Below are 115343 nucleotides of genomic sequence, written 5' to 3'. Positions count from 1 at the left end.
TTGGTCACCTTTCCCATTGAACAGGCCAATACCAACATTTCCGGCTTAAAGGAAATCAGAAGCTTTTCCCGTTTCGGATTGTCGTTAGTCACCATCGTGTTTGATGATGAAACCGATATCTATTGGGCACGGCAACAGGTGGCGGAACGTTTGCAAAAAGTACAAACCGAAATACCCAAAGGCATAGGCACACCCGAACTCGGACCCGTGTCTACGGGGCTTGGGGAAATTTACCAATATGTGGTTCGCCCCAAAAAAGGCTACGAAAAAAAATACTCGGAAACCGACTTACGAACCATACAGGACTGGATTGTCAGAAGACAGTTGCTGGGTGTTAAAGGCGTAGCCGAAGTCAGCAGTTTTGGCGGGAAGCTAAAGCAATACGAAATTGCCGTGAACCCTAACAAATTACAATCGTATGGCCTTACGATTGCCGATGTCTTTACTGCCGTTGAAAAAAACAATCAAAACACCGGAGGGTCCTATATTGAAAAAGGAGCCACTTCCCTATTCATCCGAAGTGAAGGGCTCATTGGAAAACCGGAGGATATCGAAAACATTGCCATCAAAACCGGTGCTTCCGGAACGCCCTTATTTATCCGTGATGTGGCCGAAGTGAGGATAGGCTATGCCACCCGCTATGGCGCCATGTGCTATAACGATGAAGGTGAAGTGGCGGGAGCGGTCGTGATGATGCTCAAAGGGGCCAACAGCAGCGATGTGATTCAAAATGTCAAAGAACGCGTGGTGCAAATTCAAAAAACCTTGCCCGAAGGCGTGGTGATTGAACCGTTCCTAGACCGAACCAAAATGGTGAATAACGCCATTGGTACCGTAGAAAAGAATTTACTGGAAGGGGCGCTGATTGTAATCTTCGTTTTGGTATTGTTTTTAGGGAATTTCAGAGCCGGGCTGTTAGTCGCTTCCGTCATTCCGTTGGCCATGTTGTTTGCCATTATATTGATGAATACTTTCGGAGTGAGCGGCAATTTGATGAGTTTAGGAGCACTGGATTTCGGATTGATTGTTGACGGTGCCGTCATTATTGTGGAAGCGGTAATGCACCAATTGGCACACAGTAAACAGTTCAGCAAAGTAGAAGCCCTGAGCCAATCCAAAATGGACAAAACGGTGGAAAGTTCCGCCAGTAAGATGATGAACAGTGCCGTATTCGGTCAAATCATCATCTTGATTGTGTACCTTCCCATATTCACGCTCGAAGGCATTGAAGGCAAAATGTTCAAACCGATGGCACAAACGGTTGCTTTTGCTTTATTGGGGGCCTTTCTTTTGTCTTTGACCTACATCCCGATGATGAGTGCTTTGTTTTTGAGTAAAAAAATAAAACACGAACCCAATCTTTCCGACCGACTGATGATTGGGTTGGAAATAAGATACCAACACGCGTTAAACAAAATCTTAGGCTACCCGAAAGCCGTACTGACCACGGTACTCAGTTTGTTTGTCATCGCCGTAATCACGTTGAGCTTTCTGGGAGGCGAATTCATCCCGGCGCTTGAAGAAGGCGATTTTGCCGTAGATACCCGGGTGCTCACCGGCAGCAATTTGACCACCACCATCGAAAGCACTCAAAAAGCGGCCCACATCTTAAAAACCCAATTTCCCGAGGTAGAAAAAGTGGTGACTAAAATAGGCAGTGGTGAAGTCCCTACCGACCCTATGCCGATGGAAGCCAGTGACATGATGGTCATCATGAAGGACAAAAGCGAATGGAAATCGGCCAAGACCTTTAATGAAATGGCGGAAAAAATGAGCAAAGCCTTAGAAGATGTACCGGGCATCACCGCCGGATTTCAATATCCGGTCCAAATGCGTTTCAATGAATTAATGACCGGAGCCCGACAAGATGTAGTATGTAAAATCTTTGGGGAAAACCTCGACACTTTGGCTGTCTACGCCCAAAAACTGGGGAAAATCGTGACTACCGTGGAAGGTACCCAAAACTTATTCATTGAACCCGTTACCGGTATGCCGCAAGTCGTTATTGACTACAACCGCAACACCATTGCCCAATACCATTTGAGTATTGACGATATCAATAAAGTGGTCAATACCGCTTTTGCTGGACAAACCACCGGCTTGGTGTTTGAAGGAGAAAAGCGATTTGATTTGGTGGTCAGACTCCATACTAATCAACGCAAAGACCTGGAAGACATTCAAAATTTATTAATTCCGACCCCGCAGGGAACCCAAATTCCGTTGTCCCAGCTGGCCAATGTCAGCATCAAAAACGGCCCCAACCAAATCCAACGGGAAGATGCCAAGCGTCGCATCGTAGTAGGTTTCAATGTCAGAGGCCGTGATGTGCAAAGCATAGTGAATGAATTGCAACAAAAGGTGGATAAACAAATCAAACTGCCTACGGGTTACTATACCACGTATGGCGGTGCGTTTGAGAATTTAAACAAGGCCAAGCAACGCTTACTGATTGCGGTACCTGTTTCCTTACTGCTCATCTTCCTCTTGCTGTTTTTTGCCTTCAACTCGGTGAAACAGGGCTTGCTGATTTATTCTGCGATTCCGCTTTCCGCTATAGGCGGTATTTTCTTCCTGGCCTTGCGAGGCATGCCGTTCAGTATCAGTGCCGGCATTGGTTTTATCGCACTCTTTGGTGTGGCCGTATTGAACGGCATCGTATTAATTTCAGAGTTTAATCAATTAAAAAAAGAAGGCATGACCGATTTACATCGTATTGTTTTAATGGGAACCAAAGTCCGTTTGCGTCCCGTATTGATGACGGCTTTTGTAGCCTCATTAGGATTTTTACCGATGGCGTTAAGCCATGGCGCCGGTGCCGAAGTACAGCGTCCGTTAGCCACCGTAGTAATCGGCGGTTTATTGATTGCCACCTTCCTGACGCTTTTTGTACTGCCTATTTTATATGTCACTTTTGAAAAGGGAATAAAACTGAAATCGCTGCCCAAAACAATGACGGTGGTGGTATTGCTTATTTCGGTATCGGCAACAAAAGCACAAGCACAAAATGCCATTCGTTTGGAGGCCGCCATTGAAACGGCGCTGAAAAACAATGCGTCCATCAAGAATGAACGCTTGAAAGCCGACTACCAAAAGCAGCTGATTAAAACCGCTGCCAATCTGCCGGCAACGACCATTAGCGGCGATTACGGACAGATTAACAGCAACTACAACGACAACCGCATTGGTGTGGCCCAATCGTTCAATTTTCCTACCGTGTACAGCAGACAAAAGCGACTGTATACCGAAGAATGGAAAACAGCCACGTTGAATGTGACGTTGAAAGAAGCGGAATTGAAAAAAGAGGTGACCCAACTGTTTTACACCTTGGTGTACCTGACCGAAAAAGAACGCTTACTCCAAAGAAGTGACAGCCTGTTTGCCGCATTTGCACAAAAGGCCACACTCCGTTTTAAAAAAGGGGAAAGCAACATACTGGAAAAAACCACAGCCGAAACCCAGCAGGGTACTATACAAGCGCAGTTGAGCCAATTGCAGCAGGAAAAAGCGGTGTGGCAAAGTCGGTTTCAATTGCTTTTAAATACAGAAACCACCGCGATACCGGTAGCTGACGCATTGAAACTGTCCTTCAACGCCACCATCGACAGCACCGGGGTGGCTCAACATCCTACTGTACAGCTTTTGGAGCAACAAAAAAAGGTCAGTGCCGCGGCGACCAAAGCAGAACGCGCCAAACTTTTGCCGAGTATCACTTTGGGGTACAACAGCACCACCATTACCGGAACCGGGGCTGACAATGTGCTGTATGACAAATCCACCCGTTTTCAATCGGCACAGTTGGGGTTGGGCATTCCTCTCTTTGGCGGCGCCCAAAAAGCGAGAATCAAAGCGTCCAAACTAGCGGAAACCATTGCTGAAAACGAATTTCAAAATGGGAAATTACAAGTGCAACAACAGTTGGGGAATGCGCGATCGCAGTACCAAAAAAGTGTGACCCAATTAGAGTATTACGAGAAAACCGGGCTGCCCAATGCCAAAATCATCAGCAATACAGCCAACAAACAATTCTATAACGGAGAAATCAATTACCTGGATTGGGTAATGCTGATGCATCAAAGTATTGCCATACAAAACGATTACATCAATACCGTGAATCAGTATAACGACGCGGTGATTCAACTCCACTACCTCACTTCAAAAAATTAACAGCATGAAAAATACCATCATAACGCTCCTCAGCTTATTGGCTTTGGGTTGCCAATCGAAAAAAGAAGAAGCGGCTGCCGAACCCCAATCCATCAATGAATCTATAGTGACGCTTACGGAAGCGCAATTGAAAAACGCGGCCTTAGCGACAGCCTCCCCGGAAAGAAAATCCATTTCATCCGTTTTAAAGGTAAACGGACAAATTGATGTGCCACCCCAAAACTTGGTGTCCATCAGCATGCCATTGGGAGGCTATTTAAAATCGACCAAACTGTTACCGGGTATGCACATCAATAAAGGCGAAGTCATCGCCACGATGGAAGACCAACAATATGTGCAACTGCAACAGGATTATTTGACGACAAAATCAAGATTGTATTATGCCGAAAAGGAATACGACCGTCAAAAAGAGTTAAATCAAAATCAGGCCAGCAGTGACAAAGTATACCAATTGGCGGATGCAGATTACAAAACACTTCGCATCACCCTGAGTGCGTTGGGTGAAAAACTGAAACTGATTAACATCAATCCTGCCACTTTATCTGAAAAGAATATCTCCAAAAGCGTGAACGTCTACGCCCCTATTACCGGATTTGTATCCAAAGTGAATGTAAATATCGGGAAATATGTAAACCCGGCGGATGTATTATTTGAACTCATCAACCCCACTGACATTCACCTCAACTTAAAGGTTTTTGAAAAAGACATTACCCAATTGGCCATCGGTCAGAAGTTAGTGGCCTACACCAACAACCAACCGGAGAACAAGCACCTATGCGAAATCATCTTAATCAGCAAAGACTTATCGGTGGATGAGCATTCGGCCGAGGTACATTGTCATTTTGAAAACTATGACAAAACCCTGTTACCGGGCATGTATATGAATGCCGAAATAGAGGTCAAAAGTAATAATGTGCTGACTTTACCCGAAGAAGCCATCGTCAATTACGAAGGAAAAGATTATGTATTTATCGTGGTAGGAAAAGCCCAATATAAAATTACCGAAGTCACGCTCGGCAACAAAGAAAAGGGATTTGTTGAAATCTTGAACGGAGACCAACTAGCTTCTGACACGGTGATCACCAAAGGGGCCTATACTCTGCTGATGAAACTCAAAAACAAATCAGACGAGTAATAGGCTCAAACAAACTATTCAAAAGCCCTCTTTAGAGGGCTTTTTGTTTTTAGAACAAGGAATTGTCTCTTCAAAGACGCCCTACTCTTGTCCTCATATGTCCTATAATTGTCATTTTAACGGCTAAGTGACCAACCTATCTTTGCCAAACAAAAAGGAACATTCACTTAAAACAATACATTATGATACCGCTGATTATTGGAATTACTACTGCCCTGCTGCAAATACTGGTTTTTGAGTTTTTAAAACAATTTGACAAAAACAGTATTTATGCGCTCACCCTCTCGGGGATTGGCTTTTTATATGTCGGTTTCACCTGGACAGCAACCTCCACCGCCATCATTACCGCCATGCAAGCCATTGCTTTTCTACTGATTGCCTACTACGGACTGATTAAAAATCAATATGAACTAACTACCCGGGTGTAAGTAATGCAATGCCTTCACATGGGTCTAAAAAGCCGCTCCGTTCCGGGGCGGCTTTTTGCGTAGATATCCGTATTAATCACTCTAAAAGAAGTTGTCCTTTTATGACGCTTTGTTGTCAATAGGGAGCCTAACGGCCATCATAAATTTGTAGTGTTAAAAAAACAGGAATAGTATTCCCTCGCTACAAATTATGAATCAAAACAAAAGAACAATGAAAAACAAAAGAAAACAATGGGCTGCCGCCCTGATTTTAATGGTATCCGCATTGGTGTATACCGGCTGTCAACCCCTGCGGGAATTTGAAAAGGTACCGGTTTACAACAGTACCGTCAAACACGATGTACAACCAGTCACCTATGATCCGTCTAAAAAAACGGTGGTTATTGTAGCCCATAATGAGGGCACCGAGATTTTTGACCTGATGGCCCCATACTATCTTTTCAATGTTACCCAACAAGCCAACGTATATGTAGTAGCCTAAAATAATAGCCCGATAGTGTTGTTGGCTGGGGCCTATATTTACCCCAATATGACTTTCGCCGAATTGGATTCCCTGAAAATTAAACCCGATGTGATTGTCATTCCGGCAATGGTAGGTGTGTTTAAGGATCCGAAATCGTCCGTTATCCGATGGATTAAAGAAAAAACTACCCCTGAGACCAAAGTTCTTTCGATTTGTGCGGGTTCCCTGGTCGCTGCAGCTAGCGGCTTATATGACGGAAAGCCTCTTACCACCCATGCCTCTATGTTTGAAGAGAGCAAAGAAGCTTTCCCGAAACCGCTATGGGTTCAAAACCTTTCGGTGACCAAAAGTGATAATCTGTACAGTACCGCTGGAGTTTCCAATGCGGTGGAGGGAAGTTTAACCATCATCCGGGAGTTGTTCGGACAAAGAACACAGGAACGGGTAATGAGTGACATCCACTATCCATATGCAGATATTAAAACAGAGCATCAAAGTGTGGCGATTACCACCGGCCACAAGTTTACCATTGCCCACAAGATTTTCTTAAAGAAAAACAGAAAAGCAGGCATCTTACTTCAGGATGGCGTAAATGAACTCTCGTTGGCAGCGGTATTGGACACCTATCACCGAACCTTCCCTTCGGCATTGGAAACCTTTATGAACCACGGTACGTCCATCACTTCAAAATACGGATTGACCATTGTTCCTACCGGATCGCTGAGCTCTTTTGAACCGGATGAAGTGCATATCTTACTCCCCGATAATCTTTCAAAATCAGATGAGGATTCGTTTAAGAAAGCTTCTGTTGTAAAGTATACCCATGCTGACAATCGGTATATCATCAATCAATGTTTGGAAAGGGTGAAATCCCAATATGGGCCAAAGTTTGAAAACATTACCAAACTACTGTTAGATTATAATCTGAAAGAAGTTTGCCCCTATACCCAAAAATAACTTTACGTTTCAATCATCACCCGAGACCCGACTAATCAGTCTGTAACGGAATCAATCAAAAATCACAATCAATTATCAATAATCATTAAAAATGGAATCATGAAAAAAACAGTAAAAATGAACCCGGAAACCATGAAAGCTCAAAATGAAAAATGCAACAATTCAACTTGTACCTGCATTGATTGCAACTATGCTTCCAATTGCTCCTGCGCTACTTGTGACTAATCAGTGCAACCCACAAAAACAAAACCGCTATTATAGCGGTTTTGTTCGTATACAAACACCCTGTTTCAAAGTAAGCCACTGTCCTTTTCTGACACTTCATTGTCTTTCAAATGCATCATTCGCCCGGTACATTTGCAATGAAAACCAAAAGCATGAAACAATAATTCAAAACAATACAACATGAAATCAAAAACAACTTCCTCAGATTCCCTTTTAGACATGGGAAACAAACAACCCAAAAACAGTTTTAAAAAAATGTGTCATATCAATCTTGTACAGATTGTTATCGCCGTAATCTTAATCAGCAATGCTGTTTTTGCCGCCAATCGGACAAACACCCAAGGTCATTCGAAGGGACAATTCCCATCCGCGCGATTTGCAACGACATCCGGTACTAATCCCTTGAAGAAACCTGCCGCAACAATAGATTCGGATAACCCTGTGAGTATAGCTGCTTATAAAAAAACCATGGAAGAAATCATTGCGGAGGACCATAAAATAATCGAGAGTAATCTTGAAAGCGTTACCCCTACGGGCGCGGAAAGCATGAATACAGCAAACAATCAAATCATAGAGTCCAGCAACCGTAAAGAAGCATTTCCTTTCCATTCAGATTCTCTTAAGGGTGCGACACCTGAATTTCAATAAAACTTTATTTATCTTTGAAACTGTTAAGTCATACCCAATGGAAAATATTCCGATACGACATCTTAAAACGCAAAAAGAACCTCAACCGGACGGCAACTATACCATTAAAGACATCACCCCTTTATTGGCAAATGAACCGATGGTTCAGGAGCTGCACAGGCACGATTTTTACTTTTTATTAGTAATAAAAAAAGGAGCCGGACAGCACACCATTGACTTTACCGATTATGAAATAAATGACCATACCGTTTTTATGATGCGGCCCGGACAGGTTCACCAACTTGATTTAAAAGCCGGAAGTTCAGGTTACCTGCTTCAGTTTAAAACTGACTTTTTATATTCGCATAACAGCGCGGCTCAAAACCATTTGACCAAGTTGATTCAGTTTTCTTTCTACCAACTGGAACCGGAAGGATTCGATAAGATAAACACCTTACTTGCCGAAGCGCTGAAAGAATACCGTATTCAGGCCAAAGGCTATCAGGAAATATTGAAGGCCAATCTGAGCATACTCCTTATCGAACTGCTTCGCCAGCGTCAGGATAAAGTACTACCTGCAGCAAAGAGTACTCCGTATGCACAGGAAAAACTGGAACAGTTTTTAGCCTTGGTGGAAGCCAACATCACCACCCACAAACAAGTCTCACAGTATACCGAGTTATTGCACCTCTCTTCCTATCAACTCAGTGCTGTGACCAAAGCTTTGCTGAACCAAACGCCTTCGGAAATCATCAACGATTACATTGTTTTGGAAGCCAAACGCCAATTGTTGGCTACTTCTAATCAAGTAAGCCAAATTGCCTATAATTTAGGCTATGAAGATCCCTCCTACTTTATCCGTTTTTTTAAAAAACACACTGCAGTTTCACCCGAAGCATTTAGGCAAAACTCCAGATAAGTCCCGGTAATTCTCATTTTTATCCTATTCCTGTGATTTATACCATAAGTAGTTTTGTTTCGCAAAATTATTTTAAAAGAAAACCTTATGAAAATAAAAACGAATCCAATCTTTACATTATTAGTCTTGCTTCTCGCAATAGTCACTAATGGACAATCCCAGAAAAAAGAAGTATTGACATTAGGAACTTTCCATTTTGCATTTCACAATAAGGATGTGAAAAAAATTGACAAAAAAGACCAAATAGATGTCCTTGATGAGAAATACCAAGATGAAATTAATAAAATCGTAGAGAGAATTTCAAAATTCAAACCCACCATTATTGCCATTGAAGTTGACCCGTCTTTGCAAACAAAAGTGGATTCACTTTACAATTGCTATGTAGATGGCACTTATCAACTTAACAGAGAAGAATACCAGCAAATTGGTTTCAGGTTAGCCAAAAAATTGCATTTAAAAAAAGTATACTGTGTTAATGATTGGGGTAGAAATTACGATAATATAGACTCGATTCTGCACCATGACCCTATTGCAGTACAGAAATTTACCAATTTCTTTACTCATAATCCCGACTCAACATTAATACATTATTCTACGGATATTTTTAAAACAAAAGGCATAATCGCCCAACTGAAAGAATTAAATAACCCTGTTACTATAGAAAAAGATTTGGGCAATTATTTGGTAGGTGCTTTTAAATATCAGACCCCGGAGAATACTGATTTTGGTGTAGATTTTACCACCGGTTGGTGGTTCAACCGAAACCTTAAAATCTTCAGGAATATTCAAAAGATTGAGAGTAATAACTCGGATAAAATTCTGGTAATTTATGGTGCCGGTCATATGAATTTGCTGAACCTATTCTTTAATGCTTCTCCAGAATACAAATTGGAAAATATAAACCGTTACTTAAAATAAAAAGAAAGGTTGTTCCTTTAAGTAAAACTCAAAAATAGTCCTATTCATCTCCAAATTTGTCCTAACATAGTGGTTTCCTGTAGAGGTAATTTTGCCCTGTAAATTATTTCAAAAAGAAAACAATATGAAAACAAAAATGAAATTAATGGCATCCTTAAAAATCTGGTTGGCTATTTATCCGTCAATTACCCTTTTTTTATTCCTGTTCGGTAAAGCATTAAATGCACTGGCATTATACCAACGAACCTTTATTCTAACTATAGCCTTAGTACCTTGGATTGTATTTGTTGGAGTTCCCATTGTAGACTTTATCATGCGTCAGTTTAAAGAAAACGACCGTAACTAAATAACCGCAATGAACAACACACTGAAAACGATACTGGTTGGTATTGGAGCAACAGCAGCCGTTGATGTCTTTACTTATATACTGAGTCTTTTTACTCACAAAGGTCATGGCATCTTGTACATCGGTAGATGGGAAGCCTATATTTTCAAGGGACAATTCGTTCATAACACCATCAGGGAAACACCAAGTATGGCAAACGAATTGCTGATAGGATGGATTACACATTATACTATTGGGGTAGTATTCGCTTTTTCATTGGTCTTCTTATTCGGAAAAAAATGGCTCAACAGCCCCAGCTTTCTTCCGGCTATGATACTGGGAAATGTCACCCTTTTTATTCCGATTTGCATCGTACAACCCGTACTTGGGTTTGGCATAGCCTTTTCTAAGATACCACAAGCTCCCTTCCTACTAATCAAAATAATACTTATCCATACCGTTTACAGTATTGGGATATACTGGATGGCAATGGCGCTAAAGCATCTCGAAAAAAGTAAGCAAAAAAACAGCATCGCTAAATACTAAACAAAATCTTATGCAGGAATCCCAGAAATTACCAAGACGCAGGTTCATAAAGCAAGCCGGGCTCGGAATAATAGCGGTAGTTTCCCCCTTTCCATTTAATCAATTTGATATGAATACAAAAAGCAAAAAATTTGACACTATTATTATTGGCGGAAGCTATTCAGGACTGGCCGCCGGAATGGCACTAGGCAGGGCCTTGAAAACGGTGCTGATTATTGACAGCGGAAAACCGGCCAACGCACAAACGCCGCATTCCCATAACTTTCTGACACAGGACGGCAACACGCCCAAAGGCATCGCAACCATCGGGAAACAACAAGTGGAACAATATGAAAATGTTAATTTCTATAATGGATTGGCCACAAACGGTACTAAAATTGAAAATGGTTTTGAGATTACCACTGAAGCCGGAGAAAAGTTTCAAGCTACAAAACTGATTTTTGCCACCGGCATAAAAGATATTATGCCAAAAATAGAAGGCTTCGCCGAGTCTTGGGGCATTTCAGCAATCCATTGTCCTTATTGCCATGGCTATGAAGTCCGCAATACCAAGACAGGAATTCTGGGCAATGGCGAATATGCCTATGAACTTTCCAAAATGATTTCGAATTGGACAAAAGATCTTACCATCTATACTAACGGAAAATCAACCCTCAACGTTGAACAAACAAAAAAACTAAGTTCCCATAACATAGCCATTGTTGAAAAGGAAATTAAAAAGTTAGACCATATTGAAGGATACATCCGAAATATAGAATTTATTGATGGCACTAAATCACCCCTGACGGCCTTGTATTCCCCAAGACCATTCATACAACATTGTCCTATCCCGGAATCTTTGGGTTGCGAACTAACTGAGGAAGGTTACATCAAGGTAAACGGTTTTCAGGAAACCTCTGTAGAAGGTATTTATGCTTGTGGCGATAATACAACCAAAATGAGAACAGTGGCCAATGCAGTTGCCGCAGGGACTACAGCCGGTATGTCAGCTAGTAAGAAATTGATTTTGGAACAATTTTAATTTCATAAAAGTCAGTCCTCAAGACAGCCTAGAAAATCAAAAAGAATCTCAAGAGTATACCGCTACAGCCCATACCTGCATATGTATAAAAAGTAAAAGCCGAAGGAACTTCGGCTTTTACTTTTTCTCCCAATTTGTAAAAAACAGTTTCTACAGGCAGAGAACTTTAAACATGTCCTATTCAACTCAATTTTTGTCCTAACACGGTCGTTGAAACCCTAAATATCTTTGCCAAAGAAAAATAAACACATTCATTTTTAAAACGTAAAATCATGAAAATCATTATTGTAGGCGCCACAGGCACCATGGGTTCACACTTAGTAAAAGCCTTAGAAAGCGAGCACGAAATCATCAAGGTAGCTTCGCAAGGCGGTGACATCGATGCGGATATCACTTCAACGGAATCCATCGAAAAAATGTTTCAACAGGTGGGACCCTTTGATGCCTTAATTTCAACAGCAGGACCAACTTTTGTAGGTCCATGGGCCAAATTGAATGACACTACCTTCAGACAAGGCGTTGAAGGTAAAATGATGGGGCAAATCAACCTAGTGTTGATTGGTCAAAAATACATCAACCCAAAAGGATCTTTTACTTTAATCACAGGGGCACTTACGCATGAGCCTCAGGTAAACTTTGCCAACGCCTCAGCGGCTAACGGTGCCGTAGAAGGTTTTGTTCGTGCGGCTGCAATCGAATTGGAAAACGGCATCCGTATCAACGCGGTGAGTCCGACGGTTATTGAAAATTCTCCCCAGTACTTCCCTTACTTCCCTGGCGAAATCCCAACCACCATGAGACAATTGGAATATATGTTCCGTAAAAGCGTCTTCGGAAGAGTAACCGGACATGTTATCAAACCTTAATCGCTAAAGCGATACCTACCACGGGTCATTATGGCAATGGTAATGGCCTGTGGTTTTACATCAGTTCCAATCTAAATCAAAATCAAATCAAAATCATGAAATCGAAGATTATTTCATCTGTTCGCCAAAATGGCTCGGGTCACGATTACCAAAAAAACAATTTTACTCTTATGAGTAAAAAAATTTCACTATCTATTTTCATTACGTTACTACTGGTCACTACCGTAGTTTCGTCTTCAACCGCCCAAAACAAAATCAGTTGGCTACGGTATGACGATGACTTTACGTCACTAAAAAAGGATACTCTCAAAAAAGGATTTGACAAAGCTAAGTATATCTCCCTTGGAAAAAACAACTACATCTCTTTCGGAGGGGAATTACGGGAACAATACCAAAAGTATGAGAACCTTAATTTTGGTGATGTTCCTCCAACATTTTCCGCTATTCATGTCAATCAGCTCTGGCATCGCCTTATGGTGCATGCGGATATTGAGTTGGGAGATCATTTCCGCGTTTTCATGCAACTCAGCAATACGGCCCGTTTTTTTAACGACAACCCGATGACTCCTGAAATTGACGAAAACCAGTTAAGCTTGCATCAGGCCTTTGCAGAGTTAAAACTCAAAAACTGGAACTTCCGTTTAGGGCATCAGGAGTTATTTTACGGCAATCATCGTTTAATTACTTTCAGGGAAGGACCTAATACCCGCCTGGCATTTGATGGTTTAGTGATTAAACGAAAATTTAATAACGGTTCATTAGACTTTTTTGCGGTTTCCAAAGTCATCTCCAAACGATATGTATTTGATGATGAAAGCATGCACGACGGACTATTAGGGATTTACGGAACCCAATTCTATGCCAATCGTAAATTGGGGTTGGATTACTACTTTCTCAACTTCCAATCGAGAGACCGGATGTATAATTATCAGGCCGGCTATGAAAACAGACAGACATGTGGGATTCGACTATTTTCGAATCTGAAAACGGTAAACTTTGAATTTGAAGGAGGCTATCAAACCGGGAAATTCAATGACTTAACTATTGATGCCTATAATGTCATGGCGGATGTAAATGCAACGGTAATGTCTGCTAAAAAAGGAATAATAGGATTCGCAGCTAATATTGCTTCAGGAGATAAAGACAGTACCGATAAAAAACTGAACACGTATAATTTGTTGTATGCCAAACCTGCTTATGGATTAGCCGCACCTATCGGAGCGACCAATATGTTGAGCTTGTCTCCTTATCTTAAAATCAATCCGGTTCAAAAACTAAATGTACTCGCACAAGTCTTTTTCCTGTCAAGAAACAGCAACCAGGACGGTACCTATTCTCCAGGCATGGTTCAAAACCGACCAAGACCCAATGCTTTATTCGCCACCGATAAGAAAACATTAGGCCAACTCTATTTACTGGAAACCAGTTACCAACAAAACAAACACTGCGCCTTAGCTTTTGATGCTTCTTATTTTAAAGCGGGAAGTTATCCAAAAGCTACCGGTAATGGCAATGATATCCTTTATTTATCACTCAAATCAACATTCAAATTTTAAGTAACTTTGTTTGAGCCCTGAGTAATATATTCTGAATTTGTAACGAAACGTCTTTTTGGGCGACTTTTCATAAAGATGAAAACAAACATAAATTTCCTTATTCTTGGCTTTGCTTTATTGATAAATCAAATCAATGTAGCTCAAAGTTGCGGTACCAGACAACTCGATCCTGAAATTGCGCAATTTCTAAAGATAATTGATTATCAGGATTTGACTTTGGAACAGCTTCGTAAACTGCCGATTGAACAAATTAAGTTTGCAGGACCACCGGCCGCACCATATCCTAAAGCAGATGTCCAACGAATTAAAATAACAAATGACAGTATTCCGATTTTAGTTTTTAATCCCACCCATGGTAAAAACCTTCCCATTATTATCCATTATCATGGAGGCGGTTTTATTTCTCCGCTTTTACCTTGTCTCGAACAACCTTTGTGGCTAGAAGCTATAAATTATGAAGCCATAGTTTTTGCTATTGATTATAGAGTGGCTCCCGAATACCAATTTCCGGCGGCAGTTAATGATAGCTACACTGCCTTCAAATGGATTTCTCAACATGGAGAAGAATTTGGAGGAGACACCAAGCGTATTGTTTTAGAAGGGAACAGTGCTGGTGCCAACTTAGTTGCAGTAATTTCACAAAAAGCAAAAAAGGACGGGATTAGTAATACAATAAAATTGCAGGTCATGAATGGGCTTCCGGCTGATTTAACCCCACAGCATATGGAAACCTCAGTTTCTTATCAAGAGAATGCTGTTGGCTTTTTTCAGACTAAAGCCGCTTGCTATTTTTCGGTAGAAACTTACGCCCCGGGACAAACTGACAATCCTGAAGTATCTCCCATGCTCACGGATGATTTAAAAGGACTTCCCCCAGCAGTAATTATAAATGCTGAATTTGACCCCCTACGTGAAGACGGAGTTTTGTATGCGGATAAATTGAGAAAATCCGGTGTTATGGTTTGGGAAAAATGCTTCGCGGGTCAAATTCATTGTTTAATCGGATTATTACCAAAAGCTAAAGAGTTACAAGAATATGAAGCTTTAGTCAAAATGGCTATGAAAGAAGCTTTCAAAAAATAGAACGAAGTTATACATAAAAATATGAAAGAATTAGAAATACAAACGGATAGGTTAAGCATAAGACATCTTAAAGTGACGGATTTGAATGATTTTCATCTTTACCGCTGCAATCCTGAAGTCACAAAATACCAAGGTTTTGACGTAATGACTATGAGTCAGGCTGAAGATTTTATTCTAGACAACGGAACAAAGCATTTCGGAAAAGCAGGTGAATGGGTTCAATATGCTATTGAAAATAAGGATACTGAAAGATTGATAGGCGATTGTGCTATAAAATTAGATGCTTATGACTCTCGAATTGCAGAAATAGGAATTACAATATCTCACCTGGAACAAAGAAAAGGTTTTGCCAAGGAAACGTTGCTGGGTATTTTGAGTTTTTTATTTGATGATAAAAACCTGCATCGCGTTGTGGAAATTGTAGACACAGAAAATAACGCATCAATCAAATTACTGGAAAGTGTCGGATTTAAAAAAGAAGGACATTTTATTGAAAATATTTTTTTCAAAGGAAAATGGGGCAGTGAATATCAATATGCAATGTTGCAAAGCGAATGGAAAGCCGGTAAAAAAAGTAGCTAGTTTTATTGCTCCGTATTGCTGAGTAGGTAAGAAATCAAAAAAGATAAACTAATAATCGCTTTTCAAAATCCAATCAAAAAGTACATTTTATTTTTTTAAACAGATGGTATCGAATCTTGTTTGTCTCTTAAAAATTTACTTTTCGATTGGAAAAGTCAGACTGTATTATGAGCTTTTATTTTATAAAACAATAGACCGTAAAACAGATTTAATTTTTCGCTCTTCATAATTGGTTATTTACTTACTGGGTGACTTGCTCTTTTTAAGCGATCATTGATAGCTCTTCCCCATTGCTCTAAGGGAAATTGTTCGGTAACTATTACATCGAGATTCTGAGCATCCAATCGGTGCAATGCCGCATACAAATTGGCTGCAGCCTCTTTCAAATCCGCTTTTACAGAAAGTACTTCTTGGTGTGCAACATTTTTGTAATTGTTGTTTGGACTAAAGAGTAACAACCCAATTTTTTTCCCTTTGTAAAGGTGGAGGGCTTCGGCTATATTGGTTGACACTATGGTTAGCGTATCGGGCGCATAATGGCGGTTCATCATCCCGGGTGCTATCGTTTTATTCTCTTCAAAATTTTGAAACTTAATGGGTCCTATTTCATGTTCCAGCTCTTCAACAGTGATGGATCCCAGTCTGTAGAGTGTGGGTACTTCATTTTCAAAGCCAATAATGGTGGACTCTAAACCGTTTTGGCAGATACCACCATCCAAAATCATAGGAATGGTATGCTCAAAATAAGCTGCTACATGATCGGGTGAAGTCGGACTGATGGAGCCAAACGGATTAGCACTGGGAGCAGCAATTGGAAAGGGCAATAAATTAAGTAACTGTAATGTTTTTCCATGATTGGGCATACGAATAGCTACCGTTTCCTTTCCTCCGGTAACAAAATCAGGAACTTTATTCTTTTTTCTTAAGATTAAAGTTAAAGGACCCGGCCAAAATCTATCTATTAATTTTTGAGCTATTTCCGGAACTTTCTCAGCCAAATCGTCTAATTGGTTTTTTGAACCTATATGCACAATGAGTGGATTGGTAAATGGACGATTTTTTAATTCAAAAACTTTTTTAACCGCTTTCTCACTGTAAATATTAGCGGCAAGTCCATAAACAGTTTCTGTTGGGATGGCAACAACTTCGTCCTTATATAGTAAGTGTGCCGCTTGATAGATGTCGTTCGATATCATTTTTTTTAGGGATTACATAGGTTACAATAAGTGGGGTCTTCTTTTGTTTTGTCATGTGGGTAAAAATGTTCTTCGGTAAAATCACATTTTTTACATTGGTACTCATAACTCAATGTTGAGGCAGTGGGGGTATTACACCAACTGCAGGGCAAACCCGGATTAGCTTTGCTGATGGTAAAGCCCGGAGTCTCACACTGTGGACATGGAGATTGTACGGCTTTCAAAAGTTTAACAGCCGCTTTTTCAATAACGTTCATCCGGGTTGGATTAAAATTGGCCCTCATATCTGTTTCGACATATACAGAACCGAATTCCTCTTTCAACTCATAAAAGTGTTTTTTTAACTGATTGAGATTGGTTATTCCTTTGATTACTTTGCGATAATCATTTTCAGCAGGTTTTAAAATAAGTCCGTGCGAAGGAAATTGAACCCGCTGGGCGAAGTCAATCAATTCAGCCGCATTCGTGACAGCAGCCGCATTAAAGTTGGTTTCCATGCTCAACTCTCTGATGACAATTTCAATATTGTTTTTGGCATCCATCAACATCATAAGTTCATCGTCGGCAGTTGCAAAATATACGGCAGGATGAGTGCCAAACGACCCCTCACTAGCGATAACCAAATCACAGTGATTCTTTTCTAAAGCAAGGAGGCATTTTTTTCGAAGCGTCGTCAGGGCATCATCCTTTCTTGAAACTTCGCCGGAAAACGTTCCGAGAGTATCCGTATCCAATTCATCAGAGACAAAACAACGAACACCTATTCCCTTTTCAAACAAAGGGGCAATTACTTTTTCTTTATGATGTTTAGTTGCAATAAGTAATTTCCTATTCACAAACATCGTTTGAATATGTTATATTTATGCTGCTTGTAACGATGACATTTACCCCTTTCTGTTTGGCTGCTGCAATGAATTCCTGAAGTTCCTCTTTGGTTTTCAAAAGCGCTTCGATGCGTTTTTTGGAATGTGCTCTGTCCCTATCGTATCGAATGTGATTGCTGAAATCATCAAGCTTATGATAATTAATCTTATTGCGAATAAGACTTACTAAGATACTGTTGGCGTCATCGGGAGTGAAAGTACTATCAATGAGTTGGAACTCTTTTTTTTCTGTAGTGCTCATATTTTTATGTTCATTTTTTTTAATTGTGCCAATAGCAATAGAATGGCTAAACCTAAGAAGGCGGTGGCAATTATTTTTTTGGAAGTTAACACGTCAAACACTAAACATCCCATTGAGAATACCAATAGCAAAATCAGTATAAAAGTGTCTTTTTTAAAAGCTTTGTTTTTTCCCATATTCTAATTGTCTTATGTAGAAACACTTTTTAAGGAATCAAATGGTTATATAACTCTCGATATGAAAATGTTTGTTTTCCATTTTTATGAAGGCTCTGGCTTCATCTAAGTTCTTTTGCAGTAATTTAATTTTACGCTCCCTCATTTTGATATCCTCTTCATTGGCACTGTTCTTCACTTTTTCTTCATGAAATTTTATCTTTACCTGATACAATTGGGTTAAGAGTTCTAACGTTTCTGTGGGACTGAATGCACCATCGATTAATTGTAGTTTCATAATATTTTAGTTTTATTGTCCTTGCCCTAGTGAAAATGCCATTTGACCATCAAACAGATAAAGGTTTTCTGTTTTTATAGTATCAATTCCATTGTGTATGCATTGTTGCAATAAAATAATAATCTCCTCTTTTGAAATTACCTGACCATTCTCTGACTTGAATCGGCATCTCCAATGATCTGTACAAAAAGTTTGTGAAAACCCTTCCGGCCAAACTTTAATTCCGCGATTAGTAATCATACTGAGTTTCAAATTCGGGGTGCCTATAGCTGTCATTTTCAAAGCCAGTTCGTTAGCATCTGTTCCATTCCAATGCACAAAAACATCATGGCCAATCAACTCTTTCTTAGATTGAGGCTTCTTTTTGTAATTTGGTAAAATCAGAGCTTTGCCATTTTCGTAGTTCACTGCCGTTAACGTTTTTGGTTTTTGTCCTAAGTTGGCAATGACTGCTTCAGCAAACTCTTTAGTCCCCACCTTTCTTGTACTGGTTGCTTCATTGTAAATATCGTAAGTGTGTATTCCGTCTTCTAACGTTTTTAACCATGCGTTGTGAACTTTTGTGGCAACAGAATTTTGTCCCAAATGATTGAGCATCATGACGGCGCCTTGCAGCAATCCTGATGGATTAGCAACATTCTGACCCGCTCTGCGGGGTGCAGAACCATGTATAGCTTCAAACATAGCACATTCTTCTCCAATATTTGCTGAGCCGGCAAGACCTACTGAACCGGCTATTTGGGCTGCTATGTCTGAAAGAACATCTCCATATAAATTCAACGTAACAATTACATCAAAAGCTTCCGGAGTATCACTCATTTTGGCAGCCCCTATATCGACAATCCAATGTTCATTTTCGATCTCAGGATATTCAGCGGCAATTTCGTCAAATACCTTATGAAAAAGCCCGTCAGTTTGCTTCATAATATTGTCTTTAGTAAAGCAAGTCACTTTTTTTCTGCCGTACTGTTTGGCAAATTCAAAAGCATAACGGATAATTTTTTCACATCCGGGTCTGCTGATTATCTTGAGGCATTGCACCACTTCGTCAGTTTGTTGGTGCTCAATTCCGGCGTATAAATCTTCCTCATTTTCCCTGATGATCACAAGATCCATTTTAGGATGTTTTGTATCAACAAAAGGATACAAACTCATACAAGGCCGAACATTAGAATACAATCCTAAAATTTTTCGTGTCGTTACATTCAAACTTTTATAACCACCACCCTGTGGTGTTGTAATAGGTGCTTTTAAAAAAACTTTGTTTTTGATGATGGTGTCCCAACTTTCTTTGGCTATTCCTGAAGTATTTCCTGAAAGGTATACTTTCTCTCCTACTTCAATTTCATCGTACTCTAACTGTGCGCCGGCAGCTTTGATAATTGCTAACGTAGCCTCCATAATTTCAGGGCCGATTCCGTCTCCTTTTGCGATTGTGATTCGTTGCATAATAGTATAATTTGATTAATTCCTGACAAAGGTAAAATTGGATTTTCATATATTTTTATTTATATTTGTTATGATTTACATAAAAATAATTTATGAATTACACGTTGCATCAACTACAGGTATTTTTAAAAATTACGGAGACCAAAAGCATCACCAAAGCAGCAGAGCAACTTCACCTAACCCAGCCTGCTGTATCCATACAACTCAAAAACCTACAGGACCAATTCGAAATTCCTCTGACAGAGGTCATGGGACGGCAATTGTATATAACCGAGTTTGGAAAGGAAATTGCCTTGGCGGCAGAAAACATAGTCAACGAAGTCAATAACATCAACTATAAAACACTAGCCTTTAAAGGAATATTGGCCGGAAAATTAAAAATTTCCGTAGTGTCAACAGGAAAATATGTGATGCCATATTTCTTATCCGATTTTACGAATAACAATAAGGGAATTGAATTGGAGATGGATGTTACCAATAAATTAAAAGTAATTAAGGCACTTAAAAATAATGAAGTTGACTTTGCCCTGGTATCTACTTTACCCACTGGTTTAGATGTTGAATCAGAGGTTTTGTTGAGCAATAAGTTGTTTTTGGTTGCCAATCAAAATCATCCTATAGTGGACCCAAAAAAAACAAAGGAATTCCTGGCCGATAGTTCACTTATTTATCGGGAAGATGGGTCTGCCACCCGAATTGCAATGGAAAATTATTTGAACAAACAAGGGATTAAGGCCAAAATGAAATTACAGCTAACTTCTAATGAAGCTGTAAAACAGGCTGTTATTGCCGGGTTGGGACTTTCGGTTATGCCGCTCATAGGTTTAAAAAATGAACTTGAAAACAAAACCATCAAAATCATTCCTGCCAAAGGACTTCCTTTGGTCACCAATTGGACATTAATTTGGCTGAAAGGAAAAAAAATGAGTCCGGCTGCCTATGCCTATTTGGATTTTATCAAAAAGGAAAAAGAACGAATAAAAAACGGAAATTTTTCCTGGATTGATTCGCATTAAGTTATATCTCAAAAATCTTCCCCTCTATTTTTGCTTCAACCACAAATCGCGGTAAACTTTATTTTTATCATAATCTGCTGCCTGCTTTTCTATATTGAAATACCGGTTGCCTCTGGGATCATTACCTACTCCGGCCAAATAAGCCCAATTCCCCCAATTGCTGCAAACGTCATAATCGATGAGCTGTTGCTCAAAGTAGGCCGCACCATAACGCCAATCGAGTTTCAAATCGTTACACAAATAACTGGCTACATTTTGACGACCGCGATTGCTCATAAATCCGGTTAGCTTGAGTTCTATCATGTTGGCATCTACAAAATCAATTCCGGTTTTACCATCAACCCAGTGTTCAAAAACTTGTCTGTCAAATTGAGTCATAGGCAACTCTTTATTTTGTATGCCCGATTTGAGGAATAATTTGTTTTGGTACTTCTTCATCATAAACCGGAAATAATCGCGCCATAACAATTCAAACACCAACCAATAGGTGGATTCATTGGCTCCGAATTGGGATTCAAACTTTTTAAGTTCCTGATAAATATATCTTGGTGCAATACAACCCAAGGCCAACCAAGCCGAGAACTTGGAAGAATAATCAGCTCCTACCATTCTGTTTCGGGTTTCTTTATAATGGGCGATGTATTGGGTTTCAAAAAAATAATGATTTACTCTTTTGAGCGCTTCCGATTCGCCTCCTTTGAACTGCAGCACTGCTCGACTATCTACTTTCATTTCTTGTAATCCCAATTCCGTCAGTTTCGGCAATATCAATTTTGGAATTTCAGGTGAATGGATGCTTGTCGGTTGGTCAAAGGCCTTTCTTATTACTGCATCTTTTTCGGTTTTCTTTCTGAAATTGGTAAACACATCGGGGATGTCCTTGATGGAAAAAGGCAAATCTTCAGCGTGGTATAAGGTACTGGTGCTGCATGTCAACAGTTCGCATTGGTGTTTCCACAGTGCTGTTTGGACTAACGATTCCGTTTGTTTTTCTTCATAAGCCACTTCGCGTTTGGCATATACGCGATGTGCTTTGTACTGTTGAACGATTTTAGGGATTTCTATTTCGGGCTTGCCTTTTACAACTAACAATCCTGAGCCTAATGCTCTTAACCGATTGTCTAAATCAGCTAAAGATTCTAATAAAAATCGGGCTCTGAAACTTCCGGTTTTTTGAAAGCCGAAGGCCGTAGTTTCAAAATGGAAATCATCAAAACAATACACGGGTATAAGGGTATCATTTTGAGCAATGGCTTTTACTAACGTTTCATTATCGGTCAACCGCAAATCGGTTTTAAACCAAACGACAGCTGTTTTCATAACTGATTGATATTTTTTAAATAGTAATCGGCTTGTTCCAATAAGGCAGACTTATCATTCGGATTCATTTTTTGCCACACCTTGTACATCATTCCGATTCTCGGATTCTTGGATAGCTTCTCTTCATGCTTATCATAAAAATTCCAATACAGACTATTGAACGGACATGCCTTCTCACCCACTTTTTGAGCCTTATTGTAGAAACAACTGCCACAATAGTGGCTCATTTTATCAATATAAGACGCCGAACTCACATAGGGTTTTGACCCCACAATACCGCCATCGGCAAACTGACTCATCCCTCGGGTGTTCGTAATTTCAACCCAATCCAAGGCATCAATATAAATCCCGAGGTACCAGGCATCCACCTCATCCGGATGAATTCCGGCCAAAAGCGCAAAATTGCCCGTAACCATCAACCGTTGAATGTGGTGGGCATAAGCATAGTTCAACGATTGGGTAATGGCTTCTTTGAGACAATTCATTTTGGTTCTTCCGGTCCAGAACCAATCGGGCAATTTTGCCTGATGGTTGAAAAAATTCAACGTAGCATAATCCGGCATTTTCAGCCAATAAATGCCGCGCATGTATTCGCGCCAGCCTATGATTTGCCGAACAAAACCTTCCAATTGATTGTAGGTAATGATTTCGGATTTGACCTGCCATTCGGCAATAGCTCTCTCAATCACTTCTGAGGGCGAAATCATTTTGGTATTCAAAGAGAAAGACAATCTCGAATGGTATAATGACCATTCGTTTGGAGCCATGGCATCTTGATAGGAACCAAATAACGGCAAACATTCCGTTACAAAGAACTCCAGCAATTCGAGGGATTGGTTTCGGTTTATGGGCCAAATAAAATGCGCGGCATCAAGGGTTCCTATGGTTTTGATATCTGTTTGGGAAATCATTTCGACGATATCCGAAACGTTAGTATTGAAAGCCAAAGGTGTGGTTGGCTTGTGATTTTTGGGCAACTTCTTTCGGTTGTCGTTGTCATAATTCCATTGCCCGGTAATCGGGTTGTTGCCTTCCATCAGGACTTGGTATTTCTTTCGCATGGCGCGGTAAAAACTTTCCATCAAATACGTCTTTTTGCCTTCAAAAAAATGACCTAATTCCTCTCGGGTGCTGAAAAAATGCTCTGTATCATAAACTTTGACGGGGATGGCAAGCCTTGAAGCAAAATTTTTCAGCTTCAAATCCACCCGATATTCATCCGGAAGTTGGTATTCCAATTGACTGTACTCATCGCTTTTTAAGATGGAGGACAGATTCGCTTCAAAAGATTGTAAATTCTTTTTATCATCCAATTTCAAATAAATCACCCGATGCCTTTGGGCTTCCAACTTTTCGGCAAACGCCCGCATGGCGGCAAAAAAACCAACAATCTTTTGTATATGATGCACCGCATAATCGGTTTCGGTCCGGATTTCCATCATGACATATGTCACGTCATCATTCACGGATTGAAACCAAGAATGTCGGTGATTTAGTTGGTCTCCGAGAAGTAACCGTAGTGTTTTTGCTGCCATATTATTTATGCATTCTGCATTGGTCACTGCAATATTTTACTTCGTCCCATACCTTTTCCCATTTCTTCCTCCAGGAAAAAGGGCGGTGGCATACCACACAAATTTTACTGGGCAGGTTTTGTTTTTTTACTTTTCGCATGGGATGTTTTGTTTGGTTTGGCTGCGTTTACATGTTTTTTCAAAATTCTTTTGCCTTCTTGCTTCACGTCATCCTTTTTTCTGAAACTCCAAATGATGTCGCTCGCTTGCTTTCGGGTGGCTTCGATATCAACAATCGGAAACGGATAATCCTTCCCTATTTCGCATTGATACAATTGTTGGTCTATCCAACTTAATTTCCAAGGTTCGTGCAGCAAATGAGGCGGTACGTTCGTCAACTCCGGTACCCATTTTTTAATAAAAATACCTTCGGGATCATGTTCTTCCGAGTTTTTAACGGGATTGTAAATTCGCACTGTATTGATTCCGGTCACACCCGATTGCATTTGCAATTGCGGATAGTGGATACCGGGTTCGTAGTCTAAAAACTGTCGCGCTAAAAAATGTAACTCCCGCCAATCCTGCCAAAGGTTAAACACAAAAAATGAGACCACCATGGCGCGCATTCTGAAGTTGATATAACCGGTTTCAACCAAGCAACGCATGCAGGCATCTACGATGGGCACTCCGGTTTTTCCTTCTTGCCAGACTTGGATATAGAGTTCATTTTTGGGTTTTACCAATACATCAAACGCTTTATTTATATTTTCAAACTCCATGCGACATTCGGTTTCAAATTTTTGAATAAAATGGCAATGCCAATGCAATCTGGAAATAAAGTTGGAAAGCGCTCTTTTTTTAGCAGATTGGTTATAATGCTGCATGGTGTATTGATACACCATGCGCATGCTAATGTTGCCGTAGGTCAAATACGGTGACAAGCGGCTGCAGCCTTTTCGGCTCCAATGAGGTTTGGAAATGTGCCGACTGTAATTCACATAGCGCTCTTTGATAAAACTATCCAAATACCGCCAAGCCCAATATTCGCCACCTTGCTGGAAATTTTTATTTCCAGTAGTGATGGCAACAGGTAACTTTTCTCCTTTTAAAGTCTCATAAAAAGTCGGTTCTAAATTTAAAAAAACACCTTTTTTTAAGTTGGCTGTTTTGGGAAAACTTGTCATGGTTTGGTTCCACTTTTCGTCCCATTTATCGCGATTTTTCAGTTTGCGAATGACACCATTGGTTTGGTATTCCTGCCAAATAATTCCTTTTTTATTAAAAAAGTTTTGAATTGCGATATCGCGCTCAAAAGTCAATCGGTTGCCCGTTTCCTGATGTGAAAAAACGGTGTTTATATCGTAAATATCGGATAAGACTTCAAAAACAAAACCGGCTTCTTGATGAAAAATATGGAGCACAGCCGAGGCCTCATGCAGACTCTTTTGCATATCTTGTAATGATTCGTAGACAAACCGCCAGTGGCGAATATCGGCATCATCATAATTCATTACCGAAGGCTCAAAACAATACAGTAATACTATGGGCCTCTTTTGTTGTTGCGCCATAAACAAGGGTTCGTGATCAGTGAGTCGCAAATCCCTTTTAAACCATACAATATTGATTTGTTTTTTTTCCAATGAGAAAGATTGAAGTTATCTTCTTTTTGAGATTTTATTGTTGGAAATAGCCCGTTGTAAATTGCATTTAAAACGGTCAATTCCTTCGACACGTTTGGCGGAATGTTTTGTCTTGCAATTTTCAACACGCTCGCGCCACCGCTTATAGCTGCTGAATTTTAATTCTCTTTTCATCAACGCTTTTACTTCCGCTTCAGACAAATTGAATTGGAATTTAATGGCGTCAAAAGGCGTGCGATCTTCCCAAGCCATTTCAATAATCCGGTCAATGGCTGTCGCTGAAAAAATTTTTTGGGCAGGCATGTTTTGTTTAATTATAACAAATAATTGTTAAACAAAATTACTGTTTCTTTTTAGAAAAAATACAATAAGACGATAAAAAATTATTTTTTTACGAGTGTTATGAGGAGTAGTTTTGTAGTGCAGCAGACCAACAAAAGGAAACTAAATTTAGTCCTCCTGTGTATTGACCATGATTCTAAACAAAGCTGCATTGGACTCGAAAAAGCGATTTTCCAGTTGTAATTTTGATAGTTGGGCCGCCACCAAATTGTTCTCACGGGAATTGACCAAAAAAACAGAGCTTTCACCAAAGGAAAACAGTCGTTCCTCAGAAGTCAGCATCGCATTGTAATCATTAACCAAGCTTTCAATTAACTGACGTTGCTTTTCCAGAGAAGCAATTTCTGTTTGTTGGGCTTTGATTTTGTTAGTCAATTGGACACGTTCCAAATCCAAATCAAATTTTGTTTCTTGTAATTTGTATTTTGCCAATTGCAGGCTTCCGCGTTCTTTGCGTAAAAAAATCGGGAAGTAAAAATTCATGCCTACTTTATAATCTTGAAATCGGTAATGGTCTATATAACTCGGTTTCGATATGTAGGAGTAGCCCAAGTCAATTTTAGGTAAAAGCATATTGGCTTTCAATTTTCGTTCTACTTCCAACATTTCGATTTTGTTTGTTAAGGCCAAAATTTTCGGATGGTTTTCGAGTGTTGGATTCTCAAGCATCAAATCGTTAGTGCGCAAGGTTTCTTTTATGGTCGCAGCCAAATTTTCCTCCGGTATCATATCGTCTTGTAGTTCTAACGGTACGTTGTTTTCCAACCAAAGGAAGTTGGCCAATTCCAATTGGGACTTTGCCAGTTTTAAACGGGATTCTTCCAGACTCCATTGTCTGTTGCGTACAATAATCCCGGCTTCAATACTGTCAATAGCCGGTTTATCTCCTTGTTCGATTAACCGGGTTACTCCCCTGTAGCGTATTTCCGCATTGGCCAAATAGTCTTGGTATAATTTGACTTCGTTGAAATTTCGCTTCCAATTAAAATAGGCCAACGAGGCATCATACAAAACTGAAACTGCCGCCAAGTTGCGTTCGACTTTGCTTAAGTTGATTTGAATTTTAGCCTTGCGCAAGTCAGCCATACGCTGATTGATTGACAAACCCTGTCCCAGCGGAACCGATATTCCCAGAGATGTTAAGCCTTGATTAGGTAATTTATTCTCAGGATTAAGGTAAATACCATCGGTGTTATCAAATCCCGCCTTAATCTCTACCCCGTACCAAGTAGGAATTTTAAAACTGCTGTTTAGTATGGAATAATATTCGTTGTCTTTAAATTTTTTTTGTTTAAAATCAACTTCCATTTTAGGGTCAAATCCTCCGCGTGCCATCATCAGATTGGCCTGTGCCTGGTTGAGTTTTAAATTGGCGCTTTTCACCACCGGATGGTATTTTTTTACATAGCCCAAAAACTCATTGTAAGTCAACTCTTTGTTGGTATTTTGACTCCAAGTGGTTACTCCCAAAAACAGAAAACTAAGCAGTATTGATTTCATTATTTTTTCTCTTTTTGAAGATTATTTTTGGGTTGGTAATAATTCGGCGGAAAGCCATTGAGCGTTCGCCAAATTTCAAACCAAACCGGTACATTGTCCAATAAGGCTAAGGTTTGTGCACCCGAACCGATGCTGATTTGTTTTGGCCATGGTGCATCCTTTTCATCCGGAGCAATCAAAACTCTGAATTTTCCGTTATCACTGATAAAGTTTTCTACAGCCACTATTTTACCGCCATACGTTCCATACGACATGTTGGGCCAACCCGAAAAAACAATAGTAGGCCAACCGTCAAACCAAACTCTAACCTTTTCTCCTTTGTGTAACAACGGTAAATCATTAGGAGATACAAAAGTTTCCACAGCAATATCATATTGGGCCGGCATAATGCTAACAATTTGAGTTCCTTCTTTCAGGGTTTCACCAATACCGGATTGTAACGCACGATTGACATAGCCGCTTTGTGGCGCTTTGATGTAATACATACCGTTTCTGATTTGGTAATTGGTGTATTGATTTTTGAGTTTGTTGACTTGCGCTTCGGTGTCATATTGGCTACTCAATGCCGTGTATTGATCGCTTCGTGCCTTTTGCTCTTTTTCATTGTATTCGGCCATGACGCGGTTTACTTCGACTTTGGCATTAATAAATTCGTTTTCACTCGCCAACAATTTGTTTTCCTGAGTAATGATTTTGGCTTCCGCTTCCTGAAGTTTTAAACGCTTTTCCTCTACATCGGTCATGGGTTTTAAACCTTCTTTATGCAGCGCCAGGGAACGATTGAATTGGGTAGTTGCTATTTTTATTTGGGTTCTTACGGCAACCAAATCCATACTGTCACTCTTCACTTTCAGGCGGGATTGTTTGATTTTATTTTGGGCTTGCTGCAGTTTCAGTTGGCGCTCATTTTGAATGGCTGCAATTTGAGCTTCGAGCGAAGTTACTTTTCCGCCATAAGATTTTCCGGCAAGCTCTTTGGCCTTCAATTGGCTTTCGGTGTTTTGCACCAAGTTGGGGTCGAGATAATCTTCTTTGGTTTCCGAAATAAAAAGAATGGTATCGCCTTTTTGCACAAAATCACCTTCTTTAACATACCATTTTTCAATTCGCCCGGCTATGGCCGAATGAATGGTTTGGGGTCTTTGGTCGGGTTTTAAAGTGGTCACTGCTCCGGTTCCTGAAACATTTTGTGTCCAAGGTAAAAACAGTATCAGCAATCCCAGAAGTGAAACCCCTAAGATAATTCTATTTAAAATTTTATAGTGCGGTCGATTGCTCAGTGTTTGAAATGTACTGTATTTTGCTATGCTGTCGCCAATTCGATTGTTATTTGAAATGTTAAGCATATCGATTATTTTTTGATGTCGTTAATGATTTTTCCTTCCCGCATCGTAATGATTCGAGAACATTTTGCTTTCCAATAGTCATTTTTGGAGGAAACAACCAGTGTCCAAGGGTTCGCCTTGGAAGTGATGAAATCGATGACTTCCTGAGCTGCATCAGCATCCATTTTGTCTAAAGCATCTTCGTAAAATAAAATTTTAGGTCGGTTAATGATGCTGCGGGCCAAGAGAATTTTTTGGGCATTGGAGGAAGAAAGTTGTTTGCCCTCGGGAGAAATTTTGGTATCCAATCCTTTTGGCAACGATTTGACAAAGTCTCCAAGCTTAACACTTTCTATGGCCCATTTCACATCTTCCTGAGAGATCAATGGGTTATTGAAAGTTATGTTTTCCCATAAGCTTCCTTCAAATGGGGTTTCGCCAATAATTATGGTGCTGATTTGCGAACGGTATTGCTCCAAATCTATTTTCCTATAGGTATCATCATTGATGTAAAGCGAACCGGAAGTAGGTTGCAACAAGCCACACAAAATACGAATGAGAGTCGTTTTTCCCGAAGCATTCAATCCTTCCAAATAGATTTTCTCCGACTGCTCTATGGTCAGGTTAATTTTTTCCAAAACATAATCGCTGGCATCCGGAAACTTATAACTTAAGTTTTCTGCAGCCAATTGGATGTTGGTATAACAAAAATCGGAAGGATTTGGGTTGGTCTGCTCTATTTCCAAATCGGTTATCTGTCCTATCTTTTCAACAGCAGTCAACACATCGTAAAGAGTTTCCAATCCGATTACAATTTTTTCAACGGAATTGATGACCAATAAAATGATGATTTCAGCGGCGACGAATTGCCCTATGTTCATCTTTTGGTTCAACACCAAATACCCGCCAATCAGTAGCAAACCAGAGGTGATAATGATTTTAAAAAGGATTAATTGTGTAAACTGCCTCTTGATGACTCCAAAGTGCTTTTCCCGATTAGACAGATACTCTGAAACCAAACGGTCATTCTTAGTTAAAGCAAAATCGAAGTTCGAAGCCTTTTTAAAACTGAAATTGTTTCGGGCCATTTCCTGCAACCAACTGACCACTTTATATTTATATTTGGACTCCTTGAGACTGCTAGACAAGCCGGAGTGGTAGGAAAAACGGAAGATCGCATAGAGTAAAATCACCAGGAAAATACCAAAAAAAATAAAAAACGGATGGTACAATGACAACAACGTAATCCCGAAGACAATCTGCAATAAAGCGGCCGAAAAATCAGTCAGTAATTTTGAGGCGCCTTTTTGAATGGTGAGGGTGTCAAAAAAACGATTGGCCAGCTCCGGCGGATACTGATTGTGCAGCACCTCCGTTTTGATTTTGGGCAAACGAAAACCAAATTCAAACGAGGCACGGATGAATATTTTTTGTTGTAAATTCTCTGTAATGCGCAATTGCATCAGGGATAAGACCCCAACCAAAGCGACACCTGCAATTACAATAAATACCAAAACAATCCAGGAAACGGTTACCCTCCCCGACTGAATCAGATTGATGATGGCTTGAATACCCAGTGGAAGGGACAAACTTACCAAACCGGCAAACAAGGCATAAAAAAATATTTGTGAAATATCTTTTCGATCCAATTTCAGTAGGTTTATCAATCTTTGAGAAGCAGTCAGAGCCATAATTATTTACTTAATGTTTTTTGAACCAAATCAATATAAAATTGGGTTGGAGAATGATTTTCATCACAGTTGGTAATGGTTTTCAAATGATCCTTTAAAAAATGCTGATGCAAAGCCCCTTCCACTATAGAGGAAGCCAAACTTTTGGCGTAAGCGTAGTTCGGATTCACTTCCTGAATGATATCGATGATTCTGTTAATAACTCTTTTGTAAACCAAAAAGAAACCTTCTTTATTCTCTTCGTCCACTTCCTTAGTCAAAAGAGTTTTGGTAAACTGCACTATAATGATTCTGTTCAAGACCGCTTCATTAATGTGGATTGTAGTAGAGTCGTCTTCCACTTTTTCGGTTACTATCGTAATAGCCCTTTTGAGTCTTTCCATAGGATCCGTTATGTTGGAAGTTGAAAAAGCGAGGCGGTACTCCATCCATCCCCAATACCAGGATGATAAATACACCAGGAGTTTGTGCTTGCTCTCAAAATAACGATATAGTGAGCTTTCATTGGAACCAATTTTCTCTCCTAATTTTTTAAATGTAAAATCCTCAAAACCAATTTCATCTATCAAAAAGATACTTTCCTGAATGATTTTCTTTCCGAGTGCTGAAGTTTCCGGATCTTTTACGTAAATTTTTTCGTTGACCTGAATTTTCAGGTGAGTAAGCACCGTATTCATGTGATTGTTTTTTTTGCAAATTTAATAGTATTACTGTCATTTTTGAAACTTTAACTTTTATTTGTGAAATGCGCGAACTTAGTATTGCATTACTGATGACCATGCAACATCAAGAATAATGTTTAGAAGAAGATGGCTGTTTCAGTGATTTTCACGTTATGTAAAGGAGTGGAAATTGCATCAAAAGCAAATACAAAAAACATACAGAGTCACTAGATTTTGAGGTTTACCATCACTAAATAATATAGCATTTACAGTTAGGGTGTAGCTATTATCTCCGACATCCTTTAAGATTAATTCTCCTCAATCCTTTATTTCTTTACCGCTATTAGTAGAATTTAACGGTGGATCAGATGAAATCCGTACTCTGAAATGACCAGTTTGTGGGTCTCGCAATAAATCAGGTTTTTGTTAATGGCGTTCAATGTCTCTTCCGATGACGGAAAAACCGTTTCAAAGAGTCCCGGATGGGTTTCAAAAAAAGCGGCTGGATCTTCAATCTTTTCTCCTTTGTAAAAATATTCAATGACTAAAGGAGCATGTATGCTTTGAGAATACTCAAAAACAGTGGAAAAAGGCATAAGTAGGTGTTGTTTTGTTTTGGGACTGCAAAAATAGAAAAAGCTTTTTTCAAACTGTGTTAAATACCAGTCGCGCCTGTGTTAAAAAAAACGGTCATACGTCGAAAAAAGGCTCTCCAGATGTAGAAAAGCGGAGTCTGCTTTAATTGTGATATAAAAGCGTTTCACTTCTCTGCCAAATCAGTCGGACAACAAAACCTTTTTTAGTAGTAAAAAAATGGTTTGGTAATGGTGCTAATGGGCAAAATAAATTTAAATTTGTAATAAACTATAGACAAATGGGATGAACAGAATACTATTCTTATTCATCCTATAAAAATAACCATTAGACTTTATTTATAAACCATTTAACAATACTTGATGTCGATTTAACGAATTATACAGACCTCGGTAGGCAATTCCGTTATTTTTGAAATCACATAATCTCAGTTAAAGCATGAAACCTTTAAAAATACTTTTGATTGAGGATGACACTATTGAAGTAATGAAATTCAACAGAGTCATTAAAACGCTTGAAATGAACCATCACATTGTGGAGGCCAATAACGGTGAAGAAGCTTTAGACATTTTAATGGCTAAAAATGAAACTCCGGATATTATTGTTTTAGATCTGAACATGCCCAAAATCAATGGTTTGGAATTTTTAAGCATTTTAAAAAAAGACCCGGTACTCAAGTATATTCCGGCTATTATTTTAACCACGTCCAATAACTATAAAGATGTATTGGAATGTTATAAAATAGGAATTGCCGGTTATATTTTAAAACCGCTGAAGTATGAAGATTATGTCAGTCGCATCCAAAAGTTATTAGACTATTGGGCTTGCAACGAGCTAATCTCAGAATAAATGATGTATGTATGGTATAGTAAATAAAGCTATTGAAGATTTAATAATAACAAATTACGGCAGAGAAAAATGGACTGCAATCCATAAAAGAAGCGGAATTGAACCTGATTTTTTTATCAGTAATGAAGCGTATGATGATGCAATAACCTTTAAATTAGCGAGTGCGGTATCCGAAGAAATAAATATTCCGCTGAGTGAAGTGCTGCATGCTTTCGGAGAATGGTGGGTTCTGAAAACCACTAAAGAAAAATATGGAGGATTGATGGAGTCCGGAGGTACTAATTTAAAAGAGTTTTTAATAAATTTACCCTTGTTTCACAATAGAGTGATTTTGATTTATCCCAAATTGACTCCCCCTGAGTTTAAAGTGGAAGAACTCAGTGACAACTGTTTGCTGCTGCATTACATTTCCAAAAGAGAGGGACTGCAAGATTTTGTCCGCGGTTTAATACAGGGATTAGGCAAATTATTTAACACGGAAACCACAATAGAATTAATACAATCCAGAGAAAAAGGAGATGCTTTTGAAATTTTCAAAATCAGTTGGTAAATTATGAGTGACAAGCCCTTTATTTTAAAAGGAGAAACGTTCAACAACATTTTTCCGTTTTACATCTTAATTGACGAAAAGCTTTATATCAAAAGCTTTGGGAAGAGCATGTCTAAAATTCTCCCGGAACTGAAAGAAAACAGGCCTTTTGCAGATTACTTTACCATCAAAAGACCATTTTTAGAAAACAGTACAGCCGAAAATTTCATCAAAAACATTAATCAACTGGTGGTAATTAATACCAAAAGTGCGAGTCGGTTTAAACTTCGGGGGCAATTTGAACCCTATGACAACGGGTTTCTTTTTGTGGGGTCACCTTGGTTTGTTTCTATGGAAGAAGTGGTAGATAACAAATTAACACTCCATGATTTTGCCTATCACGATCCTTTATTGGATTTGTTGCATGTATTGAAAAATCAGGAAGTCAACAATCGGGAATTAAAAGAACTGTTAATCACTATTGACGAACAGAGAAAACAACTTAAAAAAGATAAAGAAGAGCTAAACAAACTTTCTCTGGTGGCCAGTGCCAATAAAAACGGCGTGGTATTACTCAATCAAAAAGGAGAAATATCCTGGTGTAATGAAGCCTATCTTACTATCGTAAAAGCTCCTTTGGAAGAATTGATTGGTAAAAACATACTGGACTTCGGTCCCTGCAAAACCAAAGACAAAGCCGAAAGAAAAAGAGTGTTTGAAGGGTTTCAGAAAGGAATCATTTTTGAAGGTGAGAATACCAGCATCGCAAAAGACGGACAACTCTTTTGGTACAAAACCTCCAAACAGCCCATTAAAGATGAACACGGAAATGTGGTGTATTACTTTGCCATATTTGAAGATATCACCCTTGAAAAACAAAATGAAGAACAGGTTTTACTCCTATCATCCATAGCGGAGAAAAACAGTAATGCCGTTATCATTACCAATGAAAAAGGAGAAACCGAATGGGTAAACTCCAGTTTCATCGACATGACCGGCTACTCCTTTGAAGAAATATTAGGCAAAAAACCGGGATACATTTTACAAGGCCCCGAAACCGATCCGGTAACTATCAACTATTTGAGAGCCCAAATCAAAAACGGATTGCCTTTCAGCTGTGAAATTATCAATTACACCAAATCAAAAGAAAAATATTGGGTCCGTATTCAGGGTCAGGCACTCCACAATAAGTACGGTGAAGTCATCAAATTTTTTGCTACAGAGGAAGACATTACTTTTGAAAAAGAGTTCAACCAACAGTTAATTGAATCGGAAAACCGTCTCAACTCCCTGATTGCCAATTTACAGTCAGGAATCTTATTAGAAGATGAAAACCGAAAAATTGTACTGGTAAATAAAAAGTTCTGTGAACTGTTTGGAATAGATGTAGAACCGGAAGTCATGAAAGGCTTTGACTGCGAAATGATGGCCGAAGGCACAAAAGATTTCTTTAAATACCCCGATGCTTTTTTAACACGAGTGGACGAAATCATTAAAGGGAGAGAAATGGTTATCGCCGAAGAAGTCGAAATTGCCGACGGACGTATCTTTGAACGCACCTTCATCCCTATCAAAAGCGGCCAAAAATACGATGGCCACTTATGGAATTACGAGGATGTTACCATCAAAAAGAAATACAAGGAAAGCTTAGTAGCCGAAAGAGAAAAATACAGTAACATCATAGCCAACATGAACATGGGACTGATTGAAGTGGATAAAAACGATGTCATTCAATTGGCCAACCAATCATTTACTGAAATGAGCGGGTACACAATGGCAGAACTCATTGGTCAAAATGCAACTGATTTGTTTTTAAAAAACAAAGGAAACACTATCATACAAGATAAAGTCAGAGAACGTGAAAAAGGAATTTCTGACTCCTATGAAATCAACATCAACAACAAAGCCGGAGAGGAAAAATACTGGCTAATCAGTGGCGCTCCCAATTATAATGTAAACGGTGAAATCATAGGAACCATCGGAATACATTTGGATATTACAGAGCAAAAAAGATTGGAACTTCAAAAAGAGCAGCTACTCAAGCGACTTGAAAAACAAAACGAATACCTCAATGAGTATGCCCAGGTAGTGTCACACGATTTGAAATCACCGTTGCGCAGCATTCACACCTTAATTGCCTGGATAAAAGAAGACAACGAAAAAGAATTCAATCCGCAAACCAAGCAATACCTGAAACTCATCGAAGACAAAGTGGAAAAAATGGATTATCTGATTCAGGGAATTTTAACGTATTCTAAGGTAGAGTCTCATAAAACCGTATCTGAAACCATCAATCTGAATGAGGTCGTACAAAACATCATTGAAATCATCCACATTCCTGAAAATATTACCGTCTCTATTACCAATGAGTTGCCGCAAATGATCACTGACCGGTTCCGCATGCAACAGCTATTCCAAAATTTAATCAGTAATGCCGTCAACTATTGTGATAAAAAAGAGGGGTTAGTGGAAATCGCATCGACAGAAGAAGACAACCATTTCATTTTTTCTATAAAAGATAACGGCCCCGGTATTGAAGCTAAATACCAAAACAAAATATTTGAGCTTTTCCAATCCTTTTCCAAAGCGGAACAATCAACAGGAATAGGATTATCCATCGTAAAACGAATTGTCGACAATTACAAAGGCAAAATTTGGATGGAAAGCAAATTGGGAACAGGAACTACTTTTTATATCAAATTACCAAAAAAACATGGAACAACCTAACCTTGACTATATACTTAAGCTTTCGGGCAATGATGAAACCATCAAACGGAAATTAATCGACACCCTCAAATACGAGTTGCCGCTTGAAATTGATGCATATTACCTAAGTATTCATTTAAACAAATGGAAACAAGCCGCATCCTGCGTCCATAAGCTGAAACATAAAATAGGTATCTTAGGTTTGGAAGAGAGCTACTATATCGCTGAAGATTATGAAAAGGAATTAATAAAAAGCGGAAAAAAATTACAAGCCGAGTTTGAAAATAGATTAACTTTAATGCAGAATTTTGTAAATCGCCTATAAAACCAATAACTATGAATTGTATAATTATTGATGATGAAATGATGGCAAGGGCCATTATCGCCCAATTAGTTACGTCACAAACCAAAATTAAGGTAGTGGAAGAATTTCCAAATGCCATACAAGCTATTAAATACTTAAACGAAAATCAAGTAGATGTCATTTTTCTCGACATCCATATGCCCGATTTCACAGGATTTGACTTTATTAAAACCTTAAAAAGTCCCCCGAAAATTATTTTGGTAACATCAGATAAGAACTTTGCTTTTGAAGCGTTTGAGTTTGATTGTATTGTGGATTATTTAGTAAAACCCATTACTGAAGACCGTTTCAATAAAGCGATTGAAAAGCTGAATGCCCGTCACACAAGCCCAAAATTGAATCCTAAAAGCAGAGAAAAGAACGGGATTTCTGAAGAAGCCAATGAATTTTATGTCAATATCGGACATCGCTTGATTAAAATTGACATCCCTACTGTAACTTTAGTCAAAGCTAAAGGAGATTATATTGTCATCAAAACGGAAACCAATACCTATACCGTGCATACTACCCTTAAAAAAATTGAGGATAAATTACCCACCGATTTATTTCTGAAAGTACACCGCTCTTATATCATCAATACCAAAAAAATTATTGATATAGAAGACAACAGTGTACTCATCGGTAAAGATGTGATTCCGGTAAGCCGAGGAAACCGCCCTGAACTAATAAACCGACTCAATTTATTATAGCGTATAATCCATAAAAAAATAAGCAACTACCCTGTCAATATCTGACGGGGTATTTTTTTGAATTTAACCATCATACTATAACCCTAATTATCTCACAATAAAGCCAAAAGAACAGCAGAACATCGATAAAAATACCATTCGTCTACAGTTTAATCATTTTGAACCATAGACAAAATGCGCTCATCGAATTTTTATTCTGTACCAAAATCCCAAAACTATATTTGTATCAGATTTAAACCCCAAGTCAAGTCAAATCAAGTATTAACTACTAATTTTTTGAATTATGAAAACTATTACTCAAAATCTACTAAGCTGTGTTAGAAATCATGCGATGAAACTTACTGCATTGGTAACCCTATTTGGTTTTCAAGTGCAAGCATCAACCCAACACAGTAGCTCAAAATTTACTACCGAAACCAATCGTGTTTGGATTAATGTGACCGATACTCAAGGCGCTTTTTCTCAAACACTTATGGGATACCGAACCGGTGCCACTGATGGATATGATCATGCCCTTGACGGTGCTTTCATGAATGATGGAGCCATAGCTCTAGCTTCATTGATTGGTAATGTTCGTTATGCCATTCAGTTCAAAGGATTACCTTTCTCTACTTCCGATATAGTACCGTTGAGCTTTAAAGCCAGTTACAATGGAACCTATACGTTTGCAATAGACCATATGGATGGCTTTTTCACAAATACAACTTTTGCGGTTTACCTGCATGATTTGACAACCAATACGTATACTAACTTGAAAGCCGGAGGTTATACCTTTACTTCCGATAGTGGAATGTATAATAATCGTTTTGAATTGACTTATGCTACGGCTTCAAGCAATTTAGGAACCAATTCAAATGTATTCAGAGCTGCAGATTTAAATGTATCTCAAAACAGCAACAACATTGTAATTAATGCAGGAACAACCATTTTAAAAGACATTACGTTGTATACTCTAAACGGACAACAGTTGTATCAAAACAACCAAATTGATGCCAATGTGACTACCATCATTAATCCTGTTACAAATACGCAACCCATAATCATAAAAGTTACCACTCAGGAAGGCGTTACCGTCTCCAAAAAGTGGCTCTGTCTCTAAGGAGAAAGTACAGTCTAATTTCGGGGGAAATTAGAATTGTTTTTCATAAGTACCCATGTTTTATTTGACACTAAAATCGTCCCGAGATATCGGGACGGTTTTTTAAAAGAAACCCCAACATTACCCAAAATACCCCTCCCAACCCTGAAAATTATTAGCATGATTAAAAATTTACCCTCTAACCGTACGAATAAAGAATACCAATTAGAATATTACAATCCTATCGGATTATTGTTTAAAGAACATATTTTTTTACACGAAAACAACAAACTTTTAGAATTTGATATACAGGAAATTAAACGCATCTTTTTCAAAAAGGAACGCAATCTGAAACAGAACTATCTGTTGCTAACCTTGGCATTTCCGCTATTAATGGGATCTTTCTTTTTGAATTCCAATTTTGAGCTTTTACGTTACTCCGGATATGGGCTTTCTGTAGCTCTCCTGATTTTTGCTGTTATCAAGAAAACCTATCAATATAAAATTGCATTATTTACCAAACACTCGCATTATTTTTCAATTCCTGTAAACGAAGAATACAAAGATGACGCCTGTGAATTAATATCCCTAACCAAAGCCAAAATCAAAAAAAACAAACTCTACTTAAAAGCAAGTTAACCATTAAACACAATTATAATGATTTTCAAGTCCAGCTTCGGTATGATCAAAGACAACTATTTGATGTTGTACAAGTGGCAGGGTGATGTGATTGTTTTAGACACCATCACCGAGATAAAAATCTGTGAACGAAAAGCCAGCCAAGGACATTTTATCAATTACTTTAAAAAGAGAATGTATGATTTTACTATTATTATTGACAATCACCAGGAAGTTAAATTCTCATTTAGCAAAAAGAGTTTAACCAAAGCTATGGATTTCAAGAAACGAATTCTGCATACCCAATTCAGCTTACACAATTCTGTTTCCCAAAATACAACCCCTGCAAACAACGGACTGGATTATCGTTTTTAAAAAATCTCAACTTTTATTTGGTCGGTAACGAATAGCCATCCGTCTGCCTTTAAACAACATTCATCGAATACCAATATAAATGGCATTTTTAAAAATTTAACTTTAGAAGTGAAATAAAAACGATGATTCGAACAGATAACAATTTTGAACCGATAGGTACCGGAAAAATGGCCGTATACGATTCCTCCAGAGGATTCTCCAGATTTATCAAAAATAAATTTGAAGATCAGTTTGAGGTAACGGTCATCAATAATAAACAGGAATTAAAAAAACACCAAATCAGCGATAGCACCACTTTGTTTTTCATTGTAAATGATGCAGTGGATATACTGCTCTTTTCTAATTTATTTTACAACAGAAAGCAGTTGTTTTTAGGAATTGCAACTAAAAATTTAGAAGAACGATTAGTCCGATATCAAAATATTATCCCTATTGATTTAGAATTACCCAAAAAAGAACTACTGGAATACATTCAACATCATCTCAGATAAGAAAACTCAGGTATACCGCTAATAGAACCAAAGCTTCGGCGTATTTTTAAGGGTTATATAATACGGTTTTAGGAATGCCTGTTCCGCTTCAATATAAGTTAATTTAGTATAAGTTTTTGAAGCTTGCCGTCCCGCTCTGTCGGGACGGTTTTTTTATTTATCCACACCTAACAAACTGTATTTCAAAGAGAAAAATACATTTTATCTAAAATAAAACGTCATCTGTCGATACTAATTTCAAACTCGTCTAAATTTTAAATATCAATTTTATATCTGTTCTATATTTGTATTGAAGTTACAGCATATTACACTGTAAATCAAAGAAATAAAATTTCTGCCTTTACCCCCTAAAACAAAGTCTCAGGTAAATCGAGCTACGGGGTGCCGTCTGTACCACAAGGAACGTATCCCGTAGTGAGGTTTCAAAAGGAAAAGGCAAAAAATATATTGAAGCATCATCAATTAGACTTCAAAAGAGCTGTCAAAATTCAAACAATTCAATTCAGGATGGTTTGTGTTTTAAAACCGGGATTCACCTCCCGGTTTTTTTTACCTCTCAATAGTTATTAAACTCTAATCAGCAAAAGTGCAATATAACGAATAAATTACCGTTCGTCTACAGTTTTAGTCATCTACCCTATAGCATGTTTCCGTATAACGTATTTTTTAAAACACAGTGAATCAAGACTATACATTTGTAACAGATTAGCGCCCCAAGCCCAACCAAATCAACCTACTAAACTAAGGTCCCTTTTTGCCCAAAAAGAGAAATAACATACGATAAAGCAATAAGCACTTCATGGAAGCGCTTATTGCTTGGTTGTTACAACTTGTTAAGATTCAATTTATTTTGGTTATTGATTATAGTTTTTGAAAACCGGGCACTACAACCCGGTTTTTAATTTTATAATAATCAGAATTAATCATATAATCCTTTAAAAAACCAACTTATTACATAGCAATATTCATGTTATAATTGGAATTATATAAAAAATTAACTTATTTTAGCTCCCCCATAATCTGAAATACTAATGATCGTAAAGAAAACATATCCCAAAATAATACTGCTCATATTTTCCTCAAGTGTTATTTTTATTATGCTCTATTTTTCCTTGTACTACTATACTCAAAAAGTAGAAAACCAGGTATATAATGACTCTACACAACAATACCAGAGTCAGGTTACCCAACTCATTTCCATGAATGCCAAACCCATTTCAGTATACATTAACAATGATACCAACTGGGATGAATTTGTAACTTTTATTCAAAACAAAAATATTACCTGGTATAATGAAATTATAGCCAAAGAGCTTCCAATATACAAAGCGGATTATATGGTGGTTTATGATGCTCAAAAACAATTTATAACCCATACCATTACTCCGAAAATTAAAACCGTTGATTTCATACCCCAACAGGCCATGGCCAATCTGAACCGCCAGGGATTAAGCAGGTTTTATTTGAAAATACCCGAAGGTATAGTAGAAGTTTTTGGTGCTGCCGTACACCCTTCTTTTGATTTAATGAAAAACAAAACACCGGTAAAAGGGTATTTTTTTGTGGTAAAACTGCTTGATAAAAGCTACATCAGTCAATTGGAAAAGCTGACACATTCTACAATTCGGTATCAAACCGAGTATAAATATCCTACTGAAGACAAACACATCATTCAGACAAAAATTCCGTTGACCAATTACCAAAACGAGAATATTGGCACTCTGGTTTTTGAGCGAGGCTTTGAAGTGTATTTTGAAAACACAACTACGATACTTTATCTGATTATTTTTTCATTCTTCATCAACCTGCTTCTCAATCTCATTCTGACACGTCGCTGGGTGTACTATCCGCTTTACTTAGTGCGCAATGCACTGGAAACAGGAAACAAAAAAGCAATTCGTGAACTCAAAAGAACCACGGGTGAGTTTCGCTATATAGGCAGTCTGTTTGAAGAAAATAATCGCCACAAAAAGGAATTAATTGATGCCAAAATTAAAGCCGAAGAAGGCGACCGTCTTAAATCTTCATTTTTAGCCAACTTGTCTCATGAAATAAGAACCCCAATGAACGCAATAAACGGGTTTACCGACTTGCTGATGACTACTGATTTGGGAGAAAAGGAACGCATGGAATACCTCAAGGTCATTGACAGAAGCGGAAAAAATCTGGTTTCCATCATTGATGATTTGATTGAAATGTCTAAAATTGATTCCAATCAGGTTGCCCCGAATTACTCAAGTATTAATCTGGAAACCTGCATCCATGAATTATACGAAACCATTAAAATTACGATTCCCAAAAGTAAAAATGTTGTATTGCACGTACAGGAAGCCATTCATCCGGCACAACTCAACATCATTACTGATGAAGTGAAACTAAAACAGATATTGGTAAATTTGATTACCAACGGAATTAAGTATACTGAAACCGGTATGGTCACCTTCGGATATGAACTGAATGAAGCCGATAAACTTATCAAATTCAGCATCAAAGATACCGGACTGGGTATCAGTGAAGAAAATCAGAAATTCATCTTCGACCGATTCAAACGGGTCGACACTGATTTGGCCATCCGCGAAGGCGGACTGGGATTGGGACTGGCTATTTCCAAAGCCTACGTTGAAATTTTGAACGGTTCCATTACATTGACTTCCACCCCCGGAAAAGGCTCGGAGTTTAGCTTCTGTATTCCGCTGGAATACGATACAGTGCAACAACAACTGGCTGAACCTTTAACAATCAAAAAAGAAACAAAAAACAATACTGTCGCAACCGTGCTCATAGCTGAAGACGATAACATCAACTTCCTGCTGTTGCAAAAAATCATGAAAATTAAAGACTTCACAGTTATTCGAGCCGTAAACGGACAAGAAGCCGTGACCCTTTGTATGGAAAACCCTCAAATCAACATCGTTTTGATGGATATTAAAATGCCGGTCATGAACGGATTCCAAGCGCTGGAGCTAATTCATTCCTTCCGACCCGACTTACCGGTTATTGCCCAAACCGCTTATGCTTCAAGCGAAGATCAAGAACGCATTTTTGGAGCCGGTTTTACCAATTATATAACTAAACCCCTCAACAAAGAAAAATTGTTTACCCTTATTGAAGAACTAATTCATTCTTAAGGAGCTTCATTAATTTACAAAAGGGAGAGTTGTGACGGTCTTTATAGGAAAAGTGAACTGTGTTTATCAACGGCTTTCCGAAAAATACGCCTGATGTTTACGTCATGTTCACCTCATTGAGAACAAAGTTATTGGCTTTTTTCTCAACTTTGCAATGTATATAATTACATCCTCACATGAAAACAATCCGTATTTTAATCGTTATTCTCCTATTCCAACTTTCAGGTAACGCACAGCAATTTGAATGGTTGGCCACCCCTGCTATCACTTTCGGGTTTAATACGGAAGGAATTGGTTATCCTACGACTTCCGACAGTCAGGGAAATGTTTTTGTTTGTGGATTCAAAGATACGCCTCTACCCTATACCGATATATTCGGAAACCTATGGCTATTAAAATACAACTCGGCCGGGCAACTACTCTTCAGCAAAACCATAACCGGATCTGTCAATGCTTATAAAATGACGGTTGATGCTGCCGGGAATCTCTATATCGCTGCTGCATATGTCAACGAAATTACGGTAGACGCGCTGCACATTACCACCAACTTTCAAGGGGTAAAACCCATCTTATTAAAGTTCAATAACAATGGTGACCTGCTTTGGCACAAAAGCATCACAGGAGACTTTGTAGACCACTTCAAATCCTTGACGACCGACAGTACACTGAATGTATACATTGGTTATGATAATTTTCTGGATTCACATATTGAAAGGCTCGATTCAGAAGGCAATTCTTTAATGACTATCACTCAAACCAGTGTTAAATCAATAGCTTCTGTCAGTGTAGATACAGAAGGAAATATTTATGCCACGGGCTCTTGCGCCGAAATGAATGTGGATTTTAATGGTACGGGGTTAATCAATACACTTCCATACAATACCTACCTCGTTAAATACAATCCGTATGGTCAGCTGCAATGGATGCATTTCATAGAAGATGTTACCTGTCCCGAGCCACAAGTGGTTGCACACACTCCAGACGAAGTCTACTTCAGTTCCTATCTGACCGGTAATTATAATTTTGGACCTATCACTACTGAAGGCCCATCCAACGGGGCGAATTCCGATTTCTTCTTGACCCGATTAAACTCGGCCGGAGTATTTCAGTGGGTCAAAGAAGTTCCGGGCAGTGGCGAGTTAATGCTAGGCAATCGCAATTTCCTCACCTTAGACAGCCATGGAAATCCCTATTTAACGGCTCGGTTCAGAGGAACTATTCAGTGGAATCCAAGTTTGACTACGCAGTCTGTCAATTTCAACAACGATATACTGGTACTAAAGTTCAATCCTCAGGGTGATATTGTATGGGGAAAAACCGCCGGTGGTACATCGGAAGACCGTACCGATGGCATTACAGTCCTACCCGATGACAGTGTGATTATTACCGGTATGGTCAACGGAAATGTAACTTTCGATGCACTGACTCACAGTTCATCCGGGAGCAATTTCTATCCTTATGTAGCCAAAATCAGTTCTTCATCATTAGCAATCCCGACTGTGACACCTCATCCTGTCACACTCTATCCTAATCCCGCCACAACAGCGCTGACCCTCAGTACTCCTAACTATAGAGGCACAGCTGCTATATACTCCGTTTTAGGTCAGTGCTTAAAAGTACTGAATATCACAACAGACGAAACTACAATGAATACCGATGACTTTGCTCCGGGAACCTATTTTATCCGAACAGCCAACCAACAAGTGGCTAAATTCATAAAGTTGTAATGATTTTCTTGTGGTAAAAAAATGCTGTAACAAAGAAAAACATCGATTTTTGCCGCTTTTTCAAACGAACCAAACACAATTAACATATTTTTAAAATCACTTTCCGAAGAATAAAATACATTGGTCAAAAATTTTGATCATGATAAAGAAACGCTTCATTACTGTTTTATTCTTTTTAGTTTTAATAAATACTTCTAAAACCTTTGCCTGGGGAAGTAAAGGACACGCTTACGTAGCCGAAGTCGCTTGGCATTACCTGGATAATGAAACAAAACGAAATGTATTGTACTATCTGGATGAAATGTCTATAGAGCAAGCGGCCAACTGGATGGATGCCATTAAAAGCGATCATGCCAATGACTACATGAAACCCTATCATTATATTGACATCGAAAAAGGCAGCAAAGAAATGCCTGCCGGAGATAATATCATTACCGTTCTGAACAAAACCCTGAAAGAACTGGACAACAAAGACAAGCTGGACCGCGAAGGAATACGAAGACGAATACTATTCCTGTTCCACCTCATCGGCGACCTGCATCAGCCGCTGCACATAGGATATCCCGGTGATAAAGGGGGCAATGATATCAAGCTGAATTTTGTCGGAACCGATTCAAATCTTCATTCCGTTTGGGATTCCGGGATTATTGAACACACCAACATGCAATTGGCAGAAATCTTAAAGTCAGACACCTACACGCCTGAACAAAGAGAAGCCATTAAAAAAATTGACCTGATAGCTTGGGCCGCTCAAACACGCGCTTATCTTAAAAATGCCTACACCATTAACGATACTAAAATCAATGAATTTTATGTAAACGATAACGCTAAAATCATCAAATCCCAATTGCTCAATGCCGGTATTCGGTTAGCCGCGGTGCTGCAGCATTATTTTGAAAAGGTAGAAGATCTAAGCCCGACACAAACCGCCTTAAAAAGAGTTGCCATTACTATCGAAGTAAACAAAGCCGCCAGTTATGAAGGGCAACTGGTAACGGTTTGTTCCAAAGTATACAGCACCAAATACCTGGACTCTTCCAAAAGCAAACCTACTTTTCTCAATGTAGGAGCCGATTACCCAAATGCGCCGCTAACTATTTTCATTGAGGAAAGCAATCGGGCTAATTTCAGCAACAAACCGGAGGAATACTATCGGGACAAAAACATTTGCGTCACCGGAACCATCAGAATGTATAAGGGTAAACCCGAAATTATTGTCAGTAAAGAATCTGAAATAGGAATTCAGTAACCCAGCTGAAATGCTCATAATACCAAAAAGCAAATCCCCTCTACGGATTTGCTTTTTTTTATGAATCAACTTCAGGCAAGTGATCAGATTTAAAATCTATTGTCCTGTTAAAAATAATTGATTTGAAATATACTGCTAAAACAGAAGCGTCAATGAAACTTCCGTTTTATATATTTGTGTAACAATCTTTTCTATTATGCCAAAATCAATTCGGTTATACTTATTTCTTTTTTTCATTGGCCTGGGTCTTTCAGCCATACAGCCCAAGGAATATTTTACTTGGTTTTTAGAAGTGGTACCGGCTCTGATAGGCATTATAGTGCTGGCCTTTACTTATAAACGCTTTACGTTCAGTTCGTTTACCTATGCTTTTATTTTATTGCATTGTTGGATACTGTTCATCGGCGGACATTATACCTATGCCGAAGTTCCTCTGTTTGACTGGATCAAAGAAACATTCCATCAATCCCGCAACAACTACGATAAAGTAGGCCACTTCATGCAAGGGTTTGTACCGGCTATGATAATACGAGAACTGTTTATCCGAAAAAATGTAATTGCAAATCATAGCTATTTTAATTTTATTATTGTAACAGTGTGTCTCGCCATTAGCGCCGCATACGAATGGATTGAATGGTGGGTTTCGTTGGCTACCGGCAGCGGTGGCGATGCTTTTTTGGGAACTCAGGGGTACCTTTGGGACACGCAATCAGATATGCTGTTCGCAACTATTGGCGCGGTCATGATGCTGTTGTTTTTCAGTAAAAGCCAAGATAAAGCAATGCGCCACGCAAAGAAATAACGCCTTTATCGTCTAAGGAATAAACCCGGGTTAAAATGAATAAAATAGTCCTGTATTGTGTAATGCTGATAGCCGGAACGCAAATTATGCGAACCCAAAACACGCATGCTGTCAGCCTGCAGTTCTCCCCTCTTTTTGAAAACCAACGATTGGAATTAGGCAAAAAATATGATTACGGGAATCCAAAAAGTACCATTTCAATCACCGAATTCAAATGTTATGTTTCCCATTTCGAATTTTATAAAGAAGGACACCTCTCCTACACCGCGGAAAACAGCTATTTCCTGCTCGATGCATCTGCTCCTACTTCTTTAACCCGTACCCTCAACATCCCGAATACGGTTGCCTATGATGAAGTCCGTTTCTATATGGGAGTCGATGACAAAACCAATGAAAACGGTATCGGTGAGGGCGATTTAGACCCAAGTCTGGGCATGTATTGGACCTGGCAAACGGGTTACATCAACCTCAAAATCGAAGGAACTTCTTCCGAAAGCAGCCGCGCGGATAAAGCATTCCAATTTCATCTTGGCGGATTCATAGCACCTTATGCTTCTTTTCAACTCATTACCCTCAAGCCTGTTTCGAGCGATACTATTGTTGTCGCTTTAGCCATCGACCGCTTCCTGCAGGCAGTCTCCCTGAAAGAAACAAATACAGTCATGTCTCCCGGTGAAAAATCGGTAAGTTTGTCAAAAACAGCAGCACAACTATTTCGTTTGTAATGAAAAAACAACTCTTTGCCTTATCCTTATTGGTAATCGTCTCTGCATTCCTGAACAAAGACGAAAGCGAAGTGTATTTCTATATTCCTCAAAACTGGCCGAAACCGGTTTACGATGTAGTTAAAAATCCGGTAACCAAAGACAAAGTGGCCCTGGGCCGAGCATTGTTTTACGACCCCATACTTTCCAAAAACAATACCATCTCCTGCGCCAGTTGCCACTCTCAATACACGGCTTTTGCCCACATCGATCATAAACTGAGCCATGGCATTGAAGACAGAATCGGCACCCGTAATGCTCCGGGCCTCTTTAATTTGGCCTGGAACAAAACTTTTATGTGGGACGGTAGCGTGCATCATTTAGATGCCCAAGCCATAGCTCCTTTGAGTAACCCGTTGGAAATGGATGAAAAACTGGAACACGTAGTAGCCAAACTGCAATCGTCCAAACGCTATACCGCACTCTTTCAAAATGCGTATGGAGACTCCTTAATTACCGGAGAGCGTACTTTAAAAGCCATCTCACAATTTATGCTGACGCTGATTTCGGCCAATGCCAAATATGACAAAGTAATGCGCAAAGAACCGGGCATCGCATTCATTGAAAGTGAGAATAACGGGTATGCCCTTTTCAAACGAAATTGTGCCAATTGTCATAAAGAACCACTATTCACCACAGGAGAATATGAAAATAATGGCCTGCAACCCGATAGCATACTGCGCGACAGCGGTCGGATGAAAATTACCCACGACCGCCGGGATTCGTTGCGGTTCAAAGTGCCCAGCCTGCGCAATGTCGAAGTAACCTCTCCCTACATGCATGACGGCCGCTATCCCAATCTGCAAATGGTGCTTTTTCATTATACGCAAAATGTGTATCATTCCCAAACCTTATCCAAACCCTTGGAAAAGAAAATAGTACTCTCTGAAAAAGAAAAAGGCGATATCATCAGTTTCCTGAAAACATTAACAGATGAAACATTCTTAAGAAACCCAAAATACGGTTATCCCAAAGCCACTTTCAGTACAAAATAGTCTCATACTCCTTATTTAGTATAAAATCCGTTTGCCACCGGTAGGGTTTTGCAACGTTCCCATAGGGTTATGTAATATCCCGAAAGGGTATCAATGCATTGCAAAAGGGTTAGTAAACATCCCCGCAGGGTTTTATAGTATCCCAATGGGGTGATGTAGTTTCACCATGGGGTTTTACAATTTCCCGTTGGGGTTATCCGGTTTCCCCTTGGGGTTTTCCGGCATCACAATGGGGTTTTAGAACTTCCCCGTGGGGTGATTGAGTTTCCCCAAATCATTCAGAGCATCACTGATGATGAACAAAAGTCTTCAAAAAAGCAGCCTTTAAGCCAACTAATACTAGGTAAACATGCTTAAATATTATCAAAAAAAAAACTCCGAGAATCTTCTCGGAGTTTTTTTATCTGTATGACTATCTTTTATTTGATAAATTCTACTTTTTGTACTTCTTCTGCATTAATGCTGTCAAAGAATCCTTGTTCGTTCATCCAATCATCACTGAATACTTTACTCATATAACGCGAACCGTGATCAGGGAAAATAGCAATTACATTACTTTCGTCGGTAAATTCACCTTCGTCAGCATATTGCTTAATGGCCTGCATTACCGCTCCCGAAGTATACCCCACAAACAATCCTTCTTTCTTGGCAATTTCACGAGTAGTATGAGCACTTTGCTCATCATTTACTTTCATGAAATGATCAATTAAATCAAAATCAGTTGCAGTAGGAATAAGGTTCTTCCCAAGACCTTCAATACGATAAGGATAGATTTCATTAGCATCTAATTCCTTAGTCTCATGATATTTTTTCAATACCGAACCGAAAGCATCAACTCCTAAGATTCGGATGTTTGGATTTTTTTCTTTTAAATACTTAGCCGCTCCCGAAATGGTTCCTCCTGTTCCGCTGCAAGCAATCAAGTGCGTGATTTTTCCGTTGGTCTGTTCCCATATTTCAGGTCCCGTTGACTTGTAATGCGCATCAATATTCAATTGATTGAAATACTGATTGATGTAGATTGAACCTTTGGTTTCTTCATGTAAACGCTTAGCCACATTGTAGTAAGAACGCTCATCATCAGCGGAAACATGCGCCGGACAAACATATACTTTAGCGCCCAGGCTACGCAACATGTCTATTTTATCTTTGGAAGATTTAGAGCTTACCGCCAATATACAGTTGTATCCTTTGATGATACTTACCATAGCCAAACTGAAACCCGTGTTCCCGGAAGTCGTTTCGATAATGGTGTCACCCGGAGATAAAATCCCTTGCCTTTCAGCTTCTTCAATGATGTATAATGCGATTCTGTCTTTGGTGGAGTGCCCCGGATTGAAAGCTTCAACCTTAGCGTAAAAATTTCCCGGTAATGATTCGGTGATTTTATTAAGCTTAATCAACGGAGTATTCCCTATTAAGCTTAATACATTATCGTGAGCTTTTATATCTTCTTTCATAAAATAAATTAGTCAAGGCGTATTTATCGACTCAAATTTAGAGTCTTCTAAACTTTGCAAATTTAATAAAATATTTTAAACTATCTTTTTATTCCTTCTAAATCTAATAAAAAACTGTATTCTTTGGCGATTTCCTTAATGGCTTCAAATCTTCCCGATGCTCCCCCATGCCCTGCTTTCATGTTGGTATCCAAGTACAACGGATTGGCATCGGTTTTAACTACTCTCAATTTAGCAACCCACTTTGCTGGTTCCCAATATTGTACCTGAGAATCATGGAGCCCGGTAGAGACATACATCGCCGGATAATCCTGAGGCAACACATTATCATAAGGCGAATAGGAAAGCATGTAATTATAATATTTCTTGGTATTGGGATTTCCCCATTCATCATATTCGCCTGTTGTTAACGGAATAGTATCATCTAACATGGTCGTCACAACATCCACAAAAGGGACTTGTGCAACGATTCCATGGTACAAATGCGGTGCCATATTCACTATAGCTCCCATCAACAACCCTCCTGCCGAACCGCCTTCAGCATACAAATGTCGGGCGGAGGTATATTTGGCGTCAATCAGAAATTGAGAACAGTCAATGAAATCCGTAAATGTGTTTTTTTTCTTTAAAAGCTTCCCGTCTTCGTACCATTGACGCCCTAAATCCTCTCCGCCGCGAACATGGGCAATAGCATAAATAAAGCCTCTATCTAACAAACTCAAACGGACTGTGGAAAAATAACAGTCCATCGTAACACCGTAGGAACCGTATGCATACAACAACAAGGGATTCTGTCCGTCTTTTTGAATGCCCTTTCGGTATACCATCGAAATGGGTACTTGCGTACCATCCTGAGCAGTGGCCCATATACGCTCTTCTATATAATTGTTTTTATCGAATTTACCTCCTAAGACTTCCTGCTCCTTCAATACCGTTTTCTCTTGAGTGCGCATATTAAAATCAATGACAGAGGATGGAGTTGCCAGCGATTGAAAACTATACCGAAGAATTTCAGTATCAAAATCGAGATTGGTAGTAGTATAAGCCGTGTAAGTTTCGCTGTTAAAAGGCAAATAGTACTCTCCTGTTCCGCTCCAAGGCATAATTCGAATAGTATTCAAACCATTAAAGCGTTCCGAAACAACCAAATAGTCCTTGAAAATATCAATATCTTCTAATAAAACTTCTTCTCGATGCGGAATAACTTCTTGCCAGTTTTCCTTAGCAGTCAATGCTTCCGGTGTTTTCATCAACTTGAAGTTGGTTGCTTTATCTTTGTTAGTCACTATGTAAAAATGCTCTCCAAAGTGCGACACCGAATATTCCAGCCCCCTCGTACGTTTCTGAAACACCTGAAACCTGGCATCCGGTGTAGCGGATAACACAATTCGGTATTCTGTAGTCATCGTGCTGTTAGAATTAATAATGAGGTATTTTTTTGATTTTGATTTATATATCGACACATCGAAGGTATCGTCTTTTTCAAAATAAACCAAAGCATCTTCACTAACCGGAGTTCCAACTTTGTGCTTGTATATTTTATCAGCTCGTAGGGTGACTTCGTCTTTACGTGAATAAAATAAAGTCTTATTATCAGAGGCCCAAGTAGCGCCGCCTGTAGTATTTTCTATTTTTACGGGAAGAATTTCTCCCGTTATCAGGTTTTTAATCTGAATGGTATATTGTCTTCTTGAGACCGTATCAATTCCAAAGCTGGCCCAAATATTATCTTCACTGATACTTAAACCGGCCAGATTGAAGTAGGAATGTCCTTTTGCCATTTCGTTACAATCAAACAAAATTTCTTCCGGAGCTTCCAAACTTCCCTTTTTTCGGGCATGAATTGGGTAATCTTTCCCTTTTTCAAAACGAGTGATGTAATAATAGCCATTGTAAAAATATGGTACGGATTCATCATCTTCTTTGATACGGGCTTTCATTTCTTCAAACAATTCATTCTGAAAGGTTTTGGTATGAGCCGTAGCTTTGTTGTAATAATCGTTTTCCTTATTAAGGTAATCAATCACTTCCGGATTCTCACGATCATTCAACCAAAAGTAATTATCAGTTCGGATATGACCATGCTTATCCAAAGTATGTGGAATAATTTTGGCTATTGGAGGCTGTATAGTGGTTTCGGGCATGTAAAGTGTTTTATTGACTTTACAAAAATAACTATTATGCAAGCATAAGTTTTGAATGTTCCAGGAAGTTATGCACTTAGAAATTAACAAATCTTTGCTATTTTTGCGGTATATAAAAACTGAAAAACTATGTTTGGAGACCTAATGGGCATGATGGGAAAACTCAAAGAAACCCAGCAAAAAATAGAAGAAACTAAAAAAAGATTAGACACCGTTTTAATTGACGAGCAAAGCACCGACGGCTTATTGAAAGTAACACTGACCGCTAATCGTAAAATCAAAAGCATCGAAATGGACGAAAGTCTTTTGCATGACAAGGAGCAATTAGAAGACTATTTGATTTTGACGCTGAATAAAGCTATTGAAAAAGCCTCTAATGTAAACGAAGCCGAACTGGGAGCGGTGGCCAAAGAAGGTATGCCGAATATTCCTGGCATGGACAAGTTTATGTAAACAGTTCTCACATTAAAAGATGACACTTAAGGAAGCTTTCAGGCTTCCTTTTATATTTTAACCATCTTCCAAGATTACTCAAAAAGAAACATTTGTAACATTGGAGGCAATCTATCTGCTATGCAAAGCCTCTTATGATATTTCAGTATTTGCCATAGCTCACAGTCAGGCATGCTTCAGCATGCATCTTCTGAAAAGACTTCAGTATTACCGCAAAACAACACTCGCATAAGTAAAGGGTATAACAAAGAACACATCGGCATCGCATCCTTTTTAAAATCATGAAAATCAAAAAAATAAGCAAAAAAAAGCCAAAAGAAAATTTGAATTTTTGAGAAAAAATTTTAACTTTAACAAGTTTATGGCTATTTTTATGTCAAAAAGCAGAGAACATAGAAGGGTAAAACATTTGAGCCGCATTGACTTCAAATCAGAAAGCAGTGGTTTCAAATTAGTCGTCATGATTCTGTGCGCCTTGGCGTTTTTTTCTCTGGTGCTTTTTTTTCTTTATGCACTGTACACCGATTATATTTCTTCCAATTGGCACTACTAAGCCGATGATGAAACGCAATTCTAAATTTAAAGCATTTAGAACACCATCTTATGCAGGGTTTCCATCACATACTCGTGCATTACCTGACGGTAATCAAGATGAGTAACAATGCGTAATTTACCCTGTCCCATAGAACTGATTAAAATGCCTTTGGCTTTTAATTTTTCGATGACTGTTTTTTCGTCCAGGGCTTTACGTACTTCAAAAATAAGGATATTCGTTTCGACAGGCTCGACCTTTGCAACCCAAGACAATTGTACCAATAATTGTCCTAATTCTTTTGCACGACGATGATCATCTGCCAAACGGTGAATGTTATTTTGCAAAGCATAAATACCCGCTGCAGCTAGATATCCAGCCTGACGCAGGTTGCCACCAAAAATTTTTCGGATACGCAGAGCCTTTTTCATAGTCACCGCATCTGAAATCAAAACCGAACCAACAGGAGCTCCCAGTCCTTTGGAAAAGCAAACCGAGATGGTATCAAACAATTCTCCATATTGCTTAGGTTGCTCCTTTTTAACCACCATCGCATTCCACAAACGGGCGCCATCCAAGTGATATTTTAGGTTATTATCAGTACAAACTTGCTTTATTTTTTTCAGTTCTTCTATATCATAACAAGCCCCACCCCCTTTGTTGGTGGTATTTTCTATACTGACCATTTTTGACAAAGGCATATGATAAAACTCCGGGTCATTAATTCCAGCTCTGACTTGTTCAGCGGTAATCATACCGCGGTCGCCATCCAATAAATTAAAATTCACACCACTGTTAAACGAAGCACCTCCTGATTCATACAAATGAATGTGTGACCATTTATCACAGATAATTTGATCCCCCGGATTGGTATTTAATTTAATCGCCGTTTGATTAGCCATAGTACCCGACGGAAAAAATAAGGCCGCTTCTTTACCAAACAAATCGGCTACCATTTTTTCAAACGCATTAACCGTAGGGTCTTGTCTGAACACGTCATCTCCAACTTTGGCATTAAACATAGCCTGTAACATTTCCTTTGACGGTTTGGTTACAGTATCGCTGATTAAATTAATTTCCATAAAAATATTTTCTTTGTATTAACAATTCACGAATTGTACCTACTTTTGCGCTTACAAAACTACATTATTTATGACAAATACCGAACAAATAAAAGGTATTGTAGAACGCCTTGGTGCGTTGAGGAGGTATCTTTGACATTGATGCCAAACTCATAGAAATTACCAACGAAGAGGAAAAAACTTTTGCCCCTGATTTTTGGAACAACGCCAAAGAAGCTGAAGCCATTGTCAAGAACCTGCGTTCCAAGAAAAAATGGGTAGAAGATTTTGTCAAAGCTGAAAATCTTTGCGAAGAACTTCAAATTACATACGAGTTCTTTAAAGACGGTGATGCTACTGAAGAAGAGCTGGATAAACAATACGAAATCACCAATTCACATATCGAAAATCTCGAGTTTAGGAACATGCTTTCTGACGAAGGAGACAGTATGAGTGCTGTATTACAAATCACGGCCGGTGCCGGTGGTACGGAGAGTTGTGACTGGGCTTCTATGCTCATGAGGATGTATTTGATGTGGGGAGAGAAAGAAGGATATAAAATCAAAGAACTTAACTTTCAGGAAGGTGATGTAGCAGGAATCAAAACTGTAACCTTGGAATTTGAAGGCGAGTACTCCTTCGGCTATTTAAAAGGAGAAAATGGAGTACATCGTTTGGTGCGCATCTCCCCTTTTGACAGTAATGCCAAGCGTCATACTTCATTTGCTTCTGTATATGTGTATCCATTGGTAGATGACAGTATTGAAATTGACATCAACCCAGCCGATATTGAAATTACGACTTCACGTTCGAGTGGTGCCGGTGGACAGAATGTAAACAAAGTAGAAACCAAAGTACAGTTAGTACACAAACCCACCGGAATTCAGATACAGTGTTCGGAAACCCGTTCACAACAAGACAACCGCCAAAGAGCCATGCAAATGTTACGATCACAGTTGTACGAAATTGAGCTGAAAAAACAACAGGCACAACGTGCAGACATCGAAGCCGGAAAAATGAAAATCGAATGGGGTTCACAAATACGAAACTATGTGATGCAACCCTATAAACTGGTAAAAGACGTCCGTACCGGCTACGAAACCAGCGATGTAGACAGCGTGATGAACGGAAATATTGACGCCTTTTTAAAAGCGTATCTGATGATGATGGGACAAAAGGAGGAATAGTTTTTAACTGCTATTTTTAGGAAATTAAAATTCCTTTTACTTTATTTGGGACCTTAAACCAAATCACTAAGCTATGAAATCATTCTCCCTTGAAGAAATTAATGCCGTATTGTGTGGCGAAATTGTGGGCAGTACTTCTCATAAAATCACAGCTCCCGAACAACTTGAAGCTGCCACTGAGACAGAAATTTCTTTTATTGGAAGCAAAAAATATGAAAAATACTGGCAAAATTCCAAAGCTTGTGCCGCTGTTGTAAATCAGGATATTGCAATCGAACCCGGAGACAACCGCGCTTTCATTAAGGTGAAAAATGCTGATTTGGCGATGTCACAGGTATTGGAACTCTTTGCTCCTGCTCCTCCGGTTTTTAAAAACGATATTCATCCCACCGCTGTTATTGACGAGACTGCCTCTATTGGAAACGGTGTTCGCATTGGTGCACACACCTATATTGGTCCTAATGTTTCTATCGGTGAAAATGTGACTATTTATCCCAACGTTACCATTCTTGATGAATCGTCCGTTGGAAAAAACACTGTAATTTGGTCAGGAACTGTTATCCGGGAACGATGTCATATCGGAGCTTATTGCATATTGCATCCCAATTGTACTATCGGCGCTGACGGATTTGGTTTCCGTCCTTGTCCTGAAAAAGGATTGGTAAAAATTCCACAAATCGGGAATGTCATCATCGGTAACGGAGTGGAAATTGGGGCCAACTCTTGTGTAGACCGTGGAAAATTCAGTTCAACAGTTTTGGGAGATGGTTGTAAAATAGACAATCTGGTACAAATCGGACACAATTCCAAACTGGGCCGATTCTGCATCATGGCCGGAAATTCCGGTTTGGCCGGTTCGGTAACCTTAGGCAATGGAGTTATCATTGGTGGGAGTGCTTCGATAAAAGATCACACCACCATTGGAGACGGTGCCGTCATTGGTGCAGGCTCAGGAGTAGCTTGCGATATAGAAGCGGGCAAAACCGTATTGGGTTACCCTGCAATTGATGCTCGTGATGCTCTGAAACAATGGGCCATTTTAAAAAGATTAGTGAAAGAGAGCACTAAATAAACAACTATTCATTACGAATCGTTAAGCATAAACGACTTTAATTAAAAATAATTGGTAATCACTTTTTGATATCCATAATTAAAACCTATATTTGCACTGAGGATTCTGAAAAGAAGTTACACCTCACCACAATAGTCGATCGCTCCAGGTCGACTTTTGTATTTTTATAGCAAATCAAAAGCCCAAATCGTTATACGATTTGGGCTTTTGTTATACTCATAATAAGAAAATACTACAACACTTCTTTCAGAAAAGCCAGCATGGCTTTCCATGAACGCTTATCAGCTAATTCATTGTAAGCGGCACCTTTTGAATTGTCATTTCCGGCATTTTTATCAGTGAAAGCATGTACAGCATTCGCATAATAAATCATTTGCCAATCCGCTTCTGCTTTTTGCATTTCTACCTGAAAATAATCTATTTCCTGTTTGGATTCATAAGGATCATAAGCCCCGTGTAACACCAATACCTTCGGTTTGATAATCTCAATATCGCGGTCAATATCTCTTCCCAAACCACCGTGAAACGAAACAACTCCTTTCACTTTCATATTCGTTCGGGCCGCTTCAATGGCACCAGTTCCTCCAAAACAATACCCAATTACAACAATATCATCAGGATTGGCACCTTGTTTTACCAACTGTTCTAAAGCCAGCTTAATTCGAATTTGATAAGCCTTAATATTCTTTTTAAAGGTACCTGATAATTCCCCGGCCTCAGCATAATTTGTAGGGCGATTATTTTTACCATAAATATCGGCAATGAATGTAATGTAACCCAGAGTAGCCAACCGTTCAGCCGTGTCTTTGGCATGGTCATCAATACCCATCCAGGCAGGCAAAATAAGTATCCCGGGTTTATTAGCCATGGCTTTGGCTGGTTTTACACTGATACCGCTCAACAGCTGGTCGCCGTCTTTGTAGTCAACCGCAGCAGATTTTGTTTGTGCCGAGAGCGTTACGGAGGCCTGTAGTAGTAAGACCAATAACATTAATTTAGTTTTCATATGTTTATCTGTTTTGTGGTCTAAATTTATAAAATAGTACGCAAAACAATTGTTAATTGTACATAAAAAATAAAAGCGGCTCAAAAGCCGCTTTATATTGAATATTATATGAAAAATTAAATTCCAATCTCTACCTGAAAACGGAAGTACCAATTATTTTTAGAAGTACCATCAAAGTAATCCAACGTATCAAAGGTCAATTCACTTTGCAACTTAAAAGTGTGCTCCCAAAGGTATTTCGTTACGCCCAAGCTGTATTCTTTAGTATTGGGCGTTAAGGCTTTAATATCCTCCCCTGCTTTTTGAGTGGAAAACCTTCCGGTCAATTCATAATTTGATTTGAAAATATAGCTCAGTTGGTAATCAAATCCGCTTCCGACATAAACATAATTGGTTTGCGCCACATTCAGTGGATTTACAGTATTGGCATTATCCTTCGTCGTTCTCGACATATAGGCCATCATAGCTGCCCATCCATTATATTTGAACATCGCATCAAGCAAAACTGATTTCATGGTTCTTCGTTCATACAAATCACTTCCCAATTCTCCTTGGGTTCTACGGGCATGGTTATTTTGCTGAAAGGCTCCTGAAAGCAGCAATTTTGGTTTCTTTTCCCGTTGTACATCGCCTTCAAAATAAATACCGTCTTTAGTAAAAGCACCAAAAGGCATTACTTCTACTTTACCGGTTAAAGCAATTCCGTCATCAGCTTTCCCGGTTTGGTTTCTGCCTTCACCTCCGGTTAATGCTGTTTTAATGTTGTACGAAAAAGTATCCGGTGTCTCGTGGAGGTTGTAAATCTGAAACCCAAAATCTCTGTCGATAGAAAACTTGGCATTGTTAATGGTTCGGTCGGTTAACTGCAAAGCCCCTGAAGAGTTGACCGTTTGACGGGCTCCCGGTAACTTGGTTTGACCAAAACTTAAGCTCCAGTGTTTATTGGGACGGTAAAACATCACAGCGTCACGAATGACATTCAGATTTTGCCCGTCTTTGATTTCACCTACATCACCGGGCGCGAAGGACAATTGGATGGCAAATAAAATCTTAGGATTGATAACATATCCGTCAAAACGCAAACGCAAGCGACGCACCTGGCCATCATAAGCTCCCGGCTGACCTTCATTGTCTATATAGGTGGCCCTGTTTTGCATACGAAAACGAATATTCAATTGGAACAAACTATCCGGTGTGGTTAACCCAACTCCTTTTTTGAAATTGTAATACGGTAAAGCGGCTAATTTAAGATCGTTGTTCGTTTTGGTTTGTACAATGTCTATTTGAGAGTACATCGTAACTGTTAGTAGTAATAACAGTAAAGTGAACTTTTTTTTCATGTTGTGTTGTTGTTTTTGAGTAGTTGTTGTAGTTAATGTTTTTTTAATGATTAGGAAATGATTTTTTAACAAATAAGATTAGCTTATAAAAAAAGCCAACCCTTACAGTCGGCTTTTATATTGATTCTTTTATTTTAAAGAAACAGTTTCAAAATATAGTATACTAACGCTGCTAACACCGCTGAGACCGGAATGGTTAACAACCAAGCCCAAAGCAACTTAACCGTTACTCCCCAACGTACAGCGGAGACTCTTTTAGTCACTCCAACCCCAATGATAGATCCTGTGATGGTATGTGTAGTAGAAACCGGAATTTTAAAATGCTCCGTAGTGAACAACGTCAAAGCACCGGCAGATTCTGCTACAACACCTTCAAATGCTGTAACTTTGGTGATTTTAGACCCCATAGTTTTTACAATCTTCCAACCGCCGCTCAAAGTTCCTAATGCAATAACCGTATAACAAGTCAAGGGAATCCAGCCCGGCATATTGGCTTTAATACCTTTATCATCATCAGGCAAAATCACATTAAGATCTAACCAACCGTCGGACATATTGATATTGGGGTGTGTTTTTATATATACGGCTACAGCAGCGGCAATAATCCCCATTACCTTTTGTGAATCGTTCCCTCCGTGTCCCAAACTGAAGGCCGCAGATGAAAGTAACTGCATTCTTTTCAATACTCGTTCCGCTTTTGCTGTAGAAAAGCTGCTGAAAATCAAATTAAAAATAGCCAAGGCAAAGAAAATCACGGCCACTAAAAACCATTTGATATTAGCCGGTTCGGTCATAAAGCTCCAAAAATGGCTTTCAAAACGAGGTTTCTTGATATCGGCATAAGGCGTCATTACAGTAGAGAAAAACCAAACTGCCAAAACCATTAAGATTACCGTTAAAATTTTCGGATATACATTCTTCTTGGAAGAATACATCAACCATAATGAAATGAAATACGAAATAATCATTCCCAATAAAGGGGCGAATACAATAAAGAGAATAACAATAAACACTCCTGAAGGCAGTAATTCACCTTCCTTTGCAGCTTTGAACCAATTTACAATTTTAAAACCGGCATGCTCAGGATCAGTAACCCCGTTGAAACCGTGTGCTATAGCAGCTCCGGCAAAACCTCCAATAAGTGTATGTGAAGATGAAGATGGAATTCCTTTCCACCAGGTAAATAAGTTCCAAATAATCGCAGCTATGATACCGGCTAAAATAACGGTAAGGTCAATACTGCTGGTATTCGCTGTTTTAGCTACCGTATCGGCCACACCAAAACCAAATACCCAATAAGCCATGAAGTTGAAAAATGCTGCCCAAAGTACGGCTTGAAACGGTGTCAACACCTTAGTAGCCACAATGGTCGCGATTGAGTTAGCGGCATCGTGAAAACCATTGATATAGTCAAATATCAAGGCCAGCACTATAATTACAATTAGTAATGTCATGAGTTTCCTAATTGATTAGTTTATGAGTGTTTAACCGAGATTTGTTCCATAACATTGGAAACACTTTTACATTTATCAGAAGCCATTTCTAACGCAGAAAGCACTTCTTTGTACTTGATGATATTTTTGGCATCCGTTTCATTTTCAAAGATATCCGCAACCGCTTTATCAAATACAGAATCCGCTTTACTCTCTAATTTATTGATTTTTTTACAGGTATCTTTAATCGCTTTCGGATTTTTTAAGTCTTTCAATTCTTTAATCCCAACACCAATTAGTTGACAAGCTTCTAAATTGATTTCCGTTAATTTACGAATTGATTTACTGATTTTTTCAATTTGGTATAAACGCATTCTACTGGCTGCACCATGCATATTATCAGCCACATTATCAATCGCTTTGATTAACGAGTGAATATCTTCGCGATCAAACGGTGTGATAAAGTTTCTGCTTAACTCTAAATGGGTTTTGTGTGTGATTTCTTCAATAGTTGCTTCAAGCTCTTCAACTTTTCTGTAATACTCTTCTCTTTCTGATTTAGGAGCATTAACGGCCTCGTGTAATGTTTCAGCCAATAAAATTAAATTTGCAGAAGCTTGTTCGAATAAAGGAAAGAATTTTTTATCCTTTGGAACCAAAAATTGGAAAATACTGTTTAAAGACATTTTGTTTGATTTTTTATGCCGCAAAGGTATTCTTCTTATGTTAACTCAATATTAACATTTTTAACTAATAAAATACCTGAATTTACAATTCCTTAACATTGATTCTCCGAAAAACCATGTAGGTATCTTTGAAAACGTTTTCGTATTTTAGCACGCTGACAGTACAACACCAAACAAAGTACAAATTTACTACTATGGACATCAACTTCAATAAGAACGAAGATTACAACAAACTTTTATTATCCGATTTAAAACAACATTTTACCAAAGTAAAACTGGGTGGCGGCACCAAACGAATTGAAAAACTACATGCTGAAGGTAAAATGACAGCCCGCGAACGCATCGATTATTTATTAGACCCTAAAGCCAAAAGTATTGAAATTGCTGCTTTTGCAGGTGATGGCATGTATACTGAACACGGAGGTTGTCCCTCAGGAGGAGTCGTTGTCAAAATGGGATATATTAAAGGGAAACAGTGTATCGTTGTTGCCAATGACGCTACAGTGAAAGCGGGAGCTTGGTTTCCTATCACAGGAAAAAAGAACCTTCGCGCACAGGAAATTGCGATAGAAAATCGACTGCCAATCATTTATTTGGTTGATTCCGCCGGAGTGTATTTGCCTATGCAGGATGAAATTTTTCCGGACAAAGAACATTTTGGACGCATTTTCCGTAACAATGCTATAATGAGCAGTATGGGGATTACCCAGATTGCTGCTGTCATGGGAAGTTGTGTGGCGGGTGGTGCGTACCTGCCTATTATGAGTGATGAGGCAATGATTGTAGACAAAACCGGAAGCATTTTCTTGGCAGGAAGTTATTTGGTCAAAGCAGCTATAGGAGAAAACATTGATAATGAAACCTTGGGTGGAGCCACCACACATTGTGAAATTTCAGGTGTTACTGATTACAAAGCCAAAGATGACAAAGATGCTTTAGATCGAATCAAAAGTATTGTCGGTAAAATAGGCGATTATGAAAAGGCAGGTTTCAACAGAGACACACCTCAAAAACCGGCAGCAAAAGAAGAAGATATTTATGGCATAATACCCAAATCTAGAAGCGATCAATATGACATGATGGAAATCATCAAACGACTGGTTGACAACTCGGAAATGGACATGTACAAACCTGATTACGGAAAATCCATCATCACCTGCTACGCTCGAATTGACGGTTGGGCAGTCGGAATTGTAGCCAATCAACGTACCGTTTCCAAAACCAAAAAGGGTGAGATTCAATTTGGGGGAGTTATCTATTCGGATTCGGCTGATAAAGCCACCCGCTTCATTGCCAACTGCAACCAAAAGAAAATTCCGCTGGTATTTCTACAAGACGTTACCGGTTTTATGGTAGGTTCGAAAAGTGAACACGGTGGCATTATCAAAGACGGTGCTAAAATGGTAAATGCTGTTTCCAATTCAGTGGTCCCAAAATTTACAGTAATTATAGGAAACTCTTATGGAGCAGGAAATTACGCCATGTGTGGCAAAGCTTACGACCCCAGATTAATTTTTGCCTGGCCGAGTGCCGAATTAGCTGTTATGGGTGGTACGCAAGCGGCTAAGGTGTTGGCTCAAATTGAAGCTTCTTCCCTAAAAGCCAAAGGAGAAACTGTAGACGAAAAAATAGAACAAGAATTATTCGACAAAATCAAGGCCCGTTATGACGCTCAAGTGTCGCCTTATTATGCTGCTGCTCGTATTTGGACAGATGCCATCATCGATCCTTTGGATACCCGTACCTGGATTTCCATGGGAATTGAAGCGGCTAATCATGCACCCATTGAGAAAAAATTTAACTTAGGAGTGATTCAGGTTTAATTCTTAAAATGCCATCAACTCTTTTTCATCAGTTTCAAACCAACATCTCAGGTATTTCTTTACCGGAAAAATTCACTTTTCCGTTTTATTACGAACCACACCCATTGAGCTTCATTGCTACTCAGGAATTACAAGAATACCTTCAAAATCAGACCGATTTTGAGCATAATTTTGGTTTGAATGAACGACAAGACGGATTCGTTATTGGCAAAATGTTTGGGGTGCTTGTCGTGCAGAACAAAAAAGGAGAGCTGGGACATCTTTGGGCCTTTTCCGGAAAATTGGCAGAACAAAATCACTGGCCTCATTTTGTCCCGACAGTTTTTGACATGCTGGAACACAATAGTTTTTTTAAAAAAGAAGAAATCATTCTCAATGAGTATAATAAGGAAATTGAAACTTTAGAAAATTCTAACGAATATTTAGCCTTAATTGAAACTTTAGAAAAAACAAAAAAACAATTTGAAAAAGAAATTACTGAACAAAAAATAAAAATAAAATCAGGCAAAAAAGAGAGAGCAGAAAAAAGAAAACAACTTCCAAAAGAAGCATATGAATTACTGAACAAGGAAAGCCAGGAAGAAGGGATTTTACTTAAAAAAATGACCCAATATTGGAACCATAGACTTCAGTCCATAGGAACCAACTTAGAAAAATTCACATCCAGAATTAACCAACTAAAAGAAGAAAGACGACTAAAATCTGCTGCTTTACAACAAAGATTATTTGAAGAATACGCATTCCTGAATCAATACAAAGAGCTGAAAAACCTGGGAGCTATTTTTAACGGCAATCCTCCTGCCGGTGCCGGTGAGTGCGCTGCTCCTAAATTGTTGCATTACGCTTTTCAAAACGATTTAAAACCTATTGCCATGGCCGAATTCTGGTGGGGTCAGTCGCCTAAATCTGAAATCAGAAAGCACGGTCAGTTTTATCCGGCTTGTATGGGAAAATGCGAACCTATACTATCACATATGCTCAAAGACATCATTATGGATGACAATCCGTTTGCCGAAAACCCGGCGGAAGGAAAAGAATTAGAAACTGTTTTTGAAGATGATTTTTTAATAGTAGTCAACAAACCTGCCGAATTTTTATCGGTCCCCGGAAAACAAGTAAACGATTCTGTATACAGCAGAATAAAAACAAAATATCCCCAAGCAACAGGTCCTTTGATAGTTCATCGTTTAGACATGTCGACTTCAGGCCTACTACTGATTGCAAAATCGAGCGATGTACACAAAAAATTACAAGCCCAGTTTATCAAGCGAAAAGTTCAAAAGCGTTACGTGGCTTTATTGGATGGCAACATTACAGAGGAAAATGGTAGTATTGATTTACCTTTACGAGTTGATTTAGATAATCGCCCTAACCAATTGGTTTGCTTTGAACATGGAAAGCCGGCACAAACTAAATGGGAAGTCATTGAAAGACGTAACAATCAAACTTTAGTCTACTTCTACCCCATCACAGGACGAACACACCAATTGCGCGTTCACGCTGCTCATGCGCAGGGACTAAATACACCTATAGTAGGAGATGATTTATACGGAACCAAAGCCAATCGCTTGCATTTACACGCCGAAAACATTACCTTTCAGCATCCGATTTCAAAAGAAATAATGAATATTTCGGTTGCCGCTGAATTTTAATGGGTAACAAAATTGATTTTTTGAGTCACATACAAAAAATGCATTTATGAAAAACATGTTGTTTTACAGCTTAATCCTGATTGGACTCCAAACACTTTCAGCTCAGGAAATTTTCACACGAAAAGACTCTCTGCAAGGCGGCCTAAGATCTGAACGGAACTGTTTTGATGTATTGCACTACGCTTTAGATGTCAAAATAAACCCGGAAGATAAAAGTATCATCGGTTCTAACACCATTCAATTCAAAATAGCTGAGAACACAAAAAAAATCCAACTCGATTTGTTTGAAAACATGCAAATCGATTCGATTGTATTTAACTCCAAAAAGCTTCACTACCAGCGTGAATTTAATGCTGTTTTCATTGATTTTCCTTTTGTGTTAACGCAAAATTCAGAACAAACACTTCAATTTTATTATTCCGGAAAACCTATTGTAGCCCGAAATGCTCCTTGGGATGGTGGATTTGTTTTTACCAAAGACCTGCAAGGCAAACCTTGGATTGGCGTGGCTTGTCAAGGGACCGGCGCCAGTTTATGGTATCCCGTGAAAGACTCACAAAGTGACGAGCCCGATTTTGGTGCCACAATAAAAGTGACTGTGCCTGACGGTCTGACCGCTGTTGCCAACGGCAGATTAATCAGCAGGGACAATCTGCAAAATGGTGATGTTACATGGTATTGGGAAGTAAAAAATCCTATTAACACTTATGATATCAATATCACGATTGCCGATTTTGTTCACCTGCACGATACTTACAACGGTTTAGATTTAGATTACTATGTTTTAAAACAAAATGAAGCGGAGGCAAGAATACAATTCGAAGAAGTCAAACCAATGATGGAATGCTTTCAAACACGGTTCGGAGAATATCCCTTTAAAGAAGATGGTTATAAATTAGTCGAAACTCCTTATTTAGGTATGGAACATCAAAGTGCTGTAGCTTATGGAAATAAATATTTAAAAGGATATAGAGGCAATGATTTGTCAGGCACCGGTTTAGGATTGTTATTTGATTATATTATTATTCACGAAAGTGGTCATGAATGGTTTGGCAACAGCATCACTTCCAAAGATATAGCCGACATGTGGATACATGAAGGATTTACCATGTACAGTGAAGCAGTCTACATGGAGTGTCAGTATGGTTATGAGAAGGCACAAACCTACATCAATGGTATGAAATCAAATGTGAGCAATGACAAACCTATTATTGGTCCCTATGGCGTGAACAAAGAAGGGTCAGGCGATATGTATTACAAAGGAGCTTTATTGCTAAATACTATCCGTCACATTATTAATGATGATAGTAAATGGTGGTCCTTGCTACTGAAATATTCTCTAACCTATCGTCACAAAATTATTGACACTGAAACAGTAGTATCATTTTTCAATAGTGAATCCGGAATGAATTTGACTTCGGTTTTCAATCAGTATTTGAGATATCCGAACATTCCAAGGCTTGAATATAAAATTAAACAGCATAAACTGGTATACCGCTGGAACAGTGACGAAGCAGGATTTGTGATGCCGATTGATCTCAAAATAAAAGGAAAAAAAATCCGAATAACCCCAACAAACTCTTGGACCATTTCATCAGTTTCGGTAAAGAAAGAAAGTGATATTGAAGTTTTGACAAATGATTTTTTTGTCAATGTTAATTAGCAGCTCATAATTTTAAGTCAATTTTTAGACATATCTCATTAATAAATAGTAACTTAGATTAAATTTTAAACTTTGTTATTATGGATACTTCAGTAAAAGGTTTGAACAAATGGGCCAATGCCCACACCAATTTTTGGCTCGACACACTTCGTATTGTTTTAGGGATTTTCTTCATCTACAAAGGCGCTTATTTCATCACTAACAGTAGGGATTTTGAAGATTTGATTGCTCCTGTAAGTAACTTCATGGGAGGCATGCTTACATTTCATTACATTGCGGCAGCTCATATCATGGGCGGAATCATGATTATTTTCGGATTACTGACCCGTTGGGCCATTATCGCTCAACTTCCTATTCTGATGGGGGCTATCCTCATCAATCTCTTTGGTGAGATGCATATGGGTAATTTTATATTGGCAATAGTAGTTTTCGGTGTTAGTATATTCTATTCTTTTTACGGAGGCGGAAAACATTCGGCAGATTATTATTTTAAAATGGAAAAGTAAATTATTTAGTTTCTTATAAACGAAAAACGCAACAATCGAAAAAATTTGATTGGTGCGTTTTTTACTTTTAATTATGAACAAAGAATTGATGTGCTACAATATTTCTTTAGCACTAAAATCTAAGCCAATGTTTCTTTTCTCAGTATCTTCCCTGTTGAAGTTTCTTTGAATTTAGAAACAAAAACAACCTCTTTCGGTTTTTCGTATTTATCTAAATCATCATAAAGGTTTTCATCTAAATGACAGGACTCCCCTTCTATAACTAAAATAACTTTCTCACCCAGTTCAGTATCAGGTTTGGAGGCAATAAAAAAACGCTGGTTTATTTTACCTGCCAATTTATGCTCAATCTGCTCCGGTATCAGCTTGATTCCACCACTATTGATGATATTATCCACCCGACCTAAAAAAACAAATTGATTTTCATTCATCAATTCCACTATATCGTTGGTTACAATCACATCATCCGAAATGCGCAAGGCGTGAATTACCAAACAATTCCTGTCATCGTACGAAATATTGACATGAGGCAATACTGTAAATGCTTTGTCACCCAACTTTCTAGCGGCTATGTGGGTAATAGTTTCCGTCATTCCGTAAGTTTCGTACACCTGTGTCGATAGTTTCAACAATTGTTTTTCTAAAGCCTTATTGATGGCAGCTCCACCTACAATTACTTTTTTCACGCGCTTCAGTTCCTGAATAGAATTTTGCGCTTGCAAAGGCACCATGGCTACAAAATCATAATTCGTATCGTTATTACGCAATGGATGTGAACTGGGTGATACAAAATCTAAATCAAAACCCAAAATCATGGCGCGAACCAACATCATTTTTCCGGCTACATATTTTACCGGTAAACAATGCAGGGCTTTATCTCCGGGATGTAAATCAAAAAAATCACCAGTGGCCAAAGCCGAGTTTACCATAGCCTGCTTGCTCACGGTTATAACCTTTGGAGTTCCGGTCGTGCCAGAGGTCTGCATCTCTATGTAATCTTTACTATCAAACCAGTCCAACAAAAAATCACCAACCGGTTTTTCAAAATCTTCTCCTTCTTTTATAAAACTATACGCTACACGGCACAAATCTTCTCGATTCAAATGAAATCCGTTCAATTTGAATTGATTATGTACATTTTCGTAGGTTGGGTTATTCATAATATGTTGTATTTTGAAGTTGTTCTTCGTTCTTGATTTCAATTTCACCAATCAGTCTGTCCTTCCAATTGTTCCATTTGTATTTTTTACTAAAGATAAATAATAGTATCGGGAAAATGATAAACACGGGCATCAAAACATCAAAACCGGCTGAAGGTATAGACGTATCTTTAAAAACAGAATCCGTTTGGAAAGCCGACCAATCTGAAGTAATCAACAAAGCACCAACCAAATTATTTGCCGCATGGAAGCCTAAAGCTAACTCCATACCTTCATCCATAAGCGTAATGATTCCTAAAAACAGTCCTGTTCCGATGTAATAAATCAAAATAATATTACCCATTTTTTCCACTTCAGGATTGGCTATATGCATGATGCCAAACATAAAAGATGTAATCAGTAATGGAAAAACCTTGCGTTTCGTTGCCAAACCTATACCTTGCATCATATATCCTCTGAAAAGATATTCTTCAAAACTGGTTTGAATAGGAATCAAAAGTGTGGCTAAAACAGTTAGAATCAAAAAAGGCATGGGCTTAAAATTCCACTGAAAATCTTCCGGGTTGGTATAATAAACCGCTACCGTACTACCTACTGTAAATAATGTCCAAATAGCGAAAGAAAAGAAAATCCTCCCCCAATCTACTTTGGCTCTGGAAGTAGTTAAACTTCTGATAGATTGCTTGTGCAGGTATTTTACCCAAATAAACAGCAGCAACAATCCTATTGCAAACGGAATCATATTTTCAATAAAAACACCATTCACCCCTTTGCTCTTGATTTCGTTTTTCATAATTTCGTTTACATCCAGATGTAAACCTGTTATAATCAAATAATTTAATCCCATTAAGATTACAAAAGCTAACGGAATAGGTAAATAGAGCCATAGACTCTGGGTATTGGTTTTTAATAATTGTTTGATAAACATTGCAAATATTTTAATTGCCTAAGTTAACTTTTTTCCATTAATATCAATTACTTTGCAGAAAAAAGATGATACAAATACTTCACAATCCAAGATGTGGAAAATCAAGAAGCTGCTTGGCTTTTCTGAATGAAACTGATAAAAAATACGAGATTATTAATTACCTTGAAAATCCTCTGACAATAGAAGAAATTAAAGTCTTGCTTAAAAAACTCAACTTCAAACCGATAGATTTGGTTCGTCAAAAAGAAATCGTTTGGATCGAAAATTTCAAAAATAAGAACCTGACGGATAATGAGATTATTGTAGCTTTGGCTACACATCCTATACTGATTGAACGGCCAATAGTCATTGACTGTGATAAAGCTGTAATTGCACGTGAATTAGACAAATTGGAAGGTTTTCTTTAAACGGAACATTTGTTATTTAACAAAGATTTGTGAAATCAGGCTTAAACCAAAACGTATTTTTGCGGTTCTAAGCAAGAAAAATTCAGATGAAGAGATTCCATATTATTACAACCCTACTGCTATTGTGCCACTCTTTTTTAATGTTTTCCCAACAAAAACAAGATCGTCCTAAAATCACTATCACGGGTAAAATTATTGAAAAATCGAGCCAGCTCCCTTTGGAATATGCAACGATAACGTTGAAAAACAGTAAAAACCCAAAAATGCTTTTTGGAGGAATTACCGATAATAAAGGTGATTATTCGGTAGAAATTATCCCGGGAACATACGATATTACACTTGAGTTTATTTCATTCAAGCCAACCGTACTGACTCAAAAAAAATTAATGGAAACTTCGAGTTTAGGTACCATAGGTTTGGAAGAAGATGCTACCCAACTGAATGAAGTCATTGTTCGTGCCGAAAAAAGTACTGTTGAAATCAAACTGGATAAAAAAGTTTACAACGTTGGTCAGGATATGATCGTAAAAGGAGGAACTGCCAGTGATGTATTAGACAACGTTCCTTCGGTAACTGTTGATCCTGATGGAAACGTAGCATTACGGGGCAATGACAATGTTAAAATTCTGATTGACGGAAGACCAACCAATGCCGTCAATGTAGCTGATGCACTAAAAACCATCTCAGCAGATGCTTTGGATAAGATAGAAGTGATTACTAATCCCTCTGCCCGTTATGATGCCGAAGGTGGTGGGGGCATCATCAACATTTTACTCAAAAAAGGAAAAAACCAAGGAATTAACGGAACCTTAGTCGGAACGGTCGGTAATCCCAGAAATTACGGGTTAGTATCAAATATTAACTTCAAAAGTGAAAACTTCAACTTGTTTTCCACTCTTGGGTATAATGACAGTAAATCACCTGGAAAATCCCTAACGGATACCGATTATTTAAACCCGGACGGAACGGTTCAGAAAACAATCAACGAAAGGAGTTCACGCGAAAGAGGCCGAAAAGGATTCAATTATACCATTGGTTTGGATTGGTATCTTGACAAAACCTTGACCTGGACTAACTCTTTCAACTATCGCAAAAATGACGGTTCTAATCCGGATAATGTGTTTTTGTATAATTATGAACCCAACAATGATTACATCAGAAACCGTTATAACGATCAGTTCACCAATACCCGAGATTTGGAATACGCCTTTAATTTTACTAAAAAATTCAAAAAAGACGGACATAAACTAACCGTTGACGGCTCATTTTCCAACAATTTGGATAATGACATCTCTACGATTTATGATCAGGTACTCGGACAAAGTACAATTAACAGAGAATCAACCATTAATTATCAAACTCAAAAAAGAAATCTGATTCAATCAGACTACGTATTGCCTTTAGGCAAAAACAGCCAATTTGAAGCTGGTTATAAAGGCGATTTCAACGAATTACTGACCGATTATAAAGTAGGCAATGTAGATGACAACGGGAATTACACACCGAATCTGAATTATACCAATCAACTCGATTACAGAGAAAAAATTAACGCGCTGTATACTCAGTTCGGTTCCAAAATTGGAAAATTCTCTTATTTGCTGGGCATGCGTTATGAAGATTCTAATATCGATATTGATTTACTAACAACAAATAATTTCAACAACAAGAGATACCACAACTTTTTCCCAAGTTCTTTTTTAACCTATCAACTGACGGAAGAAAGCACAATATCGTTGAATTACAGTAAAAGAATTTCAAGACCGCGTTCTCGCTTTATCAACCCTTTTTCCAATTATTCAAGCAATGTCAACATTTTTCAGGGAAATCCGGATTTGAATCCTTCTTTAACTGATGCTTTTGATTTGGGTTACATGACCAAATGGGGAAAAGTCACATTCTCGACCTCAATGTACTACAACATGACTAAGGATGTATTCCAATTCATAAAAAGACCTAACGGAAAATATGTAGTAACAACCATTGTAGACGGTGCCGATATCCTCGATGAAAACGGACAGGTAATTCAAATAGTGGGCGGAGCCGATATTACTACCCCGGTAATTGTATCTACTCCTATCAACTTAGCCAGCGAAAACCGTTTTGGTTTTGAGTTCAACCTCAATTATTCTCCCTACAAATGGTGGAAACTAAATGGAAACTTCAATTTCTTTCAAAGCAAAATCAGCGGAAGTTATACCTACACTCTGGAAAATACAGGCGAAACCGTATATCAGGATTTGAGCAGAACAGCGGCCAGCTGGTTTACACGGGTTTCTTCTAAAATCTCCTTACCTTATAAAATTGAATGGCAAACCAATGCTACTTACAATGCACCGCAAAATACTTCTCAAGGAAAAAGTTTGGGGACTTATGGTGTAAATTTAGCGTTCAGCAAAGACGTTTTAAAGGATCAGGCAACTGTAGCTTTTAACGTTAACGATCTTTTTAATTCCAGAAAAAGAATCACTGAAACCAATTTGCCTACCTTAAATTCTTATAGTGAACAACAATGGAGAAGGCGACAAATCAACATTTCCTTCACGTATCGTTTCAATAAAACTAAAACCGAAAAAGACAAGGATAAAAAAACAAAAGGAAATCAACAAGATGACAATGGGGACTTCCCCGGATAATACATAAATAAAAAAAGTCCCGATTGCTCGGGACTTTTTTTTACAAAAACTTAATAAATTAAGCTGTTTGCTCGGCTTCTCTTTTCGCTTTTCTCTCTTGAAGAAATTCTCTCATACCTCCAAAAATCCAATAAGGAACAATGAAAGTAATCAAGAACATCATCAACCAAAAACCAATGGTTAGAATGGTCAAGAACGCTAAGAAACCTAAATACTGTTGAAATTCAAACATGTTTTCCGGAATTTTTTTGAATTATACGCAAATGTATGAGTAATAATTAAGGTTACCAAATAACAAAACCGTTTTTATTCAATAGTTTTTAACCGTAACTTTGAATATAATTTTCAGAAGCTTTTTCCGGCTATACGTTACAATCTTTTAGGATTGATTTCCCTTTCGCTTCGCTACAGGGCAATCCTAAAAGGATTTTCACTGCTATCCGGGCTAGATTTCACGTTACTAATTACTTACCGACTTTATTATGGAATTCAGAATAGAAAAGGACACCATGGGCGAAGTAAAAGTCCCTGTCGAAAAATATTGGGGAGCTCAAACCGAACGTTCCCGTAACAATTTCAAAATTGGGCCAACCGCTTCGATGCCCGGAGAAATTATTTACGCTTTTGCTGTTCTTAAAAAAGCGGCAGCCTTTGCCAACTGCGATTTGGGAGTGCTTTCCACAACAAAACGAAACGCCATTGCTCAGGTATGCGACGAAATCCTAGCCGGGAAGTTAGATGACCAATTCCCACTAGTTATTTGGCAAACCGGTTCAGGAACACAAAGCAATATGAATGTGAATGAAGTCATTGCCAACCGGGCTCAAGTTTTGGCTGGTTTTAATATTGGCGAAGGCGAACCCGTTTTAAAAGCCAATGATGATGTGAATCAGTCGCAGTCCTCTAATGATACCTTCCCTACAGCTATGCACATTGCCGCCTACAAAGCAGTGATAGAAAACACAATTCCAAATGTAGAAAAACTCCGAGATACATTAAATACCAAAGCCAACGCCTTCAAAGAGGTTGTAAAAATTGGCCGAACTCATTTGATGGATGCCACTCCAATTTCTTTGGGTCAGGAAATTTCAGGTTATGTAACTCAATTAAATAACGGATTAAAGGCTCTGAAAAACAGCTTACCTCATCTTTCGGAAGTAGCGCTTGGCGGCACCGCAGTAGGTACCGGTTTGAATACTCCAATTGGTTATGATGTCAAAGTCGCAGAATATATCGCTCAATTTACCGGCCATCCGTTTGTAACGGCACCCAATAAATTTGAAGCATTAGCTTCCCACGATGCTATTGTTGAAAGTCATGCTGCTTTAAAACAATTAGCCGTTTCCTTAACAAAAATCGCCAACGATATCAGAATGATGGCTTCCGGTCCGCGTTCCGGTATTGGGGAAATCCTAATTCCCGAAAACGAACCGGGTTCTTCTATTATGCCTGGAAAAGTCAATCCCACCCAATGCGAAGCTTTAACCATGGTTTGTGCTCAGGTGATGGGTAATGACGTCGCGATTACCGTTGGTGGCATGCAAGGGCATTACGAACTCAATGTTTTTAAACCCATGATAGCGGACAACTTTTTACAATCAGCACAATTACTTGGGGATGCCTGTGCATCATTTGACGAACATTGCGCTCAGGGAATTGAACCCAATCACAAACGCATCAAAGAGTTAGTTGATAATTCATTGATGCTGGTTACAGCTTTAAATACCAAAATAGGATATTACAAGGCAGCAGAAATTGCCCAAACCGCACACCAAAACGGTACAACTCTTAAAGAAGAAGCTATTCGATTGGGCTATGTAACTGCAGAAGAATTTGATGCTTGGGTCAATCCTTCCAACATGATATAAAACAAAAAACCCGCTGAATAGCGGGTTTTTCTAGATCTGTCAAAATCAAACAAAACAATAATCAAACTATTATTTTCTCTTTGTACGCATGGTTATTATTTCTTTTTAATAAACATGTTCGTGTAATATTTTCTTCCAGTAGCTGGATCGGTGGTAACGGAGATTCCGAAATGGGTAAAGTCTCCTTCAATGTTGGCTTTGTGTGTCGGACTGTTCAGCCAGGCATTAAAAGCACTTTCGGCGGTTAAGTAATTGTAAGCAATGTTCTCTCCTACTTTCTCGGCTCCCAATACTTCGATTAAGTTCTCAGAACGATCGTAAAAATAATCATGGTTCACCACTTTGTTATCAATCATGTATTCATTGTGCTCTTCTGATTTGTAAGAGATGTGATTGATTACCTGCAAGGTGTTTAAACCGATGCTTTGACGATAATTGTTGATGAGGGTTACCAACTGCAACTCGGTGTCGTTGTAATTGTAGGTCGTTACAAGTTTGTTGTCAGTTGTAGTACTTTCTGAAGAATCAGAAGAACAAGATACCATAGTGAGCACAATTGCTATCGGCAATAATGCTCTGAACATTTTTGCTTTCATAGTAGTAGGTTAAGTTTTTGAATAAAGTAGATGTGGGGCAAACACTTTATCGGATTAATAATGACAGAACGTATTGTTTGATTTGGTTTGACAATATTAGGCTAAAACAACGTTTAAATACAAATAAAATCGATGAAATACATTGTTTTATTGTTTATACATGTATTATTCTTACTTATATTATATTTCAACATGATTACCTTGTCTGTTTACAAAGCTAAAAAACCACTACGATGAGTGGTTTATATAATTTCGGGTAATTGTTATACAATTTAAGGCGAAAGTCTATCAATTTTCCAATTGAAATCTTTCTGAAGAGTATAACGTATCCTGTCATGCAGGCGATTAGCTCTTCCTTGCCAGAATTCTACTGCAATCGGGCGAACAAGAAATCCTCCCCAATGTTTCGGTCTGGGAATTTCTTTGCCTTCAAACTCTTGTTCTAATTGTTTGAGTTTTTCATCCAGAAATGCTCTTGAAGGGATGACTTCACTTTGCGGGGATACTATGGCTCCCAGTTTACTGCCATCGGGACGGGAATCAAAATAATTATCGGAGAGGTTGGCGGCGATTTTCTCGGCGACTCCCTTTATGATAACCTGTCTCTCCATGCTATGCCAGAAGAAAGAAAGGCAAACATTGGGGTTTTGCTGTATCGCTTTTCCTTTTTCGGAATTGTAATTGGTGTAAAAGATAAATCCTTCTTCGTTGATTTTTTTGAGCAGTACTACTCTGGACTTTGGAAAACCGTCCAAACCAATAGTAGCCACCGTCATGGCATTGACTTCTTCGTTATCGTTGAACTCTTCGGTTTCGTAGAACCACTTGTGGAAGAGGTTGATGGGATCTTCGGGGATGGTGGTTTCGAGGAGTTCGCTTTTTTCGTAGGATTTTCGGTAGTTGCTTAAATCTTTCATAAAGCAAAGTTAGTAAGTTTTTAAATGTGAAAATAGTTTTCTTTACAGCCCTGACAGCAGCAGCTACCGTGTAGCGCGGATGGCAGGAACAACAATTCCTGACAAAGCCCGAACCATGCGCTCCTAATCAAACTCAAACACTTTGCCATCATCAGCCAGCAAAATACCAGGGAATACGGTTTGGGCTTCCTGCAGGAACAATTCAATATTGCTGTAGCGGGTACTGTAGTGTCCCAGCAACAATTGTTTTACCTTGGCCTTATGTGCAATGGTTGCGGCTTCGCGAGCTGTACTGTGCATGGTTTTTTCGGCTTTGTCTGCCTCCGATTCCAAGAAGGTAGTTTCGTGGTAAAGCACATCGGCGTTTTGAATGATGGGAATAATGGATTCATCATACATGGTATCGCTGCAAAAGGCGTAGCTTTTGGTAGGTTCAGGATCAAAAGTGAGTTCAGCATTGGGGATTACCGTACCATCATCAAGGGTGATGTTGCCGCCGTATTTGATTTTGCGGTAGTAGACTGTGTCTATTTGATAGGACTCAACAGCCTCCACATTGAGTTTGCGTTCTTTGGGCTTCTCCTGAAACAGAAAGCCATTGGTATAGATGCGATGTTTGAGCGGAATGGTTTTGACCAGCACTTTTTCGTCTTCGTAAATGACTTCGCTCTCTTTGGAAGTCAACTCATGAAAATACAGGTTGTAACCGGTAAACGAATTGCCGTAGCGCAACTGCAAGAGGATGATTTCTTTGATACCTTTGGGACCATAGACATGTAAATCGGTTTGGCGGTTTAAAAGCATAAAGGTAGATATTAAGCCTACCAGCCCATAAAAGTGGTCGCCGTGGAGATGCGAAATAAAAATATGATTGATTCTGGAAAATCGAAGCTTGTTTTTTCGCAATTGTACTTGTGTCCCTTCTCCGCAATCAATAAGAAACATGTGGTTTCTGATTTCAAGTACCTGAGACGTTGGATTGGTAATCGTACGTGGCGTGGCTGCATAGCAGCCTAGTATGGTTAACTTCATTCGTCTTAAAATCCTAAGTCGCGCTCAATCTCTTCCATTTCAATAATATCATGAGCTTCTAGTATAGTAGGCACCAAGGTGATGCTTTTGGGCACTGCATTAAAATCGATGCTGTCAGCCACCAGTACCAGTGATTTTTTTTCTTTCTGATGTGATTTTGTCATATCAGCAAACGATTTGACATCATTCATGGTAAGTGTTTTATCGTGTGATAAATCAAGAATCAGATTTTGGCTTTTATAGGTTGCATACTCATGCGCTAACTTTTGAAGAAAGTCAGCCGTATTGCCTTGAGTATTTCTGATGATAGTGGTGTGTCCTTTGTGTTCTACTTTCATTTTGATTTAACTTTTATGCTGAGGCTAATTTACTAAGATTTTGTCACTAATGGGTCATTTATTGACCGGATAATAAAAGGAAAGTTGCAGTTCATAGAAATTATTGGTTTTTCATCGGTAAACTACACGTTTTTTTAACGTTTTCTAGACGAACGACACAAAAAAAACGCTGAAAACCCCCGAATTTGTTGGATTTGTGCTTTAAACGACTTTTGGAGTTAGTTATCGAAAAAATTTCATGTCTGAGCACCGTCGCTGTAGTTTTGACTCAGAAATAATAACCAAATCAACAGAATTATGACAACAATTACTAACACTACAGCAAACAAAATCAACTTCAGATTAATCGCTTTATTCGTATTATTAGTATTGTCTTCAACTGGAGCTTTTGCACAAAACAACACTACTGCTGTTTCAACTGCAACTGCTACAACTCAGGTTTCTATAGCTAAAGAAACTACAATGGTTATTACAACTGACAACACTGTAGCTTCAAACAACGATTTCGCTGTTTGGTTTACAGGAAACACTAAAACAGAAGGAAGTGCTACAACGAACTCTTCAAACTTTGGTAAAAAACAATTGATTAACTCAGGTGTTAAATCGGCCAGCGTTTTAGTTAGAACTATCTTGAAAAAAGTTATCTTCCAAGAAAACAGTGTTGCTTAATTAGAAATTATGTTCTAAATATAATTTGGTTAGTTTTGGAAATTGAAAAAGTCCCGTTTGTTCTCCGGGACTTTTTCTATTTTACGTTTTGCTTGAAATACACTTCTGTGGCTCCGGAACCATACTTTTGATAGTTGGCATCCTGAAAGGATATAGTATCGTAGCGTCCGAGCATAAAATCAAGTTCTGATTTGAGTACCCCTTCACCTACTCCGTGTATGAATACTATTTTAGGAATGCGGTTGCGGATGGCAAATTCAATGTGTCGCTTAGCCGTTTCCATTTGGAGGGTAAGAATATCATAATTGCTCATGGATTTGTAGTTCTTGACCAGTTTTTCGATATGCAAGTCAAAATCGGGCACGGGAATTTCTTTTTTGGACTTCTTCTCTTTATTAATGTAATTAGGCTTCGCAACTTCTTTTTCGCTGATGATTTGGTTTTTATTAAAACTAACATTCATCCCGGAGCCTTCCATTACGATGAGTTCATTACTTTTAAAAGTCATGTGAAATCCGTCGGCGGTTTCTATAGTCACATCATTGCCTTTAACTTCTGTTACGATACCATCAATAGCATCGTCTAAAACCGAAACTTTATTCCCCTTGGTTAGCATCGTCTTCTTCTTTTAGTTCTTCTGTTTCTGTATGTTTGCTTGGCGTTTTGGCACTCAGCTGCATCATGCCTACCATAAATAGAATTATGGCAGCGCATTGAATATAAATATTAGGTTGGGCTTTGGATTGTTCAAATAAACCAATCACTATGGCCACAAACATTAAGGGCAGTAGTATTTTTTTCATAGTCAAATTTATAAAACTTTATCGAGGTAGGGAAAAATTGAAAATTTATTCCTAAAATTGTTTAACTAATAATTTGCTCCGCATGGAAGAATATATGTTGCCTTGCCTGAATAAAAAACTCTTTGGAGTCGAATGCTTTGGTTGTGGAGCGCAACGTTCTTTCGTCATGCTGGTTCATGGGAATTTTAGCGAAGCTTTTCATTTGTTCCCCCCTGTTTATACCACGCTGCTATTATTGGTTTGCATTGGACTGCATTTTATAGACAAATCCAGAAATTACCACAAAGCAATTATTGGCATGGCGGTTATCAATGCTGTGCTCTTAGTGGTTTCTTATCTTTACAAAATAACTCACTATTAACTAAATCTTTATTTTTATGGAACAATCCGACTTTTCTAACTTTGAACCGAAACAAAAATTACCCAATGCTACCGCTGTATTGGTATTGGGTATCTTATCAATTATCACCTTCTGCTGCTATGGTATCATCGGCTTAATACTGGGTATTGTAGCCTTGATTCTGGCTAAAAAAGATTTGAATGAGTATCGTGCTAATCCGGCCTTATACACCAATTACGGGAATCTGAATACCGGTAGAATACTGGCCATCATCGGATTGGTATTGAGTCTTATCTATATCCTGTTCATTATTTGGCTTTTGAATTATTTTGGCATGGATGCCTTAAAAGACCCGGCTTTAATGCAGGAAAAAATGCGTCACTTAGCTCAATAATCCCTAACAATAATGCATAAAAAAATCCGCTTTTCAGCGGATTTTTTTGTTTCTATTTTTCAAACTGTTGCAGTGTCTTAATAATGATAGCCACACAATCCAGTAACTGCTCTTCATTCATAACCAATGGTGGCGCAAAGCGAATGATATTACCGTGTGTAGGCTTGGCCAGCAAACCGTTATCACGTAACGACATACAGATATTCCAAGCTGTATCGCTCTCTTCGGTATCATTAATCACTACAGCGTTCAACAAGCCTTTTCCGCGCACTAAAGTGGCAATGTTTGAGGTTTCGATGTATTTGGCTAGTTCAGCTCGGAACAGCTTTCCTAAACGTTCCGCATTTTCAGCCAGTTTTTCATCCTGTACCACTTCTAAAGCAGCGATAGCTACCGCTGCCGCTATCGGATTACCTCCGAAAGTAGAACCGTGTTGTCCCGGCTTAATCACATTCATAATCGCGTCATTGGCCAAAACAGCAGACACCGGATAGGCTCCTCCCGAAATGGCTTTTCCTAAAATCAAAATATCCGGTTGAATGTTTTCATGGTGTACGGCCAAGAGTTTCCCGGTTCGGGCAATTCCGGTTTGCACTTCATCAGCAATAAACAGTACATTATTATCCTCACACAATGCTTTGGCTTTGGCTAAATAGCCTTCGCTTGGCACATAAACTCCGGCTTCACCCTGTATAGGTTCAACTAAGAATCCGGCGATATTCTTGGAAAACTTGATGGCTTTTTCCAGCGCATCAATATCATCGTATGGTATTTTTATAAATCCGGCAGTGTAAGGACCGAAGTTTTTACGGGCATTCTCATCATTGGAAAACGAAATAATGGTAGTCGTTCTTCCATGGAAATTGCCTTCACACACAATGATTTGTGCTTCGTTTTCATGAATTCCTTTCTTTTCGTAAGCCCATTTACGACATAGCTTCAAAGCCGTTTCTACAGCTTCGGCTCCCGTATTCATAGGCAGTACTTTATCAAAACCAAAATAACGGGTAATGTACTCTTCATACACTCCTAATTTGTCATTGTAAAACGCTCTTGAGGTTAAAGTTAACGTTTGGGCTTGCGCTATCATAGCCCCCACAATTTTTGGATGGCAGTGTCCTTGATTTACGGCCGAATAGGCCGAAAGAAAATCATAATACTTTTTGCCTTCCACATCCCAAACATACACTCCTTCTCCTCTGTGGAGTACTACCGGAAGCGGATGGTAATTATGAGCTCCGTACTTGTCTTCTAATGCAATAGCATCGGCTGAAGTTAATTTTTCTAAAACTGACATTGTAATTGAATTGTAATCTGATCTCGTCTCAGATTATTTATAAAATCGCAATTCCTTCTTTTGGAGAGAAATCATCCATAGTCATGACAAAAGTATAAAAAAGATGGTTAGCTTGTTAGACAGCTTGGACAGTTTAGAGGTCAAACTATGCAAATTGTAAATACAATAATGCTATCGCTGCTACAGTCATCAATAAGAAAGCAGCTATCCCCAAAACATTTGAAAACCAGCTGTTCGTAAAAGGTCCCATCACCGCTTTATTGTTGGAAATATGCAAAATGATAGCAATCAGCACCGGAGCCGTTACTCCATATAAAATAGCCGTGTAAATCAGGGCTTTTACTGGTGAGATTCCAATGTAATTTAACGACAGACCCAAAATAAGGGAAATGGCCATAACGATATAAAAAGCCTTAGCCTCGTGAAACTTTTTATCCAGGCCTTCCTCCCACCCAAATGTTTCGGTGATGATATAAGACAGCGAACCGCTCAAAACCGGTATCGCTAATAAACCCGTACCAATCACTCCTACGGCAAACAGCAAATAGGCAAAATCTCCGGCCAGGGGTTTTAAGGCAGCTGCTGCCTGCTCAACGGTATCAATCTGATGAATACCGCTTTTGAACAACACTGTTCCTGTAGTCAATATGATAAAGAACATGACGACGCCCGAAAAAGACATTCCGAAATCGACATCTTGTTTCATGTCGTGAATAATTTTTCGGTTCACGATTAAATGTTTCCGCCGATGTCCCATCTCTTCCACTTCCATCGAAGCCTGCCAAAAAAACAAGTACGGTGATATCGTCGTTCCCAAAATCCCCACTAAAACAGCGACGTATTCCTCATTAAATTCAATAGTGGGAATAAAAGTATTTTTGGCAATCGCCAGCCAATCCTGTTGATACAAAAACGGAACAACCAAATACACCAACAAAACAATACAGAGGTATTTGAGCGTAGCCGCTATCTTTTGATACGGAAGGTAAATAATAAGAAACAAGAGAATAATGGTAAACACCACACTGAAATAGCTGGCCTCAATTTTAGGAAACAATAAATTACCCACGGCACCCATACCGGCAATATCAGCACCAATATTCATAACGATAGCAGGAAAACTGAACAATAACATGACATACAAAACCGGCTTTGGGTAATGCTTTTTTAAAGCTCCGGTTAAACCTTGTGAGGTCACCAACCCAATCTTGGCACACATTTGCTGAATGGCAGCCATCAACGGAAAAGCAATCAAAGAAGTCCACAAAGTAGTAAGCCCGTAAGCGGCACCGGCTTGTGAATATGTAGCAATCCCCGAAGGATCATCATCACTGGCTCCGGTTATGAGTCCGGGCCCCAGTACTTTCCAAAAACGAAGTAATTTATTGGGTCGCTTCACAAATTTGTACTTATTATTAGGCTAATATATAACTAAACCACGGCCTTTATACCCTGTCCTGAAACATTTTCAACAACGTGTTTACGGTATTCCAGTTGCGTGTAGTCGACATTACATTCATATTTTTTTCTATCCACTTATTGTCTAGCTTCGTTTTGGCCGGCGAAATGTCATACTTCAAATAAATTCGCTTGCCATCCAGCTGAATCTCATCAGGATGAATAAAGTTTAAGTTGAGTTGGGTAATCATATTCTCAGGCAATTCGGAGGAGATAAACGACACATACAGTTTCTTTAAATCAACTCCTTCTTCATTCAAAAAATTATTCCGGTCCAAACAGGCCTGCAAATCTTCCTGACCAATAACTATGACCGGTACATCATGCCCAAACTGTTTAAATATTTCTTGTTTAATATCGAAACCAACCTTAGCCGGACTCGTTTCATCAGTATCTACAAACACATTACCCGATTGGATATAAGTTACCACATTAGTAAAACCAATGCCTTCCAAAGCTTTCTTCAAAGCATCCATTTTAATCATTTTGTGTCCTGAAACATTGATGCCTCTGAGCAGGGCTAAATGGGTAACCATAGCTTATTTTTTTTCTAAAATTACACTTTTTTTGTTTATTTTTTCAATCCCCTTTGGGAAAGAAATCTTTTTATGAAAAAATAATGTAAATTGACCTCCATAACGCATAAAACTTGAATACTCTTTAATAGTTGACATTAAAACAGTAAGGAATATGTTGGTGATTATTTCAAAAAAAAGAATACTTTTACTGTAGCAATTATCCTATTCATCTCCATAGCAATCCGCATTACATATGAACGACAATCTGAAAAACCTGAGTAGATTCTCATCTTTTAAAATTGTATTACTATATGCGTTAGTTAGTGCTGTTTACATTTACACGTCCGACTACTTCCTGGAAAAACTGGTTACTGACATTGATTTACTTTCCAAAATGCAAACCTATAAAGGCATCGGATTCATCCTCATCACCGCTGTGCTTCTTTTCATCCTGGTTAAGAGAAATCTCGACACTACTACAACACAGTACGAACAAATTTTGGACGTCAAAAAAAACTTTAACAACCAATTGCTGCAATCGAAGGAAGAATACATAACCCTGTTCAATCACAGCCCGTTGCCTATGTGGCTTATTGATCCTGAAACCCTGCAGTTTCTGATGGTAAACGAAGCGGCTTGCAGCATCTACGGATTTTCAGAGGAAGAATATGCCACGATGACCCTGCGGGATATCCGTATCGACGAAGACATTCCGCTAATGGAAAAGATCCTCTTTGACCCGCTTGATGATAATAGACTGTTGTTGCCAAGTATCATTAGACACCGAAAAAAGAATGGGGACATCATTCAGGTAAAAGTAAAGGCCACAATCGTAACCTTTGAAGGAAAACCGGTAAGACTGGCTTCTGCGGTTGACGTAACCGCTGAAATGGACACCCAGAACAAACTGCTCGAAACCAATGCCAAATTGCAATTAGCCACTGATATTGCCGGATTAGGCTATTGGAGTAATGATTTAATAAAATCAGAGATTACATGGTCTGAAGAAGTCTATAAGATTTTTGAAGTCAATCCCGATAATTTTAAACTGTCACTGGAAACAATTAAAGCCCGTTTCCATCCTGACGACCGCATTAATTTTGATCCTGAGGTGTTCTCCCATTTTGAAAACAGAGCTGTTCAGGAAAATGAACACCGAATTATTACCGATTCAGGTCAAACCAAATGGATTTTGGTTCGACAATATTTAATAAAAGACAACGAGGATAAAGCAGTAAGACTGGAAGGGGTTTTACTCGACATCACCCAAATAAAAAGGCACGAACAGGAAATTTGGGAAAGTAATGAGCGTTTTAAAATACTGACCAAAGCAACAGTCGAAGCCATTATAGACTGGGACATCAAGAACCAATCGGTCATTTGGGGAGAAGGCTTTCATACCATCATGGGCTACGATCACAACACCGATAATTATGACCTTTGGTCTGACAACATTCATCCCGAAGACAGAGATAAAGTTTTAGACGATTTACAAAAAACACTCAAAGACCCCACCAAGTTCCATTTTAATGCGGAGTTCCGTTTTGTAAAAGCCAACGGCGACATCGCTCATGTACAACAAAAAGGGATTTTCATTCGCGACGCTGATGGCAGAGCCGTCAGAGCATTGGGAGCCATGATTGATTTAACGGAAACCTTGGAAAGGCTGCGCAAAATTGAGTTGCAAAATAAAGTCCTCAAAGAAATTGCCTGGACGCAATCGCACGTGGTACGAGCACCCCTGGCCAACCTGATTGGTTTGGTAACCCTGTTGAAAGAAGGCAACACCTCTTCTACCAATCCGGGGATACTGGTAGATTACATCAGCGAATCAGCCAAAAAACTGGATGATATCATCCGTGAAATTGTGAAAAAGTCCAGCGAAATAGACAAACTCTAACAACCGAATGGGAATACCCATTAAAAGAGAATTGACAATCAAACACTTCATCCCTACTGTTCTTCTGTAAACCGTATGGCCACTTGCTAATTTCTCTAGAGTGCCGCTAGAGTGCTGCTAGAGTGCCGCTAGATTGCCATAAGAGTGCTGCAAGAGTGCCACAAGGGTGCTACTATAGTGCCATAACTGATTCTCTATAGTGCCATAAAGCCTTTTTTCATAGTGAAAAACGACCGGAGACAAATCAGTACAAACGAAGCTATTCATTTACTTTCATGAACAACCTAAACCCGCCATCAGGAATAAAATTGTAGTTCATAATTCACCATTCGTAATTCGTAATTTATAATTAAATCCTATTTTTGCCCCATGGGAAGAAAACAAACCAACAAAGTCATTTTTGAAAATATTACGGTTTTAGATGCAGGCGCTAAAGGCGTATCTGTGGCTAAAGCTCCGGAAGGTCAGGTAATCTTTATACCCAATGTGGTTCCGGGAGATGTAGTCGACATCCAAACACTTAAAAAAAGAAAAGCCTATTTTGAAGGTAAAGCCATAAAATTCCATTCCTATTCAGAACACCGTACCACACCGGTTTGTGAGCATTTTGGCGCTTGTGGCGGCTGCAAATGGCAGAACATGAAGTACGACCGCCAGTTGTTCTACAAAAATCAGGAAGTACAAAACAATCTCAAACGTATTGGCAAAATAGAATTACCTGATTTTGAACCGATATTAGGCTCTGAAAAACAGTTTTTCTATCGCAACAAGATGGAATTCGGATTCTCAGATACCCGTTGGTTGACCGAAAAGGAAATCCAGTCCGGTGATGATTTAGCTAAAAAGAATGCGCTGGGCTTTCACATTCCTCGCATGTGGGACAAAATACTTGACATCGAAAAATGTCACCTACAGCAAGACCCTTCTAATGCCATCCGCAACGAAATCAAACGCTTTGCGACTGAAAACGGCATGACATTCTTCAACGCCAGAAACCATGAAGGACTGTTGCGTACGCTGATGATTCGCACCGCTTCTACCGGTGAAATCATGGTGTTGATACAATTCTATCAGGAAGACAAGGCACAACGAGAATTATTGCTCAATCATATAGACGAAACATTTCCGCAAATTACATCGCTCCAATACGTGATTAACAGTAAAGCAAATGATACTTTGTACGATCAGGATATTAAGCTGTACAAAGGTCGCGACTACATTCTAGAAGAAATGGAAGGGCTGCAATTCAGCATCAACGCCAAATCGTTTTATCAAACCAATTCCGACCAAGCCTACGAATTATATAAAATTACCCGCGAATTTGCCGGATTAACCGGTAACGAAGTGGTTTACGATTTATACACCGGAACCGGAACCATTGCTCAGTTTGTCTCCAAAAAAGCCAAAAAAGTAATTGGCGTGGAAGCCGTTCCCGAAGCCATTGCCGATGCCAAAGAAAACGCCAAGCGCAACAACATTACCAACTGTGAGTTTTATGTAGGTGATATGAAAAACGTTTTCAATGACGACTTCATTGCCCATCACGGTCAACCCGATGTCGTAATTACCGATCCGCCGCGTGATGGCATGCACAAAGATGTGGTAGAGCAGTTACTGAAAATAGGAGCAGCAAAAATAGTATATGTAAGCTGTAACTCGGCCACTCAGGCTCGTGACTTGGCTTTGATGGACGAACACTACAAAGTCACCCGAGTACGACCCGTAGATATGTTCCCACAAACCCATCATGTGGAAAATGTTGTACTTTTGGAAAAGCGATAATTTTTTATAAATGAAAAAAATACTGGTATTGTTAGTGTTGGCTTTGTCCTTCTCCGGTTGTGAGAAAGATGACATTTGCACGGAAGAAACAACTCCCCGATTGGTATTGGAATTTTATGACGTTTCCAATCCGGCGAATCTTAAAAATGTGGTAAGCTTAAAAATAAAAGGTGAAGGAGCTTTCAATGATTTAGACTTGGGCACTTTTAATGGTGTCAGTAAAGTAGAGTTGCCGCTCAACCCGAATGCTGTTACCACAAAATACAGCCTGATACTAAACAGTAGCGGAACCTCCCCTAATCAGGACAATCTCGAATTCAATTATACAACACAAAACGTATTTGTGTCCAGAGCCTGCGGGTATAAAACAATTTACGAACTCAATACGGCCAACGGACTGGTACTAACGGAACCGGATACACCGGACAGCCCTTGGATACTAAGTTATACGCTGCAAACCAATACCATTACCACAGAAAATGAAACACATCTCAAAATTTACTTTTAGTTTTTGTCTTGTGTTGCTCTCATTTTGGGGTCAGGCACAAGAAAAAGAATCAGCCAAAAAAGACAGCGTACTGGTAAAAAAAGAACGTTACGGATTACGCGTTGGTGTTGATTTGTTCAAACTCACCCGTTCATTTTATGAAAAAGACTATAGAGGTATTGAGTTGACTGGTGATTACCGTTTGACCAGAAGACATTTCATAGCTGCTGAAATCGGAAACGAGAGTAAAACTGTGGATGATGACCGGGTCAACTTTACGACTGAAGGAACGTACTTAAAAGTAGGTTTTGATTACAACACCTACCAAAACTGGGGAAACATGGAAAACATGATTACACTGGGACTTCGTTACGGAGTAAGCAGTTTCAGCCAAACACTGAACAGTTTCCAATTGTACAATCCGTATCCTTATTTTGGCTCAACTCCTGAAATATCTTCCGGGACCAAATACAGCGGACTATCGGCCCAATGGATTGAGGTAGTGACCGGAGTAAAAGTAAAAGTCATCAACAACATTTTCGTGGGATTCAGCTTCCGAATGAATCGTTTAGTATCACAGAAAAAACCGGACAACTTTGACAACCTGTATATTCCGGGTTTCAACCGGACTTATAACGGCAACTTTGGCGTAGGATTCAACTACACGGTTTCTTATTTTATTCCGTTGTACAAATCGACAGTAAAAGCCAAGAAAGCTGAAGAGAAGAAAAAATAAACCTTATTTAATTTCCTTCACTCCTTTTATAAACAGCCATTTCATAAACAGTTTCTCTCCCTCATGAGTATTTACTGCTTGAAATTTGGGTGCTGTTAAGGTACTTACCACAAAGGAAGTAAAAGGAATCCACAAACCGATTAAGCCGGTATATTTCCCAATTAGGTAATAAAAAGAAAGGAACAATAGTGCAAAACCAATAAAGTTAAAGAGTAATGCTTTGGCTTTTTTAGACATGATGCCGAATAGTTTTTAATTTGTATTGAATGTCAAAGATAGACAATTAAGGCTATCTGATAATAATAGTTAAATTAATTTCCCGAGTGCTCAAAATGCCGTAATTTTGAGGAAACATCATTGGTATGAAAACACTCAATCAACTCATGCAAGACGTTATCAGTCTCACTACTGAAATAGAAACCAATTATCCGGAACTATATAAATATTTAAGTGAGACTCCTATCCCGTTGGGGCAGACAAAAAATCAAATGATACATGCGATTGATTTAGAGCAATATTTGGAAACGCTAAAAACACAATTGCAACATCATATTGAAACCCACCATAAAGAAAAAAACAACCATTAAGATTCTTCCTGATTATTATGATAACTTTTAAAACGCTGGAAAATGTCCCAATTAAGGTCATTTTAGACACCTTTAATTTGGCTTTTTCTGACTATATAGTTCCAATGCGGATTACCGAAGCCCAATTACTTGCTAAGATTAAAACCGAAAATCTGCAGTTGCAGTATTCAGCCGGGGCCTTTGAAAATGAGGAATTAATTGCTTTTATTCTTCACGGGCATGACTTTATTCAAGGCAAATCAGTTGTTTATAATGGAGGAACCGGTGTTATCCCATCAAAACGGGGTCAAAATCTCACCGAACAATTGTATGAATTTATCATTCCCTCACTTCGGGCAAAACAGATTGATTCAGTACAATTGGAAGTCATTACAACTAATATTCCTGCCATAAAAACCTATGAAAAAGCAGGTTTTAAAACGATGCGTGTATTGGATTGCTTCAAAGGAGTACTTTCACAAGAACCAACAGACAATACCTATATAATTCAAACCGTAACAACATGGGATTGGGCACTGTTTATTTCTTTTTGGGATTGGCAGCCATCATGGCAAAATCAAGTATCCGCCATTGAAAAAAGCAAAAATGACCTCGTCTGTCTGGGAATTTATCAGGAAAAGGAATTGCTCGGCTACTTACTTTTGAATACTCAAAGCAACCGTATCCAGCAATTTGCCGTAACTAAAAACCACCGTCATCAAGGGATAGCTACTGCCCTTTTCAAATACACGGCCGGACATTATAGTTCAGAGCTTACGCTGATAAACATTGATCATTCGTCCGAAAATACCATTCAATTTTTGGAAAAAATGGGATTTCATAAAACGGTCAGTCAATATGAAATGTGGTTGACACTCTAATCCTGCCCTTTTTTTATTACAGGCAAATTTCTATTTTAGTGGCTTAAAACAAATACTTATGAAATTATTAGGAATAGGCTCCAGAATCAATCATGCCGAATACGGAAAAGGCGTTGTAACCAATGTATCTTCCAAGGAATATTGGGTTACTTTTATAGATGGCGGGTTAGAAACCATAGCCATCAACAGCGAGTTTGAGGTAATTGAAGCTGCAGAAAACGAAGTAGACACCGTCAGTTTTTATGATGTGGAGCAAAGTTTATTATCCATATTGAAAAAATGGAACGGATTGGGCGAGCCGGTAGCCATTGGCGACAAATGGAAAGGTGGCAACATGAAGCTTGAACCGGGACAAGCAGGACTGGCTGCTAAAGATGTACCCATAGATACCTTTTTTCACAAGATTGTCATGCTTCGGGATCGTTTACGCGTGATGGAACAAAAAATCAACGCCAGTAATCTGGAAGAAATTGAAAAAGTAGAATTACAACAATACATCACCCGCATTTATGGAAGTTTAACCACTTTCAATGTGCTCTTCAAATCGCAAAGCGATTATTTTGTAGGAGAGAAAACCAAATAAATTTTAACTTTTTTTGAGGGTATTTCCGTTGAGTAATTGTTTACTTTTATACAACCAAAAAAATTAAATATCATGAAAAAAATACTTCTAGGAACGGCAGCACTCGGATTACTGATTTTCAGCTGTAAAAGTTCCAGTACCAATGACACTTCCAAAAAATTGGATATTGCTTTTGAGTCTAAAAGTGGCAGCACTGTAAAAGGAAATGCAATCTTCACAGAAAAAGACGGAGAAGTAACTTTGGTAGCCAAGCTAAGCGGTCTCAAACCGGGAGTTCACGCCATTCATATTCACGAAAAAGCGGATTGCTCTGCTGCTGACGCAGCATCGGCCGGTGGCCATTGGAACCCCACCTTTAAAAAGCACGGTAAATGGGGTGATGCTGAACATCACAAAGGCGACATAGGCAACTTTACTGCTGATGTGGACGGAAATGCCACTGTACTTTTTAAAACCAATGAATGGTGTATCGGTTGTGGAGATGCTACGAAAGATATTTTAGGCAAAGGCTTAATTGTGCATGCCAATCCGGATGATTACACCACACAACCCACCGGAAATGCCGGCGGAAGAGTGGCTTGTTCGGCTATTATAAAATAATTTTTTTTTGGAAGACAAAGAACACTTATACTTCAAAAATGCTGCGGAATGGCGTGAATGGTTGCATGACAACCATCACGTTTCCAAAGGTGTATACCTGATTTTTTATCGTGTGGACAGCCAATACGAAAGCATGCGCTGGGAAGAGGCTGTACAAGTAGCCATTTGTTACGGTTGGATTGATTCTACCGTAAAACGACTGGACGACGAGAGAAGAAAGCAGATGTTTACTCCAAGAAAAGACAAAAGTGTTTGGAGCAAACTCAATAAAACTTATATTGAAAAACTCATAGCCGAAGACCTGATGCATGAAAGCGGTTTGCGTAAAATTGAAATCGCCAAGCAAAATGGTTCGTGGGAATCGCTCGACCATGTGGAAGACTTAGTAGTACCGAAAGACTTAGAAGTAGAATTTCTCAAAAATAAAACAGCTTACGACAACTATACCAATTTTAGCAAAACCTATCGAAAAAGTTATCTGTATTGGTTAAACCAAGCCAAACGCCCTGAAACAAGGGCTATTCGAATAGCCGAAATCGTCAAACTGTGTGAACAGAACATCAAGACTCGCGGCACCTTTTAAATTTGGTAACAGATTCATTACGCTTGCCTCACAAAAATAATTTAGTTTTGCGATACAAAATTTCGTAATATGATTAACCCTTCGGTTCACGGTTGGATTGATAAATTTTTTGCTGAACAGCAACCTCTCTCCCGTCATTTTTATGTGGAGGAACTTTCCTTCTACACCGCAACCCGAAATACAGGGTTTATCTTTGGACACATCATCGACTTTGATACTGAAATTGCACTTGATAATCAGGATTGGCTTCCTGAGGAAATTTCCAAAATAGGTATGCTCAACACGCTTTTTCAAATGTATCGTTTGACAAAGCAAAGTAATGATTATGGCGATTTCATCAATGAATCCGTAGCGTTTTATAATTTGCTTACACCAAAAGGGTTCAATCCGTTGCAAAAAATGCTAGCCGGTAGCTCTCCATCAAGCAAGCTGGAAAAAATAATACACGACCGGGTGCAGACCAACGAAGATTTGTTCAGCAAAAACTTTTCGCATGTCATCACCAATGCATTGCTTTTCATAGATATTCTGGCTTTCAAACAATATTTAGACAAAGGGTCGTTGCCCGAAAAATACTTTAATCGCATCGAAGAAATTGTAATTAGCGTGGTTTCACTTTCTCTAAAGACCAAAACGGGCATTTCAATTCATGATGAATTATTGCAAAAATTGTTTGAATCTTCGGTTCGTTACAATAAATTCTCCGGCAAAAGTTTTGCCACACTTGACGATTTGGATTTGAATTACCTGCAAAACGATTTGGAAAAATACTATGTCATCGACTTAGCCGGCATTAGTTTATGGAGTGATGAAAAAGTAGAAAACGAAGAACGTTATTTTTTATATAAATTGGGAGAAAAGCTTGCCATTCCTGATAGTTTTGTTTTGGAAAGCATTGTATTTGTGAATAGTTTTATTTCGAAACACAAAGCAGAAATACCCTATTTCAATTATTCTAACCCAGTTAAGAATTTCTATGATCAAACAACGGATAGTGTCGTAGTTTTAATTAAACGAAATAAAAACCGCTTCCTGAAAGAAATCACCGAAAGTAAAGAGCTAATGCAACTGTTGGCCAAATCAACTCACAAAGAACTGGACAAAGACGAAAAGAAAAAAATCAAAAACCAGTTGCTAGACATTTGTAAAACAGTACCGTCATTAACCATTTTTCTTTTGCCCGGCGGCAGCTTACTATTGCCTATTTTGATTAAATTCATTCCAAAATTGTTGCCTTCAGCTTTTAACGAAAATGAAGAACGAACATAAAAAAAGTCGCCCGAAAGCGACTTTTTTCTTTTATAATCAAATTCTCTACTCGTGGAGTAATTCTTTTAAAAACTCAACCTCTCCGGTTTCTACATCGTAATACCCACCAGCAAAACCAATTTCACCGTTATTAAACATTTCGTTCAGTACTTCGCTACGCTTTAAGATTTCGTCCATGGTGTGAATTACATTGAAATGGGCCACTTCTTCAATGAACTCAGTCGATGAATTATCAGCGGCTCCCTTAGCTGAAACCTCGTGGATGGCAGGCTTAATCTTGGCGAGCAAACCGGTCAGATTACCCAATTCTACTCCGGCACATGCGCCTTTTATAGCACCGCATTTACTGTGTCCCAACACCATTACCAGTTTAGAACCGGCTACTTTACAGGCAAATTCCATACTACCTATAATATCATCGTTTAGGATATTGCCGGCAATCCTCACGCTGAAAACATCTCCAAGCCCCTGATCAAAAATTAATTCCGCCGAGGTGCGGCTGTCAATGCAACTCAGAATAATGGCAAAAGGCCACTGCCCATTTTTGGTATCATTGACTTGTTCAAGAAGGTTACGATTCACCTTAAGGTTATTCATAAATCGTTTGTTCCCTTCTTTTAAAAATTGCAGGGCTTTATAGGGAGTTACCGAAGCTTGTGTTTCTAATGTATGTGCTTTCATTTTTTTTATTTATGTTCTACAAAAATGTGTTTTTCTTCTTCGCCGGTGTTTACCAAATCATAAGACTTTTTAAAACCAACTAATTTAACTTTAATGTTTTCGTCTTTAGCACGAATCTTTTTAAATTCTTTTATCAAATCCAATACATCGTGCGAGATATAGACTGTATCTGAGGCATCAATAACTACTTTCGAATTCTCGGGAATGCTCATTAAAGTGGTCTTTATGGCAGCTTTGTTTAAAAAAGAAACCTCCTGAGCCAAATCGATATGGATGATGTCTCCTTCTTTATATTCTTCTTTACGGAAGAAATAAGCCCGTTTCATATTGCCTTTGAGTACAAAAATAACACTGATTATCATACCAAGCGCAACACCTTTAAGTAAATCGGTAAAAACTACGGCTAAAAAAGTAGCTATAAACGGAGCAAATTGGTATTTCCCTTTTTCCCAAAAATGCAGTATAGTCTTAGGGTTGGCTAATTTATACCCCACCAACAGTAAAACAGCCGCTAAAGTGGCTAACGGGATTTTATTCAAAATTGCCGGTATTACCAATACACTTAATAATAAAAGTCCTCCGTGAATAATGGTTGACATCTTGGACTTCGCGCCGGCATTGTGGTTAGCTGAAGTTCTTACCACCACTGATGTCATGGGCAAACCTCCTAAAAGCGAACTCATTATGTTCCCAATCCCTTGAGCCTTCAACTCTAAATTGGTATTGGTATATCGCTTTTGAGTATCCATACGATCTGCCGCTTCAATACATAAAAGTGTTTCTATTGAAGCTACCACGGCTATGGTCAGGGCGACAATCCAAACCTTACTATTACCAATAGCTGTAAAATCAGGAGTTATTATAATGCTTTGGAACTCTGCCAAAGTAGTTGGTACCGGTAAATTTACCAAATGCTCTTTGCCAACAGCTAAACTAATTCCTGACCGAATAAAAAACTCATTCAAAAGCACGCTCATAATCACGGCAACTAAAGCGGCAGGAACCAATTTTAGTTTTTGGAGAAAACCAATTTTAGTCCAAGTTATAAGGATTGCTAGAGAAAGAACCGTAATGATTACAGAGCCCAACTGAATGTGATTCAATACGGAAAACAATTCGGAAAAGGTGTTTTGTCCATCGGCTTGCAGAAATGATAAATCCCCCACATAATCGGGATCGTATCCAAAGGCGTGTGGAATTTGTTTTAAAAAGATGATTACGCCTATTCCGGCTAACATCCCTTCAATCACATTAGTTGGGAAATAATTGGAAATAGAACCCGCTTTGATAAACCCCAGTGCCAACTGAATCAAACCGGCCAATAAAACGGCCAAAAGAAAAATGTTGAAACCTCCTAAATCGCTTATAGCCGTTAATACTATAGCTGTTAAACCTGCAGCCGGGCCGGAAACACTTAGGTGAGACTGACTCAAATAGCCAACAACTATTCCGCCAACAACACCGGCAATAATTCCGGAAAATAAGGGTGCCCCGCTTGCCAAGGCGATGCCGAGACACAGTGGCAGGGCCACGAGGAAAACCACTAAACCTGAAGCAAAATCAGATTTGAGGTTTGCCAAAAGATTGATTTTTTTTGTCATACCTGTCAATTAATTTAATACATAAAAAGTTGTTTCACTCAGGTGAAACAAAGTAAGAATGCATTAAACCAACTCCGGTGGCGGGGAGAAAATAGTAGCGAAAACATTATCGTGTTTGGATAAGTTTTCAAAGGTAATTTTTGGATTTTTTAATTGGCTCCAATCACAGAATACTAAGTGATAATCCTCCTTAAGATTGGCTTTAATCTCTTTTATATTTTTATGAATTTCTTCTTCAGAAAAACTGTAAAATACAGAAACATCTGTTTGCTTTTTTATCAAAGTCACTACTGTGGGAGTCGACAAAAAAGTAACAAACAAGATTAATAATATACCTGAAAGAAACCTCATGCCGCAAAAATAGCCATTCAAAGAAAAAAGAATAGCTATTTCTTAAATTTTAACAATAGTTTATATTTCCTGATCCATCCAGGCACTCAACATCCAAATGGTTTTTTCTTGTTCAACAATAAAGTCACTCATCATGGAGTTAGTCCCTTCATCATTAATCTCACCTGATTGTGACAGTATAATCCTTTCTATCTGTAGTAATTGCGTCAGTGAGTTTAAAATTAAAGTGATAGCCTCCTCGTCATTGTGTATGTTTTTACCAATGCTGAGTTTATTGTTTTTCATGTAGTCCTCAAAAGTATGCAATGGAGTTCCTCCCAATGTTAACACTCGTTCCGCTATTAAATCAATTTTTAGCTGACTATCGTTGTATAATTCTTCAAATTTTAGGTGTAAATCAAAGAATCGCTTTCCTCTGATATTCCAATGTAATCCTCTCAAATTTTGGTAATATACCTGAAAATTAGCTAACAATATGTTGAGCTCAGCGGCTAAAACTTCGGTTTCTTTTTTGGGCAATCCCAAGCTATTCATTTTCATGTTAAGGGTAGTTTATATTTAACTACACAAAGCTAAAAAATAATGAACCAATGCATTATAAGTTAAATTGATAGTTTTTATATTTGCATCAAATTTTACTATAAAATGACTATAACCCAACTTAAATATGTTTTGGCCGTAGCCGAACACAAAAATTTCACATTAGCAGCCGAAAAATGTTTTGTGACGCAACCCACTTTGAGTATGCAAATACAAAAGATTGAAGAAGAACTCGCTGTCCAGATATTTGATCGAACCAAAAAGCCCATACAGTTAACTGAGATTGGCCAAAAGATAGTGAATCAATCCAAAAATATCGTCAATGAAGCGGACAGAATTCAGGACATTGTTGACCAACAAAAGGGCTTCATCGGTGGTGAATTCAGATTGGGAATCATCCCAACCATTATGCCTACTTTACTTCCCATGTTTTTAAATAATTTCATCAAAAAATACCCAAAGGTGAAATTGGTTATTGAAGAACTGAATACCAATGAAATTATTGAAAAACTGAAAAACGGTCATTTAGATGCGGCCATTGCAGCCACTCCACTGGAAGAAGAAAAGATAAAAGAGATTGTTTTGTATTTTGAACCATTTGTGGCATATATCCCTGAAAATCACCAAGCTTTTCAGAAAAAAGAAATAGAAGTGGATGATTTGAATATTGATGAAATCTTATTACTACAAGACGGACACTGTTTCAGAGATGGAATTCTGAATCTGTGTAAAACCCAGAATCAAAATGAAAAAAGCCATTTTCAAATTGAAAGTGGAAGCTTTGAAACCTTAATCAAATTAGCCGACGAAGGCTTAGGCACTACACTGCTTCCCTACCTCCATACTTTGGATTTAAGTGAAAAAAATCAATTAAAACTAAAGCATTTTGCAGAACCAAAACCAGCCCGAGAAGTGAGTTTAATTTTTCCGAAAAATGAACTGAAAATTCACATTATTGATGCACTAAGAAGCACTATAGCCGGCGTTATAAAAGGAGCGATTACGTTTCAGAATGTCCAAATTATAAGTCCATTACAAAAAAAATAAGGAGCTGTTGCACCAACTCCTTATTTCTTTCTGTTAACTAACTACAGATAAACATTGCTTCAGTTCAGGATGTTCGGTCGTGAAGTATTGAAGCCATTTTTTTAATTGTTCGACCTCATAAGGCAGTAAATTTTTTACTGCTTTTTTTAATTCTTTGGCAAAAAGAACCGGATCGAAGCTCACTCTTTCGAGTACCGATTTCGTGTAATCATAAATCATTCTAGGCATGGTGGTTAAGATTTGGGGTTATCTTACTGTAAGAACGTTTAGTAAATGTAAAACAAAAAAACTTTTGCAGCAATAAAATTTTATAAAAAATATCGTTAAATAGCATTTTTAATCGATAAAAGGTTTAAAAATGTATTTTTTTTAAAGTTTTAACTTACTAAAATATTTTTATCTAAAAATTCCCAAAGCCATTTTTGCAGTTCAGGCTTATCTGCAGTAAAATAATATAACCAATTGATAAGATTTTCCTTTTCGTGGGGCAACAGGGTTTTTGAGGCTCTGACTAATTCTTTCACAAAAAGGTCTTTATCATGACATACCCTCACTATGGAGGATTTAGTATAATCATAAATCATGCGTCCCATAACAGTGAAAATTAAAAGTGATACAGTTATATTTACAGAACAAGAACTGATTTAGTTTCCCTACTGATTAAAATAAAAAAGGAGCCTTTTAAGCTCCTTTTAGTTTTATTGATTATTAATACGCAACATGCAATGCTGCAATTCCGGCTTTTCTTTTGTAAATTGAAGAAGCCAAGATGTTAGTTCTTCTAATTCGTAAGGCAATAAGACCTTACATGCTTTTTCGAGTTCTTTGGCAAACAGATTGACATCAAAACTTACTCTTTTCAACACAGACTTGGTGTAGTCTAACATCGATTTAGACATAGAAAAGTTAATTTATTGGTTAGTATTATGGTGTAAGAACGAATTTGTTATTTCAAAAATAGCCAATATTTTTTTTCGGGAAATGAAAAGAAACGTTAAATATAATCTTTAAAAATGTTAAAGTTTTAAATGTCTTTAACAGCGCGCAACATTTCTCTTTTACCCGGAGCACCAGGTAGTTTTTTTACAGAAAATCCTGCCGCTAACATCGCATTCTTAATTGAAGTGCGACAAGCATAAGTAACTAAAACCCCTTTGTTTTTGAGAGCTTTATACATTGCCGCAAATAGTTCTTCCGACCACAATTCAGGCTGGACACGAAAACCAAAAGCATCAAAATAAATTAAATCAAAAGCTTCTTCATCTCTTATTTCCTGGAATAATTGTTTACGTTTGGTTAAACTAAAATTATCAGACAGCCTGTTTTTTTGTTCCCAAGGACATTCATGTAATTGCTCAAAAAGAGTACTGTTAGATGCATCTATTTCCTGAGAGTAATTCATTTGCAGGGCTTCTTCCTTAGAAACAGGATATGCCTCTACTCCAACGTAGTCTATTGTTTGATTGTGTTTCTTAGCTTCCAGATAAGTAATGAAACTGTTTAAGCCTGTTCCAAAACCTATTTCTAAAACAGAAATGGGTTTTCCTTCAAAAAGTGAAAACCCATTTTTTATAAATACATGGTAAGCTTCCTGAACAGCACCGTGTTTGGAATGATAACTTTCGTTCCACTCTGGTAAATATATGGTGGTGGAACCATCATTGGTTTGAATAATCTCCCTTTTCAAAAGTTATTCGATGTAAAGTTTTTTAATTCTTGGTATAGGACCGCCACATTTTTGTTGATGGCATTGAATGCAGGCATCCACCCCATTGTTAAAATGTTCTTTTGCGTTTTTCGGATCTTTATAAATTAACTCTTGTGCTTTGATAAACTTAGCCGCCTGTTCTTTAAAAAAGGCATCATTATCGGCCTCATCCGTCATTACCGCTTTGTGAATTTTCATAAAGTGTTGCGGAAACTTTCCGATGGTATCTCCCTTTTTGATACGCTCTTTGAGCCGTTGGTTATCCACATACATTTGTTCCATCAATGCTGCCATTTCGGACATTTGATACATTTCAAGCTTCTTCCCTTTATCAGCGGAGCATTCTTTTTTTTCCGGTTTGGCTGCCTTTGGTGCTTCTTTCTTTTGGCAGGAAAAAAGACCCAAAACCAAAACCAATACAATGGCTTTTTTCATTGCTTAGGATTTTTTGATGTACACTCCCGAAGCTTCAAAAGAATAAGTCACTTCCGGTTTGGTGATTTTGGCAATTTCAGCAGCCGATTTACCAGCATCTTTCGCATAATGCTTCAATTCGTCAACTGAAACAACATCTACAAATGCTTTTCCGTTAACGATGGCTTGGCTGTTATCGGCATTCAGAGGCACGAAGAAACCATAGTCTTTAAATTTTACAAATGATTCACCATCACCCGCCAATTCCATTTTCATCCAGCACCCTTTCTTTTTGCAAACCGCTTTAATATTGGATACAAATTGTACTACGATAGTATCTCCTTTTTTAAGGTTTTTGTATTTTTTCATCATCTCGGCTTTGGTCAAAACTTTGCCTACTTTAAACTTATCTCCAAATAGTGCGTAATCTTTGATATCAAAAGCTTTGGCTTTGTTTTGCGCTGTTATCGTAAACCCGACAAACAGTACCATTGCCGCTGTAAAAAGTTTGATTTTATTCATAAGTATTGTTTTTTTAAGTGTGATACAAAAGTAAACAGTTTAACAAATACACCTAAAATAATGTCAAGTATTTTAATCGTTTTTTAATAAATCATCGAATGCAGAACACTTCTGATTTAGTATTCGAAAAAAATGTTCATTATTTGTGGGGCTTGCAAAAGGCAACTATATTTTTATTAGTTTTACAGAAACAACAACACAATACTAATTTTTGGGATAGTTTTTATAAAAAATTGATTATCAGCAACCTAATTACTATCCAAATAAAACCTTAACGTAAATGACATCAAACAATACCCACGAAATCGATATAATTAGAGCTAATTCATCCAAAATTAATGAAGTCGATTTTGAAAATCTTGCTTTTGGTAACGTTTTTACAGATCACATGTTGGTATGTGATTTCAAAGACGGTCAATGGCAAAAACCTGTCATTAAGCCTTACGAACCCTTTTTGATTGATCCATCGGCTAAAGTATTTCACTATGGTCAGGCCATTTTTGAGGGAATGAAAGCCTATAAGGACGAAAATGATGATGTGTGGTTGTTTCGTCCGGATCAAAACTTAGATCGTTTCAATAAATCTGCTGTGCGAATGGCTATGCCTGAAGTACCTGAAAACATTTTTATTGATGGTTTGAAAACCATTGTAAACATGGAACGTGCATGGGTAAAGAAAGGTTTAGGTAACACCTTATATATTCGTCCGTTTATGATTGCAATTGGCTCGGGAGTTATTGCACAACCTTCTACTCAATATCGCTTTATGATTATTCTCTCTCCTGCCCGTTCTTATTATTCGGGTGAAGTGAAGGTGATTATTGCGGAGCATTACAGCCGAGCTGCTAATGGTGGTATTGGTGCAGCCAAAGCGGCCGGAAATTATTCTGCCCAATTTTATCCTCAGAAACTGGCACAGGAACAGGGATTCCAACAAATTATTTGGACCGATGACGCTACGCATACCAAATTAGAAGAAGCCGGGACGATGAATGTTTTTTTCCGAATCAATGATACTCTCTATACTGCTCCTGTGAGTGAGCGAATTTTGGACGGTGTTACCCGTAAAAGCTTAATTGAATTAGCTAAACGTGAAGGCATTAAAGTGGAAGAGCGCTCTGTTTTGGTTGACGAATTAGTAGCGGCTGCTAAAGACGGTAGTTTGAAAGAAATCTTTGGTGCCGGGACAGCTGCAGTGGTTAGTCCTATTGTAGGGTTCCAATATCAGGAACATTATTATGAGCTTCCTAAAGTTGCGGATTCTGTTGCGCTTCAATTGAAAGACAAATTGACTAAAATTCAATACAAACTGGCTGAAGACACCTTTGGCTGGACAGTAAAAATTTAAAATGATTACTTCACGAAAATCCTCCACCCGGAGGATTTTTTCGTTATATGACAATTGTCATTTTTATTCAACTGATGCGAGGCTACCTTTGGCCCTACAAACATATAGGTATGTCCATTTCATTAGTACAAAAATATAACGTTCCCGGTCCGAGATACACCAGTTATCCGACGGTTCCTTATTGGGACGAGCGTACTTTTACGATTGACCTTTGGAAAGAAACGTTTATTCGAAGTTTTACGGAAAGTAATGCTTCTGAAGGTATCAGCCTTTATATTCATTTGCCATTTTGCGAAAGCCTGTGCACTTTTTGCGGCTGTCATAAACGCATTACGAAGCGACACGAGGTAGAGCATCCTTATATTGATGCTGTTTTAAAAGAATGGCAACTGTATTGTGATTTATTTCCGGAGAAACCTATTATCAAGGAGATTCATCTTGGAGGCGGTACCCCGACTTTCTTTTCTCCTGACAATCTGGAGCGATTGATTCATGGTATTCTGAGTCGGGCGGAAAAAGCCGAAGGTTACGAATTTAGTTTTGAAGGTCATCCGAACAACACCACCCGAGTGCATTTGCAAACCTTGTATGATTTGGGTTTCAGACGGGTTAGTTTTGGTGTTCAGGATTATTCAGATAAGGTACAGACAGCCATTCATCGTATTCAGCCTTTTCACAACGTGGCCAAGGTTACTTTTTGGGCCAAAGAAATTGGTTATACCTCTATTTCACACGATTTGGTTTTTGGATTGCCATTTCAGACTTTGGATAACATTATTGATACCATTGAAAAAACAAATTCGCTATCGCCTGACCGCTTAGCGTTTTACAGTTATGCCCATGTGCCTTGGATTAAAGGGAATGGGCAGCGCGGTTTTAAAGATGAGGACGTTCCTAAGGATGATGCCAAACGCAAACTGTACGAAGTGGGAAAAGAACTATTGGCTGAGATGGGCTATCACGAAATTGGGATGGATCATTTTGCCTTGAAAGAAGATGCGATGTATACTGCTTTTACCGAAGGGAAATTGCACCGTAATTTTATGGGATATACGGCATCCAAAACCCGATTGATGATTGGGTTGGGTGTCTCTTCTATCAGTGACAGCTGGTATGCCTTTGCGCAAAATGAAAAAGAACTTGAAACCTATTACGCTCGTTTAAATCAAGACGAATTACCTGTGTTCAGAGGGCATGTATTAACCCAGGAAGACTTAATTATCCGCCAACATATACTCAATTTAATGTGCCAGTTCCATACTTCTTGGGGTAATAATGTCCTTTATTTTAAAGATTTGCCGGAAGTTTTGGAGCAACTGACCGAAATGGAGCACGACGCGTTACTTATCCTAACGCCGGATTCGATAACGGTCACGGAAAAAGGGAAACCCTTTGTGCGCAATATTTGTATGGCCTTTGATTTGCGATTAAAACGCAATGTTCCTAAAAATCAGTTGTTTTCGATGACGGTTTAGTTATTTTAGTATCTTTAAATCCTCTAAAATAACACTTTGGATCATCTCCTTTATTTCATGTTGTTGGCGCTGCTAGCCGAAATTCTGGGCACTGTAGGAGGCTTTGGCTCTTCGTTGTTTTTTATTCCTATTGCGAGTTATTTTCTTGACTTTCATTCTGTGTTGGGGGTTACTGCTTTGTTTCATGTATCGAGCAACATCACCAAAATTGGTTTTTTTCATAAAGGTTTTGACAAAAAGCTAGCGATTAGTCTGGGGATACCCGCTGTTGTATTTGTGATACTCGGGGCTTTGCTGAGTAAATTTATAGAGGCTAAATGGCTGGAGATGGGACTGTCGGTATTTCTGATTGGGTTGAGCCTGTTTTTTCTTATTTTCAAGACGATTGTCATTCAACCCACCGCGTTTAATAGTGTGAGTGGCGGTATTGTTTCGGGGTTTATTGCCGGATTACTGGGTACGGGTGGTGCCTTCAGGGGGATGACCCTGGCGGCCTTTAATTTGAAAATGGAAGTATTTATTGCGACCTCAGCGATTATCGATTTGGCCATTGACAGCAGCCGAAGCGTTGTGTACGGGCTGAATGGTTTTATTCACCAAGACGATTTGTATCTTATTCCTATCCTATTGGTGGTAAGCATTATTGGAACTTATATTGGTAAAAAAATATTGAAACGCGTTTCGGAAGAACAGTTTAAGCAGACTGTTTTGGTGCTTATTCTTATTACCGGTATTATCACGGCGGTTCGGGTGGCGACGAGCTGGCAAAGCTAGTTGTTGCCGAAGATTTTGAGATTTTAGGTTACCCATGCGATTTCAGGCGTTACCCATACGATTTCAGAGCGTGCCCATGTCGTTTCAGACGGTACACATAGGATTTCAGAGCGTGCCCGTGTCGTTTCAGGCGTTACCCATACGATTTCAGAGCGTGCCCGTGTCGTTTCAGGCGTTACCCATACGATTTCAGACCGTACCCGTGCTGTTTCAGAGGTCAACCATTCTATTTCAGACGGTACCCATAGGATTTCAGCCGTTACTCATATTAGTTTAGCCATTACTCATGCTTGTTTAGCCATTACTCATGTTAGTTTAGCCGTTACTCATGCTTGTTTAGCCATTACTCATGTGAGTTTAGGCATTACTCATGCTTGTTTAGCCGTTACTCATGCCAGTTTAGCCATTACTCATGCTTGTTTAGCCGTTACTCATGCCAGTTTAGCCATTACTCATGCCTGTTTAGCCGTTACTCATGCCAGTTTAGCCATTACTCATGCCAGTTTAGCCGTTACTCAAGTGAGTTTAGGTGTCACAGCCCCTAATCACGATGGACTTTGAGTGCAGACAGCCCATAAAAAAAGAGGCGCTAACCCAAAAACGCCTCTTTGCTTTTCAATTTAATACCTAACTCAAAATTGAAAATAAATAAAAGAACTGCCGCTTTCCTGGGCGAAAATAATGGCGAGCAGTAAAAAAGACCATACAATCCCCAGCCAAATCCAGGAGATTTTGTAGGCTACCTCTAACACTTTTGTATTGCGCATCATCCAATGAAAAACGAGAATCAGTGGTATGATGACGGCTACTTTGGCTATGGCCAAAGTGGTGAGCAATGCTTTGTCACTGCATACATATCCTGACATGGATTGGAGCATTTGCCATGATTTTGCAAAGGTGTCTGAACGGAAAAAGACCCAGGTAACGTTGACCAGCATAAAGGTGAGGAAGGCATAGCAAAAGCCCACCCAGTTGCTGTTTTCATCGACAATGCCCTTGGGGTTGTCAATTTTTTTGCGGTCTTTAAAAAACTTTTCAACCCAAAGGTATATTCCGTGTAGTCCGCCCCAGGCGACGAAGGTCCAATTGGCCCCGTGCCACAAACCTCCTAATAACATGGTCATCATTAAGGCAAAATAGGTTCGGGCTTTTCCATGGCGGTTGCCTCCCAATGGTATGTATAAATAATCGCGGAGCCAGCTGGAAAGTGTGATATGCCAACGGCGCCAGAAGTCGGAAAAACCAATGGCGGCGTATGGGTAATTGAAGTTTTGAGGAAGCACAAAGCCCAAACACATGGCGACTCCAATGGCGCATGTTGAGTAGCCCGCGAAGTCCAGAAAGATTTGTCCGGAGAAGGCAAAAACGCCTACCCAGGCATCGAGCATGGGCAACGCTTCTTTGGCATCAAATACGGCATCGGCGGTATCGGCCAGCATGCTATCTGCTAACACTACTTTCATAAACAGTCCCAGTGTGAGCAAAAGCAATCCGTCTATTATTTGTTTGCTGTTGGCTCTTCTTTCTGTTTCAAACTGAGGGACCAACTGAGGCGGACGAACGATGGGACCTGCTACCAGATGCGGGAAGAAAGTAACGAATAAAGAGAAGTCGAGCATGGATTTAACCGGTTCGCTTCGTTTTTTATACATGTCAATGGTGTAGCACAAAGTGGTAAACGTATAAAAGGAAATTCCAGCGGGCAGAATAATACTTGGCGTAGCCGGGTGGTAATTTAATCCCACCAGATGACAGAGGGAAACAAAATTTTCGAGCAGGAAGGTTCCGTATTTGAAGAAACAAAGCATGCCGAGATTTCCGATTAGACTGATGACCAGCAGCAGTTTCTTTTTATGAGGATTCTCCTGAGTGTAGAGGGCACGTCCGACGAAGAAATCAACTACTGTGGAAAGCCAAAGGAGTAAAATAAAAGGGGGATTCCAAGCGGCATAAAAGATATAACTGGCTATGAGCAGGTTTATTTTTTTGGTGCGCCATGAGAATGGCAAGTTGTGCAGCAAAAAAATCAGTATAAAAAAGACAATAAAAGTGTACGAGTTAAATACCATGGCTATACTTTTTCGGGGTTTGTATTTTGCAAAAACTCAAAACCTTTTTGCAGGAGCAACAGACGGTAGAATTCGCGGGTAAACAAAACCGCGTCGGATCTTTTGAGATGAGAAAACTCAGGACATTCAAAGTGGTTCAGGGCAGGATAATCCATAAAATGAATACCGGGACAATCGGTAACTTTTAAGAGTCTGTCCCAAAACTTATCTCTCGGAAAGGCGCCATTTTCTCCCTGAAGGTAGGGCCCGCTTGATGGGGTACGCACAAAAACTATTTGCCCTCCCCTGGCCTTGATTTTGTCGACATCGGTTTTTACCGCTTGGAATATTGCTTCATAAACCTCGGGTGGCATGGGCGGAGCACTTTGTGCCATTTTAGCAAAAAAGGCCCATATCCCTTTTACCTGATTGCATTGGGCAGGATCATTCACGAAACGGTCGCTCATGTATGCCTGACGGCCAAAAGTATTGTGTTGAAACTCCAAGGGAAATACAGGCATCATAAAAACACCCGGGCGACTCTTAAGCTGTAGTGCATCAAGGTGGGCATTGATGGAGAAAAAATCCTGATTCAGAAAGACGAATCGGGACTCCACCATTTTATTAATCTCAAAACTGGCCCGTTGTGCCGGTGTTCGGTCATAATAATACTTGAGGTTTTCATTGGGTGTTTTCATAAACGGTGGTGCCATTGAAAAGAACAGACCTTCGGTCACATCTATCACCAGTTTTCCTTTGAAGTTAGGATCATTGGCTAAATCCGTCAGAACCGGGCGTGGACAACTTCCTTCCATGGCCAGCTGAATGGCTTTGACCTTGGTGAGTTGTTTCCAGGTGGGACGGTCTAAATCGTATTTGATTCGGGAAGAGCCAATGAAAATTATCTTTTGGTCTGATTCGCCATAGACTTGTGCTCTTTTGTCTGACCACAAGGGTGGGCCATCATCATAGTCTACAGTAACTCCTTTGTTTCTCAGGTAGCCTTCATATCCCAGGACTACCCCGACTACAATAACAAGCATTACCATAGCCGATTTGAAAAGTGTTTTTTCATTCATAAAACAATACAATTGGTTAGGAAAACGGAACAATCCTAATCAAACGGGGACTTTGACTTCAGGCGGATTTACTCATATCTGTCTCAAATTTAACCAATTAATGATTTGCAGAACTGTACCCCTCTTTTTATTTATTAACCAATTCCTTGTTAATAAGTCGGTTATGCTTTTGAACATCCCAAAATACGGATGTATGTGAGATTGCTAATCTTTCGTTACATTAGCTAAAAAAAGGATATGTTGTCAAAACAATTGGAATTAACAAACGAGCAAACTTCGCCCCTATTGAGAATCATGTGGGTGCAAAACCAAAACGAACCCCACCGGCGGCATTTTGAGAATAATATTTGTGCTTTTCATATTGGTAACGGTTTGATACTCTCGGTGGCGCACAATCTGAAAGCAGAGGCTAAAATTTTCAAATCAATTGACCAGTCTTTGTTTGCCGAAGCTATTTTACCTTATCTGAATTCGGTACAAGCTCAATTATTTGAGACCTGTTTTCCGTTGGACGTTACCACCAACAAGCGCTATTGGAGCAGCAACAATCCAAACGACTATCAGCATGTCATCGAGATTTTGAGAGGGATTCATTTTGACACGCGTTGGATTACGCTTACCGAAAAACAAATGGCTAAACCGCATCTGATTATACAATTCAAGAACCCTTTGTTTTATAATGATGAAGCGCTGACCGGACATTTCACATCGGCGAATTCTTTTCCGGAACCCGGTATCGGCCGACATACTTTTTTAGTAGAAGTGGAATTGGCAGAAGCTTTTTACAGCGAAGACATTGCTTTGTATAAAATTGTAAATACACCTGACGAAGTTATTCAGGCTATCCCGAGTATTGCTGTTGATTTTACTGTTTTAAACGACAATCAGGAACGGTTTTACTGTTTGCAAAGCTCACCTACCAGTGAAATTGGGAAACTCCTTAACAAAGCCAGTATTGAAGGGTTTACCGATCATTTCAGTTATTTTCAAGACCGCATTGGTGGTAATTATACAATGGAAGGATTGCGTTATCTTATTAAGGGATATTTTCGTTTTGGTTCTTCCGGTGCTCCCTATGTTTGTTTTGATGCCGAAAGTCAAACTTTTAAAGTCAACGCTGTTCAGAGTGAGGCTTGTCCTATCCAACTTTCTATTGACAACAAGCGAGACGGTAATTTTCAATATGTAAATGCTATTGCTTCTCCTTTGTCTATTATACAAGACAAGTTAGCCCAATACCTCTAGTGTTTCGAAAATCATATCTAAAAAAAAACCATCACTTTTAAGGGTGATGGCAGTTGATTATGATAACAGGGTTAATGTTAGTTGATCAACGTTTTTTTGATGACAGTGACATTATTTTCTAATGTTATTTTTACTAAAACTACCTGGGTAGTTGTGCTGATATTACCGGTTTGGAAATTGTTTGTGCTTAATCCGTTTTGAGCGTACAATTGTTTTCCTAAGATATCGAATACTTCAACCGCTTTTACCGGAGATGCATCAGAAAGAATGTTCAATTGTTGGTGGTTGTTTACCACAATCACTGAAGCATCATAATCAGGAGTAACAGTTCCTAAAGCTGTATTGGTAAAACGCAATTCGAAACGATCTTCGAAAGTACCGCTAACTGTTGAAAAAGTAAAGTTACCTTCTTTTATATCGTGATAGATATTGGTTACTTTATCTAATATATAAATATTCTGATTGTCAAATAACCCGTCATAGTTTTCCAAGTTGATGGTTAGTTCACCATTTAGCGTAGTGCTGTATGCAATAGGAATTACGTCTGTATCTGTAAACGGCAAGCTTTTTCCCTGAATTGATAAATCATAGTTATCTACTTTGGTATAGATGCCCACACTGTTTCCTACCGGCAATGTTTTACCGTCAAACATAGAATCAAATCCATTAGTAGCACCTTGAACGTAACCCACTAACATTTCGTTGTATGCTCCTTGACTGTTGCTTAATGACAACCAAATTCTGTGTTTTTCCAAACCTTGGTTTGAAGCCGCATTATTCGTTTTGAAGAATTGTGTATTGTTACCTGTTAAGCGCATTGAATTTTTAAATGTGGCTGTATAGGTTCCGTTAGCTTTTGCTGTATTGGCTTCGATGAAAAACCCTTGACCTGCTCCTATTTTATTGGTAGGCACTGCACCGCCTGACACTGCAGCAGAAGCTGTTTTTACCCCTCCTGTATTGTTGTATTTTGCATAATCGTTAACTGTGTAGACATTGTTAGTCATCGATGTATGGTGCGTCCAAAGATAGATTGTACCATTTACAACTGCTGAATTTGCAGCATCTGTAAGGAATAAATCGATATCTATTGCTGATGGGTAAGGATTTCCTATAAGGTTGTATCCACCGGCAGCACTTTTAATAATAGAGGTGTTAATCACTCCATTGTTAGGTACCCCTGTGAAGAACGTTTGCAGAATATTAGCCGAACCGAAATCGTCCGGAGTACTTCCTATGTATCCAACTCCCGGAGTCATGGTCGCGGAACCGTATTGATATACCCAGTTGTTTATGCTTGGATTAAATGAATAGAAGACTGAATTCGTTACTAATTGGCTTAGGGTAGCATTAGCAACCGGAGACGACCAATAGGTGTAATCGTATAATTTCAATGGCGAAGTCATTCTTTTATAGGTAATGTTTCCAGTGTTGACTGCTGCATCATTGGTTTGTACCAAACTGGCAGAGTCATCGAATGTTATAGAACCACTTCCGGTTACTTTTATATCATTGGTTAAGATTAAAGAGTCGCCCGAATTGAAAACTACATTACCGGCAGTTACCATACATGAACATCCGCTAATATTACCGGTAGAAGCATAATCTCCTGAAAACACTAATTTTTGTGAACCTGTGGGAGCACCAGCTGACCATACATTTCCATCCCAAGTATTGGTAGACTGTGTTAGGGTAACCGTAGTAGCGGCTGAAATACATCCTGATGAATTTTTAGCGGTAACACTGTATGTTCCGGCAGCCAAAGATGTGAAAACCCCTGTAGTATTAGTATAGGTCAATCCATTGATGCTGTATTTCATTCCGGTTCCTGTAGGTGCTGTAATCGTAATAGACCCATTAGCCGTACAACCCGGTTGTGTAGTAGTTACGGTTGGTGTTGCTGTTGATACTCCGGTATTCACTGTCACCGTAATCTCGGCAATCATAATTGTACCGTTCGCCGATTTCATTTTCACTTGGTATACCCCACCGTTCGTATTTGTTGCCACAAGGCTGTATGTTGAAGCAGAAGCATAAGCGGTTGCGGTTAATCCGGGTCCTGACCAAGAATACGTATACGGACCACCACTTGGCGGAGGAGTAGCTGAAAGGTTGATTGCATTTCCACTACAAACCGGAGAATTAGAAGTCAAACTTCCGGTTCCTCCTAAATTAACCAAGGTATCAAAAGTAACATCTGCACCGGAACCTCCGTTACAGGTTGCCAACAAATTGGTTCCTACATAAATACGTTCAGAAGCATTACAAGATCCTCCAACTAAAGTTCCGCCATTAGTAAACGTCATGGATGAACCATCACCAAGGTATAGTCTGTTATTTCCGGATGAAAAGTCAAGAGAAGCATTATTAACAATTACCTGAATTGCTCCAAGACAAGTTAAGTCTAAAGTAGCATTCATACTTAATGTTATTGGAGTAGTCCCATTACCTATAGTAAGGATACCGTTGCAAGCTGATAAAGGGGCTGTTCCGCAAGTCAAAGCACTTGCATTGGTTGAAGCAGTAATGGTACACTGCGCATAACCAATTAAAGACAGAAATACAAAAATGACTGAAAGTAAAATTTTTTTCATATAGTATTTTTTTGTGTAGGTTACTAAGTTTGGGGCTTAATCTTCGACAAAGTTAGAGTCCGATTTTATTACACTCTAATTATTTCGATATACAACTAAAAAAAACTATGAACTGCATTATTTGGCAAAATTATCACTGAAATTTTGCTTATTATCAACATTTTTTCAATGTTATTAACAATATTTATCAAGCTCAAAAAAACCTATAAACTCAATAAAAACAAGACTTTACGACAGAAATATATGCTAAAAAATGATTTTTTGTTAACAAAACAACATTTCAACCCGATAAAAAAGCATTTCATCGGAAGAATTGAAAAGCTTATGTAAATCAACCTTTTATTATTTGGAAATTTAATCTTCAATTCGTTACATTTGATTTAAGATTTTTTTAACATATTAAATACGTGAGCCTAAAACATCTGCTTTCTTCTGTACTCTTTCGACAATGCCAGATGGTCTTGTTGTGTCTTGTTGTGTTTTACGGACATGAAGCAACGGCTCAATACCATCATATCTATTATGTAAACGACACTGCAGTTAGTGGTGATATTTACACTATTGCTATAGGCAATGACGCGAATGATGGACTTTCATCCAAAACTCCATTATTGAGTATTACTATTGCTTATCAAAAAGCCAATCAGGGAGACACTATTTATGTAGATACCGGACGTTATGCAGAGCTTGACATCAATGGGATTTTGCTCATTGAAAATAAAAAGAAAATTACATTTATTGTTGCCGGGAAAAAAGACGAAATCCTGTCTAAGAAACCGTTTCCTACCGATGAAAAAGTAACTCCTTCCATCTTTTATATCGTAAACGACAAGCCTGTTGAACGGGAAGTGTATTTACAACATGAACAAAGCAAATTAAAAGGTCATTAAAGAACTTCAAAATGAAAAAATTTCTCATTTGCGTATGTTTCATTTTGATCTGTATTGGTCATCCGACGGCTCTTTTTGCACAACCGGCTAATGATAATTGTAGTGCTGCTATTCCCATTACTGTAGGAAACGGAAGTTGTAATTCGATTCTTTACACTAATGTTGCTGCAACCAGTTCAGGAGATCCCGCCACACCTTCCTGTTGGTCACCCAACAGTCTGAACAACACTGTATGGTTTAGTTTTGTTGCCACAACTGCCGACATCGAATTATCAACTAATTTTGGAGGAACCCTAGCCAATACCCAACTGGCTGTTTACAGTGGAAGTTGCGGTTCGTTAACTCAAATAGCTTGTCAGGAGGATATAAATACAGCAGGGAATTTATTTCATACTGATATCATCTTACATGGTTTAACCATAGGTAACACCTATTACATGATGGTAGATGGTAACGGCAATACCACCGGAACCTTTGGAATTTGTGCACAGGAAGCATTACCATTGGGTCCTGTGTTACCTGTACAAGACTGTACAACAGCCCAAACGCTCTGCAATCTGAATAATATTACTGTTCCGAATGGTACCGGAGGTGTGGGGCTCAATCAGGAGAATCCTTCTTGTTTTGGCTCTCCGGGTGAACGCTCATCGAGTTGGTATACCTTTACGGCCGGAACTTCAGGAACATTGGCTTTTACAATAACTCCTACATCGACTATCGATTATGATTTTGCCATATTCAATACTTCAACAAGTTGCCCGGGAACCGAAATTTCTTGTAATTGGAGTGGAACCACCGGAGCAGCCGGAACGACCGGATTAGGATGCTCAGGACCACAATGTAATCCAACACTGACCGTGACTGCAGGACAAACATATACCATACTTGTAGATCGGTTTACAGCGACTTCCTCGGCAGGATTTACCTTGGATTTTACGGGAACAACTGCAACCGTGGCCAGTCCGAATCCTACGTTTACAGCGACAACCGTTTGCGTTGGGACAGCCACACAATTTACCAATACCACTAACGGGAATTATACCTATAACTGGAATTTTGGAGATTCGACTACTTCCAATTTGGAAAATCCGAGCCATACTTATGCAACAGCAGGAACCTATACCGTAACATTGCTGGTAACTGCTGTGCCCGGTGGATGTCAAAATGCAATTACCCAAACTGTAACCGTTAACCCGATTCCGACAGTTGATGCCGGAACAGCAGGTACAATTTGTTCAGGTAATTGTATTACACTCAGCGGAACTACCAATGCTGTGGGTTCGGTGGCACCTGTTTCATTCACGAATTCCACCTCTTATGCTATTCCGGATAATAGCACCACGGGGGTATATTCTCCTATTACCGTCAGTGGTATTTCTCCTGCTGTTATTGGTTCCAGTTCAATTGCTTCCGTCTGTTTGAATATAGCTCATGCTTGGGATGAAGATTTAGACATTTTTTTACAATGCCCGGATGGTACCCGAATCCAGCTTTCTACTGACAACGGAACGTCTAACGACAATTATACCGGAACTTGCTTTACAACATCGGCAGCTACTTCAATCACCAGCGGAACGCCTCCTTTCACAGGTACATATCAACCCGAAGATCCTTTTAGTTCACTAAATGGTTGTACCGCTAACGGAACATGGCAGCTTTTTGTCAGAGATGATGCCAGCTTAATCTCAGGTAATATTATCGATTGGACCATTACTTTTAATAATAATGTCCCTCCATTTTCATGGTCGCCAACTACGTCCATGACAAATTCTACTACATTGACCCCTACGGTATGTCCTACTTCTACAACAACTTATACACTTACGGCAAATAATGGTATTGGCTGTACCGCTACAGATACTGTAACCGTAAATGTAAATACCAATGTCACTCCTACTTTTACGGCCATACCTCCAATTTGTTCAGGAGCTGCCATATCTCCGTTGCCTACCACTTCGACTAATGGTATTACGGGAACTTGGGCACCGGCTTTAAATAATACTGCAACCACCACGTATACGTTTACCCCAACAGCAGGACAATGCGCAATTCCAACCACATTAACGATTACTGTAACACCCAATGTAACTCCAACATTTACTGCAGTTTCGCCCATTTGTTCAGGTGCAGCTTTATCTCCTTTACCGACTACTTCAAACAATGGAATAACAGGAACTTGGGCACCGGCACTCAATAATACCACAACAACGACCTACACGTTTACCCCAACAATAGGACAATGTGCCACCACTACCACATTAACTATCGTTGTCAATCCAAATATCACACCAACATTTACAGCTGTAACACCTATTTGTTCAGGCGGAATTTTATCGCCCTTACCTACCACCTCAAACAATGGCATCACAGGAACTTGGGCTCCGGCACTAAATAACACTTCAACTACGACTTATACGTTTACACCAACAGCCGGACAATGTGCGGTTTCAACCACTTTAATCATAACGGTTAACCCAAATATTACACCAACATTCACCCCAATAAGTCCAATTTGTTCGGGAGGAACTTTATCGGCTTTGCCAACCAACTCCAATAATGGTATTACAGGAACTTGGACGCCGGCTTTGAACAACACAACAACCACAACATATACCTTTACACCAACTGCGGGACAATGTGCGACAAATACAACATTAACCATTACCGTAAATCCTAATCCGACTATATCAGGGCTTTTGACTTTTTGTAACGGAAGTACTTCACAACTTAGTGGTTCCGGAACACCGGCAATTGTAAATCCATGGACTTCTTCTAATACTGCTGTAGCTATAGTTAATTCAACAGGATTAGTAACCGGCCTCTCTAACGGAACAACTACCATAACTTACACCGATAACAACGGGTGTTTCGCTACAGTGACAGTAACCATTGCCACTAATATTACACCGACATTTGCTGCAATAAATCCAATTTGCTTTGGGGGAACTTTAGCTCCCATACCCACTACTTCTGTTAATGGTATTATTGGCACTTGGTCACCAGCATTAAACAACACAGCCACTACTACCTATACTTTTACACCTAACGCAGGACAATGTGCTACTACTACAACTTTAACGATTACCGTAAATCCCAACATAACTCCTACTTTCACAGCTGTAACTCCTGTTTGTTCCGGTGGATCATTATCAGCCTTGCCAACAACTTCAAATAATGGATTTACCGGGACTTGGTCTCCGGCTTTGGATAATACTACCACTACTACCTATACTTTTACACCTAATCCGGGTCAGTGTGCAACTGCAACAACTCTAACTGTTACAGTCAATCCGAATATCACACCGACCTTTACCGCCGTCGCCCCAATTTGTTCAGGCGGAACCTTAACTGCTCTGCCTACCACATCAAACAATGGATTTACCGGCACCTGGTCACCGGCACTGAATAACACCACTACCACCACGTATACCTTTACACCAACTGCAGGTCAATGTGCAACGACAACAACTTTGAGTATCAATGTAACCGCCAATATCACACCTACATTTACAGCTGTGGCTCCTATTTGCTCCGGCGGTTCTTTATCTGCTTTACCAACACTTTCAAACAATGGCTTTACAGGAACCTGGGCTCCGGCTTTGAATAACACCACAACCACCACGTATACTTTTACACCAACTGCGGGACAATGCGCAACGACTGCAACTTTAACCATTACCGTCAATTCAAACATTACTCCAACATTTACAGCCATGGCTCCGATTTGTTCCGGGGGTACTTTAGCCGCTTTGCCGACTACTTCCAATAATGGATTTACCGGAACTTGGTCTCCGGCATTGAATAACTCCGCAACCACGATTTATACTTTTACACCAAATGCAGGACAGTGTGCTACTACCACGACTCTAACCATTACGGTGAATCCGAATATTACTCCAACCTTTACGGCAGTAGCTCCGATTTGTTCCGGAACCGTTTTAGCGCCTTTACCAACAACTTCTAACAATGGATTTACCGGAACTTGGTCACCTACTCTGAATAACACCGCGACTGCTACTTATACTTTTACTCCAACAGCCGGTCAATGCGCCACAAACACAACATTAACGATTACTGTAAATCCAAATCCAACCATCAACGGTTCATTAACTTTTTGCAATGGAAGTTTTTCTCAACTCAACGGTTCGGGTGTTCCTGCGGCTGTAAACCCTTGGATTTCTTCAAATACAACCGTAGCAACTGTTGATAATACCGGACTGGTTATGGGCATCTCTAATGGAACAGCCATTATAACATATACTGATACGAATGGATGTCTGACAACAGCAACCGTAAATATTGCTACCAACATCACTCCATTATTTACAACAATAACGCCTATTTGTTCGGGAGGTACATTATCCGCTTTACCATCAACTTCAAATAATAGCATTACCGGTTCATGGTTACCGCCTTTGGATAATACAATCACAACAACCTATACCTTCACACCAAATACAGGACAGTGCGCTCTACCAACTACTTTGACCATTACGGTGAATCCGAATATAACCCCAACATTTAACGCAGTAGGTCCTATTTGTACCGGTACAGCCTTATCTCCTTTACCAACAGTATCTAATGAAGGTATTACAGGTTCTTGGACACCAGCACTCAACAACACCACTACCACCACGTACACCTTCACACCAACAGCCGGACAATGCGCCACCACTACCACATTAACTATAACGGTGAATTCTAAAATAGCACCGACTTTTACTGCGGTTCCCCCTATCTGTTCAGGGGCTGTATTATCTCCTTTACCAACTACTTCCAACAATGGGTATACCGGAACCTGGTCGCCTGCACTGAATAATACTGCTACGACCACATACACATTTACGCCGACACCAGGACAATGTGCCAACAATAAAAATTTAACTATTACAGTAAACCCGAACATAACCCCAACGTTTACTGCTGTAGCACCAATTTGTGCTGGAACTATTTTAGCACCTTTGCCAACAACTTCCAATAATGGATTTACCGGAACTTGGTCACCGGCTTTGAATAATACAACCACCACAACCTATATTTTTACACCGAACGCAGGACAATGTGCCACCACTACCACATTAACGATTACTGTCAATCCAAATATAACTCCGACCTTTACTGCTGTCACACCAATTTGTTCGGGAGCTGCTTTAGCCTCTTTGTCAACCATATCAAATAATGGATTTACAGGGACTTGGTCACCTGCTTTAGATAACACAGCCACCACAACCTATACTTTTATACCAAGCGCAGGACAGTGTGCTACTACTACAACCCTAACCATTACGGTGAATCCGAATATAACTCCAACCTTTACGGCCGTAGCACCAATTTGTTCGGGAGTAGCTTTAGCTCCTTTACCAACTACTTCCAATAATGGGTTTACGGGAAGCTGGTCGCCGGCTTTGGATAACACTTCCTCAACAACTTATACATTCACACCAACCGCAGGACAGTGTGCTACCACAACAACTTTAACAATTATTATAAATATGAAGCCGTCCATTAGCGGTACATTAACGTTGTGTAATGGCAGCTTTTCCCAACTTACCGGTTCGGGAATTCCCGCAACAATTGATCCTTGGATTTCTTCAGATACTTCCATTGCCATGGTAGATTCGACTGGTTTAATAACTGGAGTTTCAAATGGTACAACTTCAATAACTTATACTGATAACAACGGATGTTTTGTAAAGGCAACTGTTAACATTGCCACTAATATCTTACCGACCTTTACAGCTGTAGCACCAATTTGTTCGGGAGCGGCTTTAGCACCTTTACCAACTACATCTAATAATGGATTTAGCGGAAGTTGGTCACCAGTATTGGATAATACAACCACCACAACCTATACTTTCACCCCAAGCGCGGGACAGTGTGCCACTACCACGACCCTAACCATTACGGTGAATCCGAATATAATTCCAACCTTTACGGCCATCGCTCCGATTTGTTCAGGAACTGCTTTAGCTCCTTTGCCAACCATTTCAAACAATGGATATAGCGGAACTTGGTCTCCGGCTTTGGACAATACAGCCACCACAACCTATACTTTCACCCCAAGCGCGGGACAGTGTGCCACTACCACGACCCTAACCATTACGGTGAATCCGAACATAACTCCATCCTTTACGTTCGTAGCACCAATTTGTTCGGGAGGAACTTTAGCTGCTTTGTCAACCACTTCCAACAATGGATTTAGCGGAAGTTGGTCACCAGTATTGGATAATACAACCACCACAACCTATACTTTCACT

General features: G+C 38.9%; 111 protein-coding genes (1 of these 111 running past the window's edge). 63 read left to right on the top strand and 48 right to left on the bottom strand.

Annotated elements, in window-relative coordinates; genetic code table 11:
- The 16 genes from ACSVH6_RS04500 to ACSVH6_RS04425 all read left to right on the top strand — a co-directional run.
- Positions 1-4164: the 3' portion of a CusA/CzcA family heavy metal efflux RND transporter gene (locus ACSVH6_RS04500; protein WP_438076003.1), read on the top strand. 189 nt of this gene lie to the left of the window's left edge; only the last 4164 of its 4353 coding nucleotides appear in the window; the start codon falls outside the window, past its left edge; the stop codon is at positions 4162-4164.
- A gap of 4 nt (positions 4165-4168) precedes the next feature.
- Positions 4169-5299: an efflux RND transporter periplasmic adaptor subunit gene (locus ACSVH6_RS04495; protein WP_438076001.1), complete on the top strand. Its 1131-nt coding sequence runs from the start codon at positions 4169-4171 to the stop codon at positions 5297-5299.
- 182 nt (positions 5300-5481) lie between these two features.
- On the top strand, positions 5482-5727 hold the full coding sequence (locus tag ACSVH6_RS04490; protein ID WP_438075999.1) for a DUF6010 family protein: 246 nt from the start codon (positions 5482-5484) through the stop codon (positions 5725-5727).
- A gap of 211 nt (positions 5728-5938) precedes the next feature.
- Positions 5939-6208 carry a hypothetical protein gene (locus ACSVH6_RS04485; protein WP_438075998.1) on the top strand — a complete coding sequence of 90 codons (270 nt, stop codon included), beginning with the start codon at positions 5939-5941 and terminating at the stop codon, positions 6206-6208.
- Between the two features lie 15 nt (positions 6209-6223).
- Positions 6224-7147 (top strand): DJ-1/PfpI family protein, encoded by a 924-nt coding sequence (locus ACSVH6_RS04480; RefSeq protein WP_438075996.1) that lies wholly within the window; start codon positions 6224-6226, stop codon positions 7145-7147.
- Between the two features lie 99 nt (positions 7148-7246).
- A complete protein-coding gene (locus tag ACSVH6_RS04475; protein ID WP_438075995.1) occupies positions 7247-7372 on the top strand; it encodes a hypothetical protein in 126 nt (41 codons plus the stop codon).
- 180 nt (positions 7373-7552) lie between these two features.
- Positions 7553-8020, top strand: a complete 468-nt coding sequence (locus tag ACSVH6_RS04470; RefSeq protein WP_438075993.1) for a hypothetical protein — start codon at positions 7553-7555, stop codon at positions 8018-8020.
- A gap of 37 nt (positions 8021-8057) precedes the next feature.
- On the top strand, positions 8058-8918 hold the full coding sequence (locus tag ACSVH6_RS04465) for a helix-turn-helix domain-containing protein (RefSeq protein ID WP_438075991.1): 861 nt from the start codon (positions 8058-8060) through the stop codon (positions 8916-8918).
- Positions 8919-9005: 87 nt separating this feature from the next.
- Positions 9006-9836 (top strand): DUF5694 domain-containing protein, encoded by an 831-nt coding sequence (locus tag ACSVH6_RS04460; protein WP_438075989.1) that lies wholly within the window; start codon positions 9006-9008, stop codon positions 9834-9836.
- Positions 9837-9960: 124 nt separating this feature from the next.
- The gene (locus ACSVH6_RS04455; protein WP_438075987.1) at positions 9961-10182 is read left to right on the top strand and encodes a hypothetical protein; all 222 of its coding nucleotides are present in this window, start codon (positions 9961-9963) and stop codon (positions 10180-10182) included.
- Between the two features lie 9 nt (positions 10183-10191).
- Complete coding sequence (locus ACSVH6_RS04450; protein WP_438075985.1) at positions 10192-10707, top strand: DUF2938 family protein; 516 nt, start codon at positions 10192-10194, stop codon at positions 10705-10707.
- Between the two features lie 109 nt (positions 10708-10816).
- The gene (locus ACSVH6_RS04445; RefSeq protein ID WP_438075984.1) at positions 10817-11728 is read left to right on the top strand and encodes an NAD(P)/FAD-dependent oxidoreductase; all 912 of its coding nucleotides are present in this window, start codon (positions 10817-10819) and stop codon (positions 11726-11728) included.
- A 272-nt stretch (positions 11729-12000) separates the two neighbouring features.
- Positions 12001-12594 (top strand): short chain dehydrogenase, encoded by a 594-nt coding sequence (locus tag ACSVH6_RS04440; RefSeq protein WP_438075982.1) that lies wholly within the window; start codon positions 12001-12003, stop codon positions 12592-12594.
- 95 nt (positions 12595-12689) lie between these two features.
- On the top strand, positions 12690-14150 hold the full coding sequence (locus ACSVH6_RS04435) for an alginate export family protein (RefSeq protein ID WP_438075981.1): 1461 nt from the start codon (positions 12690-12692) through the stop codon (positions 14148-14150).
- A gap of 75 nt (positions 14151-14225) precedes the next feature.
- Positions 14226-15233 (top strand): alpha/beta hydrolase, encoded by a 1008-nt coding sequence (locus tag ACSVH6_RS04430; RefSeq protein ID WP_438075979.1) that lies wholly within the window; start codon positions 14226-14228, stop codon positions 15231-15233.
- Between the two features lie 21 nt (positions 15234-15254).
- Positions 15255-15815 (top strand): GNAT family N-acetyltransferase, encoded by a 561-nt coding sequence (locus ACSVH6_RS04425; protein ID WP_438075978.1) that lies wholly within the window; start codon positions 15255-15257, stop codon positions 15813-15815.
- A 233-nt stretch (positions 15816-16048) separates the two neighbouring features.
- Here the strand turns inward: ACSVH6_RS04425 and ACSVH6_RS04420 are convergent, their stop codons facing one another.
- From ACSVH6_RS04420 to ACSVH6_RS04400, 5 genes are all read right to left on the bottom strand, one after another.
- Positions 16049-17011 carry an L-threonylcarbamoyladenylate synthase gene (locus ACSVH6_RS04420; protein ID WP_438075976.1) on the bottom strand — a complete coding sequence of 321 codons (963 nt, stop codon included), beginning with the start codon at positions 17009-17011 and terminating at the stop codon, positions 16049-16051.
- Positions 17012-17016: 5 nt separating this feature from the next.
- Complete coding sequence (locus ACSVH6_RS04415; RefSeq protein WP_438075974.1) at positions 17017-17853, bottom strand: DUF6671 family protein; 837 nt, start codon at positions 17851-17853, stop codon at positions 17017-17019.
- The gene (locus ACSVH6_RS04410) at positions 17840-18136 is read right to left on the bottom strand and encodes a hypothetical protein (RefSeq protein WP_438075972.1); all 297 of its coding nucleotides are present in this window, start codon (positions 18134-18136) and stop codon (positions 17840-17842) included. The genes ACSVH6_RS04415 and ACSVH6_RS04410 overlap by 14 nt, the downstream gene beginning before the upstream one ends.
- 213 nt (positions 18137-18349) lie before the next feature.
- Positions 18350-18589, bottom strand: a complete 240-nt coding sequence (locus ACSVH6_RS04405) for a hypothetical protein (RefSeq protein WP_438075970.1) — start codon at positions 18587-18589, stop codon at positions 18350-18352.
- Positions 18590-18601: 12 nt separating this feature from the next.
- The gene (locus tag ACSVH6_RS04400) at positions 18602-20038 is read right to left on the bottom strand and encodes an NADP-dependent isocitrate dehydrogenase (protein WP_438075968.1); all 1437 of its coding nucleotides are present in this window, start codon (positions 20036-20038) and stop codon (positions 18602-18604) included.
- Positions 20039-20130: 92 nt separating this feature from the next.
- Between ACSVH6_RS04400 and ACSVH6_RS04395 the strand changes: the two genes are divergently transcribed.
- Positions 20131-21054 carry a LysR family transcriptional regulator gene (locus ACSVH6_RS04395; RefSeq protein WP_438075966.1) on the top strand — a complete coding sequence of 308 codons (924 nt, stop codon included), beginning with the start codon at positions 20131-20133 and terminating at the stop codon, positions 21052-21054.
- Positions 21055-21078: 24 nt separating this feature from the next.
- On the opposite strand, the gene ACSVH6_RS04390 is transcribed toward ACSVH6_RS04395, so the two are convergent.
- The 10 genes from ACSVH6_RS04390 to ACSVH6_RS04345 form a co-directional block, all read right to left on the bottom strand.
- On the bottom strand, positions 21079-22374 hold the full coding sequence (locus tag ACSVH6_RS04390) for a DASH family cryptochrome (protein ID WP_438075964.1): 1296 nt from the start codon (positions 22372-22374) through the stop codon (positions 21079-21081).
- On the bottom strand, positions 22371-23909 hold the full coding sequence (locus ACSVH6_RS04385; protein ID WP_438075962.1) for a cryptochrome/photolyase family protein: 1539 nt from the start codon (positions 23907-23909) through the stop codon (positions 22371-22373). Before ACSVH6_RS04385 ends, ACSVH6_RS04390 begins: the two co-directional genes overlap by 4 nt.
- 1 nt (position 23910) lies before the next feature.
- The gene (locus ACSVH6_RS04380) at positions 23911-24048 is read right to left on the bottom strand and encodes a DUF2256 domain-containing protein (protein ID WP_438075960.1); all 138 of its coding nucleotides are present in this window, start codon (positions 24046-24048) and stop codon (positions 23911-23913) included.
- Positions 24014-25456: a deoxyribodipyrimidine photo-lyase/cryptochrome family protein gene (locus tag ACSVH6_RS04375; protein WP_438075958.1), complete on the bottom strand. Its 1443-nt coding sequence runs from the start codon at positions 25454-25456 to the stop codon at positions 24014-24016. The genes ACSVH6_RS04380 and ACSVH6_RS04375 overlap by 35 nt, the downstream gene beginning before the upstream one ends.
- An 87-nt stretch (positions 25457-25543) precedes the next feature.
- On the bottom strand, positions 25544-25831 hold the full coding sequence (locus ACSVH6_RS04370) for a TIGR03643 family protein (protein WP_438075956.1): 288 nt from the start codon (positions 25829-25831) through the stop codon (positions 25544-25546).
- A 147-nt stretch (positions 25832-25978) separates the two neighbouring features.
- Positions 25979-27370, bottom strand: a complete 1392-nt coding sequence (locus ACSVH6_RS04365) for a TolC family protein (protein WP_438075954.1) — start codon at positions 27368-27370, stop codon at positions 25979-25981.
- Complete coding sequence (locus ACSVH6_RS04360; protein WP_438075952.1) at positions 27370-28716, bottom strand: HlyD family secretion protein; 1347 nt, start codon at positions 28714-28716, stop codon at positions 27370-27372. The genes ACSVH6_RS04365 and ACSVH6_RS04360 overlap by 1 nt, the downstream gene beginning before the upstream one ends.
- Positions 28717-28721: 5 nt before the next feature.
- The gene (locus ACSVH6_RS04355) at positions 28722-30386 is read right to left on the bottom strand and encodes a peptidase domain-containing ABC transporter (RefSeq protein ID WP_438075950.1); all 1665 of its coding nucleotides are present in this window, start codon (positions 30384-30386) and stop codon (positions 28722-28724) included.
- A gap of 2 nt (positions 30387-30388) precedes the next feature.
- On the bottom strand, positions 30389-31063 hold the full coding sequence (locus tag ACSVH6_RS04350; RefSeq protein WP_438075949.1) for a TetR/AcrR family transcriptional regulator: 675 nt from the start codon (positions 31061-31063) through the stop codon (positions 30389-30391).
- Positions 31064-31401: 338 nt separating this feature from the next.
- Positions 31402-31644 (bottom strand): hypothetical protein, encoded by a 243-nt coding sequence (locus ACSVH6_RS04345; RefSeq protein ID WP_438075947.1) that lies wholly within the window; start codon positions 31642-31644, stop codon positions 31402-31404.
- 436 nt (positions 31645-32080) lie between these two features.
- Here ACSVH6_RS04345 and ACSVH6_RS04340 point away from each other — a divergent pair, with 436 nt between their 5' ends.
- The 15 genes from ACSVH6_RS04340 (at position 32081) to ACSVH6_RS04270 (ending at position 48006) form a co-directional block, all read left to right on the top strand.
- A complete protein-coding gene (locus tag ACSVH6_RS04340) occupies positions 32081-32491 on the top strand; it encodes a response regulator (RefSeq protein WP_438075945.1) in 411 nt (136 codons plus the stop codon).
- A 7-nt stretch (positions 32492-32498) separates the two neighbouring features.
- Positions 32499-33041: a heme NO-binding domain-containing protein gene (locus ACSVH6_RS04335; RefSeq protein ID WP_438075943.1), complete on the top strand. Its 543-nt coding sequence runs from the start codon at positions 32499-32501 to the stop codon at positions 33039-33041.
- Positions 33042-33044: 3 nt separating this feature from the next.
- Positions 33045-35747 carry a PAS domain-containing protein gene (locus ACSVH6_RS04330; protein WP_438075941.1) on the top strand — a complete coding sequence of 901 codons (2703 nt, stop codon included), beginning with the start codon at positions 33045-33047 and terminating at the stop codon, positions 35745-35747.
- On the top strand, positions 35734-36051 hold the full coding sequence (locus ACSVH6_RS04325) for an Hpt domain-containing protein (RefSeq protein ID WP_438075940.1): 318 nt from the start codon (positions 35734-35736) through the stop codon (positions 36049-36051). Before ACSVH6_RS04330 ends, ACSVH6_RS04325 begins: the two co-directional genes overlap by 14 nt.
- Positions 36052-36062: 11 nt before the next feature.
- A complete protein-coding gene (locus ACSVH6_RS04320) occupies positions 36063-36779 on the top strand; it encodes a LytR/AlgR family response regulator transcription factor (protein WP_438075938.1) in 717 nt (238 codons plus the stop codon).
- Between the two features lie 283 nt (positions 36780-37062).
- A complete protein-coding gene (locus ACSVH6_RS04315; protein ID WP_438075936.1) occupies positions 37063-37878 on the top strand; it encodes a hypothetical protein in 816 nt (271 codons plus the stop codon).
- Between the two features lie 159 nt (positions 37879-38037).
- Complete coding sequence (locus tag ACSVH6_RS04310) at positions 38038-38496, top strand: hypothetical protein (RefSeq protein WP_438075934.1); 459 nt, start codon at positions 38038-38040, stop codon at positions 38494-38496.
- A gap of 18 nt (positions 38497-38514) precedes the next feature.
- Positions 38515-38850, top strand: a complete 336-nt coding sequence (locus ACSVH6_RS04305) for a hypothetical protein (RefSeq protein WP_438075932.1) — start codon at positions 38515-38517, stop codon at positions 38848-38850.
- 122 nt (positions 38851-38972) lie between these two features.
- Positions 38973-39341, top strand: a complete 369-nt coding sequence (locus ACSVH6_RS04300; protein WP_438075930.1) for a hypothetical protein — start codon at positions 38973-38975, stop codon at positions 39339-39341.
- A gap of 1097 nt (positions 39342-40438) precedes the next feature.
- On the top strand, positions 40439-42469 hold the full coding sequence (locus tag ACSVH6_RS04295) for an ATP-binding protein (protein WP_438075928.1): 2031 nt from the start codon (positions 40439-40441) through the stop codon (positions 42467-42469).
- Positions 42470-42645: 176 nt separating this feature from the next.
- Complete coding sequence (locus ACSVH6_RS04290) at positions 42646-44196, top strand: T9SS type A sorting domain-containing protein (protein WP_438075926.1); 1551 nt, start codon at positions 42646-42648, stop codon at positions 44194-44196.
- A 139-nt stretch (positions 44197-44335) separates the two neighbouring features.
- Positions 44336-45445, top strand: coding sequence for a S1/P1 nuclease (locus ACSVH6_RS04285; RefSeq protein WP_438075924.1), 1110 nt, complete (start codon positions 44336-44338; stop codon positions 45443-45445).
- A gap of 196 nt (positions 45446-45641) precedes the next feature.
- Positions 45642-46247, top strand: coding sequence for a DUF2238 domain-containing protein (locus ACSVH6_RS04280; RefSeq protein WP_438075922.1), 606 nt, complete (start codon positions 45642-45644; stop codon positions 46245-46247).
- A gap of 35 nt (positions 46248-46282) precedes the next feature.
- Positions 46283-46972, top strand: coding sequence for an MbnP family protein (locus ACSVH6_RS04275; protein ID WP_438075920.1), 690 nt, complete (start codon positions 46283-46285; stop codon positions 46970-46972).
- Positions 46972-48006 carry a cytochrome-c peroxidase gene (locus tag ACSVH6_RS04270; protein ID WP_438075918.1) on the top strand — a complete coding sequence of 345 codons (1035 nt, stop codon included), beginning with the start codon at positions 46972-46974 and terminating at the stop codon, positions 48004-48006. The genes ACSVH6_RS04275 and ACSVH6_RS04270 overlap by 1 nt, the downstream gene beginning before the upstream one ends.
- A gap of 419 nt (positions 48007-48425) precedes the next feature.
- Here the strand turns inward: ACSVH6_RS04270 and ACSVH6_RS04265 are convergent, their stop codons facing one another.
- On the bottom strand, positions 48426-49466 hold the full coding sequence (locus ACSVH6_RS04265; RefSeq protein WP_438075916.1) for a PLP-dependent cysteine synthase family protein: 1041 nt from the start codon (positions 49464-49466) through the stop codon (positions 48426-48428).
- An 80-nt stretch (positions 49467-49546) separates the two neighbouring features.
- The gene (locus ACSVH6_RS04260; RefSeq protein WP_438075914.1) at positions 49547-51610 is read right to left on the bottom strand and encodes a S9 family peptidase; all 2064 of its coding nucleotides are present in this window, start codon (positions 51608-51610) and stop codon (positions 49547-49549) included.
- 129 nt (positions 51611-51739) lie between these two features.
- On the opposite strand from ACSVH6_RS04260, the gene ACSVH6_RS04255 reads away from it, so the two are divergent.
- Entirely contained in the window at positions 51740-52063 is a 324-nt protein-coding gene (locus ACSVH6_RS04255; protein ID WP_438075912.1) for a YbaB/EbfC family nucleoid-associated protein, read from the top strand.
- Positions 52064-52651: 588 nt separating this feature from the next.
- Here the strand turns inward: ACSVH6_RS04255 and ACSVH6_RS04250 are convergent.
- Positions 52652-53677: a threonine aldolase family protein gene (locus ACSVH6_RS04250; protein ID WP_438075910.1), complete on the bottom strand. Its 1026-nt coding sequence runs from the start codon at positions 53675-53677 to the stop codon at positions 52652-52654.
- Between the two features lie 70 nt (positions 53678-53747).
- Here ACSVH6_RS04250 and prfB point away from each other — a divergent pair.
- Positions 53748-54843, top strand: a protein-coding gene (gene prfB / locus ACSVH6_RS04245) for a peptide chain release factor 2 (protein ID WP_438075908.1) whose coding sequence is annotated in 2 segments (ribosomal slippage) — positions 53748-53810 and positions 53812-54843 — 1095 coding nt in all. Because the reading frame shifts where the segments join, the coding sequence is not laid out codon by codon here.
- 73 nt (positions 54844-54916) lie between these two features.
- Positions 54917-55915 (top strand): UDP-3-O-(3-hydroxymyristoyl)glucosamine N-acyltransferase, encoded by a 999-nt coding sequence (lpxD, locus tag ACSVH6_RS04240; RefSeq protein WP_438075906.1) that lies wholly within the window; start codon positions 54917-54919, stop codon positions 55913-55915.
- 232 nt (positions 55916-56147) lie between these two features.
- Here lpxD and ACSVH6_RS04235 read toward each other — a convergent pair whose 3' ends face one another.
- From ACSVH6_RS04235 to ACSVH6_RS04220, 4 genes are all read right to left on the bottom strand, one after another.
- Positions 56148-56921: a dienelactone hydrolase family protein gene (locus tag ACSVH6_RS04235; RefSeq protein WP_438075904.1), complete on the bottom strand. Its 774-nt coding sequence runs from the start codon at positions 56919-56921 to the stop codon at positions 56148-56150.
- Positions 56922-57037: 116 nt separating this feature from the next.
- The gene (locus tag ACSVH6_RS04230) at positions 57038-58261 is read right to left on the bottom strand and encodes a porin (protein WP_438075902.1); all 1224 of its coding nucleotides are present in this window, start codon (positions 58259-58261) and stop codon (positions 57038-57040) included.
- A gap of 134 nt (positions 58262-58395) precedes the next feature.
- Positions 58396-59715, bottom strand: coding sequence for an anion permease (locus ACSVH6_RS04225; RefSeq protein ID WP_438075900.1), 1320 nt, complete (start codon positions 59713-59715; stop codon positions 58396-58398).
- A gap of 20 nt (positions 59716-59735) precedes the next feature.
- On the bottom strand, positions 59736-60380 hold the full coding sequence (locus tag ACSVH6_RS04220) for a DUF47 domain-containing protein (protein WP_438075898.1): 645 nt from the start codon (positions 60378-60380) through the stop codon (positions 59736-59738).
- A gap of 194 nt (positions 60381-60574) precedes the next feature.
- Between ACSVH6_RS04220 and ACSVH6_RS04215 the strand changes: the two genes are divergently transcribed.
- The 4 genes from ACSVH6_RS04215 (at position 60575) to ACSVH6_RS04200 (ending at position 66024) form a co-directional block, all read left to right on the top strand.
- Positions 60575-62203 carry an acyl-CoA carboxylase subunit beta gene (locus ACSVH6_RS04215; protein ID WP_438075896.1) on the top strand — a complete coding sequence of 543 codons (1629 nt, stop codon included), beginning with the start codon at positions 60575-60577 and terminating at the stop codon, positions 62201-62203.
- Between the two features lie 8 nt (positions 62204-62211).
- Complete coding sequence (locus ACSVH6_RS04210) at positions 62212-63855, top strand: pseudouridine synthase (protein ID WP_438075894.1); 1644 nt, start codon at positions 62212-62214, stop codon at positions 63853-63855.
- 46 nt (positions 63856-63901) lie between these two features.
- The gene (locus tag ACSVH6_RS04205; RefSeq protein ID WP_438075891.1) at positions 63902-65518 is read left to right on the top strand and encodes a M1 family metallopeptidase; all 1617 of its coding nucleotides are present in this window, start codon (positions 63902-63904) and stop codon (positions 65516-65518) included.
- Between the two features lie 80 nt (positions 65519-65598).
- Positions 65599-66024: a DoxX family protein gene (locus ACSVH6_RS04200; protein WP_438075889.1), complete on the top strand. Its 426-nt coding sequence runs from the start codon at positions 65599-65601 to the stop codon at positions 66022-66024.
- Between the two features lie 119 nt (positions 66025-66143).
- On the opposite strand, the gene ACSVH6_RS04195 is transcribed toward ACSVH6_RS04200, so the two are convergent.
- Together ACSVH6_RS04195 and ACSVH6_RS04190 are read right to left on the bottom strand one after the other, a co-directional pair.
- Entirely contained in the window at positions 66144-67184 is a 1041-nt protein-coding gene (locus ACSVH6_RS04195) for an AMP-binding protein (RefSeq protein WP_438075887.1), read from the bottom strand.
- Positions 67177-68112 (bottom strand): CPBP family intramembrane glutamic endopeptidase, encoded by a 936-nt coding sequence (locus ACSVH6_RS04190; RefSeq protein ID WP_438075885.1) that lies wholly within the window; start codon positions 68110-68112, stop codon positions 67177-67179. Before ACSVH6_RS04190 ends, ACSVH6_RS04195 begins: the two co-directional genes overlap by 8 nt.
- 65 nt (positions 68113-68177) lie before the next feature.
- Here ACSVH6_RS04190 and ACSVH6_RS04185 point away from each other — a divergent pair, with 65 nt between their 5' ends.
- Complete coding sequence (locus tag ACSVH6_RS04185; protein ID WP_438075883.1) at positions 68178-68519, top strand: ArsC/Spx/MgsR family protein; 342 nt, start codon at positions 68178-68180, stop codon at positions 68517-68519.
- Between the two features lie 86 nt (positions 68520-68605).
- Positions 68606-71152 (top strand): TonB-dependent receptor domain-containing protein, encoded by a 2547-nt coding sequence (locus ACSVH6_RS04180; RefSeq protein WP_438075881.1) that lies wholly within the window; start codon positions 68606-68608, stop codon positions 71150-71152.
- Between the two features lie 58 nt (positions 71153-71210).
- Here ACSVH6_RS04180 and ACSVH6_RS04175 read toward each other — a convergent pair whose 3' ends face one another.
- The gene (locus ACSVH6_RS04175; protein WP_438075879.1) at positions 71211-71384 is read right to left on the bottom strand and encodes a hypothetical protein; all 174 of its coding nucleotides are present in this window, start codon (positions 71382-71384) and stop codon (positions 71211-71213) included.
- Between the two features lie 250 nt (positions 71385-71634).
- On the opposite strand from ACSVH6_RS04175, the gene fumC reads away from it, so the two are divergent.
- Positions 71635-73020: a class II fumarate hydratase gene (gene fumC, locus ACSVH6_RS04170; protein ID WP_438075877.1), complete on the top strand. Its 1386-nt coding sequence runs from the start codon at positions 71635-71637 to the stop codon at positions 73018-73020.
- 95 nt (positions 73021-73115) lie between these two features.
- Here the strand turns inward: fumC and ACSVH6_RS04165 are convergent, their stop codons facing one another.
- From ACSVH6_RS04165 to ACSVH6_RS04150, 4 genes are all read right to left on the bottom strand, one after another.
- On the bottom strand, positions 73116-73616 hold the full coding sequence (locus ACSVH6_RS04165) for a CAP domain-containing protein (RefSeq protein WP_438075875.1): 501 nt from the start codon (positions 73614-73616) through the stop codon (positions 73116-73118).
- Positions 73617-73888: 272 nt separating this feature from the next.
- Positions 73889-74533, bottom strand: a complete 645-nt coding sequence (gene pdxH, locus ACSVH6_RS04160; RefSeq protein ID WP_438075873.1) for a pyridoxamine 5'-phosphate oxidase — start codon at positions 74531-74533, stop codon at positions 73889-73891.
- 123 nt (positions 74534-74656) lie between these two features.
- Positions 74657-75565, bottom strand: coding sequence for a ribonuclease Z (locus ACSVH6_RS04155; RefSeq protein ID WP_438075871.1), 909 nt, complete (start codon positions 75563-75565; stop codon positions 74657-74659).
- Positions 75566-75570: 5 nt separating this feature from the next.
- The gene (locus ACSVH6_RS04150) at positions 75571-75903 is read right to left on the bottom strand and encodes a ribonuclease Z (protein ID WP_438075869.1); all 333 of its coding nucleotides are present in this window, start codon (positions 75901-75903) and stop codon (positions 75571-75573) included.
- Positions 75904-76200: 297 nt separating this feature from the next.
- On the opposite strand from ACSVH6_RS04150, the gene ACSVH6_RS04145 reads away from it, so the two are divergent.
- Positions 76201-76572, top strand: a complete 372-nt coding sequence (locus ACSVH6_RS04145; protein WP_438075867.1) for a hypothetical protein — start codon at positions 76201-76203, stop codon at positions 76570-76572.
- A gap of 76 nt (positions 76573-76648) precedes the next feature.
- On the opposite strand, the gene ACSVH6_RS04140 is transcribed toward ACSVH6_RS04145, so the two are convergent.
- Both ACSVH6_RS04140 and ACSVH6_RS04135 read right to left on the bottom strand, forming a co-directional pair.
- On the bottom strand, positions 76649-77188 hold the full coding sequence (locus tag ACSVH6_RS04140; protein ID WP_438075865.1) for a Smr/MutS family protein: 540 nt from the start codon (positions 77186-77188) through the stop codon (positions 76649-76651).
- Complete coding sequence (locus ACSVH6_RS04135) at positions 77169-77375, bottom strand: hypothetical protein (RefSeq protein ID WP_438075863.1); 207 nt, start codon at positions 77373-77375, stop codon at positions 77169-77171. The genes ACSVH6_RS04140 and ACSVH6_RS04135 overlap by 20 nt, the downstream gene beginning before the upstream one ends.
- 82 nt (positions 77376-77457) lie before the next feature.
- Between ACSVH6_RS04135 and ACSVH6_RS04130 the strand changes: the two genes are divergently transcribed.
- Positions 77458-77736 carry a DUF2752 domain-containing protein gene (locus ACSVH6_RS04130; RefSeq protein ID WP_438075861.1) on the top strand — a complete coding sequence of 93 codons (279 nt, stop codon included), beginning with the start codon at positions 77458-77460 and terminating at the stop codon, positions 77734-77736.
- A 16-nt stretch (positions 77737-77752) separates the two neighbouring features.
- Positions 77753-78109, top strand: coding sequence for a CCC motif membrane protein (locus tag ACSVH6_RS04125; RefSeq protein WP_438075859.1), 357 nt, complete (start codon positions 77753-77755; stop codon positions 78107-78109).
- A gap of 52 nt (positions 78110-78161) precedes the next feature.
- Here ACSVH6_RS04125 and rocD read toward each other — a convergent pair whose 3' ends face one another.
- The 3 genes from rocD to ACSVH6_RS04110 all read right to left on the bottom strand — a co-directional run bounded on the left by rocD (position 78162) and on the right by ACSVH6_RS04110 (position 81400).
- The gene (gene rocD, locus ACSVH6_RS04120) at positions 78162-79406 is read right to left on the bottom strand and encodes an ornithine--oxo-acid transaminase (protein WP_438075857.1); all 1245 of its coding nucleotides are present in this window, start codon (positions 79404-79406) and stop codon (positions 78162-78164) included.
- A gap of 145 nt (positions 79407-79551) precedes the next feature.
- Positions 79552-80805 (bottom strand): NRAMP family divalent metal transporter, encoded by a 1254-nt coding sequence (locus ACSVH6_RS04115; protein ID WP_438075855.1) that lies wholly within the window; start codon positions 80803-80805, stop codon positions 79552-79554.
- A gap of 46 nt (positions 80806-80851) precedes the next feature.
- The gene (locus ACSVH6_RS04110) at positions 80852-81400 is read right to left on the bottom strand and encodes a DUF1697 domain-containing protein (protein WP_438075853.1); all 549 of its coding nucleotides are present in this window, start codon (positions 81398-81400) and stop codon (positions 80852-80854) included.
- 235 nt (positions 81401-81635) lie between these two features.
- Between ACSVH6_RS04110 and ACSVH6_RS04105 the strand changes: the two genes are divergently transcribed.
- The 4 genes from ACSVH6_RS04105 (at position 81636) to ACSVH6_RS04090 (ending at position 86287) form a co-directional block, all read left to right on the top strand.
- A complete protein-coding gene (locus ACSVH6_RS04105) occupies positions 81636-83282 on the top strand; it encodes a PAS domain-containing protein (protein ID WP_438075851.1) in 1647 nt (548 codons plus the stop codon).
- Positions 83283-83651: 369 nt separating this feature from the next.
- A complete protein-coding gene (gene rlmD, locus ACSVH6_RS04100; protein ID WP_438075849.1) occupies positions 83652-85064 on the top strand; it encodes a 23S rRNA (uracil(1939)-C(5))-methyltransferase RlmD in 1413 nt (470 codons plus the stop codon).
- Positions 85065-85074: 10 nt separating this feature from the next.
- Complete coding sequence (locus ACSVH6_RS04095; protein ID WP_438075847.1) at positions 85075-85572, top strand: DUF6452 family protein; 498 nt, start codon at positions 85075-85077, stop codon at positions 85570-85572.
- A complete protein-coding gene (locus ACSVH6_RS04090) occupies positions 85544-86287 on the top strand; it encodes a DUF6048 family protein (RefSeq protein WP_438075846.1) in 744 nt (247 codons plus the stop codon). Before ACSVH6_RS04095 ends, ACSVH6_RS04090 begins: the two co-directional genes overlap by 29 nt.
- Before the next feature lie 3 nt (positions 86288-86290).
- Here the strand turns inward: ACSVH6_RS04090 and ACSVH6_RS04085 are convergent, their stop codons facing one another.
- Positions 86291-86524, bottom strand: coding sequence for a hypothetical protein (locus ACSVH6_RS04085; RefSeq protein ID WP_438075844.1), 234 nt, complete (start codon positions 86522-86524; stop codon positions 86291-86293).
- Between the two features lie 125 nt (positions 86525-86649).
- Between ACSVH6_RS04085 and ACSVH6_RS04080 the strand changes: the two genes are divergently transcribed.
- The 6 genes from ACSVH6_RS04080 to ACSVH6_RS04055 all read left to right on the top strand — a co-directional run bounded on the left by ACSVH6_RS04080 (position 86650) and on the right by ACSVH6_RS04055 (position 90769).
- Positions 86650-86874 (top strand): hypothetical protein, encoded by a 225-nt coding sequence (locus ACSVH6_RS04080; protein WP_438075842.1) that lies wholly within the window; start codon positions 86650-86652, stop codon positions 86872-86874.
- Between the two features lie 17 nt (positions 86875-86891).
- Positions 86892-87734 carry a GNAT family N-acetyltransferase gene (locus tag ACSVH6_RS04075; RefSeq protein WP_438075840.1) on the top strand — a complete coding sequence of 281 codons (843 nt, stop codon included), beginning with the start codon at positions 86892-86894 and terminating at the stop codon, positions 87732-87734.
- Positions 87735-87792: 58 nt separating this feature from the next.
- A complete protein-coding gene (locus ACSVH6_RS04070) occupies positions 87793-88317 on the top strand; it encodes a hypothetical protein (RefSeq protein WP_438075838.1) in 525 nt (174 codons plus the stop codon).
- A gap of 72 nt (positions 88318-88389) precedes the next feature.
- Positions 88390-88917, top strand: a complete 528-nt coding sequence (locus tag ACSVH6_RS04065) for a superoxide dismutase family protein (protein ID WP_438075836.1) — start codon at positions 88390-88392, stop codon at positions 88915-88917.
- A 7-nt stretch (positions 88918-88924) separates the two neighbouring features.
- Positions 88925-89500, top strand: a complete 576-nt coding sequence (locus tag ACSVH6_RS04060; protein ID WP_438075834.1) for a YdeI/OmpD-associated family protein — start codon at positions 88925-88927, stop codon at positions 89498-89500.
- Positions 89501-89569: 69 nt separating this feature from the next.
- Positions 89570-90769 carry an LETM1-related biofilm-associated protein gene (locus tag ACSVH6_RS04055; protein WP_438075832.1) on the top strand — a complete coding sequence of 400 codons (1200 nt, stop codon included), beginning with the start codon at positions 89570-89572 and terminating at the stop codon, positions 90767-90769.
- Between the two features lie 45 nt (positions 90770-90814).
- Here ACSVH6_RS04055 and ACSVH6_RS04050 read toward each other — a convergent pair whose 3' ends face one another.
- The 4 genes from ACSVH6_RS04050 to ACSVH6_RS04035 all read right to left on the bottom strand — a co-directional run bounded on the left by ACSVH6_RS04050 (position 90815) and on the right by ACSVH6_RS04035 (position 93942).
- A complete protein-coding gene (locus ACSVH6_RS04050) occupies positions 90815-91450 on the bottom strand; it encodes a carbonic anhydrase family protein (RefSeq protein ID WP_438075830.1) in 636 nt (211 codons plus the stop codon).
- Positions 91451-91455: 5 nt separating this feature from the next.
- Positions 91456-93051: a SulP family inorganic anion transporter gene (locus tag ACSVH6_RS04045; protein WP_438075828.1), complete on the bottom strand. Its 1596-nt coding sequence runs from the start codon at positions 93049-93051 to the stop codon at positions 91456-91458.
- A gap of 63 nt (positions 93052-93114) precedes the next feature.
- Entirely contained in the window at positions 93115-93372 is a 258-nt protein-coding gene (locus ACSVH6_RS04040; protein WP_438075826.1) for a hypothetical protein, read from the bottom strand.
- 90 nt (positions 93373-93462) lie between these two features.
- Positions 93463-93942, bottom strand: a complete 480-nt coding sequence (locus ACSVH6_RS04035) for a Dps family protein (RefSeq protein ID WP_438075824.1) — start codon at positions 93940-93942, stop codon at positions 93463-93465.
- Between the two features lie 105 nt (positions 93943-94047).
- On the opposite strand from ACSVH6_RS04035, the gene ACSVH6_RS04030 reads away from it, so the two are divergent.
- Positions 94048-94989, top strand: coding sequence for a LysR substrate-binding domain-containing protein (locus tag ACSVH6_RS04030; RefSeq protein ID WP_438075822.1), 942 nt, complete (start codon positions 94048-94050; stop codon positions 94987-94989).
- Between the two features lie 33 nt (positions 94990-95022).
- Here the strand turns inward: ACSVH6_RS04030 and ACSVH6_RS04025 are convergent, their stop codons facing one another.
- The 6 genes from ACSVH6_RS04025 to ACSVH6_RS04000 all read right to left on the bottom strand — a co-directional run bounded on the left by ACSVH6_RS04025 (position 95023) and on the right by ACSVH6_RS04000 (position 97633).
- Entirely contained in the window at positions 95023-95217 is a 195-nt protein-coding gene (locus ACSVH6_RS04025) for a hypothetical protein (RefSeq protein WP_438075820.1), read from the bottom strand.
- A gap of 149 nt (positions 95218-95366) precedes the next feature.
- Positions 95367-95582, bottom strand: coding sequence for a hypothetical protein (locus ACSVH6_RS04020; RefSeq protein ID WP_438075818.1), 216 nt, complete (start codon positions 95580-95582; stop codon positions 95367-95369).
- A 105-nt stretch (positions 95583-95687) separates the two neighbouring features.
- Positions 95688-95888, bottom strand: a complete 201-nt coding sequence (locus tag ACSVH6_RS04015) for a hypothetical protein (RefSeq protein ID WP_438075816.1) — start codon at positions 95886-95888, stop codon at positions 95688-95690.
- A 125-nt stretch (positions 95889-96013) separates the two neighbouring features.
- Positions 96014-96676: a tRNA (5-methylaminomethyl-2-thiouridine)(34)-methyltransferase MnmD gene (gene mnmD, locus ACSVH6_RS04010; protein WP_438075814.1), complete on the bottom strand. Its 663-nt coding sequence runs from the start codon at positions 96674-96676 to the stop codon at positions 96014-96016.
- A 3-nt stretch (positions 96677-96679) separates the two neighbouring features.
- Positions 96680-97132 carry a hypothetical protein gene (locus ACSVH6_RS04005; RefSeq protein ID WP_438075812.1) on the bottom strand — a complete coding sequence of 151 codons (453 nt, stop codon included), beginning with the start codon at positions 97130-97132 and terminating at the stop codon, positions 96680-96682.
- A gap of 3 nt (positions 97133-97135) precedes the next feature.
- Positions 97136-97633, bottom strand: a complete 498-nt coding sequence (locus ACSVH6_RS04000) for a DUF4920 domain-containing protein (protein WP_438075810.1) — start codon at positions 97631-97633, stop codon at positions 97136-97138.
- Positions 97634-97913: 280 nt separating this feature from the next.
- Between ACSVH6_RS04000 and ACSVH6_RS03995 the strand changes: the two genes are divergently transcribed.
- The 4 genes from ACSVH6_RS03995 to ACSVH6_RS03980 all read left to right on the top strand — a co-directional run bounded on the left by ACSVH6_RS03995 (position 97914) and on the right by ACSVH6_RS03980 (position 101791).
- Positions 97914-98981: a branched-chain amino acid aminotransferase gene (locus ACSVH6_RS03995; protein WP_438075808.1), complete on the top strand. Its 1068-nt coding sequence runs from the start codon at positions 97914-97916 to the stop codon at positions 98979-98981.
- A 110-nt stretch (positions 98982-99091) separates the two neighbouring features.
- The gene (gene hemN, locus ACSVH6_RS03990) at positions 99092-100456 is read left to right on the top strand and encodes an oxygen-independent coproporphyrinogen III oxidase (RefSeq protein WP_438075806.1); all 1365 of its coding nucleotides are present in this window, start codon (positions 99092-99094) and stop codon (positions 100454-100456) included.
- Positions 100457-100492: 36 nt separating this feature from the next.
- Entirely contained in the window at positions 100493-101230 is a 738-nt protein-coding gene (locus ACSVH6_RS03985) for a sulfite exporter TauE/SafE family protein (RefSeq protein ID WP_438075804.1), read from the top strand.
- 351 nt (positions 101231-101581) lie between these two features.
- On the top strand, positions 101582-101791 hold the full coding sequence (locus tag ACSVH6_RS03980) for a hypothetical protein (RefSeq protein ID WP_438075802.1): 210 nt from the start codon (positions 101582-101584) through the stop codon (positions 101789-101791).
- Positions 101792-101862: 71 nt separating this feature from the next.
- On the opposite strand, the gene ACSVH6_RS03975 is transcribed toward ACSVH6_RS03980, so the two are convergent.
- Both ACSVH6_RS03975 and ACSVH6_RS03970 read right to left on the bottom strand, forming a co-directional pair.
- Positions 101863-103299 carry an MBOAT family O-acyltransferase gene (locus ACSVH6_RS03975; protein WP_438075800.1) on the bottom strand — a complete coding sequence of 479 codons (1437 nt, stop codon included), beginning with the start codon at positions 103297-103299 and terminating at the stop codon, positions 101863-101865.
- Between the two features lie 2 nt (positions 103300-103301).
- Positions 103302-104357, bottom strand: a complete 1056-nt coding sequence (locus tag ACSVH6_RS03970) for a hypothetical protein (RefSeq protein ID WP_438075798.1) — start codon at positions 104355-104357, stop codon at positions 103302-103304.
- Between the two features lie 237 nt (positions 104358-104594).
- On the opposite strand from ACSVH6_RS03970, the gene ACSVH6_RS03965 reads away from it, so the two are divergent.
- Positions 104595-105602: a hypothetical protein gene (locus ACSVH6_RS03965; RefSeq protein ID WP_438075796.1), complete on the top strand. Its 1008-nt coding sequence runs from the start codon at positions 104595-104597 to the stop codon at positions 105600-105602.
- Between the two features lie 77 nt (positions 105603-105679).
- On the opposite strand, the gene ACSVH6_RS03960 is transcribed toward ACSVH6_RS03965, so the two are convergent.
- Complete coding sequence (locus tag ACSVH6_RS03960; RefSeq protein ID WP_438075794.1) at positions 105680-108196, bottom strand: T9SS sorting signal type C domain-containing protein; 2517 nt, start codon at positions 108194-108196, stop codon at positions 105680-105682.
- Between the two features lie 407 nt (positions 108197-108603).
- Here ACSVH6_RS03960 and ACSVH6_RS03955 point away from each other — a divergent pair, with 407 nt between their 5' ends.
- Positions 108604-109086, top strand: a complete 483-nt coding sequence (locus ACSVH6_RS03955; protein WP_438075792.1) for a hypothetical protein — start codon at positions 108604-108606, stop codon at positions 109084-109086.
- 11 nt (positions 109087-109097) lie between these two features.
- Positions 109098-115343 (top strand): Ig-like domain-containing protein (locus tag ACSVH6_RS03950; RefSeq protein WP_438075790.1); only part of this gene is annotated, 6246 nt, incomplete at its 3' end.

Source organism: Flavobacterium sp. XGLA_31 (assembly GCF_051547105.1).
GTDB lineage: Bacteria > Bacteroidota > Bacteroidia > Flavobacteriales > Flavobacteriaceae > Flavobacterium.
This window is presented reverse-complemented; position numbering and strand designations above follow the sequence as displayed.

Bases quoted from the DNA above. Each gene is read 5' to 3' on its own strand.
- ACSVH6_RS04425 (WP_438075978.1), top strand. From the start codon at position 15,255: ATGAAAGAATTAGAAATACAAACGGATAGGTTAAGCATAAGACATCTT.
- ACSVH6_RS04250 (WP_438075910.1), bottom strand. From the start codon at position 53,677: ATGGAAATTAATTTAATCAGCGATACTGTAACCAAACCGTCAAAGGAA.
- ACSVH6_RS04050 (WP_438075830.1), bottom strand. From the start codon at position 91,450: ATGAAAGCACATACATTAGAAACACAAGCTTCGGTAACTCCCTATAAA.
- ACSVH6_RS04195 (WP_438075887.1), bottom strand. From the start codon at position 67,184: ATGAATAACCCAACCTACGAAAATGTACATAATCAATTCAAATTGAAC.
- ACSVH6_RS04180 (WP_438075881.1), top strand. From the start codon at position 68,606: ATGAAGAGATTCCATATTATTACAACCCTACTGCTATTGTGCCACTCT.
- ACSVH6_RS04285 (WP_438075924.1), top strand. From the start codon at position 44,336: ATGATAAAGAAACGCTTCATTACTGTTTTATTCTTTTTAGTTTTAATA.
- ACSVH6_RS04355 (WP_438075950.1), bottom strand. From the start codon at position 30,386: ATGGCTCTGACTGCTTCTCAAAGATTGATAAACCTACTGAAATTGGAT.
- ACSVH6_RS04405 (WP_438075970.1), bottom strand. From the start codon at position 18,589: ATGAAACTACAATTAATCGATGGTGCATTCAGTCCCACAGAAACGTTA.
- ACSVH6_RS04035 (WP_438075824.1), bottom strand. From the start codon at position 93,942: ATGAAAATGAATAGCTTGGGATTGCCCAAAAAAGAAACCGAAGTTTTA.
- ACSVH6_RS04205 (WP_438075891.1), top strand. From the start codon at position 63,902: ATGAAAAACATGTTGTTTTACAGCTTAATCCTGATTGGACTCCAAACA.
- ACSVH6_RS04455 (WP_438075987.1), top strand. From the start codon at position 9,961: ATGAAAACAAAAATGAAATTAATGGCATCCTTAAAAATCTGGTTGGCT.
- ACSVH6_RS04395 (WP_438075966.1), top strand. From the start codon at position 20,131: ATGAATTACACGTTGCATCAACTACAGGTATTTTTAAAAATTACGGAG.
- ACSVH6_RS04045 (WP_438075828.1), bottom strand. From the start codon at position 93,051: ATGACAAAAAAAATCAATCTTTTGGCAAACCTCAAATCTGATTTTGCT.
- ACSVH6_RS04410 (WP_438075972.1), bottom strand. From the start codon at position 18,136: ATGAGCACTACAGAAAAAAAAGAGTTCCAACTCATTGATAGTACTTTC.
- ACSVH6_RS04275 (WP_438075920.1), top strand. From the start codon at position 46,283: ATGAATAAAATAGTCCTGTATTGTGTAATGCTGATAGCCGGAACGCAA.
- ACSVH6_RS04485 (WP_438075998.1), top strand. From the start codon at position 5,939: ATGAAAAACAAAAGAAAACAATGGGCTGCCGCCCTGATTTTAATGGTA.
- ACSVH6_RS04155 (WP_438075871.1), bottom strand. From the start codon at position 75,565: ATGAAGTTAACCATACTAGGCTGCTATGCAGCCACGCCACGTACGATT.
- ACSVH6_RS04130 (WP_438075861.1), top strand. From the start codon at position 77,458: ATGGAAGAATATATGTTGCCTTGCCTGAATAAAAAACTCTTTGGAGTC.
- lpxD (WP_438075906.1), top strand. From the start codon at position 54,917: ATGAAATCATTCTCCCTTGAAGAAATTAATGCCGTATTGTGTGGCGAA.
- ACSVH6_RS04495 (WP_438076001.1), top strand. From the start codon at position 4,169: ATGAAAAATACCATCATAACGCTCCTCAGCTTATTGGCTTTGGGTTGC.
- ACSVH6_RS04145 (WP_438075867.1), top strand. From the start codon at position 76,201: ATGACAACAATTACTAACACTACAGCAAACAAAATCAACTTCAGATTA.
- ACSVH6_RS04110 (WP_438075853.1), bottom strand. From the start codon at position 81,400: ATGGTTACCCATTTAGCCCTGCTCAGAGGCATCAATGTTTCAGGACAC.
- ACSVH6_RS04380 (WP_438075960.1), bottom strand. From the start codon at position 24,048: ATGCGAAAAGTAAAAAAACAAAACCTGCCCAGTAAAATTTGTGTGGTA.
- ACSVH6_RS04460 (WP_438075989.1), top strand. From the start codon at position 9,006: ATGAAAATAAAAACGAATCCAATCTTTACATTATTAGTCTTGCTTCTC.
- ACSVH6_RS04055 (WP_438075832.1), top strand. From the start codon at position 89,570: ATGATTAACCCTTCGGTTCACGGTTGGATTGATAAATTTTTTGCTGAA.
- ACSVH6_RS04370 (WP_438075956.1), bottom strand. From the start codon at position 25,831: ATGCCTGCCCAAAAAATTTTTTCAGCGACAGCCATTGACCGGATTATT.
- ACSVH6_RS04210 (WP_438075894.1), top strand. From the start codon at position 62,212: ATGCCATCAACTCTTTTTCATCAGTTTCAAACCAACATCTCAGGTATT.
- ACSVH6_RS03975 (WP_438075800.1), bottom strand. From the start codon at position 103,299: ATGGTATTTAACTCGTACACTTTTATTGTCTTTTTTATACTGATTTTT.
- ACSVH6_RS04190 (WP_438075885.1), bottom strand. From the start codon at position 68,112: ATGTTTATCAAACAATTATTAAAAACCAATACCCAGAGTCTATGGCTC.
- rlmD (WP_438075849.1), top strand. From the start codon at position 83,652: ATGGGAAGAAAACAAACCAACAAAGTCATTTTTGAAAATATTACGGTT.
- ACSVH6_RS04440 (WP_438075982.1), top strand. From the start codon at position 12,001: ATGAAAATCATTATTGTAGGCGCCACAGGCACCATGGGTTCACACTTA.
- ACSVH6_RS04015 (WP_438075816.1), bottom strand. From the start codon at position 95,888: ATGTCTAAATCGATGTTAGACTACACCAAGTCTGTGTTGAAAAGAGTA.
- ACSVH6_RS04220 (WP_438075898.1), bottom strand. From the start codon at position 60,380: ATGTCTTTAAACAGTATTTTCCAATTTTTGGTTCCAAAGGATAAAAAA.
- ACSVH6_RS04450 (WP_438075985.1), top strand. From the start codon at position 10,192: ATGAACAACACACTGAAAACGATACTGGTTGGTATTGGAGCAACAGCA.
- ACSVH6_RS04020 (WP_438075818.1), bottom strand. From the start codon at position 95,582: ATGGGACGCATGATTTATGATTATACTAAATCCTCCATAGTGAGGGTA.
- ACSVH6_RS04260 (WP_438075914.1), bottom strand. From the start codon at position 51,610: ATGCCCGAAACCACTATACAGCCTCCAATAGCCAAAATTATTCCACAT.
- ACSVH6_RS04400 (WP_438075968.1), bottom strand. From the start codon at position 20,038: ATGCAACGAATCACAATCGCAAAAGGAGACGGAATCGGCCCTGAAATT.
- rocD (WP_438075857.1), bottom strand. From the start codon at position 79,406: ATGTCAGTTTTAGAAAAATTAACTTCAGCCGATGCTATTGCATTAGAA.
- ACSVH6_RS04470 (WP_438075993.1), top strand. From the start codon at position 7,553: ATGAAATCAAAAACAACTTCCTCAGATTCCCTTTTAGACATGGGAAAC.
- ACSVH6_RS04150 (WP_438075869.1), bottom strand. From the start codon at position 75,903: ATGAAAGTAGAACACAAAGGACACACCACTATCATCAGAAATACTCAA.
- fumC (WP_438075877.1), top strand. From the start codon at position 71,635: ATGGAATTCAGAATAGAAAAGGACACCATGGGCGAAGTAAAAGTCCCT.
- ACSVH6_RS04415 (WP_438075974.1), bottom strand. From the start codon at position 17,853: ATGTTTGTGAATAGGAAATTACTTATTGCAACTAAACATCATAAAGAA.
- ACSVH6_RS04000 (WP_438075810.1), bottom strand. From the start codon at position 97,633: ATGAATAAAATCAAACTTTTTACAGCGGCAATGGTACTGTTTGTCGGG.
- ACSVH6_RS04175 (WP_438075879.1), bottom strand. From the start codon at position 71,384: ATGTTTGAATTTCAACAGTATTTAGGTTTCTTAGCGTTCTTGACCATT.
- ACSVH6_RS04280 (WP_438075922.1), top strand. From the start codon at position 45,642: ATGCCAAAATCAATTCGGTTATACTTATTTCTTTTTTTCATTGGCCTG.
- ACSVH6_RS04215 (WP_438075896.1), top strand. From the start codon at position 60,575: ATGGACATCAACTTCAATAAGAACGAAGATTACAACAAACTTTTATTA.
- ACSVH6_RS04465 (WP_438075991.1), top strand. From the start codon at position 8,058: ATGGAAAATATTCCGATACGACATCTTAAAACGCAAAAAGAACCTCAA.
- ACSVH6_RS04090 (WP_438075846.1), top strand. From the start codon at position 85,544: ATGAAACACATCTCAAAATTTACTTTTAGTTTTTGTCTTGTGTTGCTC.
- pdxH (WP_438075873.1), bottom strand. From the start codon at position 74,533: ATGAAAGATTTAAGCAACTACCGAAAATCCTACGAAAAAAGCGAACTC.
- ACSVH6_RS04315 (WP_438075936.1), top strand. From the start codon at position 37,063: ATGAAAACTATTACTCAAAATCTACTAAGCTGTGTTAGAAATCATGCG.
- ACSVH6_RS03995 (WP_438075808.1), top strand. From the start codon at position 97,914: ATGACATCAAACAATACCCACGAAATCGATATAATTAGAGCTAATTCA.
- ACSVH6_RS04165 (WP_438075875.1), bottom strand. From the start codon at position 73,616: ATGAAAGCAAAAATGTTCAGAGCATTATTGCCGATAGCAATTGTGCTC.
- ACSVH6_RS04335 (WP_438075943.1), top strand. From the start codon at position 32,499: ATGTATGGTATAGTAAATAAAGCTATTGAAGATTTAATAATAACAAAT.
- ACSVH6_RS03960 (WP_438075794.1), bottom strand. From the start codon at position 108,196: ATGAAAAAAATTTTACTTTCAGTCATTTTTGTATTTCTGTCTTTAATT.
- ACSVH6_RS03965 (WP_438075796.1), top strand. From the start codon at position 104,595: ATGTTGTCAAAACAATTGGAATTAACAAACGAGCAAACTTCGCCCCTA.
- ACSVH6_RS04135 (WP_438075863.1), bottom strand. From the start codon at position 77,375: ATGAAAAAAATACTACTGCCCTTAATGTTTGTGGCCATAGTGATTGGT.
- ACSVH6_RS04330 (WP_438075941.1), top strand. From the start codon at position 33,045: ATGAGTGACAAGCCCTTTATTTTAAAAGGAGAAACGTTCAACAACATT.
- ACSVH6_RS04070 (WP_438075838.1), top strand. From the start codon at position 87,793: ATGAAATTATTAGGAATAGGCTCCAGAATCAATCATGCCGAATACGGA.
- ACSVH6_RS04085 (WP_438075844.1), bottom strand. From the start codon at position 86,524: ATGTCTAAAAAAGCCAAAGCATTACTCTTTAACTTTATTGGTTTTGCA.
- ACSVH6_RS04030 (WP_438075822.1), top strand. From the start codon at position 94,048: ATGACTATAACCCAACTTAAATATGTTTTGGCCGTAGCCGAACACAAA.
- ACSVH6_RS04140 (WP_438075865.1), bottom strand. From the start codon at position 77,188: ATGCTAACCAAGGGGAATAAAGTTTCGGTTTTAGACGATGCTATTGAT.
- ACSVH6_RS04080 (WP_438075842.1), top strand. From the start codon at position 86,650: ATGAAAACACTCAATCAACTCATGCAAGACGTTATCAGTCTCACTACT.
- ACSVH6_RS04325 (WP_438075940.1), top strand. From the start codon at position 35,734: ATGGAACAACCTAACCTTGACTATATACTTAAGCTTTCGGGCAATGAT.
- hemN (WP_438075806.1), top strand. From the start codon at position 99,092: ATGTCCATTTCATTAGTACAAAAATATAACGTTCCCGGTCCGAGATAC.
- ACSVH6_RS04105 (WP_438075851.1), top strand. From the start codon at position 81,636: ATGAACGACAATCTGAAAAACCTGAGTAGATTCTCATCTTTTAAAATT.
- ACSVH6_RS04235 (WP_438075904.1), bottom strand. From the start codon at position 56,921: ATGAAAACTAAATTAATGTTATTGGTCTTACTACTACAGGCCTCCGTA.
- ACSVH6_RS04375 (WP_438075958.1), bottom strand. From the start codon at position 25,456: ATGGCGCAACAACAAAAGAGGCCCATAGTATTACTGTATTGTTTTGAG.
- ACSVH6_RS04255 (WP_438075912.1), top strand. From the start codon at position 51,740: ATGTTTGGAGACCTAATGGGCATGATGGGAAAACTCAAAGAAACCCAG.
- ACSVH6_RS04390 (WP_438075964.1), bottom strand. From the start codon at position 22,374: ATGAAAACAGCTGTCGTTTGGTTTAAAACCGATTTGCGGTTGACCGAT.
- ACSVH6_RS04365 (WP_438075954.1), bottom strand. From the start codon at position 27,370: ATGAAATCAATACTGCTTAGTTTTCTGTTTTTGGGAGTAACCACTTGG.
- ACSVH6_RS04310 (WP_438075934.1), top strand. From the start codon at position 38,038: ATGATTAAAAATTTACCCTCTAACCGTACGAATAAAGAATACCAATTA.
- ACSVH6_RS04475 (WP_438075995.1), top strand. From the start codon at position 7,247: ATGAAAAAAACAGTAAAAATGAACCCGGAAACCATGAAAGCTCAAAAT.
- ACSVH6_RS04005 (WP_438075812.1), bottom strand. From the start codon at position 97,132: ATGAAAAAAGCCATTGTATTGGTTTTGGTTTTGGGTCTTTTTTCCTGC.
- ACSVH6_RS04320 (WP_438075938.1), top strand. From the start codon at position 36,063: ATGAATTGTATAATTATTGATGATGAAATGATGGCAAGGGCCATTATC.
- ACSVH6_RS04350 (WP_438075949.1), bottom strand. From the start codon at position 31,063: ATGAATACGGTGCTTACTCACCTGAAAATTCAGGTCAACGAAAAAATT.
- ACSVH6_RS04265 (WP_438075916.1), bottom strand. From the start codon at position 49,466: ATGAAAGAAGATATAAAAGCTCACGATAATGTATTAAGCTTAATAGGG.
- ACSVH6_RS04385 (WP_438075962.1), bottom strand. From the start codon at position 23,909: ATGGCAGCAAAAACACTACGGTTACTTCTCGGAGACCAACTAAATCAC.
- ACSVH6_RS04420 (WP_438075976.1), bottom strand. From the start codon at position 17,011: ATGATATCGAACGACATCTATCAAGCGGCACACTTACTATATAAGGAC.
- ACSVH6_RS04490 (WP_438075999.1), top strand. From the start codon at position 5,482: ATGATACCGCTGATTATTGGAATTACTACTGCCCTGCTGCAAATACTG.
- ACSVH6_RS04270 (WP_438075918.1), top strand. From the start codon at position 46,972: ATGAAAAAACAACTCTTTGCCTTATCCTTATTGGTAATCGTCTCTGCA.
- ACSVH6_RS04445 (WP_438075984.1), top strand. From the start codon at position 10,817: ATGAATACAAAAAGCAAAAAATTTGACACTATTATTATTGGCGGAAGC.
- ACSVH6_RS04305 (WP_438075932.1), top strand. From the start codon at position 38,515: ATGATTTTCAAGTCCAGCTTCGGTATGATCAAAGACAACTATTTGATG.
- ACSVH6_RS04295 (WP_438075928.1), top strand. From the start codon at position 40,439: ATGCTCTATTTTTCCTTGTACTACTATACTCAAAAAGTAGAAAACCAG.
- ACSVH6_RS04430 (WP_438075979.1), top strand. From the start codon at position 14,226: ATGAAAACAAACATAAATTTCCTTATTCTTGGCTTTGCTTTATTGATA.
- ACSVH6_RS03970 (WP_438075798.1), bottom strand. From the start codon at position 104,357: ATGAATGAAAAAACACTTTTCAAATCGGCTATGGTAATGCTTGTTATT.
- ACSVH6_RS04225 (WP_438075900.1), bottom strand. From the start codon at position 59,715: ATGACATTACTAATTGTAATTATAGTGCTGGCCTTGATATTTGACTAT.
- ACSVH6_RS04230 (WP_438075902.1), bottom strand. From the start codon at position 58,261: ATGAAAAAAAAGTTCACTTTACTGTTATTACTACTAACAGTTACGATG.
- ACSVH6_RS04360 (WP_438075952.1), bottom strand. From the start codon at position 28,716: ATGCTTAACATTTCAAATAACAATCGAATTGGCGACAGCATAGCAAAA.
- ACSVH6_RS04290 (WP_438075926.1), top strand. From the start codon at position 42,646: ATGAAAACAATCCGTATTTTAATCGTTATTCTCCTATTCCAACTTTCA.
- ACSVH6_RS04435 (WP_438075981.1), top strand. From the start codon at position 12,690: ATGAAATCGAAGATTATTTCATCTGTTCGCCAAAATGGCTCGGGTCAC.
- ACSVH6_RS04300 (WP_438075930.1), top strand. From the start codon at position 38,973: ATGATTCGAACAGATAACAATTTTGAACCGATAGGTACCGGAAAAATG.
- ACSVH6_RS04200 (WP_438075889.1), top strand. From the start codon at position 65,599: ATGGATACTTCAGTAAAAGGTTTGAACAAATGGGCCAATGCCCACACC.
- ACSVH6_RS04095 (WP_438075847.1), top strand. From the start codon at position 85,075: ATGAAAAAAATACTGGTATTGTTAGTGTTGGCTTTGTCCTTCTCCGGT.
- ACSVH6_RS04345 (WP_438075947.1), bottom strand. From the start codon at position 31,644: ATGCCTTTTTCCACTGTTTTTGAGTATTCTCAAAGCATACATGCTCCT.
- ACSVH6_RS04025 (WP_438075820.1), bottom strand. From the start codon at position 95,217: ATGCCTAGAATGATTTATGATTACACGAAATCGGTACTCGAAAGAGTG.
- ACSVH6_RS04340 (WP_438075945.1), top strand. From the start codon at position 32,081: ATGAAACCTTTAAAAATACTTTTGATTGAGGATGACACTATTGAAGTA.
- ACSVH6_RS04125 (WP_438075859.1), top strand. From the start codon at position 77,753: ATGGAACAATCCGACTTTTCTAACTTTGAACCGAAACAAAAATTACCC.
- ACSVH6_RS04185 (WP_438075883.1), top strand. From the start codon at position 68,178: ATGATACAAATACTTCACAATCCAAGATGTGGAAAATCAAGAAGCTGC.
- ACSVH6_RS04065 (WP_438075836.1), top strand. From the start codon at position 88,390: ATGAAAAAAATACTTCTAGGAACGGCAGCACTCGGATTACTGATTTTC.
- ACSVH6_RS04075 (WP_438075840.1), top strand. From the start codon at position 86,892: ATGATAACTTTTAAAACGCTGGAAAATGTCCCAATTAAGGTCATTTTA.